A 114131-nucleotide genomic window follows, 5' to 3' on the forward strand; every position below is an offset into this window, starting at 1 on the left:
CTCCGGGTGGACCATGACGTAGGCGCCGTTCTCGAAGGTCATCTCGGAACTGCCCCAGCCCCAGACCCCGCCGTAGAAGGTGAGCGCGTCCCCGGTGTCCGGGGTGTACAGCTCGGCCCAGCACAGCGCGCCCGTCTCGCCGGCCGCGCCGAGGCCCTCGTTGGTGCCGGGCTGCCAGCCGGAGAAGGCGGCGCCCGAGGGGTCGAGGAAGGCGGCCATCCGGCCCATGTCCATGACGTCCACCGGGGCCATCGCGACGGTCCCGCCCGCGTGCTCGACGGCTCGCGCGGTCACGTCGATGTCGGAGGTCTGGAAGTAGAGGTTCCAGGAGGGCGGCGCCTGGTCCGGGGTCACGGTCATCGCTCCGGCCGCCGCCCGCCCGGAGAGCTGGAAGACTCCGTAGCCGCCCACCTCGGGGCCGCCCTGGTCGAAGGTCCAGCCGAACAGTCCCGTGTAGAACTCCTGCGCGATGGCGAGGTCCGGGCTGGAGAGGTCGAGCCAGACCGGGGAACCGTCGACGTAACGCGTGCTGAGCATGGGGGCTCCTGTTCGGCGCGAAGGGCGAGGGGGACGAGGGGGCGAGGGGCCAGGGCGAGCTGAGGGGCCGCCGCCCCCGAGTCTGGCACCACCTGCGCGCGTCCGCTCCCCGGGCGGGCCGAAGGGGTTTCTCCTCCGGGCAGCGGTCACCAACTCCCGTTTTGCGCCGTCATCTTGTGAATGCAACCCGCCTCTTCCCGCTCATGCGTGCACAACTCTTGACGAGCCGTTCGCCGCGCATGAAGAGTGGGGCCACCCGCGGGCCCCCACAGTTCCCTCCCTTCCCGCGGGTCCCCCACGGCTTCCAGGAGGACGCGTGATCTCACGCCGACTGTTTCTGACCGGTGCTGCGGCCACCGCCGCGGCGCTCACCACCCCGCTGTGGACCCCGGCCGGTTCCGCCGGGGCCGCTCCCGAGACCTGCGAGCTGGCTCTGGAGAACACCTCGCTGCCCGGGCAGGTGAACGCGTACGTGACCGGGCACGCCTTCCCGGGCGGCGAGTGGACCATGCTGCGCGCCGACGGCAGCGTCTACCACCCCGAGGAGCCGCCGGCCGCCGGTACCCCCCTGCCGGTGGACTGCGCGATCCCGCTGCCCGCCGCCGGGGCGGGCCCCGTCGTCCTGACGCTGCCGCGCCTGTTCGGTGCCCGCGTGTACTTCGTGCGCGACGACGAGCTGGAGTTCCTCGTGAACCCGGGCCCGGCGATCGTGGAGCCGGCCTTCGCGACGAGCACCGACCCGAACTACGACAAGGTGTGGTCGTTCTGCGAGTTCACCTTCAACGACACCCAGTTGTACGCGAACATCAGCTACGTCGACCTCGTGACCTCGCTGCCGATCGGGCTGAAGCTGGAGGGTGACACGAGCAAGACGGTCGCCCCCCTGCCGGACGGCGCGGTGCAGGGCATCGCGGACGACCTCGCCGCCCAGGCCCAGAAGGACGGGCAACCCTGGGACTCCCTCGTGCTGCGTGGCGGCAACGGGGAGATCCTGCGCGCCGTCTCCCCGCAGACGGTCATGGCCCCCTACATGGACCGGCCCGACGAGATGCCCTTCCGTGACGCCTGGGGCAGCTACGTGGACCAGGTGTGGGACAAGTACAGCTCGGAGGACCTGAGCATCGACCTCCAGGGCGGGCGCGGAGTACTCACCGGGCGGGTCGGCGGCGACGGCGTGCTGACCTTCGAGGGCGGGCACACCTTCGTCAAGCCGAACGCGGGGGACATCTTCACCTGCGACCACGGTCCGTTCACGAACAACCCCTCGGACGACGACGCCAAGAAGGCCCTGCTCGCCCGGCTCGCGGCCGGCTTCAACCGCAGCACGCTGCTGACCCACCCCGACCAGCCGAACGGGGCGGGCGCCGACGACTACTACAAGGACGCGGTGACCAACCACTGGTCGCGCATCGTGCACGCCAACTCGCCGATCGGGTACGCCTTCCCGTACGACGACGTGCGTCCGGACGGTGAGCCCGACGTGTCGGGCGCGGCGAACGACGGCAACCCGCGGCGCTTCACGGTGTCCGTCGGCTCCTGAAGCCACCTCGCCGCCCCGGGTCCCACCGGCCCGGGGCGGCGCCCGGTCGTGGGGCGGCCCCGTACCCGGGCCGCCCCACGCCTGTCACATCGCGTGTCCCGCGTGTCCGGAGGCCGCGCCCTTCTTCGGGGTGGCGGCGTCCGGCGCGCTCTTCCCGGTGGCCGTGCCGTGCCCCTCGTGGCCCGGCACGGTGCCGTCCTCCTTCGCCACCAGGAACATCCCGGCCATGCCCATGTCGGAATGGGACTGGACGTGGCAGTGGTACATCCAGGCCCCCGCCCCCACCCCCTCGCCCGCGATCACCTGGAAGCCGAAGGAGTCGGCCGGTCCGGTGATCTTGTTGTCGATGACCGGTGACGGGTCCTCGGGGCCGGTGAGCAGGCCGGTGCGGTTGTCCGCCCAGCGGTGACCGTGCATGTGGAAGGTGTGGTAGTACTCGCCGTGGGTGATCATGACGATCTCCACGCGCTCCCCCACCGTGGCCTTGAAGTCGGGCCCGGTCTTGAGGTTGTTGATCGTCAGGTCGTTGAAGACGATCGTGTGGGTCCGGTCGGGCAGCAGATCGCCCTTGCGGCGCACCACCACCCCCCCGTAGAGCCCGTTGCGGATGCCGCCGGTGCCGTGGTCGGTACCCACCACGTGATCGTGGTAGTGCCAGTAACCCGCGCTGCCCGGCTGCCAGGTGCCGTCCGCGCGCCGCCCCGGCTTGTGGGTGCGCCAGGTGTACGTGCGGTGCCCGCCGGGCGGTACGTGACTGTTGCTCATGCGGGTGCCGTCGCTGCTGATCTCGTAGTCGAGGCCGTGCACGTGCAGGCTCGCGTCCACGTCCATGGTGTTCTCGAAGTCGATGTGCAGCGTGTCGCCCTCGTTCAGCTCGATGAGCGGACCGGGGACGGACGCCTTGCCCTTCTCCAGCCCGTAGCCCATCTGACCGCCCGCCAGCTTCTCGGCGAACATCGTGATCCGCCGCACCTCACCGCCGGCCGGGGCGGTCGGCGCGGTGACGGCCGCCTTGGCGCTGTCGCCCCCGTCCGAGGCCGCCGCGACCGTGGTGAGCCCGGCGGCCGCGGCCGCGCCTCCCACCAGCACCCGCCGGTTGAACAGCCGTCTGCCGAAGCCTTCCGCCGAGCCCTCCGTCGCCGAAGCCATGATCGAACTCCCTTGCACGATTGGGGACTTGCGGGGCGCGTCAGGCCCCGGGGACGGGCACACCGTAGCCAAGGGATCTTCGTTTATCCACACTCAGGACAAAGTTTGTGCCATCTGGGTCATAGCTCTTGGCGTACCGCGAAAAGACGTCTAGCTTCGTCCGCGCTGTTGCTGTGACCGAGGAGGGGTGGGTGACCACATGCGGTTCACGCCGCACCAACGGGCCTGGAGCACCATGAGGCCCGGTACGGACAGACCGGCCGGACGCCGGGGACGACGACGCAGGGCCTGGGCGGCGGTGCTGCTCTCGGGCGCCGTCGCCACCGGGCTGATGACCGGCAGCCCGGCCGGCGCTCAGTCCGCGCAGGCACTCGACCTGCCGTCACCACCAGGTGGTGACGACGTGAAGGTACTGATCTACACCGGTACCGCCGGAGAGGAGTCCCCCGCCGTGGACGCGGGGATCGAGGCGATCGAGAAGATCGGCCGGAGCGGGCCCGCGGGACAGCGGTTCTCGATCGAGGCCACCGCCAACGCGAAGGTCTTCACCAACGCGAAGAAGCTCGCCACGATCAACTCCGTGGTGTTCCTGACCGGGGCCGGCGATGTGCTGAACGCCGATCAGGAAGCGGGACTTGAGTCCTACGTCAAGGCCGGCGGCGGCTTCCTGGGCATCAACGACGCGGCGCGCACCGAGCCGTACTCCGACTGGTACACGGGCCTCATCGGCGCGCGTCCGGTCGAGGGGAGCGGGGCGAAGGCGCAGCGCGCCACCGTCGAGGTCGGCGACCGCACGAATCCGGCCACCAAGAGCCTGCCGCTGGAGTGGAAACACCCCGACAAGTGGCTCAACTGGACCGAGAACCCGAGCGGCAAGGTGCACACCGTCGCCCGGGTGCGGGAGTCGACGTACACCCCGGGCACCGGGGCCAACGGCGCCGACCACCCGGTGTCCTGGTGCCGTGACTACGACGGCGGCCGTTCCTTCTACACCGGGATGGGCGGCACCGCGGAGAGCTTCGCGGAGTCCGACTTCCGCACGCACCTGCGCGGGGCGCTGCTGTGGACGACGCGTCTGGTGCGCGCCGACTGCAAGGCCGCGATCGACTCCAACTACGCGGCCGAGCGGCTGACCAAGGCCAACCAGCCGGGCGTCAACGACCAGATCGGCGAGCCGCACGGGCTGGTCACCGCCAAGGACGGCCGGGTGTTCTACATCGGCCGCGGCGGCAAGGACGCGAGCCAGCCGGTCGTCACGGACTGGAACGACCCCGACGTCGGCAAGGGCGAGGGCGAGATCCACGTCTACGACCCGAAGACCAAGGAGGTCACGCTCGCCGGGAAGCTCACCGTCTTCGGCAACAAGGGCGGCGGCGACGAGCTGGTCAAGGTCGAGGAGGGGCTGCTCGGTATCGAGCTGGACCCGCGCTTCGAGGACAACGGCTGGATCTACCTGCACTACACGCCGCACTCGAAGCTCGACCGGGACAAGCAGATGGCGACCCGGCAGGTCTCGCGGTTCACCTACAACAAGGCGACCAACAAGATCGACATGGCCTCCGAGAAGGTGCTGCTGTCCTGGCCGGTCCAGGTCCACTCGTGCTGCCACGCCGGCGGCGGGATGGCCTGGGACTCCAAGGGCAACCTGTACATCGCCGTCGGTGACAACAACTCCTCGCAGTTCAGCGACGGTTACTCGGGCAACAACCCGGAGCCGAACTACAAGGGCGTGTCCTTCGCGGACGCCCGTCGCACCGCGGGGAACACCAACAACCTCAACGGCAAGATCCTGCGCATCCACCCGGAGCAGGACGGCACCTACACCCTGCCGGAGGGCAACCTCTTCACCGGCAAGGAGACCGCCGAGGGCGGCGGCAAGACCCGGGGCGAGATCTACGTGATGGGCGTGCGCAACCCGGCGCGCATCTCGGTCGACAAGGCCACCGACACGCTGTACGCGGGCTGGGTCGGACCGGACGCGGGCGAGGCGAGCGAGACCTGGGGACCGGCGAAGTACGACACCTTCGCCGTCATCACCAAGGCGAGCAACCGCGGCTGGCCGTACTGCATGGGCAATAAGCAGCCCTACCGGGACCGCAACCTGCCCGACCCGAGCAAGCCGCTGGGCTGGTACGACTGCGACCACCCGAAGAACGAGTCGCCCAACAACGACGGGCTCGTGAACCTGCCGCCGGTGACCGGGAACAACATCTGGTACTCGCCGCAGGGCGGTGGCCCCGACTACCCGCGCAACGCGCAGGGCGTGCCCTCCTACAAGGAGAGCGAGGCCACCTACACGCTGCCGTGGCTCAAGGGCGGCGGCCAGGCGGCCATGGACGGGCCGGTGTACCGCTTCGACAAGAGCCTGTCCAGCAAGACCAAGTGGCCCGAGTACTGGGACGGCAAGTGGTTCGTCGGTGACCTCTACGACGACACGCAGCCCCGGCACGCGGTGCTGATGGACCCGAAGACGCAGGGCGAGGGCGGCATCCCGGTGCACGCCGAGTCCCTGAAGAAGATCGTCCCGGTGGGCCAGGGCGGCATCCGCAACCTCATGGACTGGAAGTTCGGTCCCGACGGTGCGCTGTACGTCCTCGACTACGGGCGGGGCTTCTTCACCTCGGACAAGGAGTCGGCGCTGTGGCGCGTCACCTACAAGGGCGGCGCCGCGACCCCGGCCGCCAACCAACTCGTGAGGAGGTAGACGGTGCGCGCACGTACAAGATCCCCCCTGCGTAGGCCGCCCCGGCCGCGGCTGCTGCTGGCGCTGATCGCCTCGGTCGGGCTGCTGCTCGGGCTGACCTCGACGGCGGCGCTGGGCCAGGAGCCGAAGGAGGCCGCCCCGAAGGCGGCCCAGGTGCTGAACTGGACCGCGGGCAACGACATCACGCACTACCTGTCGGCCCCGGAGACGGCGGTCGCGGGCCCCGCGACGATCGTCTTCGAGAACAGTGAGGCGACCGGCAACACGACCGGGATGCCGCACACGCTGACCTTCGACGTCTCCAGCGAGGAGTACAACAAGGACGTCAACCTCAACATCCTCGCCAACCCGAGTGACGCGGAGGGCGGCAAGCACACGGCCGAGGTGGTCCTCACCCCGGGCACCTACCACTACCACTGCACGATCCCGGGCCACACCTCCATGACGGGCACCTTCGTGGTGACCGACGGCGGTGGCGGGGACGACACGACCGCTCCGGAGATCTCGGCGAAGGTGGCCGGGGACCAGAACGCGGACGGGGCCTACGTCGGCTCCGCCACGGTCACCGTCGAGGCCACCGACGCCGGTTCGGGCGTGGACACGATCGAGTACGCGATCGGCGCGGACGGCGACTGGCAGCCGTACACCACCCCGGTGGTGGTCGACCAGGTCGGTGACCAGGTGGTGCGCTACCGGGCCACGGACAAGGCCGGGAACGCGGCCGCGGAGAAGTCGGCCGCGTTCACGGTGGTGACCGGTTCGACCGACGACAAGACCCCGCCGGAGACCTCGGCGACCGTCGCCGGGGACCAGGACGAGGACGGCGCCTACCTCGGGATGGCGACCGTCACCGTGACGGCCTCCGACACCGGCTCGGGCGTCAACACCATCGAGTACGCGATCGGCGCGGACGGCGACTGGCAGCCGTACACCGGTCCGGTCATGGTGCACGAGGCGGGCGCGCAGACCGTGCGCTACCGCGCCACGGACAAGGCGGGCAACGCCGCCGCCGAGAAGTCCGTGGAGTTCACCGTGGTCGTGCCGCCGGCCGAGGACACCACGGCTCCCGTCGTGGGCGCCGAGGTCAGCGGTTCGAAGAACTCCGACGGCGCGTACATCGGCTCGGCCAAGGTCACGCTGAGCGCGACCGACGACGACTCGGGGGTGGACACCGTCGAGTACTCGATCGACGAGGGCCCCTACCTCGCGTACGCGAAGCCGGTCGTCGTGGACCGGGTGGGCCGCCACACGCTCGCCTACCGGGCCACCGACAAGGCGGGCAACACCTCGCAGGCCGGCAAGGTGGTGCTGAGCGTCGTCGAGGGCGGCGGGGTGCCCGCTCCGGGCTGCGCCGAGTTCGACGAGCGCAAGACGGTGTTCGTGGGCACCGTCGACTCCGGGGTGCCCAACCGGATCACCGAGAACCGCTGCCGGATCAACGAGCGGATCGAGGACGAGAAGGACTGGACGTCCAACGCCCTGTTCCTCAAGCACGTCACCCAGGTGCTCGGCGAGCTGAAGGCCGAGAACGTCATCGACCAGCGTGAGCGCAAGGCGATCAACCAGGCCGCCAAGCAGTCCGGGATCGGCACCCCCGGCCAGACCACCGGCTACCGCGACCTCATGGACGGCAGCGAGAAGTCGTTCAAGAAGTGGGAGCAGGTGGGCGGCGGTCAGTTCGCCCTCAACGAGGACGGGTCGATCAGCAGCTCGAAGACGGTCGACGGCATGGGGATGCTCTGGTTCCCCGAGCGCAAGTTCGACAACTTCTCGCTCAAGCTGCGTTTCCGTGACGACGGCGCCGGCGACTACAACTCCAACGGAGGGGTGTTCGTTCGCTTCCCACAGGTGCACGACAACCCCGAGCAGGAGAGCCCGGAGTGGGTCGCGATCAACTACGGCCACGAGATCCAGATCTTCGACAACCCCTCCGGCGACATGTACAAGACCGGTTCGGTGTACGGCTTCGACCGGGTCGGCCTGGCCGGCGCCGGGGTCACCGAGAAGGGGACGTGGAACGACTACGAGGTGCGGGTCGTCGACCAGCACTACAAGATCTTCCGCAACGGGGTGCTGCTCAACGAGTTCGACAACGCTCCGGGCCAGAAGTTCGAGCCGCCGCGGGACGGTGACCCGGGCACGGACGGGCGCCGTTACGCCTCCGGTTACATCGGGCTCCAGGTGCACAGCACCACGGACCTGATCTCCTACCGCGACATCCGGATCAAGGAGCTGTAAGGGCTCAGGCGACAGCGGTACTTCCGGCGGCCGTGGCCGTGTGCGCAGGCACGCGGTCACGGCCGCCGGGGTGCCGGTGGCGCCAGGTCCAGAACACCGCGCAGGACAGCAGGGCCCAGCCGGCCAGCACGAGGTAGGGGAACAGGTGCTGGTGGCCGCGGAAGTACACCGCCGTGTGCTGGGCGTTGACCGAGGCCCCCGGCGGCAGCCACTGGCCGATGCGCCCGAGCACCGAGGGCAGCAGCGGCCAGGACACGGCGCCGCCCGAGGACGGGTTGCCCAGCAGCACCATGAGCCCCCAGGTCGGCAGCATCGCCCAGCGGCCGATGAGGGTGTTGAACATCGTGAAGACCATGCCGGACGCGAACATGGTGAGCGCGAGGATCATCCAGGACTGCACGAAGGGCAGGTCGAGGGCGCCGAGCCACCAGTCCACGACGGCGGCGATCACGAACCCGCCGAGCAGCGCGTAGGCGACCGTGAAGGCGATGCGCTCGGCCGGGTTGAGGGCGCGGGCGTGCACGCTGAGCTGGATCGCGCCGACGAAGCCGACGATGACGGCGGCCAGGGAGATGTAGAAGAGCGCGAGCCCGCGCGGGTCCCCGCTCTGGAGCGGGTTGACGTCCCGCACGGTGACCGGTGTCCCGGTGGCCTTTCCCACCTTCGGCGCGGCCTCCGCCAGGAGCTGGGCCACGGACTGCCCCGAGGCCCCGGACACGTCGAGGCCCACCCTCCCGTCCTCGGCGCGCAGCACGGCGAACACCCGCTGTTCCTCGACGGCCTCCTTCGCGGCCGCGTCGCCCGCGTACGGCCGCAGGCTCAGTCCCGCGTCCAGGGCCTGTTCCAGTCCGTCGACGAAGCGACGGCCGCGTGGGGAGTCGAGGTCTCCGACGACGGCGACGGGTACGTGGCGCGGGGTGGGCTTGGCCATCGAGTACGTGTAGGAGCCGGCGAAGAGGCCCGCGGCGGCGGCCAGGATGAACACGAGGACGATCGCGGGCAGGAACGGCGAGGTACGGAAGTCCGCCCAGCGCTCGGCCCGGGTCGGGCGCCTGCCGTGCGCCCCGTGGGGTCCCTGGCCGGGCGGGGTGTCGGGGTGGGCTCCGTGCGGGGTGGCCGCGCGGCCGGCGTCTTCCGCAGCGGGCGGCTGTTCCTCGCTCATGGTGTGCTCAGGCCCCGCTCTCGCCGTCGGCGTCCGCGCGGGCCCGGCTGGGCTGGACGCGGCGCGGTTCGCCCGGCATCTTCGGGTGGTCCGGCGGGTAGGGCAGGTCGCCGAGCCCGTGGTCGCGCTCGTCCTTGTCGGCGAGTTCCAGCAGCGCGTCGAGGCGGTAGCGGTGCTCGTCCATGTCGGCGTGCACGTCGCCGTGCTCGCGGTAGCGGCCGGGCATCGTGACGAGGTCGAAGTCGCGGGGATCGCACGCGGGCACCTCCTCCCAGGTCAGCGGGGCGGAGACGGGGGCGTGCGGGCGGGCGCGCAGCGAGTAGGCGGCGGCGATGGTGCGGTCGCGGGAGTTCTGGTTGTAGTCGATGAAGATGCGCTCCCCGCGCTCCTCCTTCCACCAGTTGGTGGTGACCCTGCCGGGCATCCGGCGCTCCAACTCCCGGCCGGCCGCGATGGCGGCGCGGCGCACCGCGGTGAAGTCCCACTCGGGCTCGATGGGCACGAAGACGTGCAGTCCGCGTCCGCCGGAGGTCTTGGGCCAGCCGCGCAGTCCGAGTCCGTCGAGCAGTGCGTGCAGTTCGCGGGCGACGGCGACCGCGTCCTGGAAGTCGGTGCCGGGCTGCGGGTCGAGGTCGAGGCGCAGTTCGTCGGGGTGTTCGGTGTCGTCCTTGCGCACGGCCCAGGGGTGGAAGACGAGCGCGCCGAGGTTGGCGGCCCACAGGATCGCGCCGGGCTCCTCGGGGCACATCTCGTCGGCGGAGCGGCCGCTGGGGAAGGAGATGTGGGCGGTGTCGATCCAGTCGGGCAGGTTCTTCGGAGCGCGTTTCTGGAAGAAGGACTCCCCGGTGACGCCTTCGGGGTAGCGCTCCAGGGTGGTGGGGCGGTTGCGCAGGGCGCGGGTCATGCCCTCGCCGACCGCGAGGTAGTAGAGGGCGACGTCCATCTTGGTGAACCCGCGCTCGGGGAAGTAGACCTTGTCGGGGCTGGACAGCCGTACCGTGCGTCCCCGTGCCGTCAGCTCCACCGCTTCTCCCATGGTCGCCACCGTAGGCCGCACGCGCGAAAGCCGCATATCGGCGCCACAATCGGCTCATGCGCCTGCCCGTGATGCCACCCGTCAAGCCGATGCTCGCGAAGGCCGTGGCCCGGATCCCGCCGGACATGCTGTACGAGGCGAAGTGGGACGGCTTCCGGGCGATCGTGTTCCGTGACGGGGCGGAGGTCGAGCTGGGCAGCCGGACCGGCAAGACCCTGACCCGGTACTTCCCCGAGCTGGTGGCGGCGCTGGCCGCGCGGCTGCCGGAGCGCTGCGTGCTGGACGGGGAGATCGTGGTGGCCCGAGGCGGGCGGCTGGACTTCGACGCGCTGTCGGAGCGCATCCATCCCGCCGATTCGCGGGTGCGGATGCTCGCGGAGACGGTACCCGCCTCGTTCGTGGCCTTCGACCTGCTGGCCCTGGGCGAGGCGGACCTGACGGGGCGCCCGCAGCGCGAGCGGCGCGCGCTGCTGGCCGAGGTGCTGGCGGGGGTGGACGCTCCGGTGCACCTGGCGCCCGCCACGGAGGACCGGGAGACGGCCGAGGGCTGGTTCGAGCGTTTCGAGGGCGCGGGGCTCGACGGGATCGTCGCGAAGCCGCCGGGGCTGGCGTACCGGCAGAACGAACGGGCGATGTTCAAGATCAAGCACGAGCGGACCGCGGACTGCGTGGTCGCCGGTTTCCGCTACCACAAGAGCGGCCCCGTGGTGGGTTCGCTGCTGCTGGGGCTGTACGACGCCGGGGGCGCGCTCCAGCACGTCGGGGTGTGCGCGGCCTTCCCCATGAAGCGGCGGGCGGAGCTGGTGGAGGAGCTGGCGCCGCTGCGGATGGCGGCGGGCGACGGGTTCGCGGGGCATCCGTGGGCGGCGTGGGCCGAGGAGTCGGCGCACGAGTCGGCGCGGCTGCCGGGCGCGCCGAGCCGGTGGACGGGCCGCAAGGACCTGTCGTGGGTGCCGTTGCGGCCGGAGCGGGTGTGCGAGGTGGCCTACGACCACATGGAGGGCACGGCGGACGGGGGCCGCTTCCGGCACACGGCCCGGTGGCGCCGCTGGCGGCCCGACCGCGCGCCGGAGAGCTGTACGTACACCCAGCTGGAGCAGCCGGTGCGCTACGACCTCGCGGAGGTGCTGGGCACGGGCTGAGCGGTGACCGGCTCGCGCGGCGCGGCGTAGAGGCTGTCGGGCCGGGGCAGCCCGTAGTGCTCGCGCAGGGTCGCGCCGGTGTACTCGCTGCGGAACAGGCCCCGGGCGCGCAGGATCGGCACGACCTCGTCGGCGAAGACCTCGAAGCCGCCGGGCAGCCAGGGCGGCATGATGTTGAAGCCGTCGGCGGCGCCGTTCTCGAACCACTCCTGGATCTGGTCGGCGACCTGTTCGGGGGTGCCGGTGACGACGCGGTGGCCGCGGGCGCCCGCGAGCCGGTGCAGGAGCTGGCGGACGGTGGGCTGCTCGCGGTCGATGATGTCGAGGATCACCTGGAAGCGGCTGCCGGCCCCGCGTTCCCCGCCGGTGTCGATGGCCTCGCGCGGCACGGGCCCGTCGAGGTCCTTCTCGTCGAGGTCGAGGCCCAGCATGCGGTGCAGGAGCTGGAGCGAGTAGGCCGGCTGGGTGAGCGCGTCGAACTCCTCGTGCAGGGCGCGGGCCTCGGCCTCGGTGGAGCCGATGAAGGGGCTGATGCCGGGCAGGACGAGGACGTGTTGCGGGTCGCGGCCCTCGTCCTTGGCGCGGGCCTTGATGTCGGCGTAGAACTCCTGGCCCGAGGCGAGGGTCTGGTGGGCGGTGAACACGGCCTCGGCGTGGCGGGCGGCGAAGGCCCTGCCGTCCTCGGAGGAACCGGCCTGCACGTAGACCGGGCGGCCCTGCGGGGTGCGCGGGGTGTTGAGGGGTCCGCGTACCCGCAGGCGCGGGCCCGCGTGGTCGACGGTGTGGATGCGGTCGGTGTCGGCGAACAGTCCGCCGGCCGGGTCGGCGACCAGGGCGGTGTCCTCCCAGGAGTCCCACAGCCGGGTCACGACGTCGAGGAACTCGTGGGCGCGGGCGTAGCGTTCGGCGTGCACCGGGTGGGCGTCGAGGCCGAAGTTGAGGGCGGCCTGCGGGGCGCCGGTGGTGACGATGTTCCAGCCCGCCCGGCCCTTGCTGAGGTGGTCGAGGGAGGCGAGGAGCCGCGCGAGGTTGTAGGGCTCGTTGTAGGTGGTGGAGGCGGTCGCGATGAGGCCGATCCGGTCGGTGACGGCGGCGAGCGCGGACAGCCAGGTGAAGGGCTCCAGCCGGAAGCGGCTGGCGTAGCGGACGTTGTCGGCGAGGGCGGGTCCGTCGGCGAGGAAGATCCCGTCGAAGGCGGCGGCCTCGGCCCGGCGTGCGAGCTCCTGGTAGAAGGCGATGTCCAGGAGGCGGTCGGGGTCGGTGCCCGCGTACCGCCAGGCGGCCTCGTGGTGGCCGCCCGGGTAGACGAACAGGTTCAGGTGCAGTTGTCGGGCGGCGCTCATGCGGTGGTCTCCTCCGGGGCGGTCCGGTCGGCCTCGACGCCGAGGTGGGCGAGCAGGTCCGTGCGCAGCCGTCCGTAGGCGGCGCTGTCGTGGTGGCGTCCCTGGGGCAGGTCGACGGGGACGTCGGCGGCGATCCGGCCGTGGTCGAGGACCAGGACGCGGTCGGCGAGCACGATCGCCTCGTCCACGTCGTGGGTGACGAGCAGGACGGCGGGCCGGTGCCGGGCACACAGGCGGCGCAGCAGGGTGTGCATCCGCAGCCGGGTGAGCGCGTCGAGGGCGCCGAAGGGTTCGTCGGCGAGCAGCAGGCGCGGTTCGCGCACCAGCGAGCGGGCCAGGGAGACGCGCTGTTGTTCCCCGCCGGAGAGTTCCACCGGCCAGGCCGATTCCCTTCCCTCCAGGCCGACTTCGGCGAGGGCGGCGCTGCCGCGTGCCCGGGCGCCGGGTCCGCCGAGGCCGAGGACGACGTTGTCGAGGACGCGTTTCCAGGGCAGCAGCCGGGCGTCCTGGAAGACGACGGAGATCTCGGCGGGGGCGCCGACCTCCCCGCCGCCCGCGACGTCGTGGTCGAGTCCGGCGAGGGCCCGCAGCAGGGTGGACTTCCCCGAGCCGCTGCGGCCGAGCAGGGCGACGAACTCGTTGTCGGCGAGGTCGAGATCGAGGTGGTCGAGGATGTCGCGGCCGCCGAAGGAACGGGTGAGGTCCCGGATGCGCACGACGGTGTCGTGGTCCTCGCCGTCGGTCGCGCGGGCCGGGGCGGCGGCCGGGGCGCTCAGCCCGCCAGGGTGCGTCGCCATGCCAGCACCTTCCTCTCCACGAGCCGGACGGCGGCGTCCGAGACCAGTCCGAGCAGTCCGTAGACGACGAGACCGACGATGATGACGTCGGTCTGTCCGTAGGTGCGGGCGAGTTCCATCATGTAGCCGATGCCGCTGGTGGCGTTGACCTGCTCCACGACGACCAGGGCGAGCCAGGCGCCGGTGACCGCGAAGCGCATGCCGAGCAGGAAGCCGGGCAGCGCTCCGGGCAGCACGACGTGGCGGACGAAGGCGGTCCTGCTCAGGTGCACCGTCTCGGCCAGTTCGGCGTAGCGGCTGTCGATGCCGCGCAGCCCGTTGTGGGTGTGCAGGTAGACGGGGATCAGGACGCCGAGGGCGATCGTGACGACCTTCATCGACTCGCCGATCCCGAACCACAGGATGAGCAGCGGGATCAGGGCGAGGGAGGGGATGGCCCGTTTGATCTGCACGGGGCCGTCCACGATGCTCTCGCCGAACCGGCTGAGCCCTGCGACCAGGGCCAGTACCACTCCGGCGATCACTCCGAACAGCAGGCCCAGGAGGGCGCGTTGGGCGGAGGTCTGGAGGTTCGACTGGAGGCGTCCGTCGGCGATCAGGTCCCCGGCGGTGGTGACGACGGTCCAGGGGGCCGAGAGGTTGCGCGGGTCGATGGCCCCGGTGGCCGAGCCGGTCGCCCAGACGGCGAGCAGCAGGGCCGGCCCGATCGCCCAGCCGTAGGGGATCGGGCGTCCGGGGCCCAGCCGCCGGCCGCGCCGGTCCTTGCGGCGGGGGGACGGGGACCGCCGCCGGGGCGGGTCCGGGGCCCGGTTCTGCGGCTTCGCGCCGGGCGGCGCGGTGGTCTGGAGGGTCATGAACGCTCCTCTTGGGTGGGGGTCTCCCGGGGCGGCGTGTCGCGGACCGTGTCCGTGTGGTCCGCCGGGGCGCCGGGGGGTGCCTGGGTCCGTCGGCGCGTCAGGACGTGCCGGTGTCCGCGGTGTCCTTCTTCAGCGCGTCGGCGGCGACGTGCTCGTAGCGGCGGTCGAAGAGGGTCTCCACGTCGAAGTCCTCCCGGCCGGTCTCCTTCGCGAGCAGGTCCACCGTCTTCTGCTGGCGCGCGATGGCGGAGGTCCAGTCGCGGGGGATGTCGGGGTGCCCGGACTGCCGTACGAGGTACTTGCCGTCGGCCTCGCTCAGGCCCTGGTCCTTGACGTAGTAGCCGGCGATCCACTCCTCGGGGTGACGGTCCACCCAGATCTGCGCGCGGGCCCACAGCCGGACGAACTCCCGGATGGCGGCGGCCTTCTGCGGGTCGGCCACGGACTCGGCGGGCACCCACAGGTGGGCGGGGTCGTCGCGCAGTCCGTGCCGCAGCGTCTTCCCGCCGTCCCTCCCGTACTTGGTGACGTAGCGCTTGATGAGCACACCGCCGAGCGGGGCGACGTCGACCTGTTTGCCGCCGAGCGCGGTGGGATAGACGTCGCCGGTGCTCGGCATCTCGACGAGTTCCACGTCGTCCCTGCTGAGCCCGGCCTTGGCGAGGACCCGCAGGACGAGGGCGCCCTGGGCCTGTCCCGGGCTGTAGGCGATGCGTTTGCCGCGCAGGTCCTTGAGGGTGTTCACCTCGGCGCCGGGGGCGACGCCGAGTTCGTAGATGGGGTGGTCCAGCGGGTCCTCGCGGTAGGCGGCGCCCACGAGTTTCGTGTCGAGTCCGGTCCAGTGCGCCTGGATGGAGGGGATCTCGGCGGCGGAGCACACGTCCAGCGCGTGGGCGCGGAAGGCCTCGGAACACTGCGGGCCGCCGCTGAGGTTGGCCCACTTGATCTTGAAGGGAAGCTCGTCGTCCAGTCCGGACAGGCGCAGGGCGACCTGGGTCTCGGGGGTGCCGACGGTGATCGTCGTCCCGGGGTCCACCCGCGCCGGTATCTTCTCGGCGGCGAGGTTCTTCGTCGCGGTGGCCGGGGCGGTCTGACCGGCGCAGCCGGCCAGCGGCACGGCGGCGAGGACGAGGGCGAGGGCGGACAGGGCGGCGCGAGCGGCCGGCCGGGGGAATGCGGGCATGGCGGAGTCCCGGTGGTCGGTGCGGAGGCCGGGCGGGCACGGCGGAGCACGGGCCGTGGCGCACGGCGGGGCTGAGGGAAGGTCGGAACGGGGCGGCTCGATGGGCCTGCGGCGGCCGGGGGCGGGGGGAGGGAGTGCCGTCGGGCGGTCGGGCTCAGGGGAGCGCGGGGCGCCGCCGTTCTGCGGGCGGGGCGGGCGCGGCCTTTCCGGTCAGCTACACAGCGCGGCGGCGACGCGCATCAGGTCGACGGCGCGTCGCTGCTTGAACGGCTGGAGGAGGGGCATGGCCGCGAAGCTATCGGCGCCCGCGAGGCACGGTCAAGGGGCGTCTCGCGCCCCGGTCGTTCGGTCATACGGCGGCCATCGCGCGTCGTGTCGCCGTGATGTTCCGTTCATGTACGCAGGGACCGGGACGGCCGGGTCAGCCGGTGCCGGGGTGTTCGTCCCCGCGCCCGGCCCCGGAGCACGCCGTGAGGTAGGCCCTCGTTCCGGTGAGGTCGAGCAGTCGGCTCAGGACCGGGGACACCTCGTCCAGCACGAGCGGGACGCCGGCAGCGGTGCGCCGGCCTCGTACGGGGCGACGGTGAGGGTCGGCGGGTGCGGAGGAACGGTCATCCGGGTCTTTCGGTCCTGCGGCGCCGGGGGCACCGGTGCGGTCGTACGGGCGGGTCAGGCCGTGTACCTGCCCCGGGTGCGGCCGTCCACCGCGCTGAGGTGGGCGTGGCGCGGGGCGGTGATCGCGACGAGGGCCATGTCGTCGTGGGGTCCGTCGCCGACCCACGCGGAGGCGAGCATCTGGACGTGCTCGACGACGGCCTCGGCGGGCAGTCCGGCGCAGTCGCCGAGGGCCTGTCGCAAGCGGTCCTCGCCGAACATCTCATCACCGAGGGGGCCGCCGCGCGCCTCGGTGATGCCGTCCGTGTAGAGCAGGCAGGTCTCGCCGGGGGCGAGTTCGACGGTGTCGGTGGTCACGGTGACCTCGGGCAGCGCCCCGATCAGGGTGCCCCGGGTGTCGGCCTCGTCGACGCGGCCGCCGTCGCGCACGATGAGCGGCACCGGGTGCCCGGCGCTGGTCAGCCGCAGCCGGACGGTGCCCGCCGCCCGGGTCACGGACGCGAGCACGAGGGTCGCGAACCGTGCGTGGTCGGTCGTCAGCAGGGCGCCGTTGAGCAGGCGCAGGACGCGGCCGTGGTCGTCGGCGAGCGGCAGCAGCGCGTGCAGGGTGTTGCGGATCTTGCCGGTGAGCACGGCGGCTTCCAGGCCCTTTCCGCACACGTCGCCGAGGACCGCCATCGCCTCCTCACCGTTTTCGGTGGCCGGGTGGACGTCGTAGAAGTCCCCGCCGACGCGTTCGCTGTTCCCGGAGGGGCGGTAGCCGCCGGCGAACTCGACACCGTCGATCCGGTGCAGTGCGGGCGGGAGCAGTTCGCGCATGAGGGTGCGGGTGATCCCGGCCTGTTCGGCGTAGAGCCGGGCGGCGGAGATCGCGGCGCCGGCCCGCGCGGCGAACAACTGGGCGAAGACCTCCTCGGTCGCGGTGAAGGAGGAGCGTCCGCAGCGGCGCAGCACGATGAGCGCCCCCGCCGGTACTCCGTGTCCGGGCAGCGGGGTGACCATGACCGAGCCGAGCGGGCCCTCGAACCCCTCGGGGACGACCCAGTCGGGGACGGCCGCGGGGTCGATCCAGCGCGAGGGCACGGGCGGGAAGCCCTGGAGGGCCTCGGCGAGTCCGGGCACCTGCGAGGGGTCGGCCTCGACGGCGCGGGTGGCGAAGGAGCCGTCGCCGCTCGCGAGGGCGAGCGGGAGCCGGTGGCCTGCGGGCGGGGAGACGAACACGGCGGCGTCCCCGAGGTGCCGGGCGGCGAGGGTCGCGGTGACCTCGACGCAGCGCTCGGCGTTGAGCGAGGACAGCAGGGCGGTCGACGCCTGGGAGAGGAAGGCGGCGCGTTCCCGCTCCTGCGCCAGGGCGTCCTCGGCGCTGCGGCGGCCGGTCTCCTCCATCAGCCACCACACGACGTCCTGCCCCCGGCGGACCGGCCGCGCCTGGAAACTGCGCTCGCCGATGGTGCCGCTCGCGACGGCCGGGGACCCGGCCGTCGCCTGGCGCGGGTCGAGGCCGTCGTGGGCCTCGGTGAGCCAGGAGGGGGCGACGTCGCGCACCGCGCTGCCCGGGGCCGCCCCGGGCAGCAGCGAGCCGGCGGCGGAGTTGAGGGCGCGGACCGCGCCGGCCGGGTCGAGGACCAGGACGGGGCAGGGCGCCGCCTCCCACTCGGGCCCGGCGCCGGAGACCGGCGGGCGCGGGGCGGGAAGGGCCGGGGACAAGCTGTCGGAAGACTTCACAGACGGGGCACGCCGTGCGTACCGCACCACCTTCGGTTGGGGGGCCAATGTCAATGGTTTCCGTCTGGCAACCATCCCGCACCCCTGGCGCGAGGGCAAGCCCGGTCGGGGGCCGCGTCGCCGCGCGCCGGGGTGCGAGGGCGGGAAAGCCCTTGATCGGCGGGCGCGGGGGCACGGACGTGTGGATCATCACCCGCCGTCCGTGCCGCGCGGGGCGGGCACCGCTCCCGCCCCGCGCCCGCCCGTGCCGTGGCCGGTGCCTCGTCGCCGCCGTTACTCAGCCCTGGCGGCCGTGCCAGTCCAGGCAGATGACCATGGCGTCGTCGTCCTGGTCCCGGGAGCCGCGATGGCCGGCCAGTTCGTTGAGCACGGCGAAGGGGACCTGCGCGGGCGGCAGCAGCCGGGTCCCGGTCATCGCCGCGGCCAGGGCCCGTTCGCTGTACCGCTCCCCCGTCGGCGAAACGGCGTCGTAGACCCCGTCGCTGAAGAAGAAGAGCCGGTCCCCGGGGCGCACCCGGAAGTTCTGCGCCGTGTACGGGGTGTCCTCGAACATGCCGAGGGGAAGCTGCGCCTCCAGCTCCACCTGCTCGGTGACGCCGTCGCGCTGGAGCCACATCTGCGGCGACCCGGCGTCCACGATCTCCACGTCCCCGGTGAGCAGGTCGAAACGGAGCAGCAGCATCGAGAGATGGACGCTGCCCTGGTGGTGGCCGTAGACGGCCTGGTCGGTCAGGCAGGCCTGGTCGGACAGCGAGAGCCCGGCGCGGCGGGCGTTGCGCAGCGCGTTCACGGCGAGGCTGGTCAGCAGGGACGCCTCGATGCCCTCACCCATGCCGTTGGTGATGCTGAGGGTGAGCGCGTCGGTGGAGCCCGCCCAGTCGAAGTTGTCTCCGTGGATGGCGTAGGCGGGTTCGAGCTGGGCCCCGATCTCGTACTCGGGGCGGGAGCAGGAGCGCCCCGGGAGCAGCTGCCACTGCATCTCGGCGGCGAGCGTGAGCCGCTGGGCGCGTCGGGCCTGGAGGTAGAGGTCGGTGTCCCGTTCGGCGACGATGATCTCGTGCCCGAGCAGTTCCCCGATGTCCAGCAGTTCCTGGGACACGGCGGCGTCGTAGGCCGCGGCGGGCATCGTCACCGTGATCAGGCCGAGGCGGTCGCCGCGCACGCTCACCGGCACGTGCACGAGGACGTTCTCGCCCTTCTCCTCGGCGTACGGCTGCTGGGCCCCGAAGGCCCGGCCGGGCGCGCCGGTGTGGGCGGACAGCGGCTCCGGCGCGAGGGCCGGGGCGTGGACCCGCTGGAGTATGGTCATGGCGTAGTCAGCCATGAGCAGATCCGTGTCCTGGGCCCCGTACTGGGACCGCAGAGCCCCCCGCAGAGCGTCGAGGAGGGCGTGGGGCGGGGCCTTGCGCAGGGCGCGTTCCACCGCCGCGAATCTGTCCACCGTGGGTTTACCACCTATCTATGAGGTAAGCAGAAGGGAATCCGGTCTCTCATGTCTCAGCGACTGACAGGACCGTTGCGAAGTGTCAAAGTTGAGGACATGCATCCCGACCAGGCGCCCGGAAACGACCGGGATGCCGCGGCCAGGATGGCCCAGGAGGTCATCGAGCTGCTCGAAGTGATGTGGCACAAGGGCCGGGATCTGGTGTCGACGGCTCCCGCCTCACCTTCGCAGCTGCGCGTGCTGTACATCCTGGACCGGGACGGCGGGATCAATCTGCGCACCCTCGGCAGGGAGCTGGGAGCGGCGCCCTCCTCGGTGAGCCGGCTGTGCGACCGGCTCCAGGCTCTCGGTTTCATCGAACGCTCGACCAGTCCGGCGAGCCGTCGTGAGCTGGAGCTGCGGCTGACGAGCCAGGGAGAAAAGTACCTCGGGGATCTGCGCGCGCGGCGCGAGAGCGCCCTCCTCGACATCATGTCGCGGGTTCCCGCGGCCGACCGGGCGGCGCTGGTGCGGGGGCTCGGCGGTTTCCTGGAGGCGGCCTACCCCGCGGGCGAGCGCTCGGCCGGGGTGCGGCACTCGGGGGACGCGGCCGGAACCGCCTGAGCGCGGTACGGACCGTTTCGGCCTGGCCAAGGAACCCTCCTCCGGATCGAGTCGGCCCGCGCGTCGCCGGGGTGGGGCGGCGCTGTCGAGGTCAGATTGTTTCCTTCAGCGCACAGTTGTCAAACGGCAAGTGTTGCAGGCGGCCCGAACCCGCCGCACCCGGGGTCGCGGCTTCCGGGGCCACCGCGCCACCGCGAGCCGCGCGGAGCGCGTGCACCTGGGGTGACGGCGCGTCAGCCCTCGGATCGACCCCTCTCGTCCTCCTCGCGCAGCCGGTCGCGCAGCCGGCGCAGCGCAGCGAGCAGGCCGGCGGCCTCGCGCGGGCCCGGCAGGTCCTGGGCGAGCCTGCGGGTCCGCCGGGCCCGGTGCGAGCGCAGCACGGCGGCGCCGCGCGGGGTGAGCGAGACCACCACCCGCCGACGGTCCCCCGGCCGGCTGCGCTCCAGCAGGCCGCCCCGCACGAGCCGGCCGCAGAGCCTGCTGACCGAGGCGACCGGAGCCCGCAGACGCCGCGCGAGGTTCCCGATCGAGAGCGGGCCCGCGCTGTCGAGCGTGGCCAGCGCCCGGGCCGCCGCCGGGGAGACCAGGGGCTCTCCGGCCGTCGCGCCCCGCTCGGCGAGCGCGACCAGGGCCCGCGCGACAGACCGGGGACCGGACGGGGCGCCGCCGTGCGCGGGCGCGCCGTCCGGGCCGCGGGGGCAGTCGGCACCGTCGCGACCGCGGGAGTCTGCGGGGCCGGGCGTCTGATGGCTGCTCATGGACTGTGGACCGGGTGCCCGTTCGGACGGCGGTTATCCGGTGGGCGGGTGTCCGGGCCCAGGTACGTCCGCTAATATTTGCCGGACAGCAATAGTTGTCGGCGCCGCGCAAAGCCCCGGCGCTTCATGAGCACGGTGAGGAAGGGCGCGACGATGCCGGACGAGTCCTGGTCCGTGAGCCACGCGGACACCACCGCGGCACGGGTGGTGCGGGTGGTGGGCGAAGCCGATCTGGACACCGCGAGCGAGCTGGACACGGCGCTCTCCGTGGAGCCGGACGCCGCACGGCCGGTCACCGTGGTGGACCTCTCGCGTACGGCCTTCGCCGACTCCACGATCCTCGGCGTGCTGCTGCGGGCCCACGCGCGACACGAGGAGGCCGGGCGGCGCCTGGTGCTCGCGGGCCCGCTGGAGGACGTCCTGCTGCGCCTGTTCGACGTGACCGGCACCATCCGCCACCTGCGCTTCGCGGCCACCGTCGACGAGGCGCTCGCCGACCAGCCGGCCGTGGACTGACCCGGCGGGAGCGGCATAGGGTCCGGGCATGACTCCCGACAGCTCACCGGGCGAACCCGCCTCCGCACCGGCGCACTTCGACGTCCACGCGGCCCGGGCGCTGCCCCTGGTCGAGTTCGCCTTCCCCGGTCCGTTGCGGGACCAGCTGGTCGCGGCGGTCCTCGACGGCTCGAAGACGTCGACGACGGGACTGGTGCTGGAGTACGAGGTCGAGGGAGAACCGCTGCCGAAGGCCGGGGACCGGGGGGCCGTACCGGATTCGGCGGGCCGGCTGGTCGCGGTGGTCGAGGTGACCGAGGTCCGGGTGGTCCCCCTCCGGGAAGTCGGTCTCGCGCACGCGGTGGACGAGGGCGAGGGGTACACGACGGTGGCCGCCTGGCGGGCCGGACACGAGAAGTTCTGGCACGGGGCGCAGCTGCGCGCCGCACTGGGCGATCCCGCGTTCACGGTGGACGACACGACTCCGGTCGTCCTCGAACGCTTCCGGCTGCTGGCCGATCTGCGCCCCGGTCGCTGAGCTCGGCGCGGGTGCGGGCCGCGACGGGCCGGGGGTGGGGCCCCGGCCGCTCGGGTGGCCGCCGTACGGCTCAGGCGCCTCAGGCGGTGGGGGCGGCGCTCCGGCGCACGGGAAGGGCGGCCCAGCCGTGCGCGATGAAGGACGGGACCTGCGCGAGGTCCGGGGACTCCAGGCTGAGCCCGGGGAAGCGCTCGAACAGCGCGGGCAGGGCGAGACCGGCCTCCAGCTGGGCGAGCGGGGCGCCGATGCAGCGGTGCGCGCCGATACCGAAGGACAGGTGGTCGCTCGCGTCGCGGCCCGGGTCGAAGGAGTGCGCGCTCTCTCCGTAGTGCGCCGGGTCGTGGTTGGCGGCGGCGTACGTGGTGAGGATCGCGCTGCCCGCCGGGATGGTCACCCCGCCCGCCTCGACGTCCTCGATGGCGAACCGCATCGGCAGGTTGGCGATGCTCGGGGCCCAGCGCAGCGTCTCCGCCACGACCTGGTCCCACGTGAGGTCCCCGGAGCGCACCTTCTTGAGGTCCTCGGGGTGGGTCAGCAGGGCGTGCGTCGCGTTCCCGATCAGGTTGACGGTGGTCTCTATGCCCGCGCCGATGACCAGGAGCAGCGTGTCGCGCAGTTCGTCGTCGGAGAGCCGGTCGCCGTCGGTGTCGCGTACGGCGATGAGATCGCTGGTCAGGTCGTGTCCCGGCCGCTCGCGCTTCTCCGCGATGAGCGCGCCCAGCACCTGGTTGATGCGGGCCAGGTTCTCCATGGTCGACTCGACGCTCGCCGTGGTGTCCATGACGCCGTCGATCAGCAGGGTGAGGTCGGGACGGTGGCTGTCGGGGACGCCGAACAGCTCGCAGATGACGGCCATCGGCAGCGGGTGGGCGAGCGCGGCGCGCACGTCCACCGGCTCGTCCTCGGGGCGGGCCGCGATCTCGTCGAGCAGGCCGGTGACGATCTCCTGGACCCGGGGCCGCAGCCGCTCGGTGCGGTGCGCGGTGAAGGAGGGCGCGACGAGTTTGCGCAGCCGGGTGTGGTCGACACCGTAGGTGCTGAGCATGTTGACCACGCCGACCCAGCCGAGGATCCACGTCCACTCGGGTCTCGTGGCGACCTCGGGCCAGCGGTCCCAGTGCTTGCGCGGGTCCTTGCTGATCCGGGGGTCGAGGATGAGGGCGCGCAGCGTGTCGTACCGGGTGACGGCGTAGGCGGGGATGGCGCCGGGCAGGGTGACCGCTACGACCGGTCCCCGCTCACGGAGGCGGGCGCTCTCCCCGGGGATGTCGCAGCCGGTGGGGTCGAGGGCGTACGGCTGCTCTTCGGCTGGCTGGTCCATGGGCTGACTCCTGGGTGGTCCGGTCGTACGGGGGTGAAGGTGACGGGCAGTTCGGCGAGGGCCCGGTGGAAGGGGCCGGGGCGCCAGGTCAGGGCGTCGAAGGGCACCGCGAGTTCCAGCCCGGGCAGCAGGGTCAGCAGTCGGTCGATGGCGGTGAGCGCGATGAGCAGCGCCGGGTCGGCCGCAGGGCAGCGGTGGGCGCCCGCTCCGAAACCGAGGTGGGCGCCGCCGTCGGAGCGGTCGTCGGCCCCGTGCCCGGCCCCGCCGACGGGGCTGCTCCCGGCCGCGGCGTAGGAGACCAGGACGAGCTCCGCGGGCTGTATCCAGGTGCCGTGGAAGTGCACGGGCCGCAGCACGAAGTACGGCCCGTAGTTGGCCATCGAGGGGTCGTTGCGCAGCACTTCCTGGAGCGCGTCGCGCGTGGTGAGGGCGCCGTCGGTGAGCGAGGAGTAGTAGCGCTCGTCGGTCAGCATCCGGGCGGTGGTGTTGCTGATGAGGTTGCTGGAGGGCTCGCAGCCCGCGCCGAGGGTCAGTACGACGTGCTGGAGCACCTCCTCGGTGGTCAGCTGCGCGGGGTGGCTGATGAACCACGAGGTGAGGTCCTCGCCGGGCCGCTCGTACTTCGCGGTGATGAGTTCGCTCATGTACCGCCCGAAGTCCTCGTTGGCGGTGACGGCGTCCTGTCCGACGGAGTTGGTGAGCGCGTTGAGGATGCGGTCGAGGTCCTGTCCCGCGTCGTCGGTGCGCCCGTAGAGGCGGTTGATGACACGGGCCATGAGCGGACGCGCGTACTGCCCGACGAGGTCGGCGCGGCCGGTGCCGGCGAACTCGCGGATCAGCCCGTCGGCGATCTCGGTGACGTGTCCGCGCAGCTTGTGCGGCTGGATCATCCGGAAGGTGTCGGTGACCGCCTGCCGGAAGCGGGCGTGCGTCTGTCCGTCGCTGAACAGGGCGTTGGGCCGGTACCCGATCATGCCGACCAGGCCCTGGGCCTCGGGGGTACCGGGAAGCGTCTCCTGCCAGGGGCGCGGGTCCTTCGACCAGTACTGGCCCTGGTCGGTGAGCACCTCCCAGGCCGCCCGGTGGTCGAGCACGAGATGGGCGCCGACGCCGGGCGCCACCTCGACGGGGGCCACCGCGCCGTGGCGGGAGCGCAGTTCGGCGTAGACGGCCTGCGGGTCGGCGGCGAACTCGGGGCCGTGCAGGCGCCCGGCGCCGGGGAAGTAGCGGCTGCTCACTGCTGTACCAGTTCTCTGATGTGCTCCACCAGCATGATGAGCATGCGGCGGGCCAGGACGGGGTCACGGGCGTCGCACACCGCGAGCGGGGTGGACTCCTCCAGGTCGAGGGCCAGGCGCAGCTCCTCGGGACTGTGGACGGGCGAGTCGTCGAAGTGGTTGACGGCGACGGCGTAGGGCAGCCCGCGGCGCTCGACGAGGTCGAGGACGTCGAAGCTCGCGTCGAGCCTGCGGGTGTCGGCCAGGACGAGGACGCCCATCGCCCCGTACGTCAGCTCCTCCCACAGGAGCCGGAACCGCTCCTGTCCCGGGGCGCCGAACAGGTAGAGCACGGCCCCGGGGTGCTCGCTCGGCTCGGGGGCGCGCAGGGTGAGACGGCCGAAGTCGACGCCGACGGTCGTGGTGGTCTTGCCCCGCACCCCGGTGAGGTCGTCGACGGTCTCCCCGGCCTGCGTCAGCACCTCCTCCGTGGTCAGCGGGGGCGTCTCGGAGGCGGCGGCCACGAAGGTCGTCTTGCCGACGGCGAAGGGCCCGGCCACGACGATCTTGACGGGGACCGGGAGGGAGAGGGTGGCGACGGGGCCGGCCGGTGGGGCCGCGAGAGCCGGGTCAGAGGGCACGGAGGCCATGGAGGACCACATCCAGGAGCGCGGGATCGGGAAGCTGTGCGGGGGCCGGCGGTTCGCGGGAGTCCAGCACCCCCGACGCGGCGAGGGCGGCGGCCATCATGCGCACCACCGCGTAGGGCAGGCCGAGTTCCGCGGCACACTCGTACACCGAGAGCATCCCGGACTCCTCGACGTGTTCGAGGAGCCGGCGGGCCGAGGGGTCGAGCCCCTCGGTATCCGCGTCGGGCGCGAGCCGGAGCAGCGTCGTGCGCTCGATGCCCACCCGGGCGGGCAGGGCGAGGCCCGCGGTCGCGACGTAGTCGGGGACGACGCGCCGTCGCGGCGGGGTCATGAGGGCGAGGGCGCCCGGCTCTTGGCCGCCTCGGTCAGCGCCGCGACGAGCTTGCTGACCTGGACCTGCACCTCGTAGGCGAGGCGCCCCATGTCGGCCTCCCGGCCGGCCCACAGGACCAGCCCGGCGCCCTCGCCCGCGGGCGCGACGTAGTAGAGGCCCTTGGGGGTGCTGACGACGACCTCGTCGATGCCCTGGTCGGCTCCTCCGCCGGCCCGGTCCACCAGGGCGCGGACACTGCCCAGCGTGGAACTGGTGACGGCGGCGACCGCCTCCCCGTCGTCCGTGCTCACGCTGGGGGCGGAGCCCAGGATGAGCCCGTCCCTGCTGAAGACCACCCCGCCCTCGACATGGGGCAGTTCCAGCAGTGGCTCAAGGACCCACGACAGGTTCCGGGCGAGCGGGGCGCCCTTCACCGGCGGAGTTCCCGGGGTGCTCACAGGTCTGTTCCTCTCTGGTGCTCTACGGTCTCGTGCGTGTTCTGCGTGTTCTGCGTGTTCTGCGTGTTCTGCGTGTTCTGCGTGTGGGGGGCGTCGGGGGTCGTCCGGAAGGCGGCGCCCGTCTCCTCCGGCCGCGCGGGAAGCGGGGTGTGCAGGGTCCGCTCGACGGCTTCCTGCCCCTTGCGACGGCCGGTCTGCCAGCCTCCCCAGCGCGCTTCGGCCTCCTGCGGGTCCAGGCGCGGCAGTTCGGCGACCGGGGACACCCGCGCGGGGGCGCTGCCGCGTTCGCGGGTCTTGCGGCGTCTGCGCGGCAACGAGGTGGGCTCCTCGCCCTCGGCCGGGTCCTGGGGTACGCCGCCGGGGACGGCGACGGGCGCCGCGGCCCTGCGTACCGGTTCCGTCCGGGCGGGCGCCGGCCGGCGTACCGGCTGGGGGGCGTGCACGGAGGGGGCGACCGATTCCGGCATCTCCACGAGCAGGCTCGTGGGCACGGCGACGACCGCGGCGACCCCGCCGTAGCTGCTCTTCTTCAGGGAGACCCGGAAGCCGAACTGCCGCACGAGCGCGCCGATCGCGGCCCAGCCGGTCTGCGGCGGGTCGCCGAGTTCGACGAGCCGGACGGGGTGCTCGCCGGACAGCAGCCGCTCGGCGCGGGCGAACTGGTCGTCGTTGAGGCCGACTCCGGCGTCCTCGATGACGATGCTCGCGCCGGTCTGCGTCTCGTGCAGGGCGACGTCGACCCGAAGCGTGCCGTGCGAGAAGTACACGGCGTTCGCGAGGAGTTCGGCGACGACGGAGCGCAGCGGCTCGACGCACTGGGCCATCACGCCGACCGCGCGGCCGAGGTGGTTGGCGGGTTCGCCGATGCGCTGCTTGAAGTCCTTGACGCGGCTTGCGGCGCTCACCACGACATCGGTGAGGTGGGTGTCGTCGCGGAACAGCATCGGCGTGGAGCCGGCGGCCAGGGCGGGCGTCTGGGCGGCCCGGCCGACGAGTTCGTTGAGCATGTCCAGGGCGAGGATGTCGGCCATCAGCCCGGGGTCGGCGTCGGCGTGCCGGGCCTGGATCTCGCTCAGTCCGTCCTGGAGCCGCAGTTGCAGGGAGTGGACCCGGCTCATGGCGCCACGTACGACGGCCCGTCCGGCCTCGTCGACCCGCTCGCTCTCCTCGGCCACCGCCTCGGCCACCGCGTCCAGCAGGGCGCTGTGCTGACGTTCGGTCAGTGTGCCCGCGAGGCGGGGATTCTGGAGGCCGGGGACGATGACATGCGGGGTGCGCAGATGGGCCAGCAGGGCGGGGAGCCGACGGGTGAGCAGGTGCTCGGTCTCGGACTCGACGCGCTCGCGCAGCTCCCGCGCGGCGGCGGTGTCCTGTTCGGCGCGGGTCCGTACGGCGGCGAGGTCGCCGGCGGCCTGCGCGCGGATCGCGGCGGCCTCGTCGGCGAACTGCTCACGGACGGCGACGCTCTCGGCCTCGGCCCGCTCCCGGGCGGCGACGGCCGACCGGGACACCTCCTCGGCCTGCCGGGCGCGGCGCCGGGCGGCGACGAGCGGGGCGCCGGTCGCCGCGGCGGTGGCGCCGCCCGCTGCGACGGCGGCTGCCACGACCTCTATCAGCATGTGGGACGTCCCTGGATCTGAAGACTGCTCGGGGGGTGCGCCCCGCCGGACCGGGCCGCGACACGCGGCACCACCGTAGGCTCAAGATCCGCAGCTGCCTAGTTCTGTCCGTAAGTTGACGGATAATTTGACGAATCAGTAACCTCCGCGCCCGGTCTGCCCGGAATCGGGCAGATCGCGCTCCGGAGGCTTCGCCTCCGCCCGGACAGCCCCGGCCCGCGGCTCCCCCGGTCTCTCGCCCGTCGTCCGCTCAGCTCAGTCCGCGGCCGTCCTCCAGGGTCCGGGAGGCGAGCCGGACGAGACCGTCGGCTCCGCAGGCACGGGCCAGGGTCAGCCCGCGCCGCAGTTCGGCGACCGAGCGGACCGCGGCCCCGTACTGGACGCGGGCCCGGGCGTGCTCGTAGGCGCAGGGCGAGGTCTCCAGATAGGTGACGGCCTGCGCGAGCAGGGTGACCGAGCGCTGGCCCCGCTCGACGGCGGCGGCCTGGCGCAGCGCCTCACCGATCGCCGTGTCGGTGCCGACCCGTTCGGCGTCGCGCCGCGCGGTGGCGGCCAGCTCCGCGGCCCGGCCCGGGTCGCTGCGGGCCAGCGCCGCGGCGAGTTCCCCGTGGACGGGGGCCATGACGGTGTTGTGCCAGCCGCGCGCGGCCAGCGCGCCGATGCCCGCCTCCAGTTCCTCCACGGCCTCCTTGTGCCGGCCGAGCGCGAGCAGCAGCCGGCCGCGTACGGCCGCGGCGTCGGGCAGCACGATGACGTCGGGGTAGGGCGAGTGGAAGGAGTACTGCTCCATGACCCCCTCGGCCTCGGCCACCTGGCCACGCGCGAGCAGCGAGTCCACGAGCATGCAGACGATGTCCCAGTGCATGGGGAGCCGGGAGCCGACCCGTTCGGCCAGGCGCAGGGCCTCGCGCAGATAGGCCACGGCCTGGATGAGGCGGCCGCGCCTGCGGTGCACGTAGCCGACGAAGGCGTGCGAGACGGCGAGGTGGGCCCCGCTCCAGCCGTGCTCCTCGTAGGCCCGCAGCCCTTCGGTGAACAGGCTCTCGGCGCGGTCGAGCCGGTCGGAGAAGACGTAGGCGCCGCCGAGCATGACGAGCAGTTCGAAACTCCACTCGGTGTCGGTCCAGGTCAGGCCCGGCGCGAGCCGGCCGTTGACCAGTGCCCGGTCGCACAGTTCGACGGCGTGCTCGGCGCTCTCGCCGCGCGCCATGACGTCGAAGGCCCGCAGGATCAGCAGCGCCCGCTCGGAGGTGTCGCGTCCGGCGAGCGGTTCGGCGAGGGCGGCCAGTCCCTGGGAGCGGCCCTCGGCATCGGCCTCGCGGGCGAAGATCCCCTCCCACATGTAGTGGACGCCCTGGAGCCGCATCCGGGCGGGTCCCTGCGGGAGCCGGGCCGCCTCCTCGTCGACGCAGCGCACCGCCTCGCGCAACTGGTCGAGGTGGACGAGTGCCTGGGAGAGCCGGCACACGGCGTCGACCCGCAGGTCGGGGTCGAGCCCCTCGTCCAGTTCGAGGGCCGCCCGCAGGTGTTTGACGGTGGTGGCGGGCTCCGTCAGCAGCGTGGAGCAGCCCAGTTCGTACAGCACGTGGGCGTGCGACTCGGGGGGCGGCGGCTCGCGCAGCGCGCGTTCCAGACAGCGGCGCGCGGCGGCGGGCGCCCCGACGGCGAGGTGTTCGCGCGCCGCCTCGCGCAGGGCGGTCACGGTGTCGGGATCGTCCTCGGGGTGGACCTCCAGGAGGTGGCGCGAGGCGGCCGCGTGGCCGCGTCCGTCGTCGAGGACAAGGGTCGCGGCCCGGCTGTGCAGGGCGGCCCGCAGGCCGACCGGGATGGACTGGTAGATGGCGCTCGCGACGAGCGGGTGCACGAACTGGAGGTCCTCGTCGGGGCCGGCCAGGACGCGCGCGGCCCGCAGCCGCGCGACGTGTCCGCGCGCCTCGGTGAGCGGCTGGTAGTGCACGAGCGCGGCGAGTTCGAGGGTGATGCCGGTGCCGAGGACGGCGGCGGCCCAGGCGAACTGGGTCGCCTGGGAGCCCAGTTCGTCGAGCCGCGCGACGAGACCGTCGCCCCGGGACTCGGTGTTGAGCGCCCGCAGGTCCCCGGCGGCGGACTCGACCGGCCGCAGTCCGCTCTCCCGGGCCTTGGCGAGGAGTTCGACCGTCTCGTAGGGGTTGCCCCCGGTGACGGCCCAGACCTCGCGGCAGAACCCGTCCTCCGCGAGCGGTCCGAGCGCGGCGCGGGTCAGTTCGGCCGCGGCCTGCGGCCCGAGCGGTCGCAGGGCGGCGCGCCGGGGGCGGGCGGCGTCGGTGATCCGGCCGAGCAACTGGGCGACCTGTCCGGTCGCGTCGGTGTCCCGCAGCGTCACGACGACGAGCACCTGCACGTTGTCGAGGTGCTCGGCGAAGGCGGCGAGCCAGGCGAGGGTCTCCAGGTCGGCCCAGTGCGCGTCGTCGACCAGGAGGACGAGCGGCCAGCTCATGTCGGCGAGCCGGGACACCGCCTCGACCAGTCCGTCCCGCACGCCCTGCGGGTCCGCCCTGCGATCGCCGGGCTCGACTATCCCGAGGGCCGGCCCGACGATCCCGTAGCGGTCGCCGAGGTAGTCGCGGGCCTCCTCGGGGGTGATGGAGACGAGGGCGGTCTGCAGGAGCTGGCGCACGACGTTGAAGGGCACCGAGGTGACGGTCTCCCCGCCGCGCGCGGACCACACGGTGGCCCGCCCGGCCGCCCTGCGGCGCACCTCCTCCAGCAGCGCCGTCTTCCCGATCCCCGCCTCGCCGCTGAAGACGAGCAGGCTGCCGCGGCTGACGGAGTCCTCGCACAGGGAGTCGAGCGCCCGGTCGACGAGGGCGAGTTCGGCCTCGCGCTCCCACAGCCTGCCCAGTGCGCCGACGGCGGCGCCCGGATCGCCCGGGCCCCGCTCGCGGCCGGTGGCGCCGCCCTCGCCCGCCTCGGGCGGGTGGGGGGCCCGGTCGCCGCCGCAGTCGTGCGCGCGGTGCCCGCGGGCGCCCTGACCGTCCTGCGCGTTCGCCGTCATCTCTGCCGCTCCCCTGGTACTCGACCGGTCCCCCGGTGGACGGGCCGGTCCTCCCACGACGCCGGACACGGGACCGGCGCCCCTCAACTCGCGTGCGTCTCCCGAGCGTAGTCCTCGGGGGCCAGGCGTGAGGGGAGTTCCCGCAGCTCGGGCCCGCGGAGCGCGCGAGGGGGCGTGATACGCGCCCGCGCACCCCTCTCATCCTCTCTTCACACCGGCCTCTTACTGTGACGCCATGACCCAAGTGACTCCGCCCGGCTGGTATCCCGACCCCGGGCACACAGGCGAGGGCCCCCGGGCCGAACGCTGGTGGGACGGTTCCGCGTGGACCGGACAGACGCGCGCCCAGCCGCCCGCCCCGGGGTACGGGCCGCCGCCCGGAGCCCCCGGCCCCTTCGCGCCCCCCGGCGCCCCGGCGGCCGGCGCCCCCGGGCAGACCCCCTACGGATCCCCTTACGGGGCCGCGGCGTACGGGCAGTCCCCTTACGGGCAGGCGCCTTACGGGCAGCCCGGCATGCCGCAGCCGGCGAAGCGCCGGGGGCCGTGGCCGGCCGGGATCGCGATCGGCGTCGTCCTGCTCGCCGTGATCGGCGCGGGTGTCTACGCGCTGGCCTCGGGCGGCGACGACGGCGGGAAGGAGGTGCCCGCGGCGGCCCCTTCGACGCGGACACCGGCACCGCGCACGGAGCCGGACCCCTCGCTGCCCCCGGGTCAGGAGCGCGGGCCGCAGGTGAAGGACGGTTTCGTGACCGACGCCGTCAACGGGATCAAGTTGCCGGTCCCCAAGGGCTGGGAGGGCGCGGTCGACGAGATCGGGGCCTCGGTGACCACCGGCACCTACCCCTGCCCGGGCACCCCCGACAAGGACTGCGTGCACAGCGGCGTGTTCTCGGCCCCGGCCGCCGCGCTGAAGATCGAGTCGCAGGACCCGGAGGCGGCCGCCAAGGCCGATATCGGGCCCAACGCCGAGTCGGCCTACGGCGAGGACTCCTACGGGAAGGTCACCTCGCACGAGCAGGTGGCCGCGAAGGCGGTGACGGTCGCGGGCCAGAAGGGCTATCTGGTGCGCTGGAAACTGGTCACCAGCAAGGGCCCGGACGGCTACGCGCAGTCGGTGGCCTTCCAGTCGCCGACGACGAAGCGACTGGTCATCCTGCGCTACGGACTGGACATCGACTCCTCGGCGCCGAGCCAGGCCGACCTGGACAAGATCACGGCGGGCGTGGCCGTGGCGGACGCCGGCAACGGCGAGAACGCCTGAGCGCTCGTCCCCCCTCGGGGGCGTCCGGGCCGCCCGCCCGGCTCCGCGCCCGGCGCCGGACCGCCGGTCGCCGGGCGCGGGACAAGAGCGCCGGGCGAAAAGGCCCGGGGTCCTCCCGACCGCTCATCGAGGAGGGCCCCGGGCCCTGATGCGCCGCCCCCGTCCCCACGGTGCGGCGCCACGGGCCGTCGTCCTTCATCCGCCGGGACGACGACCCCGTACTTGGCCCCCCGGTTCTCAGTCCCCCTCGCCTCCGGCGGCCGGGGCGGACCCGCCGGGAGCCTCCTCCGGGGCGCTCAGGCCGAGCGGCGGCAGGACCGCCGCCCGCACGAAGCGCTCCATGTACGCCGGGTCGGCGTGCCGCCCCTCCAGGAGGGGCCGCAGCCGCAGCACCCCGAGCAGTTGCGCGGCCACGTACGGCCGCGCGGGATGGTCGGGCACCAGCTCCCCGCGCTCCACCGCCCGGTCGAGCATCGCGGCGATCGCGCACACCTCGGGGTCGACCAGGGTCTCCTTCAGGACCTGCTTGAGCTCCTGGTCCTGCATGGCGGCGTGGATGAGCGCGTGCAGGAGCAGCGTGTCGCCGGACGCGCCCGCGGAGGCCGCGCGGGCCGCCGCCAGCAGATCACCGGCCAGGCTGCCGGTGTCGATGCCGCGGAACTTGACCCGGCTGTTGGCCCGCAGCGCGGCGGCCACGAGCTGAGGCTTGTTGCCCCACTGCCGGTAGAGGGTCGACTTGCTGCACCGGGTGCGCAGCGCCACGCCCTCCATCGTCAGCGACTCGTACCCGCACTCCCGGATCTGGTCGAGCGCGGCGTCGTAGAACTCCCGCTCGCGTTCCGGGGTGATCTTGGAGCGACGGGCGGCGACCGGGGTGTCCTGCGGGGCGCTGGCTGACGTCATCAGGCACTCTCCTCGGTCGGCAGGTCGGCTCGTCCGCCTCATCGATACGCCAGTGTACCGAAACGAAAGCGTACCGGTACACTGGCGTATCGATGAGGCACGACCCCGGTCGTGCCCCGCATCCGCACCACCACAGCCGTCACGCAAAGGGGCCGGGGCATGAAAGCCTCCCGATCCACGTCCGCGATGCGGGAGCCGGACACCACTGCCCGACCGCCCCTCGTCCGCGAACTCCTGCTCGTCGCAGGTCTCTTCCTCATCTACAAGCTCGGCAGGCAGCTCGCCAACGGGCATGTGGTCGAGGCCTACCACAACGCCACCGACGTCTGGGACCTGGAGCGTTTCCTGCACCTGCCCTCCGAGGGGGACATCCAGGGGCTGCTGCTGCACAGCGACTCGCTCGTCCACCTGGCGAACACGTACTACGCGACGGTGCACTTCCCGATCACGGCGGCCTTCCTGGTCTTTCTGTACTGGAAGCGGCCGGGGCACTACGTGTGGGCGCGCCGGGTCCTCGCGGTCGTGACGGGGATCGCCCTCGTCGGTCACCTGCTGTTCCCGCTGGCCCCGCCGCGGATGCTCGCGGCGACCCACCTCATGGACACGGGACTGGTCTACGGGCCCTCGGTGTACGGCTCCACTCCGCAGACCGACTCGCTCTCCAACCAGTTCGCCGCGATGCCCTCGCTGCACTTCGGCTGGGCCCTGATGGTCGCGATCGGGATGATCGTGGCGACCCGGGGCAGGCTGCGCTGGCTGTGGCTGCTGCACCCGGCGCTGACCCTGACGGTCATCGTCGGCACCGCCAACCACTACTGGCTGGACACCCTCGTGGCCACCGCCCTGCTCGGCATCGCCCTCGCGGTGGTCCCGCATCCGTCCACCGAGGTCCGCTTCCGCCGCCTGCTGCACCGGGTCCCGTCCCGGCCGCTGCTCCCGCACGGGGCGTCCCGGTGACCGCCACCCTGCTCGCCGTCGCGCTCTCCCTCGTCTCCGCCGTGGCCTACGCCAGTGCGGCCGTGGCGCAGGAGCGGCTGGCCTCGCGGGCCCAGGAGATCGGCGCCGGGGGTGTGCGGCTGCTCACCCACGGGGCGTGGTGGTCGGCGGTCGGACTCAACGCGGGCGGCGCGCTGCTGCACGTCGCCGCGCTGCGGTACGGGCCGCTGACCCTGGTCCAGCCGCTGGGGGCGCTCACCCTGGTGGCCGCGGTGCCGCTGGGCGCCCACCGGGCCGGGCGCCGGGTGGGCCGGCTGGAGTGGCAGGGCACGGCGCTGACCCTCGCGGGGCTGGCCGCGATCCTGCTGACCGCCTCGGGCCCGGCCCCGGACGACGCGCTGAGCCTGAGCCAGGCGCTGGCCGTGGCGGGGGCCACCTCGGTCCTGGTCGCCGCTCTCGCCCGGCCGGGCCGGCGGCCCGGGCTGCGGCACGCCACGGCCTCCGGTGTCGCCTCGGGCATCGCCTCCGCGCTGACGCAGACCCTGACGGTCTCGGTCACCGGGGACGGTGGCGGCGCCGCGCTGTGGCAGTCCGGTGTGGTCGCCCTGTGCGTCGCGGCCTTCGCCGCGGGCGGGCTGCTGCTGTCCCAGACCGCGTACCGGGGCGGGCTCGGCGCGCCGCTCGCGGTCGTGACGCTGGTCAACCCACTGGCCGCGGCGGTGATCGGCCTGAGCCTGCTCGGGGAACGGCTCCAGGGCGGGCCGCTGGGCCTGGTCCTCGCGCTCGCCGGGGCGGGGGCGGCCGCGTGGGGGGTGGTGCTGCTGACCCGGGTCCCCACCGACCGGGCGAGGGTCGTGGCGGAGCACCGGCCCGCCGCCACCCCGGCCGCGGAGCCCGCCGCCCCTCCGGCCGCCGCCAAGCGCCCGGCCGGACGGGGTGAGGAGCCGCCACTGACCGCGGTACTCCCGCGGCCCGCGGGCGTACTGCCGCAGCCGGCCGCGCTGCGCGAGCGGCCGCCCAGGCCGGCCCACCACTGAGCCGCACGCGGGGCCCGGACCACGTGGTCCGGGCCCCGCGCCGTGCTCAGCCGAGGCCGCGCGCGTCCTGCTTGAGCGCGGTGTCCACGGTGAGGGCGGTGGCCACCACGAGGCTCAGGAGCGGCTCGGGCAGCTGGTAGTGGATCTGGAGGACGTAGTTGTCCGCCGTGGTGAACATCGTCTTCGCGAGCCCTTCCCAGGTCTTGGTGATCCGGGCGACCTCGGTGCCGCTGTGGTCGACGATGGCGAAGTTCCAGGCGCGCCAGTTCTCGGCCTTGATCGCGCCGATCTGCCGGCCGTCCGCCGTCAGCGCGAAGTTGATCTTCCCGATGGCGTTCTGCTGGACGATCTCGCCGACCTGGGTCCCGTCCGGGCGGGTCACGATGACCCGGGACTTGATGAACTTCGCGGGCCGGGTCAGCTTCAGCAGCGGGCTGCCGTGCGGATCGCGGATCTCCAGGTGGTGCGTCAGGTACTGGTCGACGCTGAACATGAGCCTGGCGGCCTTGCGCAGCGCCGACTGGCCGACCTGCACGACGGAGCCGAGCACGGCCCCGTGCTGGTCGAAGACCGCGTACTCGTTGGTCAGCTCGATCAGCTTGGCCTTCTGGTTCACGACCAGGACCGGCTCGCTGAAGAGGGTTCCGCCGCCGGCCGTGCCGGGCGCGACCTTGGCCCGCTGCTGGACCTGACGGCGTACCCGCTCGGCGTCGGGGGAGTCCTGCTGCGGGAAGCCGTACTGCGGCGCGGCGCCCCCGGGGGCGCCGGGCATCCCCGGGACGGGGCCGGGCTGCGCGACCGGAGCCGGGCCGGCGGCGGGGGCGGCGGACGGGGCCTGGGGCTGCTGCGGGGCGGACTGCTGACCGGACGTGGTGTGGTCCGTCCAGTCCGTCCCGTCCCACCAGCGCAGTTGCTGAGGGGCGCCCTTCGGGTCGGCGTACCAGCCCGCCGGCGTGTTCGATTGCGTGGTCACCGGGGCACAGTACCCGCGAAATACCGCCAGGTCATGCGGCCGGAAGGGGCGTCTCCTCCCCCGCCGCGACCGGCCGGGAGGGCCGCACGCTCGCCGTGAGCGCTGAAGGGCCCCCGCGCGGGGCGGTGTTCGGGTGCGGGCGGCGCACCGGAAGGCCCGCAGGACGGCGCGGTCCCGCGCGAAGGGCGATGAGGCGGCTGGTGCGGATGTGTACCGGTGTGTATACCGTGCGGCCGGCCCGGGCACGCGCCGCACGCACCGGGCATTCACCGCTTCCCCTCCCCCGGGGCCGAAACACCCACGCGGGGAGGGCTCTTCGATCTCCGGCACTTTCTCGCGTACACCGTCCACGGGTCGAGACGCCGAGGGCGCGAAGTGGAAAGCAACAGCCGCTTAAGTGCCACGAAACGCCGCGGAAACAGCCTCCTTCGACGCTGTGAGCGCCTTGAACAGCAACCGGACGCCCGGGGGTGAACTCTGCCTCCGCCGGGCGTCCTTGACGGCCAGGAGGCCCTTCTTGCGAGCGACTTCCCCTTCCCGGCGCTCCGTCCTCGGTGCGGCCCTGCTCTGCACCACTGTCGTCCTGACCGGTTGCGGCGCGAAGACCGACGCGGCCGGCTCCGGCGGGAACAAGGCGGTGAAGGCCGACACGGCGGGCGGCACCGTCAAGGTCGGACTGCTCAACTCCCTCTCGGGGACCATGGCCATCAGCGAGGTCACCGTCCGCGACTCGCTCAAGCTGGCCATCGAGGAGATCAACGCCTCCGGCGGGGTCCTCGGCAAGAAGATCCGGCCGGTGAGCGAGGACGGCGCCTCGGACTGGCCGACCTTCGCGGAGAAGGCCCAGAAGCTCATCCGGGAGGACCGGGTCGCGGCGACCTTCGGCTGCTGGACCTCGGCCAGCCGCAAGGCGGTCAAGCCGGTCTTCGAGAAGAACAGGTCCCTGCTGTTCTACCCGGTGCAGTACGAGGGGCTGGAGCAGTCCCCGTACATCTTCTACTCGGGCGCCACCACGAACCAGCAGATCGTGCCGGCCCTCGACTACCTGAAGAGCAAGGGCAAGAAGTCGCTGTACCTGGTGGGCAGCGACTACGTGTTCCCGCGCACCGCCAACAAGGTCATCAAGGCGTACGCGAAGGCCAACGGCATGACGATCAAGGGCGAGGACTACGCGCCGCTCGGCTCCACGGAGTTCAGCACGATCGCCAACAAGGTGCGGGCGGCGAAGGCCGACGCCGTGTTCAACACCCTCAACGGCGACAGCAACGTGGCTTTCTTCAAGGAGTACAAGTCGGCCGGGCTGACCGCGGCGAAGATGCCGGTGCTGTCGGTGTCGATCGCCGAGGAGGAGGTCAAGAGCATCGGACCGCAGTACCTCAAGGGCCAGTTGACGGCCTGGAACTACTACCAGACCACCAAGGGCACGGCCAACGCGAGGTTCGTGAAGGCGTACAAGGCCAAGTACGGGCAGTCCAAGCCGACCAGCGACCCGATGGAGGCCGCCTACACCTCGGTGTACCTGTGGAAGGAGATGGTCGAGAAGGCCAGGTCCTTCGACCCGGAGAAGGTCAAGGCCGCGGCCGACGGCACCTCCTTCGACGCGCCCGAGGGCCCGGTCACCGTGGACGGCGCGACCCAGCACCTCGCGAAGACCGCCCGGATCGGGAGGATCGGCGCCGACGGGCTCATCGACGAGGTGTGGAACTCGGGCGGCCCCGTCAAGCCCGACCCCTTCCTCAAGGGCTACGACTGGGCCTCCGGCCTGTCCTGAACAGAGCAGTCCTGAGACCTCCAGCACGGCTTGCCCTGAACGCCCCGTCCTGAACGACCCGCCTGAACCGCACCGCGCACCCGCCCCGCACCGCCTCCCCACTCCCCCGGAGCCGCCCCATGACGGTGATCCTCGGGCAGTCCTTCACGGGCATCAGCATCGGCGCCGTCCTGCTGCTGATCGCCCTCGGACTGTCCCTGACCTTCGGCCAGATGAACGTCATCAACATGGCGCACGGCGAGTTCATCATGGCCGGCGCCTACACCACCTACGTCCTCCAGCAGCACCTCTCCGGTGCCGGTCTCTCCCTCCTGCTCGCGCTCCCCCTCGCCTTCCTGGTGGCCGGACTGATGGGGGTGGTCCTCGAACACCTCCTGATCCGCCGCCTCTACCTGCGTCCCCTCGACACGCTCCTGGTCACGTGGGGCGTCTCCCTCATGCTCCAGCAACTGGCCCGGGACGTCTTCGGCGCGCCCAACGTCCAGACCCGCGCGCCCGACTGGCTGACCGGACACCTCACCCTTCCGCTGGGCGGCAGCGAACTGTCCCTGCCCACCAGCAGGTTGTTCATCCTGGCCCTGGCCCTGCTCGCGGTCGCCGTGCTGGCCCTCGTGCTGCGGCTCACCCCGCTGGGGCGCCGGGTCCGCGCCGTCGTGCAGAACCGCGACCTCGCCGAGGTGTCGGGCATCCCGACCGCCCGGGTCGACCGCACCACCTTCTTCATCGGCTCGGGGCTCGCGGGGATCGCCGGGGTCGCGCTGACCCTGGTCGGCCCGATCGGCCCGACGATGGGCACGAACGTCATCATCGACGCGTTCCTCGTCATCGTGGTCGGCGGGATCGGCCGGCTGCGCGGCAGCGTGATCGTCGCCTTCGCGCTCGGCGTCCTCCAGTCGGTCCTGGAGTGGTCCACGACGGTCAGCGTCGCGAAGGTCGCGGTCCTCGTCGCGATCGTCGCCTTCCTCCAGTGGCGGCCCCAGGGCCTCTACACCGTCCGCTCCCGGAGCCTCGTATGACGACCACGACCGAAGCCCCCGCGCCTCCCGCCCCGCCCACTCCCCCGCGCCGCCTGTTCGCCGCCGAGGGCCCAGGACGCACCGCGGCCGCGTTCACGGCGGCGGCCGTACTGCTGCTCGCCGTCGCCCCCCTGGTCCTGTCCGACTTCCGGCTCGGCCTGCTCGCGAAGTACCTGTGCACCGCGATCGTCGCCGTCGGGGTGTGCCTGGCCTGGGGCCGGGGCGGGCTGCTCACCCTGGGCCAGGGCGTGTTCTTCGGCCTGGGCGGCTACGCCATGGCCATGCACCTCAAACTCGCCGACGCGGGCCCGGGCCAACTCCCCGACTTCATGCAGCTGTACGGGTCGGCCGACGCCCTGCCGTGGTGGTGGCGGCCCTTCGGCAACCCGGTGTTCGCGATCGCCGCGACGGTGCTGCTGCCCATGGCGGTCGCCGCGCTGCTCGGCACGCTCGTCTTCCGGCGCCGGGTGCGGGGCGCGTACTTCGCGCTGCTGAGCCAGGCGCTCACGGCGGCCTTCGCGCTGTGGCTGGTCGGCCAGCAGGCGACGACGGGCGGCACCAACGGGCTGACCGACATCCAGGGCTTCTTCGGCTACGCCCTGGACGATCCCGCCAACCAGCGGATGGTGTACTTCCTGATCGCCCTCGTGCTGCTGCTCCTGGTGGCCGTGGCCCGGCAGCTGATCCGCTCGCGCTACGGCGAACTGCTGGTGGCCGTGCGGGACTCCGAGGAGCGGGTGCGTTTCCTCGGGTACGACCCGGCGAACGTCAAGCTCGTCGCGTACGTCGCCGCCGCGGGGATGGCGGGCCTCGCGGGCGCGCTGTTCGTCCCGGCCGTCGGTATCATCTCGCCCGCCCTCATCGGCATCGTCCCCTCGATCGAGCTGGTGATCGGCGCCGCGGTGGGCGGACGGGCCAGCCTGGTGGGCGCGGTGGTCGGCGCGCTCGCCGTGGCCTGGGCGAAGACGGCGCTGTCCGAGGAGTTCCCCGCCGCCTGGACGTACTTCCAGGGGCTGCTGTTCGTCGTGGCGGTCGCCTTCCTGCCGGGCGGGCTCGCCTCACTCGTCAACGCCGTACGCGCCCGGTCCTGGCGCCGGAACACGAAGGAGGCCACCGTATGAGCACGCGGGAGACCGGCGGGCTGGAGATCGAGTCGCTGCGGGTCGCCTTCGACGGGTTCACCGCCGTCGACGGGGTGAGCCTGCGGGTGGACCCCGGAGACCTGCGCTTCCTGATCGGGCCGAACGGCGCGGGCAAGACCACCCTGGTCGACGCCGTCACGGGGCTCGCGCGGGCCACCGGTTCCGTCCGCTTCGAGGGCGTGGAGCTGCTGGGCAGGCCCGTCCACCGCATCGCCCGCGCGGGCGTCGGCCGCACCTTCCAGACGGCGACCGTCTTCGAGGAGCTGACGGTCCTGCAGAACCTGGACATCGCGGCGGGCGCGGGCCGCTCCGCGCTGACCCTGCTGCGGCGCAGGCGTACGGTCCCCGAGGCGGTCGCGGAGGCGCTGGAGACGATCGGGCTGACGGCGCTCGCCGAACGTCCCGCCGGGGTCCTCGCGCACGGGCAGAAGCAGTGGCTGGAGATCGGCATGCTGCTGGTGCAGAACGTACGGCTGCTGCTGCTCGACGAGCCGGTCGCGGGCATGAGCCACGAGGAGCGCGAGGCGACCGGGGCGCTGCTGAACCGGATCGCGGGCAGCCGCACCGTCGTCGTCATCGAGCACGACATGGACTTCCTGCGCTCCTACGCGCGCACCGTGAGCGTGCTGCACGCGGGCCGGGTGCTGAGCGAGGGGACGGTGGCACAGGTGCAGGCCGACCCGAAGGTGCAGGAGGTGTACCTCGGCACGGCACGGGACGCCGCCGTCGCCGCCGGGGTCGAGGACGAGGCGGTGCCGAGCGTATGACGATGCTGGAGATCGACACGGTGCACGCCGGGTACGCGCGGGCGACCGTGCTGCACGGGGTGTCGCTCACGGTGCCCCGGGACGGCGTGGCCGCGGTGCTCGGCCACAACGGGGCGGGCAAGAGCACCTTGCTGCGTACGGCGGCCGGGCTGCTGGTGCCCACGCGCGGCGCCGTACGGCTCGACGGGGAGGACGTCACCGGTCTGCGTCCGCACCAGCGGGTGGCGCGCGGCATGGCCTACGTCCCGCAGGGCCAGCAGTGCTTCCCGCAGCTCACGGCGGCGGAGAACCTGCGCCTGGTCGCCGACGGCAGACGCGGCGGCCGGGCGTCCACCGACGAGGCCCTGGACCTGTTCCCCGCGCTGCGCACCCTGGGGCACCGCCCGGCTGGGCTGCTGTCCGGCGGCCAGCGCCAGCAACTCGCGCTGGCCCGCGCACTGGTGACGGGCCCGCGGCTCCTCCTGCTCGACGAGCCGACCGAGGGAATCCAGCCCTCCGTGGTCGCCGAGATCGAGGCGGCGATCCTCGCACTGACCCGGCGCGGCGGACTGTCCGTCCTGCTCGTGGAGCAGCACGTGGGCTTCGCGCTGCGCGCGGCGGGGCGCTACCACGTCCTGGAGGCCGGGCGGATCACGTCGACGGGCGAGGGCGGCGCGGGCGCGGAGGACGTGGTGCGGGGCGCGCTGCGCGTGTGAGGTCCGCGTGGGGGCTGCGGGGCCGGTGTGCGGGGCGAAGTTCGCCCCGCACGCCGTCGGCCGCCTCTACGCTCTGATCCGTGACGGCCGTACGCGCTCGGTGTGCGGCCGTCCTCGGCCACGAAGGGACCGCCATGCCGGAACAGTCCTCCCCGCCCGCCTTCCTCGACCGCCACCTCTCCTTCCTCACCGAACGCGACCACGGCGCCCTCGTCACCCTCAAGAAGGACGGGCGACCGCAGCTGTCGAACATCAACTACGCGGCGTACGCGGACAGCCGCACCGCCCTGATCTCGACGACGGCGGACCGCGCGAAGGTCCACAACCTGCGCCGGGACCCGCGCGCGAGCCTGTACGTCTCGACCGAGGACGGCGGCGCGTACGCGGTGTACGAGGGCACCGCGACCCTCTCCCCCGTGGCCGCCGACCCGCACGACGAGGTCGTCACCGAACTCATCGCCCTCTACCGCGACGTCCAGGGCGAACACCCCGACTGGGACGACTACCGCGCAGCCATGGTCCGCGACCGCCGCCTCGTGGTGCGCCTGCGCCTGGAGCGGGCGTACGGGTGGGTGCAGAACTGATCCGGGAATGAGAAAAACCCCAGATGAACTGGGGTTTTCACTGGTGTCCGAGGGGGGACTTGAACCCCCACGCCCGATAAAGGGCACTAGCACCTCAAGCTAGCGCGTCTGCCATTCCGCCACCCGGACAAGGTGTCTGCCGACCGGGTTCCCCCGGCGACATGGACAACAATACCAGGGGTTCGGGGTGCCTCTCACCCTCATAAGGCGTGGTCAGAGGGGGCGGCGGGAGGAGGTGGGGGCGGTCGGTCGCGGGTGGGCACGCAGGGTGTCCGGTGTGTGACGGACCGGGTCGGCCGCCGCTGCCGGGAGCCCCCGGCGTCCCGGAGGGTCGCTCCGGGGCGCCGGGGGCCTGGACCGGCTGCGGGCACGGGTCAGTGCCGGCCGCGGCTCTCGCGCAGGGAGTGCAGGTGGGCGGAGGACTTGCGGGCGAAGGCGAGCGAGTCGACCGGGTTGTCGTGCTCGACCTGCCAGTGGTGGTCGCGGCGGCCGTCACGGGTCTTGTTGACGGCGGACAGGAAGGACTTGTAGTCGATCTCGCCGTCGCCGACATCCGTCATGTCGTAACCGTCCGTCGCGTTCGGGTCGTGCGTGCCGTCCTTGACGTGGAACAGCGGGTAGCGGTGCGGCTGCTTGAGGACGTAGTCGATCGGCTCGAAGGGGGCCGGCTTGCCCTCGGGCGTCTTGCTGAAGCGGAACTGGCCGGTATAGGCCCAGTAGATGTCCATCTCCAGGTAGACGAGCTTCGGGTCGGTCTCGGCGAGCAGGACGTCGTAGAGGCGGACGTTCGGGTTGTCGGAGGCGAAGCGGAACTCGTCCCCGTGATTGTGCTGGTACCACTTCATCCCACGCCGGCGGGCCGCCGCCCCGTAGGTGTTGAAGTCCTGGGCCGCGCGCTTCCACGCGTCGACGGTGTCGCCGTAGCGGAAGGGTCCGGAGGCGGTCCCGATGTGTTCGAGGCCGAGGACCTCGGCGTCGTCGAGCACCTGCTCCAGGTTCTGCGCGAAGGAGTAGGCGTCCGGGTTGTTGTCGTCGTAGTAGTTGACGTGGCTGCCGATGCCGTTGAGGCCGTGGTCGCGGGCGAGGCGGGCGAGCTGCGGCAGGGTGATCGCGCCGGTGCCCTGGGTGTAGCCGGCGTACTCGACCTCGTCGTAGCCGAAGCGCTCCAGTTCGTCGAAGACCTTGGCGAAGCCGAGCTCGGAGACCTTGTCGCGCAGCGAGTAGAGCTGGATGCCGAGCCGGTTCTTGGGCAGGACCGGCTCGCCCTTGCCGGGGCCGTGCCCGTTCCCGTGGCCGTGTCCATGGCCGTGTCCCTGGCCGTGTCCCGTGGCGGCGGCCGGTCCCGCGGCCATGCCGAGCAGGGCGGCGGTCCCGAGGCCCGCGCTGACGCCGAGCATTCCGCGGCGGCTGAGCTTCGCGGCGAGTTCGGCGTCCACTGGCTTCTTGCGGCTCATCTGGGTGACTCCCTTGTGGTGTCCGTGATGATGGCGTCGGCGTGGGGCGGGTCTGTGCGTCAGGGCCCGTCGAGGCCAGCGAGCTTGAGGAGCAGGGACTTGACGTCGGTGGCCGCGACCCGGCCCTCGACGGCCCCGGGCGAGGAACACAGCAGCAGCGGCCCCTCGTCCTCGTGCGCGGGCAGCCGTCCGTGGCTGCCGCGGATCGGGGAGGCGTCCAGCGGGACGACCGCCATCCGGTACCGCATCCCGAGCTTCTTCCTGGCCAGGGCCCCGGCCGCCTTGAGCCGTACGTAGGGGTCCTCGGGGTCCATGAAGAGTTCGACCGGGTCGTAGCCGGGTTTGCGGTGGATCTCGACGAGCTGCGCGAAGTCGGGGGCGCGGGCGTCGTCGAGCCAGTAGTAGTAGGTGAACCACGCGTCGGGCTCGGCGACGGCGACCAGTTCCCCGGCGCGCGCGTGGTCGAGGCCGTACGCCTTCTTGCCCGCGTCGTCGAGCAGTTCGCCGATGCCCTCGACCCCGGACAGGGCCTCCCTGGTGGCCTCCAGGTCCTCGGGGCGGCGTACGTAGACGTGGGCGATCTGGTGGTCGGCGACCGCGAAGGCGCGCGAGGCCATCGGGTCGAGGTACTCCATGCCGTCCTGGGTGTGCACCTCCACGAGGCCCGCCTCGCGCAGCACCCGGTTGAGGTGCACGGGGCGGCTGACCTCGGTGATCCCGTACTCGGACAGGGCGACGACGGTGCGGCCCTCGGCCCGCGCGTCCTCCAGGAGCGGGGCGAGGATCCGGTCGAGGTCGGCCGCCGCCTTCAGGGAGCGCGGGTCCTCGGGTCCGTAGCGCTGGAAGTCGTAGTCCAGGTGCGGGACGTAGGCGAGGGCGAGGTCGGGCCGGCGGGTGGCCATGACGTGCCGGGTGGCGTCCACGATCCACTGCGAGGAGACGAGGTTCGCGCCCGGCCCCCAGAACTGGAACAGGGGGAAGGTGCCGAGCTTGTCGACGAGTTCGTCGTGCAGCTCGGGCGGCCGGGTGTAGCAGTCGGGTTCCTTGCGGCCGTCCGCGTAGTAGACCGGGCGCGGGGTGACCGTCCAGTCGGTGTCGGCGCCCATCGCGTACCACCAGCAGATGTTGGCGACGGTGTAGCCGGGGTGGGCGCGGCGCGCGGCGTCCCACAGCCGGTCGCCGGTCACCAGGCCGTTGTGCTGGCGCCACAGCAGGACGTCGCCGAGTTCGCGGAAGTACCAGCCGTTGCCGACGACGCCGTGTTCGGCGGGGAGGGTGCCGGTGAGGAAGGTCGACTGGGCGGCGCAGGTCACGGCGGGCAGGACGGTGCCGAGCGGGGCCTGGGAGCCGGTCTGTCCGAGCGCCTTGAGGTGCGGCATGTGGTCGAGCAGTTTCGGCGTCATGCCCACGACGTCGAGGACGAGCAGCGGGGCGGGGCCGGTCATGGCAGTTCCTTCAGGCCGAGGTCCGTCAGGAGGTCGCGAGCGAGGACGAGTTCGGCGGCGATGCCGTCGGCGAGCTGGGCGCGGTTGCGGGGGCGCAGCCCGGCGGGCAGCGCCTGCCAGGTGTACGTCTCCACTTCGAGGTGGTGGGTGCGCGGGTGCGGGGCCCCGGCGAGGCGGGCGAGGCAGTCCTTGAGCACCGGGAGGGTCGAGGTGAGCGGCGGGGCGGGCGGGGCGTGCAGGGGGACGTGGAAGTGGGAGCGCCAGGGCGCGGTGTCGGGCAGGGCGGTGCCGGCGAGCGCCTCGTCGAGGTCGTCGGTGCCGCGCAGTCCGGCGGGGGTGAGGGTGCGGGTCTGGTGCAGGAAGCGGGGTTCGGCGAAGGCACCGAGCGCTTCGCGCACCTCGGGCCGGTCGGGGTGCTCGGCGTGCAGGGCGGCGGAGAGCTGCGTCTTGACGACGGGCACCCCGGCCGCTTCGAGGGCGTCGAGGGCGGTGCCCGGGTCCTCGAAGGAGGTCGCGAGGTGGCAGGTGTCGACGCAGATGCCGATGCGGTCCCCGGCGAGCGCGGTGAGCGGCCCGATCGCGTCGGCGGTGGTCTCGACGGTGCAGCCCGGTTCGGGTTCGAGGCCGACGCGGATGTGTTTGCCGGTGGTCTCCTCCAGGGCGTCGAGCCGCTCGGCGAGGGTCGTGAGGGCCTTGCGGGCGAGGCGGTCGGCGCTGTCGTCGTAGGTGGTGCGCCAGGCGAGCGGGAGGGTGGAGATGGAGCCCTCCGTGATGTCCTCGGGCAGCAGTCCGGCGAGCAGCCGGGCGAGGTCGGTGGTGTGCTCCAGTCGCTCCGGGTCGGCCCAGTCGGGTTTGTAGACGCGGTACTTGACGTTCTCGGAGCCGAAGCCCTGGTAGGGGAAGCCGTTGAGGGTGACGACTTCGAGGCCGCGGGCGTCGAGGTCGGAGCGCAGCGCGCGCAGGGCCACGGGGTCGGTGACGAGGGCCTTGGCGGCGTCCTTGGCGAGCCACAGGCCGATGCCGAGCCGGTCGCGGCCCAGGCGTCTGCGGACCGGTTCGCAGTGGTCGCGCAGCTGGGCGCGGACTCCGTCGAGGGTCTCGGCGGGGTGCACGTTGGTGCAGTAGGCGAGGTGCAGGACGGAGCCGTCGGGGTGGCGGAAGCGCATGTCATTCGCCTCCGCGCAGGATGGAGTTGCCTTCGTGCAGGGCCTCGGTGGTGGTCACGTCGAGGGCGAGCCGGCCGCTGAGTCCGTAGAAGGCGACGGGGTTTCGCCACAGCACGCGGTCGACCTCGTCCTCGGTGAAGCCGGCCTTCAGGAGCGCGTCGGCCGTTTTGCGGGTCTTGAGCGGGTCGCTCCTGCCCCAGTCGGCGGCGGAGTTGATCAGGACCTTCTCTGGCCCGTACTGCTGGAGGATCGTGACCATGCGGTCCTCGTCCATCTTGGTGTCGGGGTAGATGGAGAAGCCGAGCCAGCTGCCGCTGTCCTTCGCGTCCTTGACGGTGGTCTCGTTGAGGTGGTCGAGCAGGACGTGTTCGGGGTCGAGGGCCGATTCGCGTACGACGTCGACGGTGCGGCGCAGTCCGGTGAGTTTGTCGCGGTGCGGGGTGTGCACCATGGCGGGCAGCTCGTGGTCGGCGGCGAGTTGCAGCTGGGTGGCGAGCGCGGTGTCCTCGGCGGGGGTCATCGAGTCGTAGCCGATCTCGCCGACGGCCACCACCTGGTCCTTGAGGAGGTAGCGGGGCAGCGCGTCGAGCACGGGGGTGCAGCGCGGGTCGTTCGCCTCCTTGGGGTTGAGGGCCAGGGTGCAGTGGTGGGCGATGCCGTACTGCGCGGCGCGGAAGGGTTCCCAGCCGAGCAGGGCGTCGAAGTAGTCGTAGAAGCTCTCGGGGGTGGTACGGGGCTGGCCGAGCCAGAAGGAGGGCTCGACGACGGCGCGCACCCCGGCCGCGTACATCGCCTCGTAGTCGTCGGTGGTGCGGGAGGTCATGTGGATGTGGGGGTCGAAGATGCGCATCAGCTCTCCTCGCCGAGGGTGGGGGCGGCGTACTCCAGTACCTGGCGCAGGTCGGCGGGCACGGCGCGGCCCGCGGCGGTACGTTCGGCCGCGAAGTCGGCCAGCATGCGGGCGAGTTCGCCGTCGCCGCGGGCGCGGTCCGGCAGTCCGTGCACGGCGCTCACGGGGACGCCGGTGAACAGGCACTTCAGGACGGCGTGCCGCCAGGTGTGCGGGTCGAGGTGGCGGGCGGCGTAGGGGCCGAGGGCGGCGGCGATCAGCGCGGTGTCGTTGGCGCGCAGCGCGTCCTCGACGAGGGGGACGGCGCTGTCGTCGGCGACGAGGTGCGGGAGCGCTTCGAGTACGGCGCGGCGTTCGGGCCCGCTGCCGTGCCGGTAGACGCGGGCGAGGGCGGTGGTGTCGGCGCGGGCGGCGCGCAGCAGGAGGACGCGGGCGGCCTCGGCGTGCGGGGGCCCGCAGCGGCGCCCCGCCTCGGCGAACCGTCGCTCCCACACGGGCAGCGCGGCGCCGGTGCCGGGAGGGGGCGCCGCGGCGACCTCGGTGAGCGCCCGGTCGAGCCAGTCGCGGGCGGCGGCGGGCAGTTCGGGGGCGGTGGTGCGGGTGTCGGTCATGCGGGGGCGCCTCCTTCGGCCGCGCGGCGCAGGAAGGGGAGCGAGGTCTCGGCGTGGTGCGGGCCCGCGTGGGAGTGGCGGGGCAGTTCGACCACGGTGAGGCCCTGGTAGCCGCTCTCGGCGAGCGCGGCGAGGACGGGCGGGAAGTCGATCTCGCCCTCGCCGAAGGGCAGGTGTTCGTGGACGCCGCGCCGCATGTCCTCGATCTGGACGTGCCGCAGCCAGGGCGCCGCCTCGCGCACGCAGTGCTCCGGGGATTGGGGCTCCAGGCACTGGCAGTGCCCGATGTCGAGGGTCAGGCCGAGCGGGGCGGGGTCGCCGAGCGTGGTGCGCAGGCGGTGGAAGCCCGCGAGGTCGCCGACGAGGTGCCCGGGTTCCGGTTCGAGGGCGAGCGGGACGCCCTCCTTGTCGGCCGCCTCCAGTACGGGGGTGAGCGCGCCGAGCAGCCGGGTCCACGCCTCGTCCTCGCCGGTGCCCGCGAGCGGTACGCCGGTGAAGCAGTGCAGGGCGTGCGCGCCGAGGTCGGCGGCGACGCGCACGGAGCGGACCAGGAGCGCGGTGCGCAGGGCGCGGCGTTCGGGGTCGGGGTCGAGGAGGGAGGGGCCGTGTTTGGCGCGCGGGTCGAGGACGTAGCGGGCGCCGGTCTCGACGGTCACCGACAGGCCGAGGGCGTCGAGCCGGGCGGCGACCTCGGCGGTGCGGGTGGTGAGGCCGGGGGCGAGCGGGTCGAGGTGCATGTGGTCGAGGGTCAGGCCGACGCCGTCGTAGCCGAGGTCGGCGAGGAGTGCGAGGGCGTCGGTCAGGCGCAGGTCGGTGAGGCCGTTGGTGCCGTAGCCGAAGCGCAGCTGTCCGGTGGTGGTGGTGGTGGTCATGTGGGGCTCACCCGCCGGGACAGGGCGCGGGCCAGGGGCGCGAGGGCGGCCGTGGCGAGCGCGGGGAGGTGGGCACCGGCCCGGGCGGCGAGGGCGCCCTGGAGGGGGATCATCGCGCGGATGCCGCCGCCGACCGCGCGCTGGGTGAGCGGGGGCGAGGGGTTGAGGACGGCGTGCAGGAGCGGCCGTCCGGCGGTGAGCGCGTATCCGGCGCCGAGGAGGGCGGCCAGCGCGGTGTCCGGGGTGCGGCGGGGGCCCGACGGGCCGGGGGCGGCTGCTTCCCACCGGCCCGCCGGGGGTCTGTGGCCCGCCTCGCGGCGGGTGAGGTTCGCGGTGAGCGCCCCGGCGGTGGCGAGGGCGGCGAGCGGGGCGAGCGTGGAGCCGCCCTGGGTCTCGCGGCGCGAGACGGTGGTGACGGCCAGGGTGTGCAGGCCGAGGGCGGCGGCCGGGGGCAGCGCGGCGCGCAGCCTCTCGGCCGCCGCCCGGCGTGGTGGGCTCGCGGCGGCGCCGAGCAGTACGTCGAGTGCGCGGGCGGCGCCCATGGCGACCGGTCCCGCCGGGGTGCGTTTGAGCCCGAGGTCGTAGGCCCAGACGGTGGCGGCGAGGGCGGTGGCGACAGTGAGGGCGGGCCGGCCCGCGCGGGCGGCGAGGGCGAGTCCCGCCCCGGTCAGGGCGCCGGCCGCGAGGAGGGCGGAGCGGGGCGAGATCCGGCCCGAGGGCAGCGGGCGGTGCGGGCGGTCCCGGGCGTCCTCGGCGCGGTCGGCCCAGTCGTTGAGGGCCATTCCGGCCTCGTACAGGCACAGGGAGCAGCCCGCCGCGAGCGCGGTGGCCCGGGTGGTCCCGCCGGCCGCCGCGGCCCCCGCGAGGGCGTCGCCGGGGACGGTGAACAGGGCGGAGACGCGCAGGAGTTCGGCCCAGGCGCCGAGCCGGGCGCGGGGCGCGTTCACCGGTCCTCCCGCAGGCGGGCGGCGAAGCCGAGCAGGGCCGCGTACTGCTCGGGCAGGGCGGAGGAGCCGCCGTCCGGGTCCTTGAAGTAGAAGCCGAGTTCGGGGCGGGGCCCGGTGATCCCGAGGGCGTCGGCGCGTGCGAGCAGGCGCGCGAGGTCGAGGACGAGGGGGGCGGCGAGGGAGGAGTCGACGCCCTGCCAGATGGTCTGGAGGATCATGCGGGTGCCGAGGAAGCCGTCGAAGGCGATGTGGTCCCAGGCGGTCTTGAGGTCCCCCATGGCCGGTACGTCGTCGATGTGCACCTCGCCCTCGGGGGCGGCGCCGAGGGTGTCGGCGAGGACGCGTTCCTTGCCGGCGTTCTTCGCGGCGGCGGCGGCCGGGTCGGCGAGGGCGGCGCCGTCGCCGCCGCCGAGCAGGTTGCTGCCGGACCAGGCGCGTACGGCCAGGGCCCGCTGGCGGAACATCGGGGCGAGTACGGAGCGCAGGAGCGTCTGTCCGGTCTTCCCGTCGCGGCCCGCGTAGGGCACGGCGGTGCCGGCGGCGGCCGGGGCGAGCGCGGGGTGGTGCAGCCCGGTGGACGGGGTGAAGTTGGCGTAGGGGCAGCCGGCGCGCAGGGCGGCGGCCGCGTAGAGGGAGCTGGCGGGCAGCCGGGGGGCGCCTTCGGCGGGGGCCGGTTCGGTGGAGGCGACGTTGACGACGACGACGCGGTCGAGCCGGTGGCGGGTGCGGAAGTCGCGCAGGTCGGCGGCGAAGGACTCGATGAGTTCCTCGTCGGTCCTGGTGTCACCGGGGCCGGGCCCTCCGGGCCTGATCCCGGCCTCGGCGGCGGAGAGTTCGGCGTGCAGGGCGGCGGGCAGCCCGTATGGGAGGACACCGCCGGTGGCGAGTTGTTCGGCGCGTTTGGGCAGCGGACAGCTCATCGTGTCGTGGCCGCCGAAGACGAGGGAGCCGAGCGGCGGCAGGTGGGTGCCGGCGAAGTCCTCGGTCTCGGTGATCATTCCGGTGGCCGGGTGGAGTCCGGCGGCGACGGCGGCGCAGCCGGCCACGGCGGTGGTGGCGACGGAGCCGCGGGCCCCGATGAGCCAGACGCCGGTGCGGGCGGTGGTGGGGGAAGGGCCGGTGGGGGTGGCGGGGGAGGTCGTGGGGGCGTTGGGGGTCGGTTCGGCGGACATGGGCAGCCTCCTGTCATACGAACCTGCGGGTGAGCCGTGCCGGAGTCGGCGGGCGGGGACGGTGGGCGGGGGTCCGGCGTCCCCCGCCCACCGCCGTTCGGTGGCCGTCCGGGCGGCCTGGTTCAGGCCGCCCGGACGGCGGTCACCTCAAGGGGCCGGTCAGGGCAGCTCCTTGAGCTGGATGTTGCGGAAGGACACGTGGTCGTCCGCACCGTGGTTCTGGATTCCGATGTAGCCGTCGGTCAGGCTGCGCTCCGGGTCCTTGTTGGTGAAGTCGTTGATCTTCACCCCGTTGAGGAACACCTGGAGACGTTCGCCCTGGACCTTGATCTCGTAGGAGTTCCACTGGCCCGGCGGGCGCAGGACCTGGTCACGGGCCTTGGTGTCGGCGGACTTGAAGGTGTAGACCGCCCCGGTCGTGCGGTCCGGCGCGTCGGTCGCGTCGATCTGCACCTCGTAGCCCTTGTCCACGGCGGACCAGGGGTCGTCGGAGGCCGGGAAGCCCACGAAGACACCGGAGTTGTCGTCGCCCTGCATCCGCCAGTCGAGCTTGAGGGAGTAGGACTTCAGCTCCTTGGCCTGGTACCACAGCAGGCCCATGCCGCCCTCGGAGTGCAGGGCGCCGTCGGAGACGGTGAACTTCCCGGGCCCGGCCTGCTTCCAGCCGTCCAGGGACTGGCCGTTGAAGATCGGCCGGTAGTCCTTGCCCGGCTTGCAGTTGGCCTTGACCTGCCCGGTGGCGTACTTCATGCCGCCGAGCACGTGGGAGCGGAAGTCGGCCTCGGCGTAGGACTCCTTGGTGTGGCCGAGCCCGGTGTAGAAGGCCCGTCCGCCCTCGTAGGTCTGGCACCAGGAGATCGGGTGGTCGCCCTTCATGTTCCCGCCCTCGTAGGTGGTCTCGTCAAGAGTGGCGAGGACCTTGGCCTGGGAACGGGGGTTGGTGCGGTAGTTGTACCACTCGTCGGTGCGCTCCCAGGAGTCCTTGAGGGACTCGGTCGCCGGGTGGTCGTGGCCCTCGGGCCTGACGGTGGCCTTCTGGATCGCGGGATGCGAGTCGAAGTAGGCGCCGACCAGACCGCCGTAGAACTTCCAGTCGTACTCGGTGTCGGCCGCTGCGTGGACGCCCATGTACCCGCCGCCGCCCGCGACGTACTCCTCGAACGCCTTCTGCTGCGTGTCGTTGAGGACGTCACCGGTGGTGGAGAGGAAGGCGACCGCGTCGTAGCGGGCGAGGTTGTTCTTGGTGAACTGGCCGGCCTCCTCGGTGGCGTCGACCGCGATGCCCGCCGATGTGCCGAGTTCCTTGAGGGCCTTGATGCCCTCGGGGATGGAGTCGTGGCGGAAGCCGGCGGTCTTGGAGAAGACCAGGAGCCGCTTGGAGCCCTTGACCGTGGCGTCCGAGCTGATCTCGAAGTCGTCCAGGTCGTAGAGGGCGCCGGCCCCGCTGCCGCCCTTGAAGACGAGGAACAGCTCGGTCGTCTTCGACGGTACCTGGCTGAGTTTGACGTCGACGTTCTGGAAGGTCTCCCAGCCGCCGGTCACCGGGACCGGGGCGGAGCCCAGCAGGGTGCCGGTCGCGGAGCCCGCGCGGACCTCAAGGAAGCCTCCCGCGCCGCCGGAGGAGATGCGGGCGGTGAGCTTCTTCGCGCCGCTGAGGTTGTACGGCTTGAAGGAGATCCAGTCTCCGTCGTCGATGTCGCCGACGGTCCGTCCGCCGTTGGCCTCGGCCTTGTCGTAGGTCTTGATGCCCTGCTGGCCGGTGAAGTGCTCGGCCTGGCGGTGCCGGGGCTGGAGTTCGGCCTGGGCATGGCCGGTCAGGGGTGCCTGGCCGCCGCCCCCGCCGTCGGTGTACTCGGCGTCGATGACCCCGAAGATGTTGGCGTTCGGGTCGTGTTCGGCGTCGGCGGGCGCGGTGATGGTGCCCTCGCAGCCGGTGGCCGAGGTGATCGGGTGGCCGTGGTTGTCGTGGCCCAGGATGTAGCGGACGGTGACCTTGGAGCAGTCGATCTCGCCGTCCTCGGGGTCGGTGACCGTCACCTTGAAGGGAACCGTGTCACCGAACTTGAACAGGGCACCGTCCGCGGGGGCCTCCAGTTTCACGGTGGGTGCCGTGTTGCCGACCACCACCTCGACGCTGGAGGTCGCGGTCAGACCGGTGGCGTCGGTCGCGGTGACCGTCGCGGTGTAGGTGCCGTCCGTGCGGTAGGTGTGGGAGGCGTCGGCTCCGGCGGCCTTCTTGGAGCCGTCGCCGAAGTCCCAGTCGTAGGTGATGGCGTCGCCGTCGCCGTCGGAGCCCTTCGCGCTGAACTTCACCGCGAGCGGGGACTGGCCCGAGGTCTTGCTGGCGGAGGCCTCCACCGTGGGGGCGCGTCCGTCGGTGACGTTCTCGATGCGGTACAGCGCCGAGTTCTCGTCGCCGCCGAACCAGGACAGCCCGTAGTCGAGGACGTAGAGGGCGCCGTCCGGGCCGAAGGCCATGTCCATGACCTGGGTGCCGGTCCACGGGAAGTCGTTGATCTTCTCGACCTTGCCGTCGCCGTCCTGCTCGATGCGCTTGATCCACTGCCGGCCGAACTCCCCGGCGAAGAAGTTCCCGTCGTACTCCTTCGGGAACTTGACCGGCGAGTCGAGGTCCTCGTCGTAGTGGTAGACGGGACCGCCCATCGGGGACTCGGAACCGTCGCCGAACTCGGGCACCGAGGCGCCGTCGTAGGGCATCCACGCCTCCTGCGCGGGCGGCAGGTCGGTGATCCCGGTGTTGTTGGGCGAGGTGTTCTTCGGCGCGGCGCAGTCGAAGGTGGCACCGGACTGCGCGGTGGCGAAGTCGTAGTCGACGTAGGCGTCGTTCTTGCCGGTGCAGTAGGGCCAGCCGAAGTTGCCGGGGCCCGTCACCCGGTCGAACTCGACCTGGCCGGCGGGGCCGCGGCTCGCGGAGGCGGCGCCGGCGTCGGGCCCGTAGTCACCGACGTAGACGACGCCGGTCTCCTTGTCGACGTTGAGCCGGAAGGGGTTGCGGAAGCCCATCGCGTAGATCTCGGGGCGGGTCTTCTCGGTGCCCGGGGCGAAGAGGTTGCCCTCGGGGATGTCGTACGAGCCGTCCTCGTGGACCTTGACGCGCAGGATCTTGCCGCGCAGGTCGTTGGTGTTGCCCGCGCTGCGCTGGGCGTCGAAGGCGGGGTTGCGGCTGGCGCGCTCGTCGAGCGGGGAGTAGCCGTCGGAGGCGAAGGGGTTGGAGTCGTCGCCGGTCGACAGGTACAGGTTGCCCTCGGCGTCGAAGTCGATGTCACCGCCGACATGGCAGCAGGTGCCGCGCGAGGTCTTGACCTCCAGGACCTTCTTCTCGCTGGTCTTGTCGAGGGTGCCGTCCTCGGCGAGCGTGAAGCGGGAGAGCTGGTTGACCCCGTCGAAGGGGGTGAAGTCGGCCGTGCTGCCGTTCTCGGGGGCGTCGCCGGCCGGGGTGTCCATCGGGGGCGCGTAGTAGAGGTAGATCGCCCGGTTCTTCGCGAAGTCCGGGTCGATGCCGACGCCTTGGAGCCCCTCCTCGTCGTGGCTGTACACGTCGAGCTTTCCGGCCACCTTGGTGGTGCCGGAGGCGTCGGTCAGACGCAGGGTGCCGTCCCGTGAGGTGTGCAGGACGCTGCGGTCCGGCAGGACCGCGAGGGACATCGGTTCCCCGGTCTCGGCCGCACCCTTGGCGAGGGTGACCTGCTGGAACTCGGGCGCCTCCGGTGCGGCGGCCCCGGCCTGCGGGGAGACGAGGGAGAGTGAGGCGGCGGTGAGAAGGGATCCGGTGAGGAGGGCGAGAGTTCTTCGCAGTCCCGGTCGTTTCCTGTGCACGAGTTGCCTCCGGTAAGGGGCTGGCCGTACGGGCGGGGGTGTCACCGGCTGCGCCGTCAGCCGGGTGACGCGGGTGACGTGCGCGCTCATGTTCTGTACACATCAGGGACCGTAGTAGAGCTTTGTCCGTGCGGCATAGCCCTTGGACGGAGGCTAGTTGTTCTTTTTCCCCGTACAGGACAAAGGCATGTACGGGCAGCCCGGACCGGCCCGTGGCGCGGGGCCGCGGGCCGTCCGGACCGGCGGGATGCCGGGTGGCGGAGGTCAGTCCTTGGTGCTGAAGGCCGCGTCGAAGGACGCGGTGGGCCGCTCGTAGTCGTAGGAGCGCATCCGGGCGAGCGCCTCGGGGGCGCCCTGGAGACGGTCCATGCCGGCGTCCTCCCACTCCACGGAGATCGGCCCCTCGTAGCCGATGGAGCCCAGCATCCGGAAGACGTCCTCCCAGGGCACGTCACCGCGTCCGGCGGAGACGAAGTCCCAGCCCCGGCGCGGATCGCCCCAGGCCAGGTGGGAGCCGAGGCGCCCGTTGCGGCCGTCGAGCCGCTTGCGGGCCTCCTTGCAGTCCACGTGGTAGATGCGGTCCCGGAAGTCGTACAGGAAACCGACCGGGTCCAGGTCCTGCCACACGAAGTGGCTCGGGTCGAAGTTGAGGCCGAAGGCCGGACGGTGGTCGACGGCCTCCAGGGCCCGCACCGTCGTCCAGTAGTCGTAGGCGATCTCGCTCGGGTGCACCTCGTGCGCGAACCGCACGCCCTCCTGGTCGAAGACGTCCAGGATCGGGTTCCAGCGCTCGGCGAAGTCCTCGTACCCGCGGTCGATCATGCCCTCGGGCACCGGCGGGAACATCGCGACGAGGTGCCAGATGGAGGAGCCGGTGAAGCCGATGACGGTGTCCACGCCCAGGGCGGCGGCGGCCCGCGCGGTGTTCTTCATCTCCTCGGCGGCGCGCTGCCGTACGCCCTCGGGCTCCCCGTCGCCCCATACCCGCGCGGGCAGGATGTTCTGGTGCCGCTCGTCGATGGGGTGGTCGCACACGCCCTGTCCGGCCATGTGATTGGAGACGGCGAAGACCTTCAGCCCGTACTTGTCGAGCAACGCCTTGCGCGAGTCGACGTAGCCGGGATCGGCGAGGGCCTTGTCCACCTCGAAGTGGTCTCCCCAGCAGGCGAGTTCGAGTCCGTCGTAGCCGAACTCCCGGGCCAGCCGGCAGACCTCCTCCAGAGGCAGGTCCGCCCACTGGCCGGTGAAGAGGGTGTAGTCGCGTGACATACCTGGCCTTCCTACTGGGGTACGGGGGTGAGGACGGAGTTCTTGCCCGCGCTCTCCTCCACGGCGGCCAGGACGCGCTGGACCTGGAGCCCGTCGGCGAAGGTGGGCACGGGCTGCTCGCCGGTCGCGAGGGCGTGCACCAGGTCGCGCACCTGGTGCGAGAAGGTGTGCTCGTAGCCGAGGCCGTGCCCGGCCGGCCACCAGCCCTCCAGGTAGGGGTGTTCGGGCTCGGTGACCAGGATGCGGCGGAAGCCCGCGGTGGCGGCCGGTTCGGTGTGGTCGTGGAAGGACAGCTCGTTGAGGCGTTCCAGGTCGAAGGCGAGTGACCCCTTCGACCCGTTCAGCTCCAGCTTGAGGGCGTTCTTGCGGCCGGTGGCGAAACGGCTCGCCTCGAAGGAGGCGAGCGCGCCCGAGGCGGTGCGGCCGATGAACAGGGCCGCGTCGTCGACCGTGACCGGGCCGCGTTCGGCCACGGCCCCGTTGCCGGCCGGGCCGCTCGCCCCCGAGACCGGCAGCGGCCGCTCCCGCACGAAGGTCTCGGTCAGCGCGGACACCCCGACGATCCGCTCCCCCGCGAGGTGCTGCGCGAGGTCCACGATGTGCGCCCCGAGGTCGCCGAGCGCGCCCGAGCCCGCCTTCTCGCGGTTGAGCCGCCAGGTCAGCGGGGACTCCGGATCGCTCAGCCAGTCCTGGAGGTAGGTGACCCGGATGTGCCGCAGGGTGCCGATGCGGCCCTCGGCCACCAGCTGCCGCGCGAAGGCGGCGGCCGGCAGCCTGCGGTAGTTGAACCCGACCATCGCGAGCCGGCCCCGGGCACGGGCCCGCTCGGCCGCGGCCACCATGGCCTCGGCCTCCGCCACGGTGTTGGCCAGGGGCTTCTCGCACAGCACATGCTTACCCGCGTCGAGCGCCGCGATGGCGATCTCGGCGTGGCTGTCCCCCGGGGAGCAGATGTCAACGAGGTCGACGTCGTCCCGGGCGATCAGGGCGCGCCAGTCCGTCTCGGTGGCCGCCCAGCCCATGTGCTGCGCGGCCCTGCCGACGGCCGCCGGGTCCCGGCCGCACAGGGCGGCCAGCGCCGGCTGGAGCGGGAGGTCGAAGACGCGGCCCGCGGTGCGCCACCCCTGGGAATGCGCGGCTCCCATGAACGCGTAGCCGACCATGCCCACGCCGAGGCGCGGCGGGCTCTTCGGCCACGCCTCCTCGTGCTCCGTCTCTCGCATGCAGTTACTCCTCCTCGTTGACGTGCTGGGCGGGGGTGGCGCCCCCTTCGGCCGGTCCGGCCTACTTGAAGCCGTGCGGCAGGTACTGGTCGATGTTGCTCTTGTCCACCACCGCGGAGTACAGCGTCAGCGAGGTGGGGATCTCCGCCTCGGACAGGCCCGAGATGCCCTTGCCCTGACCGAGGGCACGGGCCAGGTCGATCGCCGAGGCCGACATGGTCGGCGGGTACAGGACGGTCGCCTTGAGTACTCCGTCGTCCGCCTTGATGTGGTCCATCGCGGATCTGGCTCCGGCCCCGCCGACCATCAGGAAGCCCTCGCGCCCGGCCTGGTCGACGGCGCGCAGCGCGCCGACTCCCTGGTCGTCGTCGTGGTTCCACAGGGCGTCGAAGTTCTTCTGCGCCTGCAGGAGCTGGGCCATCTTCGCCTGGCCGGACTCGACGGTGAAGTCGGCGGCCTGGCGGGCCACCTTCTTGATGTTCGGGTAGTTCTTGAGCGCGTCGTCGAAGCCCTGGGTGCGCTGCCGGGTCAGTTCCAGGCTGTCGGGCCCGGACAGTTCGATGACCTTGGCGTTCTTCTTGTCCTTGAGCTGCTCGCCGATGTAGTGCCCGGCGTTGAGCCCCATGCCGTAGTTGTCGCCGCCGACGTAGCAGCGGTAGGCCTGTGCCTCGGCGAAGACCCGGTCGAGGTTGACCACGGGGATTCCGGCGCGCATGGCCTTGAGCCCGGCCTGCGTCAGAGCCTTTCCGTCGGCCGGCAGGATGACCAGGACGTCGACCTTCTTGTTGATGAGGGTGTCGATCTGCCCGATTTGCGCGGCCGTGTCGTTGGAGCCCTCGGTGATGTCGAGCGTGACGTCCTTGTAGTTCTTGGCGCGCTCGCGGGCGTTGACGTTGATGGCGTTGAGCCAGCCGTGGTCGGCCTGCGGTCCGGCGAAGCCGATGGTGACGTGCTTTCCCGTCTCCTCGGCGGCGGGTGCGGCCTGCGACTTCGAGTCGTCGGCCTCGGCCTTGGTGTCGTTGCTGGTGCACGCGGTGAGCAGGGCTCCCGCGCCCACGGCGGCGCTGCCGAAGAGCATCCCTCTGCGGCTCGTGAGGTGTGACATGGCGGTGGACCCTTCCCGTAGGGCGGTGTTCGTACGGTGCGGTGGTGCGGGCCTGTGCCCGGGCCCGGTCGCCCGGGCCGTCCTGAGCGGAAGAAGTGGTGCGTGCCGGGTGTCGCGACGGGGCGGAGATGGCCTGCCGCGGCACTACTCGCGCACGGTGCGGCGCTGGATCAGGACGGCGACCACGATGATCGCGCCCTTCGCGATGTCCTGGACGTCGCTCCGGAGGTTGTTGAGCGCGAAGATATTGGTGATCGTGGTGAAGATCAGCACGCCGAGCACGGAGCCGACGACGGTGCCACGGCCTCCGCTGAGCAGGGTTCCGCCGATGATCGCGGCCGCGATGGCGTCGAGTTCGTACAGATTGCCGTTGGTGTTCTGTCCGGATCCGGACAGGACCACCAGCAGGAACGCGGCGATCCCGCAGCACAGCCCGGACAGCAGGTACAGGTACAGCCGCTGGCGGCGCACGTCGATCCCGGCCAGCCGCGCCGCCTCGGGGTTGCCGCCGACCGCGAAGGTGCGCCGGCCGAAGGTGGTGCGGTTGAGCACGAGCCAGCCGATGATCACGACGGCCGCGAACACGAGGACCAGCGGGGGCATCCCGAGGACGTAGGAATCGCGCTGCCCGAGGTCGAGCACCGAGGAGACGGACACGATCTGGGTCTGTCCGTCGGTGATGTTGAGCGCGAGTCCGCGCGCCGAGGCGAGCATCGCGAGCGTGGCGATGAACGGCACCATGCCGCCGTACGCGATGAGGACCCCGTTGACGAGTCCGCAGCCCACGCCCACCAGCAGGGCGGTGAACAGGATGCCCCAGAAGCCGAACTCCTGGGTGGCGACGGTCGTGCACCACACGGAGGCCAGCGCGACGATCGCGCCGACCGACAGGTCGATTCCCCCGGCGATGATCACGAAGGTGACGCCGACGGTGACGACCCCGATGACCGAGGACTGCGTCAGGATGAGCTGGAGGTTGGTGGTGGCGATGAACTCGTCGGGTTTGGTGATCCCGCCCACGACGGCCAGCGCGAGCAGCACGCCGATCAGGGACAGGGTCCGCACGTCCCAGCGGATGAAGCCGGGCTTGAGGTTCGCGGAGGGGCCGGAGCTGTTCTTGTGCGGGGCGGGCGCGGGGCCGGCGTCGGGACCGCCCTGCTGCGCGGGAGAGGCGGGCTGCGTCATGGTGTCGGGCTCCCTTCCATGACGAGGTCGAGTACGCGGGATTCGTCCAGTTCGCGGGCGGGGGCGGTGTGCACCACGGCACCCTCGCGCAGGACCAGGACACGGTCGGCGAGCCCCAGGACTTCGGGGACTTCGCTGGAGACGAGCAGGACGGCGAGGCCGTCGTCGGCGAGCCGGCGGATCACGGAGTACAGCTCGGCGCGGGCGCCGACGTCGACTCCGCGGGTGGGCTCGTCGAGGAGCAGGACCCGGCAGCCGCGCAGCAGCCAGCGCGCGAGCACGGCCTTCTGCTGGTTGCCGCCGGAGAGGGTGCGGATGTACGCCTCGGGGTTGTCGGGGCGCAGGGACAGTTCCCGGGTCGCGGCGTGCGCGGCGGCCCGTTCCTTGCCGCGCTCCAGCCAACCGCCGCGAGAGAAGCGGGACATGGAGGACACCGACACGTTGCGGGTGACGGATTCGAGCATCAGCAGGGCCTGCGCCTTGCGTTCCTCGGGGGCGAGCCCGATCCCGGCGCGGACGGCGGCGCGCACGCTTCCGGGACGTACCGGGGCGCCGCCGACGCTGACCTGTCCCGTGGTGGGCTTGCGGGCGCCGTAGACGGTCTCCAGGATCTCGGAGCGGCCGGAGCCGACCAGGCCCGCGAGGCCGACGATCTCCCCGGCTCTGATCTCCAGGTCCAGATGGTCGAACTCGCCTTCCCTGGAGAGGTTTTCGACGCTCAGCACGACGTCTGGCGCATCGCGTGCGGCGCCGGGGCGCTCGGGGAAGACGTACGCGACGTTGCGGCCGGTCATGAGGGAGACCACCTGGCTGGTGGGCGTCGACTCGGCGGGCAGCCCGCCCGCGACGGCGCGCCCGTCCTTGAGGACGGTCACCCGGTCCCCGATGCGGCGGATCTCCTCCAGGCGGTGCGAGATGTACACCACCGCGACCCCGTCGGCGGTGAGATCGCCGACGATGCGGAAGAGGTTGTCCACCTCGTCGGGGTCGAGCGCGGCGGAGGGCTCGTCCATGACGATGAGCTTCACGTCGTGCGACAGGGCCCGGGCCATGGAGACGATCTGCTGGTGGGCGGCGGAGAGTTGACCGACGAGGGTGCCCGGGTCGATCTCGGGGTGCCCCAGCCGCGCCAGCAGCCGGCCCGCCTGCGCGCGGGCCGCCCGGGCGCGTACGACGAAGCCGGCCGAGGTGGGCTCGTGACCGAGGAAGACGTTCTCGGCGACCGACAGGTGTTCCACCAGGTCGAGTTCCTGGTAGATGGTGGCGATCCCGAGGCTCATCGCGGCGATCGGGGAGCGGAGCGTCACCTCCTCGCCCTGCCAGGTGATCGTCCCGTCGTCGGGCTGGTGCGCTCCGGCCAGGACCTTGATCAGCGTGGACTTCCCGGCGCCGTTCTGCCCGAGGAGGCAGTGCACTTCCCCGGGCCGTACCTCCAGGTCCACGCCGTCGAGCGCGCGGACCCCGGGGAAGGACTTCGTGATGCCGGACATGGTGAGCAGACTTGCGGGTGGCGGTGCGTCTTCGGGCACAGGTGCCATGGCGGGTTCCCCTCGGGGATGCGGTGCGCGGCGAACGGCGTGCGGAAGGAGAGCGGCTCGTGCGGTGTGGTGCGGTGACTGTGCGGCACAGGTGGTGCACAGCGGGGGCACAGGTGGTGCGGGTGGTGCGGGTGCGGGTGCTGCGCGTGCAAGGAGTACGACTTACGGGCAACTACGGTCACAGGTAAGGCGGTTGCGGATGTTCCCGGTGCGGCAGTACGTGTGGTGCGGCTCGTGGGGGGTACCCGGATCGTGCGCTGGTGGTTCTGGTGGTGCGGGTGACGCGCGGGTGGATCGTTCCGGTGGTGCTCTTCGGTGCCGGTGGTGCGCGGATCGTGCCAGCGGTGCGGTCAGTGGTGCGGTCAGTGCCGGTGGTGCGCGGATCGTGCCAGTGGTGCCGGTGCGCTCGGTGGTGCGGGATCGCGGGTGCCCTCGCCGAGGTGCGGCGCGGGCACCCCGGCGGGCGGCGCGGATGCGCTCTACGCCGGGGAGAACAAGTGGTCGCTGATCAGGCGGGCCCCGCCGATGACTCCGGCTGCGGGCCCCAACTCCCCCAGCACGATGGGCAGGTTGCCCGTCGCGAGCGGGAGTGACTGGCGGTACACCTGGGTCCTGATGGCGGCGAGCAGCGTGTGGCCGAGGCCGGTCACCCCACCGCCGATCACCACCAGGCCGGGGTTGAAGAAGCTCACCAGGCCGGCGATGACCTGCCCGGTGTGGTTGCCGCCCGAACGGATGAGGTCGAGGGCCGCGGTGTCCCCGGCGGCGGCGGCCGCCGACACGTCCACCGCGCTCAGTTTCCCTTGCGCGGAGAGCCGTTCGGCAAGTGCGGGGGAGCGCCCCTCACGCGCGGCGGACTCGGCGTCGCGGGCCAGGGCCGCTCCGCTGAAGTGGGCTTCCAGGCAGCCCCGGTTGCCGCAGGCGCAGGACCGCCCGTCGGGCTCCACCTGGATGTGGCCTATGTCGCCGGCGCTGCCCGTGGTGCCGCGGTGGACCTCGCCGCCCACCACGATCCCGCAGCCGACACCGGTCCCTATCTTGACGCACAGGAAGTCGCGCGCGGAGCGGGCCACGCCCGCGTGCTGCTCCCCCATCGCCATGAGGTTCACGTCGTTGTCGACCATGACGGGGCAGCCCAGTTCCTGGCTGAGCGCCTCGCGGACCGGGAAGCCGTCCCAGCCCGGCATGATCGGCGGCGCGACCGGCACCCCCTCGGGGAACCGGACGGGTCCCGGGACACCGATACCGGCGCCGTCGAACCCTTCCGCCAGCCCCGAGGCGCGGAGTTTGGCCGCCATGGACAGCACCTGCTCGAAGACCGCCACCGGCCCCTCGCGGACGTCCAGGGGGTGGTTGATGTGCCCGAGCACCTCCAGTTCGGCGTTGGTGACGGCGACGTCGACCGAGGTCGCGCCGATGTCGACGCCGAGGAAGCGCAGGGCGGGAGCGAGCCGGATGTTGTGGGAACGCCGGCCGCCCCGCGAGGCGGCGAGCCCGTCGGCCACGACGAGCCCGGTCTCCAGCAGGCGGTCCACCTCCACGGCCAGCTTCGACCGTGAGAGTTCGACCTGATCACCCAGTTGTGCACGGGAGTTGGGGCCGAAGTCACGCAACAGCCGCAGCAGCCTCGCCTGGTGTGCGTTCGCGGGTCGTGCCGTCATGCGTCTCACGCGCCCCTCCCCGCCTCACCGGCTGTCTGCTTCGCGCTTTCGACGGTGAACGTAGCAGCGACGTACGGAAGTGGGAAGAAGTTGGGAGGGAATTGCCGCAGACTTTTTCCCGGCACAGGACAAAGCCGGGTCGCGGTCCAGGCCAAGAGCCCCCGCCCCCCAGCATTCGGGGCGGGGGCTCACAAGGGAATCGCGGTGCGGTAACGGCCCGGGGCGGACGGCTGTCTGCGCCTCGGCAGGCACCAGGTCAGGCGCCCTCGCGGCGGTGGTAGGTCTCCCGGGTGTGCTCGGTGTGCTCGCGCATGATCCGGCGGGCGCCCTGTTCGTCGTGGTCCGCGATCGCCGCGATCAGGGAGCGGTGCTCGGTCCAGGACTGCGGTCCGCGCTGCGCGGCCACCGGCGTGTAGTACCAGCGGACCCGGCGGTCGACCTGCCCGGCCAGCTCGGCGAGGACGAGGTTGCCGGCCAGCTCCATGACCTTGGCGTGGAACGCGGCGTTGGTGGCCACGACGAGGTCCACGTCCTGTTCGGCGACCGCCTGTTCCCCGCGGTCGCACAGCGCCTCCAGCTCGGCGATGCCGGCGCTCGTGGCGCTCGCGGCGGCGAGCCGGGCGGCCTCGGCCTCCAGCAGCGTGCGGACCGTCAGGAGCTGGTCCGCCTCCTGTTCGGTGGGCTCGTGCACGAAGGCGCCCTGAGCGGGCCGCAGATCGACCCATCCCTCGGTGTTGAGCCGCTGGAGCGCTTCGCGCACCGGCTGCCGGGAGACCCCGAGGTGGCCGGCCAGTTCGCTCTCCACGAGGTGCTGTCCCGGCTGGAGGGCACGGGTCGTGATCAGTTCGAGCAGTGTCTCGTAGACGCGTTCGCGCAGCGGGCCGGGCCGTTCGAGCTTGGGCACCGCCCCTTGCGGAAGTCCTGTGGACAGCATCGCGGTCCCCCTTCTGGGCCTGCTCGACTGAGACCCGCGCGACCGCCGGGACTGGCTCGTCCGGCACCCCGCGCGCATTGCCTTTCGTCTACAGTCTACTGAGCACCGCGCCGGGCCCGAAGCCGAGTTGACATCCGTACACCGGCACACCCCTCTCCACCCGTCTTGGCTCGACACGGGCGATTCGCCCGCCCTTGACCGTTTCAGCCCGGCCCCGGGCGGGCGCGGCCCGGTCCTCGCCGGGGGCGACCGGCGCCGGGCGGCTCAGGGGCAGCTCACGACCTGGCCCGCATAGGACAGGTTGCCGCCGAAGCCGAAGAGCAGGACGGGGTCGCCGGTCGCGATCTCCCCGCGCTCCACGAGCTTGGAGAAGGCGAGCGGGATGCTGGCCGCCGAGGTGTTGCCCGAGTCCACGACGTCCTTGGCGATCACCGCGTTGACCGCCCCGAGCCGCCGGGCGACCGGCTCCACGATGCGCAGATTGGCCTGGTGCAGCACGACGGCGGCGAGCTCCTCGGGGCGCAGCCCGGAGCGCTCGCACACCTTCCGCGCGACCTCGGGGAGCTGGGTGGTGGCCCAGCGGTAGACGGACTGCCCCTCCTGCGAGAAGCGGGGCGGGCTGCCCTCGATGCGGACCGCGTTGCCCATGGCGGGGACGGAGCCCCACAGGACGGGGCCGATGCCGGGCTGTTCACCCGCCGCGCACGCCTCCACGACGGCGGCGCCCGCCCCGTCCCCGACCAGGACGCAGGAACTGCGGTCCGTCCAGTCGGCGACGGCGGACATCTTGTCGGCGCCGATCACCAGGACCCGGGCGGCGGCCCCCGCCCGTACGGCGTGGTCGGCGGTCGCGAGGGCGTGGGTGAAGCCGGCGCACACCACGTTGAGGTCCATGACGGCCGGGGCGTGCATGCCGAGCCGGGCGGCGACGCGGGCGGCCATGTTCGGGGAGCGGTCGATCGCGGTGGACGTCGCGACCAGGACCAGGTCCACGGCGGCGGGCGCGAGCCCCGCGGCGGCCAGCGCCTTGGCCCCGGCCTGGGCGGCCAGTTCGTCCACCGGTTCGTCGTCCCCCGCCACGTGCCGGGTTCTGATGCCCACCCGGCTCCTGATCCACTCGTCGCTGGTGTCGACGAGCCTGGCGAGGTCCTCGTTGGTGAGCACCCGGCCGGGCTGGTAGTGGCCGAGCGCGACGATCCGTGAGCCGTTCATGGATACGATTCCCTCCGTTGCCGTGCGGCAGACCCACCCATCCTGATCACTTACCGATCGGTACGAGGGCAGGTAAAGCGACAGGATTCGGACGCGCCTCTTGGAGGCTTCGCCCAGGCCCGGCCCCGGCCCCGGCCAGGCTCGACCCCGGCCCCGCCCAGGCCCGTTCCGAGCGGCCCCGGCGCGGCCCTGCGGGACGGCGCGAGGCCACCGCCGCCCGGCGCCGGGCGACCCGCCCGACCTGTGGTTTCCCTGTGGAACGACCGACTCGACACATTTGCGTTCCCTCGCCACGTTCCTCTACTGTGACCCCGCCCTGGAGGGTTCGCGCCCTCCTTCGTCCGCCTTTCAGGAGTCCCGTCATGACCGGCCCGTCCGCGACACCGTTCGCGCGATGCACCCGGACGACTCCTGGGCAGACCCTCGCACGTCCGGCCACCGTGCCGGAGTGCCTGTGGAAAACCGGCGAGGCATAGCGGCGCCGGTCCCCGCACCCGGTCGTTCAGCGACCGAGTAGCCCCCGGCCGCCGAGCGGCGCGCCTGCTCGGCTCGTCCGCCGTCCCGCGTCGGGCCGTCTCCCCGCGAGGAGCCCGCTCCCCGGGACTCTTCCGGCCGCCGCGCCCACGCCCGGTCCGTTCTCCTTCCACCGGCCCGGTCCGGGCGGCTCCTTCCGCGTTTTCCCGGCCCCACCCCTGTACGAACAACGGAGTACCCCTGTCATGACCTCCCCTGCTGCCGCCCCCGTCACGGCGGGTGGCCGCGCGGCCCCCGCGGCGGGCGTTGGCCCCGCCCCGCACCGCTGGCTGATCCTCGTGGTGATCGGCATAGCCCAGCTGATGGTGGTGCTCGACGCCACCATCGTGAACATCGCGCTGCCCACCGCCCAGCGCGACCTCGGCTTCTCCGACGCCGACCGGCAGTGGGTGGTGACCGCCTACTCGCTCGCCTTCGGCTCGCTCCTGCTGCTCGGCGGGCGGGTCGCCGACCTGTTCGGCCGCAAGAACGCCTTCCTGATCGGGCTGACGGGCTTCGCACTGGCCTCCGCGCTGGGCGGGGCGGCGGGCAGCTTCGAGGTACTGATCACCGCCCGCGCGATCCAGGGCGTGTTCGGCGCCCTGCTCGCCCCGGCCGCGATCTCGCTGCTCACCACGACCTTCACCGATCCGGTCGAGCGCAACAAGGCGTTCGGCATCTTCGGCGCGGTCGCCGGTTCCGGGGCGGCGGTCGGCCTGCTGCTCGGCGGGCTGCTGACCGAGCACCTCAACTGGCGCTGGACGCTGTACGTCAACATCGTCTTCGCCGCGCTCGCGTTCGTGGGCGGGCTGATCCTGCTCCAGCGCACCCGCCGCAACCGGCAGGCCCGCCTCGACGTGCCGGGCACCCTGCTCGCCAGCGCCGGTCTGTTCTGCCTGGTGTACGGCTTCGCCGACGCCGAGACCCACTCCTGGTCCGCCTTCGCCACCTGGGGCTTCCTCGTGGCGAGCGCGATCCTGCTGAGTGCCTTCGTGGCCTGGCAGACCAAGGCACGGCACCCCTTGCTGCCGCTGCGCGTCGTGCTCGACCGCAACCGGGGCGCCGCCTTCGCCTCGATGCTGATCGTGGGCGCCGGCATCTTCGGCATCAGCCTGTTCCTCACGTACTACCTTCAGCAGGTCCTCCAGTTCTCGCCGGTGCAGACCGGGCTCGCGTTCCTGCCGATGAGCGCGTCGATCATGGTGACGGCGACCACCAGTGCGAGCGTGCTGCTGCCGAGGTTCGGCCCGAAGGTCGTGGTGTGTACCGGGATGCTGTTCGGCGCGGCCGGACTGCTGTGGCTCACCCGGCTCGGCACGGACAGCGGGTACGCCTCGCACGTGCTGCCCGGGCTGATCGTCGCGGGCCTGGGCATGGGCGCCGTCATGGCGACCGCGATGAGCCGGGCCAACAGCGGGGTGGCGCGCGAGGACGCGGGCGTGGCCGGGGCCATGGTCAACACCATGCAGCAGGTGGGCGGTTCGCTGGGCACCGCGCTGCTGAACACCGTCGCGGCGAGCACCGCGGCCGACTATCTGCACGGGCGCGACCCGGGCAGCCCGATGGTGCGGATCGCGGCGAGCGTCGAGGGCTACTCGACGGCGTACGCGTGGACGGCCGGGTTCTTCGCGGTCGGCCTCGTGGTGGCGGGTCTGCTGTTCCGCCGCCACCGCGCGGGCGCGGCGCAGGACGGTCCCCCGGCCGTCCACATGTAGCGGCCGGTCCGTCCCGGTGTGCCGGACACACCGGGACGACACACCGGGACGACACACCGGGACGACACACCAGGACGGACGTACCGGGACGGACACTCCCGGACGCCGGTTCAGCCGGTGAACAACTGCGTCGCCTTGCGGACGAGTTCGTAGACCCCGTAGGCGAGGGGCAGCCCCACCCACAGCCAGGCCAGGACGATCAGTCCGCGCCGGCCGTGGGCCGGGGCTGTCGGCGTTCGGGTCATCGGGCTCCTCCAGCGGTCTCGGTCACCGCGACGTGATGGCGGGCGTGCACGGGCCGGATCAGTTCGTTCGCGGCGAAGCCCACGAGCAGCAGTCCGATCATGATGGCGAGGGACAGTCCGTACAGTCCTGGTCCGCTGCGGCCCGCCGCCTCCTGGTGGTCGGCGATGCGGTTGACGATGAGCGGGCCGAGCACCCCGGCGGCGGACCACGCGGTGAGCAGCCGGCCGTGGATCGCGCCGACCTGGTACGTGCCGAAGAGGTCCTTGAGGTAGGCGGGCGCGGTCGCGAAGCCGCCGCCGTAGAAGGACAGGATCACCAGGGCGCACAGCACGAACAGCGGTTTGGAGGCGTCCTGGGTCGAGGCGATGAGCAGGTACATGAGGGCGCCCGCCCCCAGGTAGAGGCGGTAGACGTTCTTGCGGCCGATGGTGTCGGACAGCGAGGACCAGCCGATGCGTCCGGCCATGTTCGCGGCGGACAGCAGGGCCACGAACCCGGCGGCCGCGGCGGCCGAGACCGGGGTCCCGGTGTCCGCGAAGAAGTCGGTGATCATGGGAGCGGCCTTCTCCAGAATGCCGATGCCGGCCGTGACGTTCATGCACAGCACGACCCACAGGCACCAGAACTGCGGGGTGCGCAGCGCGGAGCGCGCGGAGACCTGGACGCCGCTCAGGGAGGCCGGCCCCGGCGCGGCGGCCCGGTCCCCGGTCTCCTTTGCGCCCGGCGCCGCCGCGGGGCGCGGGACGCGGACGAGCAGGACGCCGAGGGACATGAACACGGCGTAGACGAGCCCGTGGACGAGGAAGGCCCAGGCGATCCCGGTGTGGTCACCGCCGAAGGACTCCAGCATCCGCGCGGACCACGGGGAGGCGATGAGGGCGCCGCCGCCGAAGCCCATGATGGCGATGCCGGTGGCCATCCCGGGCCGGTCGGGGAACCACTTGATGAGGGTGGAGACCGGTGAGATGTAGCCGATGCCGAGGCCGATCCCGCCGAGGAAGCCGTAACCGAGCACGATGAGCCAGTACTGGCTGGTGGCGGCGCCGAGCGCGGAGACCAGGAAGCCCGAGCAGAAGCAGCACAGGGCGACGGTCATCGCCCAGCGCGGCCCCCGGCGCTCCACCAGGGTGCCGCCGAAGGCCGCGGAGAGGCCGAGCATGACGATGCCGAGCTGGAAGGGCAGGGCGCTCTGCGTCCCGCTGAGCCCGAGGGCGGACTCCAGGGGCGGCTTGAAGACGCTCCACGCGTACGCCTGCCCGATCGACAGGTGCACCGAGAGGGCGGCGGGGGGAACGAGCCAGCGGCTCCAGCCGGGTGGCGCGATGGGGGGAGTCATGATCCGGAACCCTAGGAACGCGGGGGCTCCGTTGGGAAGGCCTCGTGCGGAGATCCTCCGGGAGGAGGCGAGCATGTCGCGCAGGTGCGGGGTCCTCCCCCCGAGCCCGGCGCCGCGGTGCGCCGCGCGGCGGGCGGGGGTTCGATGGGAGGGCCGCGGGTACCCCTGCGGGTGCGGGCCGTGAGATCGTCGGGGTCTTCTCGCCGTACGGCCGTCCGGGGCCGCGGCGACCCGCGCGGCCGGGACCGGACCGGCTGCCGACACGTACAGAACCGGGACTGAGCATGGGACGTGTGACCGAACGACGGCGAGTGACCCGCATCCGCGACGGGGTGGTGTCGGCCCGCCCCGACACGCTCGTGGCCGAGGAGCCGCTGGAGATCCGGCTGGGCGGTAAGCCCCTCGCGATCACGATGCGGACGCCGGGCGACGACTTCGCGCTCGCGGCCGGCTTCCTGGTCAGTGAGGGTGTCCTCGCCTCGGCGCAGGACCTGCGCACCATCGTGTACTGCGCGGGCGCCACCGAGGACGGTTCCAACACCTACAACGTGGTGGACGTGTCGCTCGCCGAGGGGGTCGAGCTGCCGGACATCACGCTGGAGCGCAACGTCTACACCACCTCCTCGTGCGGGCTGTGCGGGAAGGCGAGCCTGGACGCGGTACGCACCACGGCGCGCTTCGCGATCGCGGACGATCCGCCGGTGCGGCTGTCGCCCGAGCTGCTCGCGCGGCTCCCCGACCGGCTGCGCGCCGCGCAGCGGGTCTTCGACCGCACGGGCGGTCTGCACGCGGCGGCGCTGTTCTCCGAGGACGGGGAACTGCTCGACGTACGGGAGGACGTGGGCCGGCACAACGCGGTCGACAAGCTGATCGGCCGGGCGCTGCGGGACGGGCGGCTGCCCCTGTCGCGGACGGTGCTGCTGGTGTCGGGCCGGGCGTCCTTCGAGCTGGCGCAGAAAGCCGTGATGGCCGGCGTCCCGGTGCTCGCCGCGGTGTCGGCGCCCTCCTCGCTGGCCGTGGACCTCGCGGCCGAGACGGGGCTGACGCTCGTGGGATTCCTGCGCGGTTCCTCGATGAACGTGTACGCGGGCGAGCACCGCGTCGCGCTGGAGGCTGCGGCCACGCCCGGCTGAGACAGATCGCCACGGCCACGCCCGGCTGAGGCAGGTCGCCGCGGCCGTACGCCCGAGGAGGGGCCCGGCCGCCTCCCCCGCCGCCTCAGGCGCCGCCCGTCGCCGTGGCCGTGACCGCCGTCCGGTCCTCGGCCGCCCCGGTGACCACCGGCTCCTCGGGGTCGCGTGCCCGGCGCTTGGCGATGACGGCGCACACCATCAGCTGCATCTGGTGGAAGACCATGAGGGGCAGGACGGCGAGGGAGGCCTGGGCCCCGAACAGCACGCTCGCCATGGGCAGGCCCGAGGCGAGCGACTTCTTGGAGCCGGCGAACTGGATGGCGATGCGGTCGCCCCGGCCGAAGCCGAGCCGGCGCGCCCCGTACCAGGTCGCGACGAGCATCACGGCGAGCAGCAGGGCCTCGACGACCAGCAGCCCGGCGAGGTGCCCGACGGTGACCTGGTGCCAGATGCCCTTGACCACGCCCTCGCTGAAGGCCGTGTAGACGACGAGCAGGATCGAGCCGCGGTCGACGTAGCCGAGGATCTTCTTGTGCCGGGTGAGGAAGCCGCCGACCCAGCGGCGCAGGAACTGCCCGGCGAGGAACGGGACCAGCAGCTGCACGACGATCTTGCCGAGCGCGTCGAGGGAGAAACCGCCGGCGCTGCTGCCGAGCAGCCCCGCCGCGAGCAACGGGGTCAGCACGATGCCGAAGAGGGACGAGAAGGAGCCGGCGCAGATCGCGGCGGGCACGTTGCCGCGCGCGATCGAGGTGAAGGCGATCGAGGACTGGATCGTCGAGGGCACCAGCGTCAGGAAGAGGAAGCCGCGGTACAGGTCGGGGCTGAGCAGGAGTGGCTGGAGGCCCCGCGCGGCCAGGCCGAGCAGCGGGAAGGCGACGAAGGTGCAGACCAGCACGGCGAGGTGCAGACGCCAGTGGCGCAGCCCGTCCATCGCCTCCCGGGTGGACAGCCGCGCCCCGTACAGGAAGAACAGCAGCGCCACGGCGCCCGTCGAGGTCCCGGAGGCGACGTCCGCGGCCGTACCTCTCGCGGGAAGCAGGGAGGCGAGGACGACGGTGCCGATCAGGGACAGGATGTAGGGGTCGACCGGCATCCACGACGGCCAGCGCAGGCGTTTCATGTGCTCCATACTCTCGGCTCGGTTCGGTGCCCCCTGCATCGTCCCTCGTCCGGCAATGATCGGGAAACCCGTATACCGCTCTCACTGTCATCACGCTTCGCGATAACGTGGGCGGAATGTACGACCCGGTGCGACTGAGGACCTTTCTCGCGGTGGCGCAGACGCTGAGCTTCACCCGCGCGGCCCATCGGCTGTCGGTGCGGCAGTCGACGGTGAGCCAGCACGTACGGCGGCTGGAGGAGGAGACGGGCCGCCCCCTGTTCAGCAGGGACACGCACTCCGTGGAGCTGACCGAGGACGGGGAGGCGATGCTCGGTTTCGCGCGCCGCATCCTGGAGGTGCACGAGCAGGCGAGCGCGTACTTCACCGGGACCCGGCTGCGGGGCCGGCTGCGCTTCGGGGCCTCGGAGGACTTCGTGCTGACCCGGCTGCCGGAGATCCTGGAGTCCTTCCGCCGCGACCACCCCGAGGTGGACCTCGAACTGACGGTGGAGCTGTCGGGCACCCTGCACGAGCGGCTGGCCGCCGGGAAGCTCGATCTGGTGCTCGCGAAGCGGCGGTCCGGCGAGACGCACGGCGAGGTGGTGTGGCACGACCGGCTGGTGTGGATCGGGGCGCGGCGGCTGCGGCTCGACCCGGACCGCCCGGTGCCGCTCATCGTCTATCCGCCGCCGGGCATCTCGCGGGACCGGGCGCTGGGGGCACTGGAGCGGGAGGGCCGCGCCTACCGGGTCGCGTGCACGAGCGGGAGCCTGAACGGCCTGATCGCGGCGGCCCGCGCGGGCCTCGGTGTGATGGCGCACTCCCGGGGGCTCGTCCCGCCCGGTCTGGTGCGGGTGACGGAACGCTCCGGGCTACCGGAACTGGGCGCGGTGGACTTCGTCCTGCTGCACGGCACGAGACGCCCCTCGTCCCACGAGGCGGCCCAGGCCCTGGCCTCGGCCATCCTCTCCAGCGGCGACCACCTGCACACCGGCCCACCCACCGCCGACACGCTCCCCACCCCGTCCGGCATCAACCCTCCCACCCCGCCCGACACCACCTTTCCCACCCCGCCCGACACCACCTTTCCCGGCCCGTCCGGCACCATCCTTCCCGGCCCGTCCGGCGCTTGAGGACGAGGCCACCGGCCCGCACCCACCCCCGGCAACCACCCCGAGGAGCAGCCCGTCCGGCGCTTGAGGACAAGGCCGAAGGCCGATCCCCGGCCCCCACCTTCCGTAAGGATTCCGTGGAGGTTACCCAACCGAAACTTACTCCCCGGTCAGTATTCACTCCCCAAGCGCTCCGCATTCACTCCACATTCTGTCCCGCCCGCCCCCTTGTGCCCCCATTTCACCCGCCTGACCAGGGCATATGCGCACCCCGTACGGAGAAGTCCGGACCATCCCCGGCGCTCCACCACTGGGGTAGCGTCACCGGCGCTGTACGCAGCGCCACCCGGCGACTGTCGTGCACGGCGCCACGAGGAGCAGCATTGCGCGAGTTCAGTCACCCTCCGCTGACCACGGCGCGGCCGGTGGGCGGCCTCGCCGACTCCGTGTTCGACCATGCCCTGGCCGACCCGGGGAAGATCGTCATGAACCGTAGGCGCGGAGACCGCTGGCGGGACGTGACAGCCGCCCGCTTCCGCGACGAGGTGATGGCGGTCGCGAAGGGACTGCTCGCGCAGGGCGTCCGCTTCGGTGACCGGGTCGCGATCATGGCCCCCACCCGGTACGAGTGGACGCTGATCGACTTCGCGCTGTGGACCGTCGGCGCCCAGGTCGTGCCCGTCTACCCCACCTCCTCGGCGGAGCAGGTGTACTGGATGCTGCACGACGCGCAGGTCGCCGCGGCCATCGTCGAGCACGAGGACCATGCCATGACGGTCGGTTCGGTGGTCGACCGGCTGCCGCACCTGCGCCGGCTGTGGCAGCTGGACGCGGGCGCCGAGCAGGAGCTCATGGCGGCGGGTGAGCAGGTCGAGGACGAGGTGGTGCACCGCCACCGGCGCGCGGTGACCCCCGACTCGGTGGCGACCGTCATCTACACCTCGGGCACCACCGGCCGCCCCAAGGGCTGCGTACTGACGCACGGCAACCTGATGTTCGAGGCGGACACCCTGCTGGACCGCTGGGACGCGGTGTTCCACCCCCGGCGCGGGGAGGACGCCTCCACCCTGCTGTTCCTGCCGCTCGCGCACGTCTTCGGCCGGGTGGTGCAGGTCGCCGCGGTACGCGGCGGGGTGCGTTTCGGGCACCAGCCGCGGCTCAACGCCTCGGCGCTGATGCCGGACCTGGTGGCGCTGCGCCCGAGCTTCGTGCTGGCGGTGCCGTACATCTTCGAGAAGATCCACCGCGCCGCGGTGCGCAAGGCGGAGGCGGAGGGCCGGGGCGCGGCCTTCGCGAAGGCCGTCGACGTCGCGGTGCGCTACGCCGAGGCGCAGGAGGCGCGGGCCTTCGGCACCGGTTCCGGTCCCTCGGCGCAGTTGCGGATGCAGCACCAGCTCTACGACAAGCTGGTGTACACGAAGGTGCGCGAGGTGCTGGGCGGCCGGATGCGGTACGCGATGTCGGGCGGCTCGGCCATGGACCGTCGGCTGGGGCTGTTCTTCGCCGGGGCCGGCGTCACGATCTACGAGGGGTACGGGCTCACCGAGTCGACGGCCGCGGCGACCGCGAACCCCCCGGGCCGGCCCCGGTACGGGACGGTGGGGCAGGCCATTCCCGGGACCACGGTGCGGATCGCGCGGGACGGCGAGGTGTGGCTGCGCGGTGAACACGTCTTCCAGGGCTATCTGAACACGCCCCGCAGCGGGCACACGGCCCTGCGCGAGGGCTGGCTCGCGACGGGGGACCTCGGTGCGCTCGACGAGGACGGCTACCTCACGATCACCGGCAGGAAGAAGGAGATCCTGGTGACCTCGGGCGGCAAGAGCGTGTCGCCCGGGCCGCTGGAGGACCGGGTGCGTGACCATCCGCTGGTCGCGCAGTGCGTGGTGGTGGGCAATGACCGGCCGTACATCGCGGCGCTGGTGACCCTGGACGCGGAGGCGGTCGCGCACTGGCTGGAGATGCGCGGGAAGCCGCAGGGGGAGCCCGCCGCGCTGGTACGCGATCCGGAGCTGGAGCGGGAGGTGCGGCGCGCGGTGGTGGCCGCCAACACGCAGGTCTCGCAGGCCGAGTCGATCCGCACCTTCCGTATCCTGGCGCAGCAGTTCACCGAGGAGCAGGGGCTGTTGACGCCCTCGCTTAAGGTCAAGCGCAAGGCCGTCGAGCAGACCTACGCCCGGGAGATCAAGGCCCTGTACCACTCCTGAGGACACGGCCGGCCACCTCGCGTCGCGGAAGGTGCCGGGGGCGGGAATGGTGCGCGCCGGGGGCTCGTTAAGGTCGTGGAGTACTGACGACACCTGGGTGCGGCACGGTTCCACGCACCGCGTGGCGCACCGGCCGGCCCGGGTCCATCCCCAGGTTTAAGGATCGACTGAAGCAGTGAGTTCCCACAACGAGGTCCCCCGCATCACTCTGAACAACGGCGTCGAGATCCCGCAGCTCGGTTTCGGCGTGTGGCAGGTGCCCGACGAGGAGGCCGCCGCCACGGTGGGCCTGGCTCTGGAGGCCGGCTACCGCAGCATCGACACGGCGGCGATCTACGGGAACGAGCGGGGCACGGGGGCGGCCATCGCGGCGTCCGGTGTCGCCCGTGACGAGCTGTTCGTCACGACCAAGCTGTGGAACGCGGAGCAGGGTTACGACTCGACGCTGCGCGCGTTCGACGCCTCCCTCGACAAGCTGGGTCTCGACTACGTGGACCTGTACCTGATCCACTGGCCGACCCCGGCCCAGGACAGCTACATCGACACGTACAAGGCGTTCGAGAAGATCCTCGCGGACGGCCGGGCCCGGTCCATCGGCGTCTCCAACTTCCTTCCCAAGCACCTGGAGCGGCTCATCGACGCCACCTCGGTGGTGCCGGCCCTCAACCAGATCGAGCTGCATCCGCAGCTCCAGCAGGGCGAGTCGCGCGCCTTCCACACCGAGCGGGGCATCGCGACCGAGGCGTGGTCGCCGCTGGGGCAGGGCAAGGGTCTGCTGGAGGTGCCCGCGCTGGTCGCCATCGCGCAGAAGCACGGGCGCACCGCGGCGCAGGTGGTGCTGCGCTGGCACCTGCAGCTGGGCAACGTGGTGATCCCGAAGTCGGTGACGCCCGCTCGCATCAAGGAGAACTTCGACGTGTTCTCCTTCGAGCTGGACGACGAGGACATGGCCGCGATCGGCGCCCTCGACGAGGGCCGTCGTCTGGGCGGGCACCCGGACGAGGTCAACTGACCCGCGCGGGACTTCCACGGCGCCGTCGCTCCGCCCGGGGCGGCGGCGCCTTCGTCGTTCAGCGGTTGCGTCGGCGCAGGGCGAGGAAGGTGAAGGTGGGTTCGGCGCGTGGGCGGGAGGGGTCGGGCAGCGCTTCGAGGCGTTCGGCGAGCGGGACGCCGCCCTCGGCGTACAGGCTGCCCTCCCGGACGCGGGCGGCGAGGGCGAGCGGGGTGCGGCCCTGGCCGTGCCCGGTGAACCGGGCGGTTCTGACCGGGCGCAGCCCTTCGGCGGCGGCGAGCGCGGTCACCCGGCCCGCCCCGTCGGGGAGTTCGGCGGGCCGGTAGGGGGCGATCAGCGCGTCGATGTCGCTGTCGACGGCGTGCGCGGCGGCCTTGTCGACCGTGGTGACGAACACTCCGCCGGGGCGCAGGACCCGGGCGGCCTCCGCGATGACGGGCGCCGCGTCGTCGAGCAGGTTGAGCAGCCACACGGCGGTCACGGCGGGCACCGAGGCGTCGGCGAAGGGCAGCGCTCTCGCGTCGGCGCGCACCACGGCGTCCAGCCGCCCTCCCGCCCGGGCGAGCATCCCGGCGGACAGGTCGACGCCGAGGACGGTGCGGCCGCGTTCGCGCAGACAGCCGCCGACGATCCCGGTGCCGCAGGCCAGGTCGAGGACGGTGGTGTGGTGCCCGGGCAGGAGGCCGTCCAGGGCCTCGGCGGCCGCGCGGGCTCTCGGCAGACCGCCCCGGCTCCCGTCGTAGCGTTCCGCTTCCCGGTCGTAGTCGAGCACGGCGCCTCTCAGCCCCGCGCCCCGTGCGCGGCGGAGAGGTCCTCCACGCGCCGGGCGAGGGTGAAGTCGAGCTGGGTGACGACCCCGCCCACGCTGTGCGTGCAGGTGGACAGTTCGACGGTGTTGTAGCCGAGCGTCGTGTCCGCGTGGTGGTCGAGTTCCTCCTGGACGGCCGCGATGTGGGCGACGAGCGCGGCGGCGGCCATGTGGGAGGGCAGCCGGTACATCCGGCTGAGGGCGTCGTCCGCGAGGGACCAGCCGGGCAGTTCGGTCAGGCGCCGCTCGATCTCCTCGGCGGACAGCGGTTCCACGGGCACGGAGGTCTCCTCGGTCGGGACGTAGGCGCAGGGGCGTAGGCGCTTCGGGGCGGAATCAGCCTGCCACAGCGAGGGCCGGTGCGCGGGAACCCGCTGGTTCGCCGCGCACCGGCTCGGGTGCGTCGCTCGCTCCCGCCGTCAGCGGGTCACGCGGAGCGTCGCGCTGCGCTCCTGGCCGTTGACGGTGACCGTGAGCCGTGCGGTGCCCGGACGCAGGGCGGTCAGGGTGCGGGTGGCCGGGTCGTAGGCGGCGACGTGCCAGGGGCGCGCGTGGGCGGCGGGCCCGACGTACAGGTTCGCGGAGCCGCTCCAGTCGGCGCTCAGCGGCCAGGCCACCGGGACCTGGCGTCCGGCCTGGGTGACGGTCGCGGCGACGGTCTGTCGCGTGCCGCGCGGCAGGGTGGCCGGGGTGTCGAGGCTCAGGGCGTCGACGTGGGCGCGGGTCTGCGCGCCGATCCAGCCGTCCGGGAGCCGGCCGCCGTGCCCGGAGCGGTCCACGCCGAGCAGGGACCAGCCGGTGAAACCGCCCTCCTCGGGCGGGGTCGACGGGTTCTTCCCCGAGTTGCCGTTGATCAGGTACGGGACGCCCTCGGCGTGCGAGGCGTGGAAGGTGCCGACGTGGCCGCCGACGAAGGCGACGCCCTTTCCGCTGGCGCGGCGGAAGCCGGCGAGCCAGGTCTCCAGCAGGGCGGCCTCCTTGCGGTCGCCGAGCTGGCTGCCCTTCTGCGGGGTGGGGTCGCGCGGCGGTACGTGCTCGACGACCACGACGGAGTCGACGGAGCGGTCCTTCGCGGCCTTGTCGAGTTCGGTGCGCAGGCGGGTGAGCTGCGGGAAGTCGCTCGCGCGGATCCCGAGGCGGGAGGTGTCCAGGGTGAGGAAGCGGGTGCCCTTGTGGTCGAAGACCTGCTGGGCCGGGCCGAACTCGGCGGTGAAGTTCGCGATGGAGCCGCCCATCACCTCGTGGTTGCCCGGCACGTAGTACCAGGGCAGGGCGTCGCCGAGTTCCTCGTTCAGGACGCGGTGGGCGAAGGCGAGGTCCTCGGGTGAGCCCTCGTCCACGAGGTCCCCGTTGACGATGAGGAAGTCGGGCCGGGCGGCCTTGATCTCGCGCAACGTACGCCGGGCCTGGCGAACGATGTCGCTGTCCGGTTCGCGGGCCACGAACTGGGCGTCGGACATGACGGCGAAGCGCCAGTCCTTGCCGGCGACGTCCTGCGCGCTCGTGATGAGCGGATCGGCGTACGGCGCGGTGTGCGGCAGTCCGACGTCCGGCGGGACCTGGGCGACGAGGTCGTCGAGGACGATCTCCCCGGTGTACTGGGCGCTCGCGTCGGTCTCCGCGAGGTAGAAGCGCGAGACGGTCACGGGATAGGCCACCGACGGGGGCACGGGGAAGGTGACCTGTTTCCAGCCGGTCCAGTCGATGTAGGGGCCGCGCAGGAGCTGGTCGGTGCCGGTGGCGTCCTTGAGGTGCAGGGTGGCCCAGGCGCCGTGTCCGTCGCCCTTGACCCACAGGGTGAAGGCCTGCGGCTGCCCGGGGACGGCGAGGGGCCGGGGCGGGCTGACGTAGGCGGCGCGGGTCGCGGTCGACTGAGTGAAGTCGTAGGTGAGGCCGAGCGCGGTGCCGGTGTGCCCTTCGGTGACGGGTTCGAGGGAGCCGGCGGCGCGGGCCTGGCTGAAGGTCCAGTCGGCGGCGTCGTCGAAGCCGGCGAGGGCGCGGTCGCTGAGCCCGACGGAGACGGCGAGGGTGGTGGAGTGCCCGGCGGCGGTCGCGGTCACGGTCCCGGCGGCGCCGTCGCGGCGGGCGCCGACGGTGAAGCCCTCCTCGGTCGGCTTGACGGTGAACAGCTCGTGGTCGTACGTGAGATGGACGTCGTCCGGCTCGACCGGCGCGCTGTCGCCCTGGGCGTCGAGACCGGTGAGGGCGAAGTCGGCGGTGGCCTTCACATCGGGCAGGGAGAGGCGCTGGGTGCCGGCCTGGAGGCGGTCGAGCGGGCCGAGGACGGTGAGCGCGGTGCTGCCGGTGGCGTGGCCGCGCCGGGCGAGGACCTCGGTGCGGCCGGTCTTCGCCGGGGCGTGGAAGACGCCGTCGCGCCCGATGCGGCCGGGGCCGCGCACGCTCCACGTCGGCGCGCCGCCGGCGGGACCGTACGTCTCGTCGTAGCCCTCGGCGGTGAGCCTGCGGGTCAGCCCGGGGAAGACCCTGTCGGGGTGGCCGCCCGCGACGGGGTCGGCGGTGGCGGCGGTGCGGGCGTCCATGGCGGTGCCCACCCAGTAGCCGGTGAGCCTGCCGCTGCCGTCCGGGGCGGTGAGCACGAGGCCGTTGGGCACCTCGCGTTCGCTGCCGTCGGAGGGCTGGTTCTCGACCTGGAGGCGGTCGCTGCCGGGGGTGCGGGCGAGCAACGTGGAGGAGCCGCCGCCGTCGAGGTTGATGGCGTTGTAGGCCCCCGACTTCTTGAGCATCAGGCCGAGTTCGGTGAGCGTGACGCCGCCGCTGTCGGCCTGCCGCCCGTCGACGGTGACGAGGTGCATCTCGCGTCCGTCGCGCGAGAAGCCGACGGCGGTGCGCGGCGCGGTCACGTCGTTGCCCTCGCCGGTGTGGTCGACGGGCTTCCCGTCGGTGACGAGGTACTCGTTGGCGCCGATGGCCTCCTGGGGCAGGTCGCCGCTGCCCGTGCGCGGGTGGTAGGCCCAGCTGACGGGGGCGCCGGTGGGCAGGGCGGTCAGGGCGTCGGCCCCGCTGCCCGCGCCGACCAGGGCGGTCGCGCCCTCGGGGAGGCGGCCCTTGCCGGGGGTGTGCGCGGGGCCGGTGGTGCGGCCGTCGACGACGGTGACCTCGGCGGTCCGGGAGGAGCTGTTGACGGTGAGGGCGCGGTCGGCTGCGCCCCACTGGGCGGTGTAGGCGCCGACGCCGTTCGCGGGAACGTTGGCGGCGTTGAGCGCGGCGAGCGGGCGACTGCCGCCGGGCAGCGTCAGCGTGCCCTCGAAGTACAGGTCGAGGACGCGGCCCGCCTCACCGGGCCCGAAGCCGACGGCCCGCGTGTGGCCGGGGTCGGGCGAGTTGACGACCTGTCCGCCGTCGAGGCCCGAACCCTGGGGCGCGCCCGTCTCGTTGATGTCGAAGAAGTCCCCGTTGATCGCGGCGACGGTACGGCGCCCCGGCCCCGCGTCGTGCCCGGCGGCCAGTTCGGAGACGGGGGCCCGCTCGGTGACGCCGCCCTCGGGGTGCAGGTACTGGGCTTCGACGCCCTTGCCGAGGTCGACGGACAGCTCGTCGACCCGCAGCCACTTGTCGCTCTCCAGCCGGTCGTACGAGGTGAGTTCGGCCCCGGGCGCGACCGGCCGCGAGGTGCGCGCCGTCTCCAGCCCGTCGCCCTGCGGGTACGACAGGACGGAGGGCGTCCCCCGGCTGTCGAGGGGGCCGCTGGCGGCGGGCGGCGCGACGGGGTGGGCCTGTACGGCGTCGGGCCCGCCTGCTGGGCCGGCGGCGACCCCGAGGCCGGCCCCACCGGCGAGCAGCGTCGCCGAGAGGGCCAGGACGGTCAGCGGTCTGGACAGGACAGGACGTGGCACGGGAGTTTCCCCTTCACCGGGCGGGACGACGACTACCGCTCCAGAGTGACCCGCCCACCCCAACCGCACCAGAGGCCACAACGGCGGGAGGGGGAACGGTTCGTGAAGGTGGACCTGGGAGGTGTCCGCCGTCGCACCGCCCCTTCCGGTGCCCCGGGCCCACCAGCTCGTACGGCCCGGAGGGCGCGGCCACGCTGTACGGCGACCCGCTGGGGGTTCCCACGGACGTCCTGCCGGGCGCGGGCTACGGGGCGTGGGACTCGGTGCTGGAGTGGCGTGTGGGGGGCGGGGCGGCTCTCGTCCCAGGCGAGAGGGCCGGTGACCGGCGCGGGACCGCTCAGTGACCCACCGGCACCGCCCGCGACCACAGCTCCTCCGCGTGCTCCGCGAACCGGTCGAACATGCCGCCGTCCGCCGCCCGGTGCAGGTGCAGGAGCGGCGAGTCGTGGCCGACGAGACGGGCCAGGTGCGGAGTGACGAGAGCGTCGTGGTCGAAGCGGAAGACGCTGAGGCTCACGTGGTTGACGGCGTCCTCGGGAGCGGTGAACCGCGCCTCCACGCCGGGCACGGTCCCGAGCTTGTCCAGATACTCCAGAGTGATCCTGATCCGCGTGGAGACCGACAGCGCCACGTCCTCGATCGCTTCGCGGGCCCTGGTCACCTCACCGTTCGGGTCTCCCAGGAGGAAACGCACCCGGCACCCGGTACGCGCCTTGCGCAGCAGCAGTTCGGAGAACCGGGGAATCTGCGACCACAGGAAGTACGAGGTGTATCCGGCGAAGAACAGCTCGCCCTCGGCGGCATGCAGCAGGTCCGCCCAGACGGTGTTCGGGCACGCCGACCGGTACGGGTAACTGTGCACCAGTTCCCGGTCGTTGCCGGTCTTGATCTTGTTCTTCACTGCCTGCGGCCACAACACGTCTTCGTCCACCCCAAGAGCCTCAGCGGCGTCGGCCCGGTTCCTGGCGTGGGGCACGAGCCCCGGGTCGGCCAGCCAACGCTCAATCGTCTTCCCCGTCACTCCTACACGAATCGCCAACTTGCGTGTCGTGAGGCCAGTCGTGTTCATAGCCGACCGTAGCTCGTTATTCAAGATCTCCCCCGAGGACATTTGGGCCTTCTGGTGACCTTAATGGCAGACGGTCCGAACGTCCTGACTTTCGGTCACAAAACGTCCCTGCGGGTGAGCCAGCATCCTGAGCATGATCTCGCACAACAACAACCTCACCGACCCCCGCCGCTACGTCCCACCGCCCCCGGAACCGGGTTGCGCCACGTGTTGCGCCTACGACCGTCGGCGGACCTTCGCGCAGGAGGCCGGGGATCTCAGTGCGGCCACGGATTTCAGTGTCCTGATCGGCCGGCATCCGCATGGGGACGGGCCGGAGGAGCGGCGATGACGGACAGCCCGCCCAGGAGGGCCGTGCTCACGCTCCGTGTGTCGACCGACTCCGGGCGGACCTGGTCGCCCGTCAGGGAGATCCGGGTCGGGGACCGGGGGCCCGGGGCTCCTGCGCCGCTCACCATGGCGTGGCCGCCCTGCCGGTGCCCGAGGTGCCGGTAGGGCGGTCTCGTACGGCAGTTGGGTGCACGGCGGCCCCGGACCGGGAGGTCCGGGGCCGTCGGCCGGCCGGGGCCGGGAGGTGCCTGGTGGCGGTCAGCCGAGCTTCGCCGTCAGGGTGATCGTCGTACCGGTGAGGGCCTGGCTGACGGGGCAGTTGGCCTTCGCGTCGTTGGCGGCGGCGGTGAAGGCGGCCTCGTCGATGCCGGGGACGGTGCCCTCGACGATCAGGTGGATGCCGGTGATGCCGGTGCCCGGCTGGAAGGTCACATCCGCGCTGGTGAGCAGGCGGGTGGGCGGGGTCCCCGCCTTGGCGAGGCCGTTGGAGAGGGCCATCGAGAAGCAGCTGGAGTGAGCGGCGGCGATCAGCTCCTCCGGGCTGGTCTTCCCGTTCGCCTCCTCGGCGCGGGAGGGCCAGGACACGGCCTGGTCGCCGATGCCGGAGGAGTCGAAGGTGACGGTGCCCTTGCCCTTGAGCAGGTCGCCTTCCCAGACGGTGTGCGCGGAACGGGTCGTTGCCACGGTGCGAGTCCTTTCACGATGACGGGACCGGCCCCGGAGTGGGACGGACCCGGGGCCCATCCGATCACATGCGGGGCCTCACGCGCTCTCGGCGTCGGTCTCCCGCGGCCGTGTGCCCTCCCCCGGGGGCCTCGGCGTGGCCTCCCGCGGGGCGGAGGCCACCCGCAGCGCGACCGGGACCTGCGGCCCCTCGCCCTCGCGCAGCCAGCGGCGCAGCACCCGGTGGACCTGTTCGGCGCCCACGAGTTCGGCGCCCTCGACAACCGGTTCCGACAGGACCACCGGGGACAGCAGGAAGGGCCGCGACTGGTCGCCGCCGAGACCGCCGTGCGAGCCGATCTGCTCCTCGAAGGCCAGTACCTCGCCCTCCGCCGGGTCGTACCAGGAGTTGACCATGATGTCGGCGCAGTGCGGAAAGGTGTCGGTGCGCGCGACGGCGGCGGCCGCGCCCGGACCGAAGTCGGCGAGCGGGCCGAGGCCCGCCGGGTCCTCCGTCCCGTCGAGGCGGTCGAGCCGCACCTCGGCCCCGTTCGCGCCGAGGACGACGCCGCCGTGCTCGGCGTCGCGCACGAGCAGGAAGCCGACGCCCGGGTGGTTGGCGAGGGTGGACAGCAGGGCGGGGTGGCGGCGGTCGATCTCCTGGCGGGTCATCCGGTGCGGGACGTCGGGGAAGGACACCAGGCCCAGGTTGCCCGAGGCGAGGACGACCGGGTCCGAGCGGCGCGGGGAGGAGCGGTGGCCCTCGGCGCGCTCCTCGACGGGGCGGTGCAGCGCGGTCCGCACCGCCGAACGGGCCTCGGCCCCGCTGTGCGTGTGGCCCGCCTTGCGCGGCACGGGCAGTCCGCAGCCGGCCCGGACGAGTTCGGCGAGGGTCAGTCCGTAGCGGCCCCGGAAGGTCTCGCCGGGGCTCTGGCCGTGGTCGGAGAGGACCACCATGCGGTAGGGGCGCGGGGCGTGTTCGGCGACCTTGCAGATGAGCGCGAGGGACCGGTCGAGGCGGGCGAGCACCTTCTCCGCGTCCCGGCTGCGCGGCCCGGAGTGGTGGGCGACCTCGTCGTACGCCACGAGGTCGGCGTAGACGGCGGTGCGGCCCGCGAGCATGTCGCCCACGACGGCCGAGACGACGACATCGCGTTCGACGACCGTGGCGAAGGCCCGGATGAAGGGGTAGAGGCCGCCACGTCCCATCCGGGGCCGTTCCTTGCGCAGCCTGGCGCGGGTGGACTGCGTCATCTCGCGCAGGACCTCGGCGGCGAAGGACAGCGCGGTGCGCACGGCGTTCGCGGGGTCGCTGAAGTACGCGAAGTAGCCGGCCCTGGACCGGTTGTCCCGGCCCCGGCGCACGGCGACGGACAGGACGAGGGCGAGTTCGTCGGCGCCGCCGCTGAACAGGTTGCCCCGGCTCGCCCCGTCCAGGCTGAGCAGTCCTCCGTCGCCGGTGCGCTCGATGGCGCGGCGCTGGAGTTCGGCGGCGCTCGCGGGGCGGTTGGAGACCACGACCTCGCGGGTCTCCTTCTCGTACCAGCGGAACGCGGGCGCGTCGAAGTTGCTGCCGTGCAGGATGCCGAGCTGGCTCGCGCCGGTCTGGCTGGACCAGTCGGTGCGCCAGGGGGTGAGCCGGTGGCTGGGCAGCCCGCCGAGCATCTGCGCGACGGTCGGCATGAGCCCCTTGCCGACGGCGTCCAGGAGCACGTCGTGGCCGACGCCGTCGAGCTGGAGGAAGACCGTGCCGGGGGTGACGGGGCCGGCGTGCGGTTCGCGGCGGGCGCGGCGGTCGGCGAGCCGGTAGAGGCGTCTGCGGTAGGCCGCGTCGTCGCGTACGGCGAGCGCTCCCCCGGTCGCGGAGGCGACCGCCGACATGACGGCGGCGACGACCACCGCGGTCTCCGGGTTCACCTCGCCGCGGCCGTGCGGCACGATCCGCAGCGCGAGCAGCAGCAGCGAGCCGTTGAGGAAGAAGACGAGGACCGCGAGGACGAAGGCCGGGACGAGCAGCAGGGTCCGCACCAGCAGGGGCCACACGAGCGCGCCGAGCAGGCCGAAAGCCCCCGCGCCGAGGGCCGCCGTCATGGCGATGCGGGTGGCGCTGTCACCGTCCGGGGACTGGAGCTGGAAGTCCGGGAGGACACCGGCGAGCACCATCATCGTGAGCGTGCTCACGCCCCACACCGCGACCATCCGCCACAGAGCGCTGCCGGCCCTCCGCCATCGCTCCTCGTTCACAACCGCTGCTCACCTTTTCGCTCCACGGTCCGCGCACCGTGCCCTCGGACCGCCTCCACCCTCGCACACCGATTCCCCACGCGAACGGGACATCCCGGATTGTGACCTGGGAGGCCGCCGCGTCGTGACCTGCGGGGCCGGGGAGGGACCGGAGAACGGCCGGGGCGCGGCCCGGCCCGGTTCAGCAGCCGTCGTAGCCGGCCGTCGGCATGGAGAGCCTGCGGTGGATACGGGCCTTGTGCCCCGGGTCGTAACGCGGCTCGGGCCGGTCGGCGAAGGCGAGGGCCACCGAGCGCCGGGCGCACTGCGCGCGGAACTCCTCGGCCGGGTGCACGGCCCGGTCGAGCGCGGCGGGACTCGCGACGACGAACACGTCCACCTCGCCCGCGTCGACATCGCTCCACAGCAGCGGGTGGAGCGGGTCGAGCCGGTGCCCGAGGATCTCCTGGGTGACGCGGTGGCCGGCCTCGGCGGCCCAGTCCGCGCAGTGCGCGAACTGGCTGCGGATGTCGACGAGGTACGGCTCGGCGTCCAGCCGCTCCAGCGGTACGAGCGCCGCGAGGGCGGCCGCCCGCAGGCCACGGGGCGCCTGGTCCGGGCGGCTTCGGGTCGTCTCCCGTGCCCGGGGCGTGGCCGCGCCGCCGCTGCCGGCCTCGGTGGAATGCGTCACGGCTCTCCCCGCTGTCGCAGCCGGGGCCCCGCCCCCCCGTGGCCCCGGCCTGTGGGCCGCCGACATTACTAGAGCCCGTACGCTCGGGGCACGGGCCCGGATACGGCGGGCTGTGGAGGGAAGGGGAGCGGGACCGGTGGAGATCACCTGGTGGGGCCACGCCACCTGCACCGTCGAGGACTCGGGGACGCGTGTGCTGACCGATCCGGTGCTCGTGCGGCGCCTGGCCCACCTGCGGCGCCGCAAGGGCGCGTTGCCGCCCGCGACGGCGCTGCGCGTGGACGGGGTCCTCGTGTCGCACCTGCACTCCGACCACCTGCACGTCCCCTCTCTCGCGCGCCTGGCCCCCGGCATCCCGCTGCTGTTGCCGAAGGGCGCGCGGCGGTCCGTTCCCGGTCTCGGCCGGCGCCTGCGGCACCTGGAGCTCACCGAGGTCGCCCCGGGTGACGAGGTGCGGATCGGGCAGCTGACGGTGCGGGCGGTGCCGGCCCGGCACGACGGCCGGCGGCTGCCGGTGGGCCCGCAGCGCTCCCCCGCCCTCGGCTACGTCGTGTCCGGACAGGCGCGCACCTACTTCGCCGGGGACACCGGACTGTTCGAGGACATGGCCAAGGAGGCCGGGCCGGTCGACATCGCGCTGCTCCCGGTCGGCGGCTGGGGACCGGGGCTCGGTCACGAGCATCTGAACCCCGAGCGGGCCGCGCGGGCGCTGAGCGCGATCGGACCGCGCAGCGCGGTCCCGGTCCACTACGGCACGTACTGGCCGATCGGCATGGCGGGGGTGCGGCCGCACGAGTTCCACACGCCGGGCGAGGAGTTCGTACGCCAGGCCGCCCGGCTCGCCCCCGAGGTGTCGGTGCATCTGCTCGGGCACGGCGAGAGCGTGCGCCCCGAGGTCGCCCGGTGATCCCGCCGCTGCACCGGGGCGGCCTGCTGCTCGCGGTCGCCGCCGACAAGGTGCCGGGCGTCACGCAGCAGGCGGTGGGCTATCCGACGCTGTTCGTGCTCGTGATGCTGGGCGCGCTCGTCCCCGTCATCCCCACCGGTGTCCTCGTCAGCTCCTCGGCCGTGGTCGCCTTCCACCAGAGCCTCCCGTTCCCGCTGCTCATGGTCTTCGCCTCGGCCGCGCCGGCCGCGTTCCTCGGGGACGTCGCGCTGTACTGGCTGGGGCAGCGCGGGATGCGCTCGGAGCACGGTTCGCGGTGGCTGAACGCGCTGCGCGACAGGGCGCCCGCCGACCGGCTGGAGCAGGCGCGCCACAAGCTCGACGACAACAACGTCATGGTCCTGGTCCTGTCGCGGCTCGTCCCCGGCGGACGGATTCCGGTCATGCTGGCCTGTCTGCTCGCGCAGATGCCGATGCGCACGTTCGTCCGGGGCAATCTTCCGGCGTGCGTGGCCTGGGCGGTGACGTACCAGCTCATCGGCATCCTGGGCGGTTCGCTGTTCCCCGAGCCCTGGCAGGGCGTGGTGGCGGCGATCGCCGTGACCCTGCTGATCAGCGGCGGCCCCTCGCTGTGGCGCCGGCTGCGCAGGCGCGGCTCCGAGACGGGCGAGGCGCGGGCGTGAGACGCCACCGGGACGTGTGACGCCCGTCTACAGCGTGCGGGAGCCGCCCACCGGGAGGTCCCACAGGTCGGCGCGGTCGCGGCCGGCCGCGCGCCAGGCCGCCCGGGTGCGCAGCAGCGGTTCCAGCACGGGTTCCGAGGACAGCAGGAACGTGCCCCAGTGCATGGGCGCCATCCGGCGCGCGCCGAGGTCCTCGACGGCGCGGACCGCCTCCTCCGGGTCGCAGTGCACGTCGCGCAGCCACCAGCGCGGGTCGTACGCGCCGATCGGCATGAGCGCGAGGTCGATCCCGGGGTGTCTGCGGCCGATCTCCGCGAAGGCCGGTCCGTATCCGGTGTCGCCCGCGAAGTAGACGCGTCTGCCGCCGGGCGCCGTCATGACCCAGCCGCCCCACAGCGTCCGGCAGGTGTCGCGGACCCCGCGTTTGGACCAGTGGTGCGCCGGTACGAAGTCGAAGCGGACGCCGCCTACCTCGGCCGCCTCCCACCAGTCGAGGTCGGTGACGCTCGTGAACCCGCGCCGTCGGAACCAGCCGCCCAGCCCGGCGGGCACGAGGACGGGGGTGGAGCGGGGCAGGCGTTTGACGGTGGGCGCGTCGAGGTGGTCGTAGTGGTTGTGGCTGAGCACGACGGCGTCCACCCGGCCCAGCGCGCTCCACGGGACACCGACGGGGGTGACGCGGGCGGGCGTGCCGAGGATGCGGCGGGACCACACGGGGTCGGTGAGGACGGTGAGCCCGCCGATGCGCACGACCCAGGTCGCGTGGCCGACCCAGGCCACGGCGACCGTGCCGGGGGCGGCCTCGGGCAGCGGCTGCGGGGCGTAGGGCAGCCGGGGGATGTCCGCGAGGCCCTCGGCCCGGGGGCGTACGGCGCCTTCGCGCAGCAGCCGGGCGTAGGCGCGCAGTCCGGGCAGCGGGGCGCCGAGCCGGTCGGCGAAGGTCTGCGGCCAGCGACGGACCTCGCCGAGCGGACGGGGCGCCGCCGCTCCGGAGAGTGTGCGCAGCCCGGTCGGCGAGGCGCCGGGAGCCGTGGGAGCGTCCGGTGGCGGCGCGGGCCGCGAGCCCCCTGCCGGGGTGCGGCCCTCGTCGGGGTCCCGCGTCGCTTCCGGCTGAGGGCCGGTCGGCGGCTGCGCGTTCATCGGTGCGGCTCCCTTCGGTGCGCCCGGCCGCCGCGCGCGTCGCTGTCGGCTGCGCGCGCTTCGGCCCCGGCCTGCGTGACGGCCCTTTCGCCCGGCTCGGCGCCCTCGCCGGCCGCCAGAGCGTCGAAGACCGCTGCGAACATGCTCAACGCTCGGTCCGCACCGGGCAATTCGAGGGGCTCCGACGCGGTGAGGGACGCGGCCCGGCCCTCCCTGGTTGAGCGCAGTAGCGACGCGGTCGACACGCGGACGCGCAGGGCTGTCAGTTCGTCGCCGAAGCGGTGTCCGCCGGGCACCGGCATGCCGAGCCGTTCGCCGAGGTGGAGCTCCAGGTCCCGCGCGTCGGCCACGCCCCGGGCGGCCAGCGGGGCGCGCAACGGTTCGAGATCGACGTACAGGCAGCGGCCGGCGCGCGGCGGCAGGGCCAGGGCCCCGGCGGCGCGGACCGCGCGGTGGGCGGCGCGGGCGAGCGCCCCGTGGGTGCGGTTCACGGCGCGCAGCCGGGAGGTGGCCTCGGCCGGCTCGGTGAGCGCGTGAGCCGCCGCGGCGGCGAGGGGCCCGGCCAGCGGGGCGCCCTGCGCGCTGAGCGCGTCAAGGGTGTGCTCGCGCAGTGCGGCACCGGCGGCGCCGGCCGGGAAGCGGGCGACGGCGGCGGGCCAGTCGGCCGGCAGGAACGCGCCCGCCAGGTCGGTCAGGACGACGACGCCCTCCGGGTGGATGGCGGCCGGGCTCAGCAGGGCGGGCGCCGCGGGGTCGTGGACGGTGTCGCGCCAGGTCTCGTCGCTGAGAACGGTGAGCCCGGTGTCGGCGGCGGCCCGCAGCACCTCGTCCAGCGCCTCGGGTTCGGGCAGGGTCCCGGTGGGGTCGTCGGCGACGGACACGATCAGCAGCCGGGGATCGCCGCCCTCCGCGCGGACCCGGCGGACCGTCTCCAGGAGGGCGTACGGGTCGGGGACGCCGCCGGACTCGGCGGGCGCCGGTACGGGGTACGCGGTGCGGCCGAGGAGACGGACCCCGGGGGCCCACCAGGCGGCGCAGGGCCGGGGGACGAGGACGTCGCCGCCGGTCGCGGCGGCCAGGGCGAGCAGGAGGGCGGGGCCGCCGGGGGCGGCGACCGTCTGCGCGGGCGCGGTGGTCAGTCCGCGGCGCGCCCAGTAGTCGCAGGCGGCGGTGGGGAGGCCGGCGGCGGCACGGGACGGGCCGGCGCCCAGGGCCGCGATGAGTCCGGGAAGCGCGGGCAGGCCGGAGTCCGGCGACGGCGCGCCGGGCCGTCCGTACGAAGGGTCCGCCATGCCGCTCCTGCTTCCGCGGGTCGAACGGTTCGGGTACCACCTTGCCGTACGGCCGCGGGCCCCGCCCCTCCAGTTTCGCGGCCTGCGGCCGGCGGGTGTCCTCAAACGCCGGACCGGCTGGAAGATTGTCCCGCTGCCTCGGGTGTCCTCAAACGCCGGACGGGCTGGCAAACGTGCCGGGCGGGTTGGACAGTGCCGGACGGCTGAAAAGCCCCGGGTGGGCGCAAATCCAGCCCGTCCGGCGTTTGAGGACAAGCGCCTCAGGCGCGTTACAGCCCGTCCGGCGCTTGAGGACGAAGTGGCAGGCCGCAGGCCGCCACCCCCGCCACCCCCTCAGTGCCGAGCGCGAGCGACCCGCCGCTCGTCCCACACCGGCTCCGGCGTCTCCCGGACCCGGCCGTCCTGGCCGAAGACGAGGAAGCGGTCGAAGGAGCGGGCGAACCAGCGGTCGTGGGTGACCGCGAGCACGGTGCCCTCGAACGCCTCCAGCCCCTCCTGGAGGGCCTCCGCGCTCTCCAGGTCGAGGTTGTCGGTCGGTTCGTCGAGCAGGAGCGCCGTGCAGCCGGCCAGTTCGAGCAGGAGGATCTGGAAGCGGGCCTGCTGGCCGCCGGACAGCCGCTCGAAGCGCTGCTCGGCCTGCTGGGTCAGCTCGTAGCGGCGCAGCAGGGACATGGCCGCGCCCTTGTCCTTCGCGTGTTCGCGCCACAGGATGTCGAGCAGGGTGCGGCCCCGCAGCTCCGGATGGGCGTGGGTCTGCGCGAAGTGCCCCGCGACGACGCGTGCGCCGAGCTTCCAGAGCCCTTCGTGGGCGACCTCGCCGCCAGCGAGCAGCCGCAGGAAGTGGGACTTCCCCGAGCCGTTCGAGCCGAGGACCGCGACCCGCTCGCCGTAGAAGACCTCCAGGTCGAAGGGTTTCATCAGGCCGGACAGCTCCAGGCCCTGGCAGGTGACGGCGCGCAGCCCGGTGCGGCCGCCGCGCAGCCGCATCCGGATGTCCTGCTCGCGCGGCGGCTCCGGCGGCGGTCCGGCCTCCTCGAACTTGCGCAGCCGGGTCTGGGCGGCGCTGTAGCGCGAGGCCATGGCGGGGCTGTTCTCGGCGGCTTGGCGCAGGTTCAGCACGAGCGTCCTGAGCTGTGCGTGCTTCTCGTCCCAGCGCCGGCGCAGTTCCTCGAAGCGGGCGAAGCGCTCCTTGCGGGCCTCGTGGTAGGTGGAGAACCCGCCGCCGTGCACCCAGGCGTCGGCGCCAGCGGGGCCGGGTTCGACGCTCACGATGCGCTCGGCGGCGCTGGAGAGCAGTTCGCGGTCGTGGCTGACGAAGAGGACGGTCTTGCGGGTCTCGCGCAGTCGCTCCTCCAGCCAGCGCTTGCCCGGGACATCGAGGTAGTTGTCCGGTTCGTCGAGCAGCAGGACCTGGTCGGTGCCGCGCAGCAGCGCCTCCAGGACGAGCCGCTTCTGCTCTCCGCCCGACAGGGTGCGCACCTGGCGCCACTGCGCCGTGTCGTAGGGGATGCCGAGCGCGGCGACGGTGCACACGTCCCACAGGGTCTCCGCCTCGTAGCCGCGTACCTCGGCCCAGTCGGAGAGGGCCTGGGCGTAGGCGAGCTGGGCGGACTCGTCGTCCACGGTCATGATCGCGTGCTCGGCGCGGTCGACGGCCCGGGCGGCCTCCCGGATGCGCGGGCCGGATACCGAGACCAGCAGGTCGCGGACGGTGCTCTCGTCGCGTACGGAGCCGATGAACTGCGGCATGACGCCGAGGCCGCCGCTGACCGTGACCGAGCCGCCGTGCGGTTTCAGCTCACCGGACAGGAGTTTGAGCAGCGTCGTCTTGCCCGCGCCGTTGGGGCCCACGAGGGCGGCTGCCACCCCTTCGCCGACGCGGAACGAGACGTCCCCCAGCAGCGCCCGCCCGTCGGGCAGGTAGTACTCCACGTGTGCTGCTTCGAGATGTCCCATGGCCGCATTGTCGTCGGCCGGACGAGTGGCGGGCAAACCTGTTTCCCGCGCGCCGCCGCCGGTCAGCAGGGGTGATCGGGGCGGGGCGGGGTACGTGTGCGCCATGTCTCCCGACGTCGACCTCACTCCGTCCCCGGCCGCCAGGATCGCCGAGTCGCTGCGGGGCCCGCGCCCGGGGCCCGTGCTGCGGGACCGGCTGACCGCACTCGACATGACCGTGTTCAAGGCCGCGGCGGCGCACCGCTGGCCGGGGGCGGAGCAGGTACTGCCCCGGCTCAGCCGCGCCGCCAACCACGGGGTGCTGTGGTGCGCGGTGGGCGCGGCGCTGGCCGCGACCGGTTCGCCGCGGGCCCGGCGGGCGGCGGTGCGCGGGCTCGCCTCGCTCGCGCTGGCCTCCGCGACGGTCAACACGGTGGGCAAGCGTTCGGTGCGCCGGGCCCGCCCGATACTGGACACGGTGCCGCTCGTGCGGCAGCTCAAGCGGCAGCCGGTCACGACCTCCTTCCCCTCCGGGCACGCCGCCTCCGCCGCCGCCTTCGCCACGGGCGTGGCCCTGGAGTCGCGGGGCTGGGGCGCCGCCGTCGCGCCGCTCGCCGCCTCGGTGGCCGCCTCCCGGGTCTACACCGGGGTCCACTATCCGAGCGACGTCCTGGCGGGTGCGGCGCTGGGCGCGGGTGCGGCGCTCGCCGTACGGGGTCTCGTACCGACCCGCAGTCAGCTTCCCGCTCCCGGGCGGCCCATGGTCGGCGCGCCCGAACTGCCGCGCGGAGCGGGCCTGGTCGTCGTCGTGAACACCGGGGCCGGCTCCCCCGACCGGGTCCGCTCGCTCAAGGACGCGCTCCCGGAGGCGGAGATCGTCGAGTGCGAGGGCGAGGCGCTGCCCGAGGAGCTGGAGAAGGCGGCGTCCCGGGCCCGGGCGCTCGGCATCAGCGGCGGCGACGGTTCGCTCTCCACGGCGGCCACGGTGGCGCTGCGGCACGGTCTGCCGCTCGCGGTCCTGCCGGGCGGGACGCTCAACCACTTCGCGTACGACCTCGGGATAGAGGATCCGCGTGACACCTACCGCGCCGTGGAGCGCGGCGAGGCCGTGTCGGTGGACGTGGGACGCTTTCGCACCGACTGCCGGGGCGAGGGCGAGGGCATGACCGAGGGGATCTTCCTCAACACCTTCAGCCTCGGGGTGTACCCGGAGCTGGTGCGGGAGCGGGAGCGCTGGTCGGGGAAGGTCGGCGGGCGGCTCGCCGACGTCGTGGCCGCGCTGCACGTGCTGCGCCGCGACCATCCGCTGCACGCGGACATCGGCGGGCACCGCGAGCCGATGTGGCTGCTGTTCGCGGGCAACGGCATCTACAGCCGGCCCGGGCTGACGGCGGGCCGGCGCATCGACCTGGCCGACGGGCTGCTCGACGTCCGCACCGTGCACGGAGGACGTCTGCCGGGGGTGCGGCTGCTGGGCGCGGCGCTCGCGGGCCCGCTGTCCCGGTCCCCGTTCCACGCGGCGCAGCGCCTCAAGCGGCTGCGGGTCGAGGGCATCGAGCCGGGCACCCCGCTCGCCCACGACGGGGAGATCAGCGAGGCGGGCGGCACCGTCGAACTCGACAAGCTGCACGAGGCGCTGACGGTGTACCGGCCGCTCGTGATCTGATCCGTCCCCGCGCCGCACCGCCCTCCGCCCCCACACTCCCCCATCTCACATATCAATACGGGCGTCTCAACACTCGACATCGCGGCGTACGGTGATCGCACGAGCCAGGCAGCGGCCGCGCGGTCGCCGTAGGCCGTTTTCCGTGCGTTCGTCCCAGCGAGGGAGCTGAAAGTCATGACCCGTGACGCCGAAGCACCGCACCACGAGACCGCCGTCTACACCCACGGACACCACGAGTCGGTGCTCCGCTCCCACACCTGGCGCACGGCGCGCAATTCCGCCGCGTACCTGATCGACCACCTGAAACCGCACATGCGCGTCCTGGACATCGGCTGCGGGCCCGGGACGATCACCGCCGACCTGGCGGCGCTCGTCCCCCAGGGGCACGTCACCGGGGTGGACGCCTCGGCCGAGGTCCTGGAGAAGGCGGCGGCCGAGGCGGCCGGCCGCGGGCTGGACAACACGGACTTCGCCGTGGCCGACGTCCACGCCCTGGACTACCCGGACGACACCTTCTGCGTGGTCCACGCCCACCAGGTGCTCCAGCACGTCGGGGACCCGGTCCGCGCGCTGACCGAGATGCGGCGGGTCGTGAAGCCGGGCGGTCTGGTGGCGGTGCGCGACGCGGACTACGCCGCGATGACCTGGTACCCGTCCTCCCCCGGCATGGACGACTGGCTGGACCTGTACGAGCGGGTGGCCCGCGCCAACGGCGGGGAACCGGACGCGGGGCGGCGCCTGAAGTCCTGGGCGCTGGCCGCCGGCTTCACCGACGTCACCTCGACGTCGAGCACCTGGTGCTTCGCCGACGACGAGGAGCGGGCGTGGTGGAGCGGCCTGTGGGCCGACCGTACGCTCGCCTCCGCCTACGCCGAGCGCGCGACGGGCGGGGGCCACGCGACGCACGAGGAGCTGACCGCCGTCTCCCAGGCGTGGCGGGAGTGGGGCCGGCGGCCGGACGCGTGGTTCAGCGCGCTGCACGGCGAGATCCTCTGCCGGGTCTGAGCCGGTCCGGCCCGCCGTGTCACGCGCGGGGGTCTCACTGTCGGCATCAGAAAGGTGCACGAGGAGGCGAGGCGCCGTGTCACGCGCGGGGGTCTCGCCGGTGGCCTCGCCGACCGCCCGTCAGCGCCCCCGACCGCCCGTCAGCCCCCGGCCGTCCGGTCGCGCAGTACGTCCGCGCGGTCCTGCACGTGGTCGGCGAGGCCGTCGATCGTGCGGGTGAGCAGTCCGTGGGCCGCGTCGCCCGCGCGGTCGCGCATCTGGTCGAGGAGCTCGGCGTACTGCGGGTTGGCCCCCAGGTAGTCGCGCACCGGCTCCCGCAGGTGGTCGGCGACGACGCCGCTGACCCCCTGGAAGGTGAGCGGGCGGCGCTGTCCCGCGACGGCCGTGCCGATGGCGAAGGCCAGCTTGGCCTTCTTCGTGCGGCCCAGCAGGTAGCCGACGCCGAGTGCGATGCCCAGTGCGAGCCGATTCATGGTGCTGTCCGATTCATGGTGTGCCGTCCTGTCCCGATTCCCGTACGGCCGGGCCACTCTCCCGTGGAACCTGCCTGGCGGAACCCCCGTCAGGCGGCCCGCAGGGGCCGTGTACCCCCGTAGGGGCCGCCCACAGCGGGCGGCCCCTACGGATTTTTACGGCGGCTTTCCGGTGGTGGGCCGAGGACGGCGGCCCGCCGGCTCAGCCGACGACGGCCTCGCCGACGAGCAGCCGTACGGAGGCGGCGACGGAGTCCGCGTCGATCCCGGCGGCGGCGAGCGACTCCTCGGGGGTCGCGGAACCCGGCATCGTACGCACCGCGAGGCGGACCAGGCGCGGCGCGGGCCGGCCGTCGTCGAAGGCACTGGCGACGGCGTCGCCGATACCGCCCTCCGGGTGGTGGTCCTCGACGCTGACCAGGCAGCCGGTCTCCTCGGCGGCCGTGCGCAGCGTCTCCTTGTCGACCGGCTTGACCGAGTAGAGGTCGATCACCCGCACCTCGATGCCCTCGGCCGCCAGCGTCTCGGCCGCGGCGAGCGCCTCGTGCACGGTCTGGCCGGCCGCGACGATCGTGAGCCGGTCCGCCCCGCCGGAGCGCAGCACCTTGGAGCCGCCGACGGGGAAGGTCTCCTCGGGGCCGTAGAGCACGGCGTTCTTGCCGCGCGAGGTGCGTAGGTAGGAGACGCCCGACAGGTCCGCCATGGCGGCGGTGAGCTGGGCCGTCTGGTTGGCGTCGCACGGGTAGAGCACGGTCGAGCCGTGCACGGCCCGCAGCATCGCGAGGTCTTCGAGGCCCATCTGCGACGGGCCGTCCTCCCCGATGGCCACGCCCGCGTGCGAGCCGGCCAGGCACAGCTGCACATCGCTGACGGCCGCCATCCGGATGAAGTCGTGGGCGCGGGTGAGGAAGGCGGCGAAGGTGGCGGCGTACGGGGTCCAGCCACGCGTCGACATCCCGGCCGCGGCGGCGATCAGCTGCTGTTCGGCGATGTACAGCTCGAAGTAGCGCTCGGGGTGTTCCTTGGCGAAGAACTCGGCGCGCGTCGAGTCGCCGACCTCCCCGTCGAGCACCACGACGTCCCGCCGGGCCCCGCCCAGCGCGGCCAGCGCCTCACCGAAGGCGTTACGGGTCGCGACCTCGTCACCGCCCTTGGGATAGCTCGGCAGTTGGACCTTGCCGCCCTTGCGCTCGGGGGCCTGCTTCGTGTCCTCGGGGGACCTGACCTGGATACGCAGATCGCGGATGCCGCCCAGTTCCTCGATGGCCTCCTCGGGGTCGGCGAGCGGCTTCCCGTGCAGGCCCTCGCGGTCGGCGGCGGCCTCGACGCCCTTGCCCTTGAGGGTGCGCGCCAGGATCACCGTGGGCTTCCCGGCCGTGGACTCCGCCTCGTGGTACGCCGCGTCGATCTGTTCGATGTCGTGGCCGTCGATCTCGATGGTGTGCCAGCCGAAGGCGTGGAAACGGCGGGCGTAGGCGTCGAGGTCGTGGCCGTGCCGGGTGGGCCCGCGCTGGCCGAGCCGGTTGACGTCCACGATCGCGGTGAGGTGGTCGAGGTGGGCGGCGCCCGCCGCCTCGGCGGCCTCCCACACGGAGCCCTCGGCGATCTCGCTGTCCCCGCACAGCACCCAGACCCGGTTGTCGACCCGGTCGAGGTCCTTGGCGGCCATCGCCATGCCGACGCCGACCGGCAGTCCCTGACCGAGCGAGCCGGTCGCCACGTCGACCCACGGGATGCGGGGGGTGGGGTGGCCGTCGAGCCTGCTGTCCTTCTTGCGGAAGGTGAGCAGTTCCTCGTCGCTGACCACCCCGGCCGCCTTGAACGCGGAGTACAGCACCGGGGAGGCGTGCCCCTTGGACAGGATGAAACGGTCGTTGGCGGGCAGGTCCGGCTGGTCGAAGTCGTAGCGCAGATGGCGCGCGAAGAGGACCGCCACGAGGTCGGCGGCGGACATCGAGGACGTCGCGTGCCCCGAACCGGCCGCGTCGGTCGCACGGATCGAGTCGACCCGCAATTGCTGGCCCAGTTCGGCCAGCTCGATCAGATCGTCCGGGTTCATGGTGACGCTCCGCATGGTCACTTCTTTCGTTCGATTTCGCGTTCGATTACGGTTCCACTCGGCGGCATCGCCGGCACCTCGCACCGACGGGCCTGCTGCGCGGAAGGCCCGTCGAGGCGACCACCGGCACGAAGCGGGGCGGGGACTGTTCGAGTCCCCGCCCCCTCAGCGCCCAAACGTCCCGGAACCGTCCGCTTCCTCCCAGTATGGGCAGCTACGGCCTCGGCGGCACGGCGGGCGGCTCCTGCGGCAGCGGCGGAACGTCCACCGCGCCGGGCGCCGTCCCGGGGCCCCCGGGCCGGTCGCGGTCGCCGCCGTCCTGCCCCTTCCCGGACGGCGACGGGGCGTGCGGCCGGGCCCCCGGGCCCTTCCCGTTCCTCGCCTGCTCGCGCAGCAGGAAGGCGAGACCGGCGAGCAGGACCGCGGTGATCAGTGCGGCGAGCCAGCCGGGCAGGACCAGGGCGAGCAGGAGGCCCACGGCGAGGGAGAGGGCCGCGCCCGCGTAGCAGGCGCTCGCCCCCGAGCCCGCGTACAGCGAGGCGGTACGGCGCTGGGTGCGGGCGGCCTCGCGCAGCTCCTCGCGCACGCTCTCGCGCAGCGCCTCGGTGAGTTCGGCGGCCAGGGCACGGTCGGGGCGTCCTTCGGCGAGGGTGTCGCCAAGGGCGCCGGCCCCGGTGCCCGCCGGCCGCCCGGCTGAGGGGGCGGCGTTTCGGATGGGTTCGGTGCCAGTCATGTCCGGCGGGTACCCGCAGCGGGGCGCGTGACGCCCGGCAGCAGTCGGCGCGAAACGATCACGGCCGGCGGCCGGGCCAACTAGGCTCGCGGGTATGGAGATTCTCGGCACCACGCTGCGCGTCTGCGTGGACAACCTGGAGGTCATGGTCCCGTTCTACGAGCGCCTCGCGGGCCGGCCCGCGCAGCGTTTCGAGCGTGGGGGCGTGTCGGTCGCGGCGGTGGGCTGTTTCCTGCTGATGAGCGGGCCGGAGGCGGAACTCGAAGTGCTGCGCCGCGTCGCGGCGACGATCGCGGTGCGGGACGTGGAGGAGACCGCCCAGGTCCTCACCGCCTCGGGCGCGCGGGTCATCGCCGGCCCGGTCGGCACCCCGGCGGGCCGCAACCTGATCGCGATGCACCCGGACGGCTCCGTGTTCGAGTACGCCGACCAGGGCGGGGCCGCCGCCGGCTGACCGGACCGGCCCGGGAACCGGCTCGGAGGAGGCGCCCCAAACCCTGATGCGCGACAGGCGAGGCGCCTTCTACGGTGGGTCCCGACCCGCACCGGCTCCTCACCCAGAACGGCACCTCATGAGCGAGCGTTCCCCCCTCGGCCCCGGCACCTCGGCGACCGGTACCTCGGCGACCGTCGCCGCCGGCCCGGAGCAGCACACGTACCGCGTCATCGTCCGGGGCGTGTGGGACGGGCTGACGGACGCGGCGCGCGCCGAACTGCTCGCCGGGGCGGATCAGGCCCGGGATCTGGCGGCGATGCGGTTCACCGAGGAGGGCTCGCTCAGCTACGACCGGACGCTGAAGCCGTTCTCCTACCGCTTCGAGCTGCGTTCGGCCGCCGAGGACGGCGAGGAGATGGCGGCGGCCCTCGCCGAGGAGCGGGTGGAGACGGAGCTGCGGCGGCGCGGGTTCGGCTACCGCGATCTGCGCTCCACCGTCACCGATCTCGACACCATGAAGATCAACCGGGAACGCGGCCGCTGACCTGCCGCCCATCAAGTTCCCCGTGCTCTCCCTTACGCTCCGAGGTTCGCCATCTCCGTCGTGAGCGCGAACCGTTCGTGGTCGCGCCAGGCGCCGTCGATGAACAGGAAGTCGGGCGAGAAGCCCTCGTGCCGGAATCCGAGGCGGCGCGCGAGGGCGATCGAGGCGGCGTTGCCGGGCTGCACGTTGATCTCCAGCCGGTGCAGGCCGAGCGCGGTGAAGGCGTGCCGCACGACGAGGCCGAGGCCCTCCGTCATGAGCCCGCGACCGGCGGCGTGCGCGAAGGCGCCGTAGCCGAGCGCCCCGCAACGGAAGGCGCCGTGCACGATGTTGTTGACGGCCACGTAGCCGGCGGCGGCGTCGTCCGTCCGCGTGCACACGAGGAAGCCGGCCCGTCCGGGCTCCTCGACGAGGCGGCCGGCCCAGGCCGCGAAACCGGCCGCGTCCCGCGGCGGCTGGAGCCAGGGGTGGTGCAGGGACACGCTCTCGCGGGCCCGCGCGGTGAACTCGTCCGCGTCGTCCAGGGTGAGGGGGCGCACGGCGACGCGCTCGCCCTCGGCGAGATAGGTGGCATATTCAGGCATCGGGCCAGGGTAGCCGTCGTCGGCCGCCGCTCAGCGCCCGGACGCCGTGGGCAGTCGCAGCACCCCTTCCCGGACACGCACGGAGTACGCGGCCTTGTTGCCGTAGTGCGCGTCGTCGCTGCCCGCCACCACGAGCCGCAGCCGGTGGCCGGGGGCGAACCGGTGCACGAGGCCGGGCAGCCGCACCGTGAACGGGCGGTTCACGTCCGGCACCCGGACCGGGGCGACGAGTCGGCGGACCGGCCGCGCGGTGCCGTCCGGGGCGACGTCGAGCACCTTGACGAACAGGACGAGCCGACGCGCGAGGTCCGCCGCCCCCTGGGCCCGCGCCGCCCCGGGCGCCTCGACGCGGAAGGTGGCCCGGGGGCTGCCGACGACGTCGAGCGGGGCGGTCAACGGCGCGGTGCTCCAGCCGAGATGGCTGCCGGGCACGTCGTACGGCGGCGGGTCGGGGACGTGTTCGGAGAGCTGGGCGAAGGGGTTCTCGGTGTGGCTCGTGGGGAGGGGGCCGTTGCGGTACGTGCGGGTGTCCGGGCGGACCGCGTCCGCTTCGGCGACCAGACTGCCGTTGCCGGCCCCGTCGGGAGCGCCCGACACGTGCAGGACGTGGCGGGGAGCGGGTGGGGCCGGGGCCTGCGCGTAACCGGGCGCCCAGTCGCGGAAGTAGGCGAACGCCGGGCCGGGCGCGGCGGACCGGGGGCCCTGGCCGCGCCGCAGGTAGTGGTCGAACCAGTCGAGAATGCGCCGACCGGTCCAGCTCGCGCCGAGGTCCGTTCCCATGAGGTCCAGTTCGCCGGGCTGCGGCGAACGGAGCCCGCCGCTGTGTCCCCAGGACTGCCAGATCAACGCGGACGGCACCCCCTGGGCGCGCAGCCGCCGCCAGGTCGCCTCGGCCTCGTCCAGGGTGAACAGGCTGTCCGCCTGCCCCTGTACCAGCAGTGCCGGGGCGCGGACGGTGCCGAGATACGAGGCCGGTGACACGCCGCGCGCGTAGCGCAGGGCCTTGGCGGTGGGTCCTGGCAGGTAGCGCCCGGAGTCGAGCAGCCCTTTGAAGGCGCAGGCGCCCGCGACCATGTGCACGCAGCCACCCCCGCCGGTCCTGGACGGGTCGAGCCGGGGATGCAGCAGCCCCTGCGCCTCACCGATGGCCCAGAAGCCGCTGGTCCAGCGCCACTTGTGCACCCCGGCCCCGGCGTCCGCGAGGTCGGGGAAGAGGGAGTGCGCCAGGTCGTGCCAGGTGATGAGCGGGACGAGGGCGTCGACGCGGTGGTCGCGCGAGGCGGTCGCGAACTGCACGGCCCCGCCGTAACTCCCGCCGATCATGCCGACTCTGGGGTCGCCGGGGCCGTCGAGGGTCACGAAGTCGACGCGGGTCCCATCGTCGGCGGTGCGCAGGCCCGCGAGGAAGTCCACGAGCCCGGAGGCGGCCCTGCCGTCCACGGCGGGATCGTCGAGCGTGATGGGGCAACCACTGCGGCCGAACCCGAGGCCCGAGTAGGCGAGCACCGCGTAGCCCTGGGCGGACACGGAGCGGGCGAGGGCGTCGGTCGTGCCGTCCCGCTTGCTGCCGCCGAAGCCGTTGGTCGTGAGCACGGCGGGCACCGGACCGGCTGCGGAGGCGCCCGCCGGCCGGTACAGGTCGGCGTCCACGACACACCTGCGTCCGCCCGCCTGCACGGTCAGGCGCAGCGCCGTCACCTCGGCCCGGGCCGCCGCCCGCACGGTTCCCGCGGGCAGCAGGACGGTGAGCAGGGCCAGCAGGACGAGGACGAGGAGCGGGGGACGGCGAGGGCGGCGCACACGTACTCCGGCGGGCGAAGGGGGCGGAAGGGACCGGGAACACGTGGCCCTTCACCCATGACGGCACATCAGGAATGTCATGACGTGGGAGACATGCCCGTAAAAACCGCTACGCACGCTTCAGCAGGGACGGGAGTTGTCGCGGTGCGGGGAAATGCCTCGCGGAAGCCCGTGTGCCGGCTCACGGGGAAGCCGGATACGGTGCGCGCATGTCCCGCACCGCGTCCTTCCCGCCCCGTTCGCTCCTGATCAGCGGTACCGTCGGCGCCGGGAAGACCTCGGTGGCCGAAGCGGTGGGCGCGTTGCTGGCCGAGGCGCGGGTGCCGCACGCGGTGCTGGACCTGGACGCCTTGTGCCGGCTCTGGCCGGCCCCGCCCGGCGACCCCTTCCGCACCGGTCTGCTCGCGCTGAACCTGCGCGATGTCGCCGCCCACTGCCTGGAGGCCGGAGCCCTCGTGCTCGTACTCGCCGGGGTCGCGGAGGACGCGCCGGACCGGGAGCGGTACGCGCGGGCGGTCGGCGTCCCGCTGTCGGTGTGCCGGCTGCGCGTGGCCCTGCCGCTGGTCCGTGACCGGCTGGCCCGCAGGCATGCCGGGGAACCGGCCGCCCTGGACTGGCACCTGGACCGGTGCGGCGAACTGGACGCGATCCTGGAGCGGGCCGGTGTCGAGGACTTCGGCGTCGACGTCGGCCCGCTCACGGTTGCCGAGGTGGCCTCGGCCGTTCTGGACGCCTGGGGCCTGCCGCGCTGAGCCGGGCGGGCCCCGGGGTTCACACGAGCGCCGGTTCCTCCAGTGTCAGCGTGCCCGCGTCCGCGTCGAGGGTGGCACGTACACCGAGCGGGAGGGTCTGCGCGCCCTCGTCGTGGCCGAAGCCGAAGTGTTCGAGGACCGGGACGCCGAGCGGGGCGAGCCGGTCGCGCAGGACGGCGCGCACCTCCTCGTAGGGACCGCAGTCCTGCCACGAGCCGAGGACCACGCCGCGCACCCCGTCCAGGACGCCGGAGCGCAACAGCTGGGTGAGGATGCGGTCGAGGCGGTAGGGCTCCTCCCCCACGTCCTCCAGGAGCAGCAGTCCGCCCGCGCCGCTCGTGCGGGCGTGCGGGGTGCCGATCTCGGCGGCGAGCAGGCTCACGCAGCCGCCGAAGGTGACGCCCCGCGCGCTCCCGGGCACGAGGGCGCCGCCCCGCGCCGCTTCGAGGACCCGTACGGTCTCGGGGGCGAAGAGGGTCGCGCGCAGGTGGTCCTGGGCCCGCTGGTTCTTCAGGAAGTCGGCCCCGGCGGTCATCGGCCCGTGCAGCGTCGCGAGGCCCAGGCGCCGGGCGAAGCTCTCGTGCAGGGCGGTGATGTCGCTGTAGCCGAGGAAGACCTTGGGTCCGGCCGCGCGCAGCGCCTCCCAGTCGAGGAGGTCGGCCATCCGCTGGGCGCCGTACCCGCCGCGCGCGCAGAACACCGCGTCGACCGCCGGATCGCACCAGGCCGACTGAAGGTCGGCGGCCCGGTCGGCGTCGGTGCCCGCGAGATAGCCGAACTCGGCGTGTCGGTCCAGGACGTGGGGTGCGGCCACCGGGTCCAGGCCCCAGCCGCGCAGCAGGTCGAGGCCGGACTGGAGGCGGTCCTCGGGGACGGGGCCGCTCGGGGCGACGACCGCGACCCGGGCGCCGGGACGCAGCCGTGCGGGCCGGGTCAGCGGGGTCAGGGGCTCGGTCACGGGCGCAGCTCCAGGTGCGGGACCTCGGCGGCGGGGAAACCGAAGGTCTGGGCGTACAGGGAGAGTTCGGACTCCAGGACGCGGATCAGGGTGTCCACGCGGCGGAAGCCGTGGCTCTCGCCCTCGAAGGTGACGTAGGCGTGCGGGACGCCGCGTCCGGAGATCCGGCCGAGGAAGCGTTCGCACTGGCGCGGCGGGCAGATCGGGTCGTCGAGGCCCTGGAGGATCAGGAAGGGCGCGGTGATGTCCTCGGGGTGCTGGGCGGGGGAGCGCTCGGCGTACCGTTCGGGGACTTCGGCGAGCGGGCCGACGAGGCTCTCCAGGTACTGGGACTCGAAGTCGTGGGTCTCCCCCTCCGCCCAGCCCGCGAGGTCGAGGATCGGGTAGAGGATCGTGCCGCACGCGTACAGGTCGGTCGCGGTGAGCGAGGCGGCCGTGGTCCAGCCACCTGCGGAGCCGCCCCGGATCGCGAGCCGTTCGGGGTCGGCGAGGCCCTCGTCGGCCAGCGCGCGGGCGACGGCGGCGCAGTCCTCGACGTCCACGACGCCCCACTGCTCGCGCAGTCGTTCGCGGTAGGCCCTGCCGTGGCGTACGGAGCCGCCGTAGTTGACCTCGGCGACGCCGATACCCCGTGAGGTGAAGTAGGCGATCTCCAGGTCGAGGACGAGCGGGGAGTGCCCGGTGGGCCCGCCGTGCGCCCACACGACGTAGGGCGGCGCGGTGCCCTCGGGCCCGGTGGCCTCGGGGTGGTGCGGCGGGTAGAGGTGGGCGTGCACCTCGCGGCCGCCGGGCCCGGTGAAGGTGCGGGCCTCGGCGGGCGGGTAGTAGGCGGGGTCGACGGCGTCCTCGTGGCGGGCGGCGACGACGCGGGCGTGTCCGGTGCCGGTGTCGAGTTCGACGATCTCGTAGCCGCTGCGCGGGCTCGCGGCGATGCCGACGACGCGGGTGCCCTCGCTGCCGAGGGAGGGGGCCCACTCGGTCCACTCGCCCGCCGTGTCGACGAGTCCGCCGGTCGCCGGGTCGAGGACGCCGAGCGCGGTGGTGCCCTCGCCGTGGACGACGGCGATCAGCCCGCCTGCCAGCGGCGCGAACCAGCGCAGCCCGATCTTCCAGAGCGGTCCGCCGAACTCCTCGGCGCGCGGGCACAGGTTGACGGCGGTGCCGTCCTTTGGGTCGACGCGGTACAGGTTCCACCAGTCGCCGCGTTCGGTGGCGGCCAGGAGGCTGCCGTCGGGCGCCCACTCGGCCTGGGCGACGGCCTCGCCGGGCCCGCCGATGAGGGTGCGGGCCGGGCCGAAGACACCTTCCGGGCCGACCTCGGCGATCTTGAGTTCGGTGCCGTCCCAGGGCATCCGGGGGTGGTCCCAGGCGAGCCACACGGCGCGCCGGCCGTCCGGGGAGAGCCGGGGCCCGGTCACGAAGCGGTGGCTGTCGTCGCTCAGTTCACGGATCGCGGAGCGGTCCTCGGCGGCCGAGCCGTCGAGCGGGACGGCGGCGAGGACGCGGCGTACGTCGCTGGGACCCGCGCCGGTGAACTCCTCCAGGACGCACCACACCTCGTCGCCGGCGGGCGCGAACACGGGGTCGCACCAGCGCAGCCCCTCGCCGACGACGGAGAGCGGGGTGAGCGGGCGGGGCTCGGCGGCGGGCCCGTCCGGCTCGGCCGCGTAGAGCCGCTGGTCGTCGTGGTGGGAGAAGACGACGAGGGGCCCGTCCGGGCCGGGGCGGCCGGTCCAGGGGGCGCCGCCGTACTCGATGACGCGGTTGCGTACGTTCCACGGGAGGGGCAGCACCGTCTCCTCGGTGCCCCCGGCCCGCTGCCGTACGAGGGCGCGTCGGCCGCCCTCCGCGGGGCGGGGCGCGGTCCACCACAGTTCCTCGCCCACGTAGGCGGCGTACTCGGGGCGGCCGTCGTGGCTCGCGGCGGTCCTGGCGTCGATCGGTGAGGGCCAGGTGCCGTACGGCAGCGGGGTGACTCCCATGGTGCTCTTCCTCTTCGTCGTCTCTCCCGCGCGGCGCTGTCTACGGCGGCGCGGCGCGGGCTCGTGCGGTGGACCGGTCAGGCGGTGCGCAGGAAGCGGTCGAGGACCCGGACCCCGAAGTGCAGGGCGTCGACGGGGACGCGTTCGTCCACGCCGTGGAACAGCTTCTGGTAGTCGAAGCCCGCCGGGAGCCTGAGCGGTGAGAAGCCGTATCCGGTGATGCCGAGCCGGGAGAACTGCTTGGCGTCGGTGCCGCCGGACATGCAGTACGGAAGGGTGCGGCCCTCGGGGGCGAACTCCTCGACGGCGGCCCGCATCCGGGCGAAGGTCGGGGAGTCGACGGGTGCCTGGAGGGCGGTCTCGCGATGGTGGAAGGCCCAGTCGACGTCCGGTCCGGTCAGTTCGTCGAGGGTCGCGCGGAACTCGTCCTCGGCGCCCGGCAGGAAACGCCCGTCGATCATGGCGGTGGCCTCGCCGGGGACGACGTTGACCTTGTAACCGGCGTTCAGCACGGTCGGGTTGCTGCTGTTGCGCACGGTCGGCTCGACGAGGGCGGCGGCCGGTCCGAGCTTGCCGAGCAGCTGGTCCACGTCGAGGTCCGGGGCGTCGACGTCGACGGCGACGCCGTACAGCTCGGCGAGTTCGGCGAGGGCGGCCCGCACCGTCGGGGTGAGCCGCACCGGCCACACGTGCTCGCCGATGCGGGTGACGGCGGCGGCGAGCCGGCTGACGGCGTTGGCGCGGTTGACCTTCGAGCCGTGCCCGGCGCGGCCGCGCGCGGTCAGCTCCAGCCAGCCGGTGCCGCGCTCCCCCGCCGCGATCGGGTAGAGCTGGTTGCCCGCGCCGTCGTGGAAGGTGAAGGCCCCGGACTCGCTGACGCCCTCGGTGACGCCCTCGAAGAGGTCGGCGTGCTGCTCGGCGAGGAACCCGGAGCCGTCGGCGGCGCTCGCCTCCTCGTCGGCGGTGAAGGCGACCACGACATCCCGGCGCGGCCGGACCCCGGTGCGCTGCCAGGAGCGCAGGACCGCGAGGATCATCGCGTCCATGTTCTTCATGTCGATCGCGCCGCGCCCCCATACGACGCCGTCGCGCACCTCGCCGGAGAACGGGTCGACGCTCCACTCGGCGGGGTCGGCGGGCACCACGTCGAGGTGGCCGTGCACGAGCAGCCCCTCGGCGCGGGGGTCGGTGCCGGGGACGCGCAGGACGACGTTGGCGCGGCCCGGGGTGCGCTCCAGCAGCACGGGGTCGAGTCCGGCGTCGGCGAGGCGCTCGGCGCAGTACTCGGCGGCCGGGCGTTCCCGGCAGTCGCCGCCGCCCCGGTTGGTGGTGTCGATGCGGATCAGCTCGGAGGTGTACGTGACGACCTCGTCGAGGGCGCGGGCGTCGGCCCCCTCGGGCTGCTCCCGGGGTGCGGTGCGGTCAGCCATACTGCTCCTCCACGGCCGAGGAGGCGATCGTGCACACCGTCTTGAAGGTGCGGTACGCCTCGTACATCGTCGGGCTCTCGAAACTCACCCGGCGCTCCCCGGAGCGTTCGACGCCGGGGACGGCGGTGACGGTCTGCGGGAGGTGGGCGGCGTCGAACTCGATCTCGATCGTGAACGGTCCGCCGCGCACCGGTTCGTACCGTCCGGCGAGCGCCGCGGCCTCCTTGGCGGCCGCGCGGATGTCGGCGGCGGTGCGGGAGGGGGTGCGGCAGATCGCGGCGTACCGGGACACGTGGTCCTTGACGGCGACCTTCTTCGCCCCGGGCGCGTAGCCCTCGGCGTCCTCGCAGGCGCGGTCGTCGCCGGTGACGAGGACGACGGGGATGCCGTACTCGGCGACGAGGTGGGCGTTGAGCAGTCCCTCGCTCGCGCGCACTCCGTCGAGCCAGACCCCGGTGAGCTGGTTGGCGAGGAAGGTGTGCGCGAGGACGCCCTCCATCCCGGCGCCCGCGTGGTAGCCGACGAAGGCGATCGCGTCGGCCTGCCGGGCACCGGTGTACTGGGCGCCCTCGACCATGCTGAGGTCCTTGTGCTTGCCGGTGAGCATCTCGACGCGCTCGTCCATGCGTTCCAGCAGCAGGTTGCGCATGCTCCAGTGGGCCTCGTTGACGAGGACGGAGTCGGCGCCGCCGTCGTAGAAGCCCTTGACGGCGGCGTCCACGTCGGAGGTGAACAGGGGTCTGCACCGTTCCCACAGAGGGGTGCCGGGCAGCACGTCACCCGGCCAGGTGACACCCGTCGCGCCCTCCATGTCGGCGCTGATCAGAATCCGCACACCACTCTCCCTCCGCCCTGCACCGTCCTCGGCCGTCCGAGTAGATCTTGCGGCACCGCCCCAGGTCAATGGTGGGGCCACGCGGTGCGGAGGGCGCGCGGAGGGCGGCTCCCCCGACGAGGAGCCGCCCCTGGGAGGAGGCGTACCGGGCCGCCCCGCTCAGCCGCCGGTCATCTCCCGCAGGGCGACGTTGAGTTCGAGGACGTTGACCCGCGGTTCGCCGAGGAAGCCGAGGACGCGGCCGTCCGTGTGACGCGCGACCAGTTGCGCCACCCGGCCCACGGGCAGTCCGTTGTGTTCGGCGACGCGGTGCACCTGGAGCCGGGCGTAGGCGGGCGAGATGTCGGGGTCGAGCCCGGAGCCGGAGGAGGTCACGGCGTCGGCGGGCACCCGGGCCGGGTCGACGCGGTAGCGGGGCGTCGAGTTGTCCCTGACCACGGCGGCCCTGGCCTCCTCGACCCACCGGAGGAGTTCGGGGTTGTCGCCGGAGCGGTTGGTGGCCCCGGAGAGGATCAGCGCGTACTGGGTGTTGACGCTGTTGGTGCCGAGCCCGTTCGCGGGGCGGGGCTGGAACCACCTGAGATCCGGTCGTGGAGTGTCCTCTCCCTTCTTGAGGGGGAGTTCGTAGCGCTGGCCGATGAGCCGGGAGCCGACCACGCGGCCGTCCTCCTCGATCCGCGAGCCGTTCGCCCGGTCGGAGAAGAGCCCTTGGCCGATACCGGTGACGGCCAGGGGGTAGATCACCCCGGCCAGGAGGGTCAGGACGATCAGGGCGCGCAGCGCGGCCCACAGGAGGCGGCCCGCGCCGCCCACGGAAGTGTTCATGAGGGTCACCCGATGCCAGGGACGAGGGAGACGAGCAGGTCGATGAGTTTGATGCCGGCGAACGGGGCGAGCAGGCCGCCGAGGCCGTAGACGGCGAGGTTGCGGCGCAGCAGCGCGTCGGCCCCCGCCGCGCGGTGGCGCACGCCCTTGAGGGCGAGCGGGACCAGCGCGACGATGATCAGCGCGTTGAAGATCACGGCGGAGAGGATCGCCGACTCCGGGGAGTCCAGGCGCATGATGTTGAGCCGGTCGAGTCCGGGACGGGCGGCGGCGAACATCGCGGGGATGATCGCGAAGTACTTCGCCACGTCGTTGGCGAGGGAGAAGGTCGTCAGCGCGCCGCGCGTGATGAGCAGTTGTTTGCCGATCGCGACGATCTCGATGAGTTTGGTCGGGTCCGAGTCCAGGTCCACCATGTTCCCGGCCTCCTTGGCGGCGGAGGTGCCGGTGTTCATGGCCACGCCGACGTCGGCCCGGGCGAGGGCGGGGGCGTCGTTGGTCCCGTCGCCGGTCATCGCGACGAGCTTCCCGCCGGACTGCTCGCGGGTGATCAGGGCCATCTTGTCCTCGGGCGTGGCCTCCGCGAGGTAGTCGTCGACCCCGGCCTCCTCGGCGACGGCCCGCGCGGTGACCGGGTTGTCCCCGGTGATCATGACGGTCCTGATGCCCATGCGGCGCAGTTCGTCGAAGCGCTCCCGCATCCCGGGCTTGACCACGTCCTTGAGGTGGACGACGCCCAGGACCCGGGCCCCGGCCGCGTCCTGAACGGCGACGAGCAGCGGGGTGCCGCCCGCCCGCGCGATCTCCTCGCCGGTCCGGGTCGCGTCGGGGGCCGGCCGGCCTCCGTGTTCCCGGACCCAGGCGAGGACGGCCGCGGTGGCGCCCTTGCGGATCCGCCGGGGGCCGTCCGGGCCCTCGTCGGCCAGGTCGACGCCCGACATCCGGGTGCGGGCCGAGAAGCCGACCCACTCGGCGCGCGGCAGTTCCTCGCGCCGCCGCTCGCGCAGTCCGTGGCGCTCCTGGACGAGGACGAGGACGGACCGGCCCTCGGGGGTCTCGTCGGCGAGGGAGGAGAGCTGGGCGGCCCCGGCGAGTTCGGCCGCGTCGACGCCTGCTGCCGGCAGCAGCGCGACGGCCCGCCGGTTGCCGAAGGTGATGGTTCCGGTCTTGTCGAGCAGCAGCGTCGAGACGTCACCGGCCGCCTCGACCGCGCGCCCCGAGGTCGCGAGCACGTTGCGGCGCACGAGCCGGTCCATTCCGGCGATGCCGATGGCGGACAGCAGGGCCCCGATGGTCGTGGGGATCAGGCACACCAGCAGGGCGGTGAGCACGGTCGTGGACTGTTCGGCCCCGGCGTAGCGCGCGAAGGGCTGGAGGGTGACGACGGCCAGCAGGAAGACGACGGTCAGCGAGGCCAGCAGGATGTTGAGGGCGATCTCGTTGGGCGTCTGCTGCCGGGCCGCGCCCTCGACGAGGCCGATCATGCGGTCGACGAAGGTCTCACCGGGCCGGGCGGTGATGCGGACGACGACGCGGTCGGACAGGACTCTCGTACCGCCGGTGACGGCCGAGCGGTCGCCGCCGGACTCACGCAGGACGGGGGCGGACTCGCCGGTGATCGCCGACTCGTCCACCGAGGCGACGCCCTCGACCACGTCGCCGTCGCCGGGGACGAGGTCGCCCGCCTCGCACACCACGAGGTCGCCGACGTTCAGCCGGGTGCCGGGCACCCGCTCCTCGGCGCGGCCCACGATCCGCCGCGCGACAGCCTCACTGCGGGCCCGGCGCAACGCCTGGGCCTGCGCCTTGCCCCGGCCCTCGGCCACCGCCTCCGCGAGGTTCGCGAAGATCGTGGTGAGCCACAGCCAGGCCGTGACGGCCCAGCCGAAACCGTCCCCGGGGCGCAGGCAGGCGAGGACCGTGGTGAGGACCGAGCCGACCTCGACCACGAACAGGACGGGCGACCTGACCATGACGCGCGGGTCGAGTTTGCACAGCGCCTGCGGGAGCGCGCGCAGCAGTGGGGCGGGGCCGAACAGCCCGGAGCCTCCCCGGCCGGGGCGCGGGAGATCGTGCCGGGCCCGTTCCGGGCGGGGGGCCCGGACGGGTGTCGTGGTGCTCATGAGGCGAGCCCTTCGGCGAGCGGTCCCAGCGCGAGCGCCGGGAAGTAGGTGAGCGCGGTGACGATGAGGAGGGTGCCGAGGAGCAGCCCGGAGAACAGCGGTTTCCCGGTGCGCAGCGTCCCGGCCGTCTCCGGTACCGGCCGCTGCCCGGCGAGGGAGCCGGCCAGTGCGAGCACGAGCACCATCGGCAGGAAGCGGCCCAGGAGCATCGCGAGGCCGATCGTCGTGTTGAACCACTGGGTGTCGGCGTTGAGCCCGGCGAAGGCGGAACCGTTGTTGTTGGCGCCCGAGGTGTAGGCGTAGAGGATTTCCGAGAATCCGTGCGCCCCCGAGTTCGTCATCGAGTGCGCGGGCGTCGGCAGGGCCATCGCGACGGCGGTGAATCCGAGGACCAGGGCCGGGGTGACGAGAAGGTGGAGCGCCGCGAGCTTGATCTCCCTGGCGCCGATCTTCTTGCCGAGGTATTCGGGGGTACGGCCGACCATGAGCCCGGCGACGAAGACCGCGATCACGGCGATGACCAGCATTCCGTAGAGTCCCGATCCCACCCCGCCCGGGGCGACTTCCCCGAGCTGCATCCCGAGCATCGTGATCCCGCCGCCGAGCCCGGTGAATGAGGAGTGGAAGGAGTTCACGGCGCCGGTCGAGGTCAGTGTCGTGGCGACCGCGAAAATCGAGGAACCGCCCACCCCGAAGCGGTTCTCCTTTCCTTCCATGGCCCCGCCCGCGAGGTCGAAGGCGGGCCCGTGGTGAGCGAATTCGGCCCCCATCATGAGGGCGGTGAATCCGATCCAGACGACGGCCATGGTGGCGAGAATCGCGTACCCCTGACGCGGCGAGCCGACCATGCGGCCGAAGGCACGGGGCAGGGAGAACGGGATGAGGAGGATGAGGAAGATCTCCAGGAGGTTGGAGAGCGGATCCGGGTTCTCGAAGGGGTGGGCGGAATTCGCGTTGAAGTAGCCGCCGCCGTTGGTGCCGAGTTCCTTCACGGCCTCCTGCGAGGCGACGGCCCCGCCGTTCCACTGCTGGGCCCCGCCGGAGAACTGGCCGACCTCGTGGATGCCGGAGAAGTTCTGGATCGCCCCGCACGCGACGAGGAGCACGGCCGCGACCAGGGAGAGCGGCAGCAGGACGCGTACGGTGCCGCGCACCAGGTCGGCCCAGAAGTTGCCCAGTTCCCCGGTGCGGGAGCGGGCGAAGCCGCGGACCAGGGCCACGGCCACCGCCATGCCGACGGCGGCCGACACGAAGTTCTGCACGGCGAGCCCCCCGGTCTGCACGAGGTGCCCCATCGCCTGCTCGCCGTAGTACGACTGCCAGTTCGTGTTGGCGACGAAGGAGGCGGCGGTGTTGAACGCCTGGTCGGGATCGATCGAGACGAATCCGAGGGAGCCGGGAAGAACTCCCTGGAGCCGCTGGAGCAGATAGAGGAAGAGAATCGAGACGAGGGAAAAGGCGAGCACCGCGCGCAGATAGGCGGGCCAGCGCATCTGGAGGTCGGGACGGGCTCCGATGGAACGGTAGACCCATTTCTCGGCGCGCAGATGTCCCCGGGCCGAGTAGACGCGCGCCAGGTAGTCGCCGAGCGGGCGATGCGCGAGCCCCAGTGCCGCCACGAGGGCGAGCAGTTGGAGCGCACCGGAAAGGACTGGACTCATGACGGCGTCCTCAGAACCTCTCCGGACATACCAGCGCCAGGACGAGATATCCCAGCAGGGCCACGGCCACGACGAGGCCGACGGCGTTCTCGGCGCTCACAGTTTCGCCACCCCTTTGGCGACGAGGGCCACCAGCGCGAATACCGCGCACGTGGTGACCACGAAGGCCAGATCGGCCATCTCGCACTCCTGAATTCATCCGCCGGCACGGGAAAGTGCGGGCGGAACGGTTGTTCGGACAAGGTGAGCAAACCCCTTTCCGAACACGCCGGGACCCGCGTTGACGGCTCCCATACGGCACCGGTCCCGCTCTTTACGGCTCCCGTACGGCGCAGGGGCACGGACACGCGCCGGGGCCCCGGCGTCCTGACGCCGGGGCCCCGCGAGAAGCACCACCAGAAGGGGAGGAGCTGTGCCGCTCAGTCCTCGTGGCCGAGCTGGAGGTCGCGTTCGGTGCGGCCGCCGCCCGCGACCTGCAGGACGGTGGCGACCGGCGGGTAGCCGGCCGCGATGACGGTGTACTCGCCGGAGGAGAGGTCCACGAAGCGGAAGGTGCCGTCCGCCTCGGTCGTCAGGGTGTCGACGACATTGCCGGCCGCGTCCAGCAGAGTGACCCGCGCGTCCTCCACGGGGCGTCCGCCGCGCGCCCGAACGGTGCCGCGCAGCACGGCCCCGCCGGCCAGTTCGATGTCCTGCCGGGTCTCGCGCGCGGCCTGCACGGACAGCGGGAGGGCGGCCGGGCGGAAGGCCGTGGCGCTGGCCGCGAGGGTGTACTCCCCCGCCACCAGGTCGCTGATGACGTAGCGGCCGTCGCGGCCCGAGCGCGTCGCGGACACGACCTCGCCGCGTACGTCGGTCAGGGTCACGGAGGCGCCCGCGACCGGGGTGCCGTCGGCGGTCGTGACCGTACCGGCGAGGCTGCCGGCACCGCCCAGGACGACGTCCAGTTCGACGGGGCGCTCCGCGACGGTGACCGTGACGGCCTGCGGCTGGTGGCCGCCGGCCGCGGCGATCAGCACGTAGGAACCGGCGCCCGGCGTGGCGAGCGCGTACCGGCCGTCCTCCCCGCTCGCGCCCCGGCCGACCTGCTGCCCGGACACGTCGATGAGGGTGAGCGCGGCGCGCGGCACGGCGCTGCCGTCGGGGTGCTGCACGCTCCCGCAGACCGGTACGCCGGGGCCGAAGGGGGAGCGCGTCGCGGGCAGCCGCACGGTGTCAGCGGTCTTCTCGGGCTCCTCAAGCTCCTCGCGCGCCTGCTCCGGCTCGGGCTCGGCGGCGGGCGTCTGGTGGGCGGCACTGGACACGAGAGGGGTCTCCTTCAGGAAGCAGGCGATCAGCAGCCCGAGGGCGAGCACCGGCACGAGGTAGAGGAAGATCCTCGGCATCGCGTCGACGTACGCCTGGATGTAGCCGTCCCGTACGGCCTCGGGCAGCCGGTGGACGAGTTGCGGGGTGACCGACTCCGGGTCGGGCAGGGCTGCCGAGGCGGGCAGCCGGTCGGCGAGGGCGTCGGCGAGCCGGCCCGCGAACAGGGTGCCGAAGACGGCGGCGCCGACGCTGCCGCCGATCTGCCGGAAGTAGTTGTTGGCGCTGGTCGCGGTGCCGAGGTCGCGCGGGCGGACCGCGTTCTGCACGGCGAGCACCAGCACCGGCATGACCAGGCCGATCCCGGCGCCGAGCACCGCCATCCACACGCTGTAGGTGAACCGCGAGGTGTCGATCTCCAGGCGGGACAGCAACCACATGCCGACCACCGACAGCGCGCTGCCGAGGATCGGGTAGATCCGGTAGTGCCCGGTGCGGCTGATGAGCTGTCCGGCGAGGATCGAGGCGAGGACGACGCCGCCCATCATGGGCAGCATCAGCAGCCCGGACTCGGTGGCACTGGCCCCGTCGACCATCTGCAAGTAGCTCGGCAGGTAGCTCGACGCGCCGAACAGCGCGACCCCGACGACGGCTCCGACGAGCCCGGTGACGTTGAAGGCCCGGTCGCGGAAGAGCCGCAGCGGGATCAGCGGCTCCTCGGCGAAGTGTTCGGCGAGCAGGAACAGGGCGGTGGAGACGACGGCCCCCGCGGCGAGGCCGATGATGACCCCGGAGCCCCACGCGTACTCGGTGCCGCCCCAGCTCGTCAGCAGCACGACGCACGCGGAGGCCGCGGCGAGCAGCAGCGCGCCGGGCACGTCGAGCCTCGCCTTGCTGCGGGGCCTGGGCAGTTTGAGGACGACGGTGATGACGGCGAGGGTCAGCAGGCCGAAGGGCACGTTGAAGTAGAAGCACCAGCGCCAGGAGACGTGGTCGGTGAAGAAGCCGCCGAGCAGGGGCCCCGCGACCGAGGCCAGGCCGAACCCGGCGCCGATCAGGCCCATGTACCGGCCGCGTTCACGCGGCGGGACGATGTCGGCGATGATCGCCTGCACACCGATCATGAGTCCGCCCGCGCCGACGCCCTGGACCGCGCGGAAGGCGATGAGCTGTTCCATCGAACGCGACCAGCCCGCCAGCGCGGACCCGATGACGAACACGACGATGGCGAACTGGAAGACGCCCTTGCGGCCGAAGAGGTCGCCGAGCTTCCCGTAGATCGGCAGGCCCACCGTGGAGGTCAGCAGGTAGGCGGTGATCGCCCACGACATGCGGTCCAGCCCGTGGAGTTCGCCGACGATCTTCGGCAGGGCCGTCGCGACGATCATCTGCTCCAGCGCGGCGAGCAGCAGCGCGAGCATGAGGCCGATGAAGACGGTGCGGATCTGGGCCCGGGTCAGCTCCGGGCGTGCGGCCGGCTCCTGCTCACCGGGCGGCGCGGGCGGCCACTCGGAGCCCGGGGCAACGACATGGCCTTCGGCGGGGGGTGGCCCCAGCCCCGGCCCCCGCCCGTCCTGTCCGGCCAGCCGCGGCCAGTTCTCCGCCAGCGTCGTCCCGCTCACCCAGTGCTCCCCTCGTCACGCTTGCGCCGCCCCTTTTCTCGCATCGTGTGACAAGGGGGAGCAAGCGCGCAAAGTCACCGGGAAACTACGGTGCGTGCGCTGCGGAAGGCGTTACGGCCGGTGAGAGCCCTACGCCGTACAACGGCCGGATGCGGAAAACCACCCGAACCGGTGAGAGGGAGTTCCGGCTTTTCGAGGCGGCAGGTTGACCCCCCGAGCTCGCCGGGGCGGGACGCTGTCGGGCCCGCCCCTCGAAGAAGGCCGGGCCCGGTGGAACTCTTCTGCCGCGTCGAGGTCAGGAGGCGGCACTCTCCCCGTCCCCGGCGGACGGGGCGGCGGGCCTGCTCTCCGCCTCGGCGGAGGGGCCCGCGGACTTCTTCTCCGTCTCGGCGGCGAGGTTCGCGAGGAGGGCGTCGTAGATCCGGGCGAGGCCCTTGGGCGCGAAGGTCCTCTCGAAGAAGCCGCCGATCCCGCCGGCCCCGTTCCACACGCTCGTGACGACGACGCGGGACTGCCCCTCGCCCGCGGGGGTCACCGTCCAGGTGGTGACCATCGAGGAGTTGCGGTCCTTCTCGACCAGTTCGCCGTCGGTGGGCTCGGTGACGTCCAGGAGGCAGTCCCGAACACGCTTGCTGGTGGCCTGGAGCTTCCAGTGCACGAGGGTGCCCTCGCCGTCCCCGCCCTCGCGCACCTCGTACTCGCTGAAGTGCTCGGGCTGGAGCTTGGCCCGGGTGCCGCTGTAGTCGGCCAGGGCGTCGAAGACGTCCTCGGGACCGGCGGCGACGATCCGCTGCGTCGTGGCTTCGACCTGCGCCATTGCACTTCCTCCAGAGACCTAGGGGGACTCGCTTCCGCCCGCGTCGCAGGCGACGGGCCCCAGCCAACCACCGAGGCGCATCGGCACCAAAATCGGGGTCGCGGCGATCAAGGGAACAAATGTTCTATTGTTCGGGGGCAGCCGGTCCGCTACCCCGAGGAGGCCGCCATGCGCTGGGAGAACCTCGCAGACGACTCGACCGCGAACGGCGCGCTCTTCGCCGCCGACGCGGTCGTCACCCGCACCTTCGACATGCCTGAATTCAGGGGCATCACCTTTCACGAGGTCCGCGCCCGCTCGATCCTCAACCGCGTGCCGGGCGCCTCGCGCATGCCGTTCGAATGGACGGTCAACCCCTATCGGGGCTGCTCGCACGCGTGCGTCTACTGCTTCGCCCGCAAGACGCACAGCTATCTCGACCTCGACACCGGTCTCGGTTTCGACAGCCAGATCGTCGTCAAGGTGAACGCACCGGAACTGCTGCGCCGGCAGCTGGCCTCCCCGCGCTGGCAGGGCCAGCACGT

Annotated in this window: 94 protein-coding genes, 1 tRNA gene and 1 pseudogene (2 of these 96 running past the window's edge); 30 read left to right on the forward strand and 66 right to left on the reverse strand. The window is 73.0% G+C overall.

All coding sequences use genetic code 11. The features are described 5' to 3' along the window. Positions 1 to 537, reverse strand: the 5' portion of a protein-coding gene (locus tag AB0J21_RS02035) for a VOC family protein (RefSeq protein WP_363143807.1). The gene continues 255 nt to the left of window position 1, outside the view; 537 of the gene's 792 nt are visible here — the first part of the coding sequence; the start codon lies at positions 535 to 537; the stop codon falls past the left edge of the window. 316 nt (positions 538 to 853) lie between these two features. Here AB0J21_RS02035 and AB0J21_RS02040 point away from each other — a divergent pair, with 316 nt between their 5' ends. Next, positions 854 to 2077, forward strand: a complete 1224-nt coding sequence (locus tag AB0J21_RS02040; protein WP_363143808.1) for a glycoside hydrolase family 64 protein — start codon at positions 854 to 856, stop codon at positions 2075 to 2077. A gap of 84 nt (positions 2078 to 2161) precedes the next feature. Here AB0J21_RS02040 and AB0J21_RS02045 read toward each other — a convergent pair whose 3' ends face one another. Beyond that, on the reverse strand, positions 2162 to 3226 hold the full coding sequence (locus AB0J21_RS02045) for a multicopper oxidase domain-containing protein (protein WP_363143809.1): 1065 nt from the start codon (positions 3224 to 3226) through the stop codon (positions 2162 to 2164). A gap of 331 nt (positions 3227 to 3557) precedes the next feature. Here AB0J21_RS02045 and AB0J21_RS02050 point away from each other — a divergent pair, with 331 nt between their 5' ends. Then, the gene (locus tag AB0J21_RS02050; RefSeq protein WP_363144080.1) at positions 3558 to 5930 is read left to right on the forward strand and encodes a ThuA domain-containing protein; all 2373 of its coding nucleotides are present in this window, start codon (positions 3558 to 3560) and stop codon (positions 5928 to 5930) included. A gap of 3 nt (positions 5931 to 5933) precedes the next feature. After that, a complete protein-coding gene (locus tag AB0J21_RS02055) occupies positions 5934 to 8168 on the forward strand; it encodes a family 16 glycoside hydrolase (RefSeq protein ID WP_363143810.1) in 2235 nt (744 codons plus the stop codon). Positions 8169 to 8172: 4 nt separating this feature from the next. Here AB0J21_RS02055 and AB0J21_RS02060 read toward each other — a convergent pair whose 3' ends face one another. Further along, complete coding sequence (locus AB0J21_RS02060) at positions 8173 to 9330, reverse strand: ABC transporter permease (RefSeq protein WP_363143811.1); 1158 nt, start codon at positions 9328 to 9330, stop codon at positions 8173 to 8175. A gap of 7 nt (positions 9331 to 9337) precedes the next feature. Beyond that, entirely contained in the window at positions 9338 to 10366 is a 1029-nt protein-coding gene (ligD, locus tag AB0J21_RS02065; protein WP_363143812.1) for a non-homologous end-joining DNA ligase, read from the reverse strand. A gap of 56 nt (positions 10367 to 10422) precedes the next feature. On the opposite strand from ligD, the gene AB0J21_RS02070 reads away from it, so the two are divergent. Continuing rightward, a complete protein-coding gene (locus AB0J21_RS02070; RefSeq protein ID WP_363143813.1) occupies positions 10423 to 11508 on the forward strand; it encodes an ATP-dependent DNA ligase in 1086 nt (361 codons plus the stop codon). Here AB0J21_RS02070 and AB0J21_RS02075 read toward each other — a convergent pair. The 6 genes from AB0J21_RS02075 to AB0J21_RS02100 form a co-directional block, all read right to left on the reverse strand. Further along, entirely contained in the window at positions 11475 to 12851 is a 1377-nt protein-coding gene (locus AB0J21_RS02075; RefSeq protein WP_363143814.1) for an LLM class flavin-dependent oxidoreductase, read from the reverse strand. The genes AB0J21_RS02070 and AB0J21_RS02075 overlap by 34 nt on opposite strands. After that, positions 12848 to 13648 carry an ABC transporter ATP-binding protein gene (locus AB0J21_RS02080; protein WP_363143816.1) on the reverse strand — a complete coding sequence of 267 codons (801 nt, stop codon included), beginning with the start codon at positions 13646 to 13648 and terminating at the stop codon, positions 12848 to 12850. The genes AB0J21_RS02075 and AB0J21_RS02080 overlap by 4 nt, the downstream gene beginning before the upstream one ends. Further along, a complete protein-coding gene (locus tag AB0J21_RS02085; RefSeq protein ID WP_363143817.1) occupies positions 13624 to 14502 on the reverse strand; it encodes an ABC transporter permease in 879 nt (292 codons plus the stop codon). The genes AB0J21_RS02080 and AB0J21_RS02085 overlap by 25 nt, the downstream gene beginning before the upstream one ends. 100 nt (positions 14503 to 14602) lie before the next feature. Then, the gene (locus tag AB0J21_RS02090; RefSeq protein WP_363143818.1) at positions 14603 to 15688 is read right to left on the reverse strand and encodes an ABC transporter substrate-binding protein; all 1086 of its coding nucleotides are present in this window, start codon (positions 15686 to 15688) and stop codon (positions 14603 to 14605) included. Positions 15689 to 16357: 669 nt separating this feature from the next. Next, entirely contained in the window at positions 16358 to 17932 is a 1575-nt protein-coding gene (locus AB0J21_RS02095) for a PP2C family protein-serine/threonine phosphatase (RefSeq protein ID WP_363144081.1), read from the reverse strand. Positions 17933 to 18305: 373 nt separating this feature from the next. Then, positions 18306 to 19469, reverse strand: coding sequence for a PP2C family protein-serine/threonine phosphatase (locus tag AB0J21_RS02100; RefSeq protein ID WP_363143819.1), 1164 nt, complete (start codon positions 19467 to 19469; stop codon positions 18306 to 18308). A 99-nt stretch (positions 19470 to 19568) separates the two neighbouring features. Between AB0J21_RS02100 and AB0J21_RS02105 the strand changes: the two genes are divergently transcribed. Next, complete coding sequence (locus tag AB0J21_RS02105; protein ID WP_363143820.1) at positions 19569 to 20075, forward strand: MarR family transcriptional regulator; 507 nt, start codon at positions 19569 to 19571, stop codon at positions 20073 to 20075. A gap of 233 nt (positions 20076 to 20308) precedes the next feature. Here the strand turns inward: AB0J21_RS02105 and AB0J21_RS02110 are convergent, their stop codons facing one another. Continuing rightward, a complete protein-coding gene (locus tag AB0J21_RS02110) occupies positions 20309 to 20833 on the reverse strand; it encodes a MarR family transcriptional regulator (protein ID WP_363143821.1) in 525 nt (174 codons plus the stop codon). A 153-nt stretch (positions 20834 to 20986) separates the two neighbouring features. Between AB0J21_RS02110 and AB0J21_RS02115 the strand changes: the two genes are divergently transcribed. Together AB0J21_RS02115 and AB0J21_RS02120 are read left to right on the forward strand one after the other, a co-directional pair. Next, complete coding sequence (locus AB0J21_RS02115; protein WP_363144082.1) at positions 20987 to 21349, forward strand: STAS domain-containing protein; 363 nt, start codon at positions 20987 to 20989, stop codon at positions 21347 to 21349. 28 nt (positions 21350 to 21377) lie between these two features. Beyond that, on the forward strand, positions 21378 to 21866 hold the full coding sequence (locus AB0J21_RS02120) for an ASCH domain-containing protein (protein WP_363143822.1): 489 nt from the start codon (positions 21378 to 21380) through the stop codon (positions 21864 to 21866). A 79-nt stretch (positions 21867 to 21945) separates the two neighbouring features. Here the strand turns inward: AB0J21_RS02120 and AB0J21_RS02125 are convergent, their stop codons facing one another. The 7 genes from AB0J21_RS02125 to AB0J21_RS02155 all read right to left on the reverse strand — a co-directional run bounded on the left by AB0J21_RS02125 (position 21946) and on the right by AB0J21_RS02155 (position 30478). Further along, positions 21946 to 23187 carry a cytochrome P450 gene (locus tag AB0J21_RS02125; protein WP_363143823.1) on the reverse strand — a complete coding sequence of 414 codons (1242 nt, stop codon included), beginning with the start codon at positions 23185 to 23187 and terminating at the stop codon, positions 21946 to 21948. After that, a complete protein-coding gene (locus AB0J21_RS02130; RefSeq protein ID WP_363143824.1) occupies positions 23088 to 24425 on the reverse strand; it encodes a cytochrome P450 in 1338 nt (445 codons plus the stop codon). Before AB0J21_RS02130 ends, AB0J21_RS02125 begins: the two co-directional genes overlap by 100 nt. After that, positions 24422 to 25054 (reverse strand): ATP/GTP-binding protein, encoded by a 633-nt coding sequence (locus AB0J21_RS02135; protein WP_363143825.1) that lies wholly within the window; start codon positions 25052 to 25054, stop codon positions 24422 to 24424. Before AB0J21_RS02135 ends, AB0J21_RS02130 begins: the two co-directional genes overlap by 4 nt. Continuing rightward, on the reverse strand, positions 25035 to 25385 hold the full coding sequence (locus AB0J21_RS02140; protein WP_363143826.1) for a DUF742 domain-containing protein: 351 nt from the start codon (positions 25383 to 25385) through the stop codon (positions 25035 to 25037). The genes AB0J21_RS02135 and AB0J21_RS02140 overlap by 20 nt, the downstream gene beginning before the upstream one ends. Next, positions 25382 to 25825: a roadblock/LC7 domain-containing protein gene (locus tag AB0J21_RS02145; RefSeq protein WP_363143827.1), complete on the reverse strand. Its 444-nt coding sequence runs from the start codon at positions 25823 to 25825 to the stop codon at positions 25382 to 25384. The genes AB0J21_RS02140 and AB0J21_RS02145 overlap by 4 nt, the downstream gene beginning before the upstream one ends. Beyond that, the gene (locus AB0J21_RS02150; RefSeq protein ID WP_363143828.1) at positions 25822 to 27444 is read right to left on the reverse strand and encodes a histidine kinase; all 1623 of its coding nucleotides are present in this window, start codon (positions 27442 to 27444) and stop codon (positions 25822 to 25824) included. Before AB0J21_RS02150 ends, AB0J21_RS02145 begins: the two co-directional genes overlap by 4 nt. A gap of 250 nt (positions 27445 to 27694) precedes the next feature. Next, positions 27695 to 30478 (reverse strand): AAA family ATPase, encoded by a 2784-nt coding sequence (locus tag AB0J21_RS02155; protein WP_363143829.1) that lies wholly within the window; start codon positions 30476 to 30478, stop codon positions 27695 to 27697. Between the two features lie 235 nt (positions 30479 to 30713). Between AB0J21_RS02155 and AB0J21_RS02160 the strand changes: the two genes are divergently transcribed. Next, on the forward strand, positions 30714 to 31739 hold the full coding sequence (locus AB0J21_RS02160; RefSeq protein WP_363143830.1) for a DUF2510 domain-containing protein: 1026 nt from the start codon (positions 30714 to 30716) through the stop codon (positions 31737 to 31739). A gap of 237 nt (positions 31740 to 31976) precedes the next feature. Here AB0J21_RS02160 and AB0J21_RS02165 read toward each other — a convergent pair whose 3' ends face one another. Next, positions 31977 to 32642, reverse strand: coding sequence for a TetR/AcrR family transcriptional regulator (locus tag AB0J21_RS02165; RefSeq protein WP_363143831.1), 666 nt, complete (start codon positions 32640 to 32642; stop codon positions 31977 to 31979). A gap of 159 nt (positions 32643 to 32801) precedes the next feature. Here AB0J21_RS02165 and AB0J21_RS02170 point away from each other — a divergent pair, with 159 nt between their 5' ends. Together AB0J21_RS02170 and AB0J21_RS02175 are read left to right on the forward strand one after the other, a co-directional pair. Further along, positions 32802 to 33599 carry a phosphatase PAP2 family protein gene (locus tag AB0J21_RS02170; RefSeq protein ID WP_363143832.1) on the forward strand — a complete coding sequence of 266 codons (798 nt, stop codon included), beginning with the start codon at positions 32802 to 32804 and terminating at the stop codon, positions 33597 to 33599. Next, positions 33596 to 34615 (forward strand): DMT family transporter, encoded by a 1020-nt coding sequence (locus tag AB0J21_RS02175; protein ID WP_363143833.1) that lies wholly within the window; start codon positions 33596 to 33598, stop codon positions 34613 to 34615. Before AB0J21_RS02170 ends, AB0J21_RS02175 begins: the two co-directional genes overlap by 4 nt. A 46-nt stretch (positions 34616 to 34661) precedes the next feature. Here AB0J21_RS02175 and AB0J21_RS02180 read toward each other — a convergent pair whose 3' ends face one another. After that, positions 34662 to 35588: a phospholipid scramblase-related protein gene (locus tag AB0J21_RS02180; RefSeq protein ID WP_363143834.1), complete on the reverse strand. Its 927-nt coding sequence runs from the start codon at positions 35586 to 35588 to the stop codon at positions 34662 to 34664. A 517-nt stretch (positions 35589 to 36105) separates the two neighbouring features. Here AB0J21_RS02180 and urtA point away from each other — a divergent pair. The 6 genes from urtA to AB0J21_RS02210 all read left to right on the forward strand — a co-directional run bounded on the left by urtA (position 36106) and on the right by AB0J21_RS02210 (position 41563). Further along, positions 36106 to 37359, forward strand: coding sequence for an urea ABC transporter substrate-binding protein (urtA, locus tag AB0J21_RS02185; protein WP_363143835.1), 1254 nt, complete (start codon positions 36106 to 36108; stop codon positions 37357 to 37359). Positions 37360 to 37478: 119 nt separating this feature from the next. Next, positions 37479 to 38375: an urea ABC transporter permease subunit UrtB gene (urtB, locus tag AB0J21_RS02190; RefSeq protein WP_363143836.1), complete on the forward strand. Its 897-nt coding sequence runs from the start codon at positions 37479 to 37481 to the stop codon at positions 38373 to 38375. Further along, complete coding sequence (urtC, locus tag AB0J21_RS02195) at positions 38372 to 39496, forward strand: urea ABC transporter permease subunit UrtC (protein WP_363143837.1); 1125 nt, start codon at positions 38372 to 38374, stop codon at positions 39494 to 39496. The genes urtB and urtC overlap by 4 nt, the downstream gene beginning before the upstream one ends. Then, the gene (gene urtD, locus AB0J21_RS02200) at positions 39493 to 40284 is read left to right on the forward strand and encodes an urea ABC transporter ATP-binding protein UrtD (protein ID WP_363143838.1); all 792 of its coding nucleotides are present in this window, start codon (positions 39493 to 39495) and stop codon (positions 40282 to 40284) included. Before urtC ends, urtD begins: the two co-directional genes overlap by 4 nt. Further along, positions 40281 to 40979, forward strand: a complete 699-nt coding sequence (locus tag AB0J21_RS02205) for an ATP-binding cassette domain-containing protein (protein WP_363143839.1) — start codon at positions 40281 to 40283, stop codon at positions 40977 to 40979. Before urtD ends, AB0J21_RS02205 begins: the two co-directional genes overlap by 4 nt. A gap of 134 nt (positions 40980 to 41113) precedes the next feature. Further along, on the forward strand, positions 41114 to 41563 hold the full coding sequence (locus AB0J21_RS02210) for a PPOX class F420-dependent oxidoreductase (RefSeq protein ID WP_363143840.1): 450 nt from the start codon (positions 41114 to 41116) through the stop codon (positions 41561 to 41563). A 41-nt stretch (positions 41564 to 41604) separates the two neighbouring features. On the opposite strand, the gene AB0J21_RS02215 is transcribed toward AB0J21_RS02210, so the two are convergent. The 18 genes from AB0J21_RS02215 to AB0J21_RS02300 form a co-directional block, all read right to left on the reverse strand. Then, positions 41605 to 41692, reverse strand: a tRNA-Leu gene (locus AB0J21_RS02215). A 245-nt stretch (positions 41693 to 41937) separates the two neighbouring features. Continuing rightward, the gene (locus AB0J21_RS02220; protein ID WP_363143841.1) at positions 41938 to 43017 is read right to left on the reverse strand and encodes a sugar phosphate isomerase/epimerase; all 1080 of its coding nucleotides are present in this window, start codon (positions 43015 to 43017) and stop codon (positions 41938 to 41940) included. Positions 43018 to 43076: 59 nt separating this feature from the next. Continuing rightward, positions 43077 to 44462 carry a nucleotide pyrophosphatase/phosphodiesterase family protein gene (locus tag AB0J21_RS02225; protein WP_363143842.1) on the reverse strand — a complete coding sequence of 462 codons (1386 nt, stop codon included), beginning with the start codon at positions 44460 to 44462 and terminating at the stop codon, positions 43077 to 43079. Continuing rightward, positions 44459 to 45628, reverse strand: coding sequence for a metabolite traffic protein EboE (eboE, locus tag AB0J21_RS02230; protein WP_363143843.1), 1170 nt, complete (start codon positions 45626 to 45628; stop codon positions 44459 to 44461). The genes AB0J21_RS02225 and eboE overlap by 4 nt, the downstream gene beginning before the upstream one ends. Position 45629: 1 nt before the next feature. Then, positions 45630 to 46478 carry a TatD family hydrolase gene (locus tag AB0J21_RS02235; RefSeq protein ID WP_363143845.1) on the reverse strand — a complete coding sequence of 283 codons (849 nt, stop codon included), beginning with the start codon at positions 46476 to 46478 and terminating at the stop codon, positions 45630 to 45632. Next, the gene (locus AB0J21_RS02240) at positions 46478 to 47089 is read right to left on the reverse strand and encodes an EboA domain-containing protein (RefSeq protein WP_363143846.1); all 612 of its coding nucleotides are present in this window, start codon (positions 47087 to 47089) and stop codon (positions 46478 to 46480) included. Before AB0J21_RS02240 ends, AB0J21_RS02235 begins: the two co-directional genes overlap by 1 nt. Continuing rightward, the gene (locus tag AB0J21_RS02245) at positions 47086 to 47961 is read right to left on the reverse strand and encodes a sugar phosphate isomerase/epimerase family protein (RefSeq protein ID WP_363143848.1); all 876 of its coding nucleotides are present in this window, start codon (positions 47959 to 47961) and stop codon (positions 47086 to 47088) included. The genes AB0J21_RS02240 and AB0J21_RS02245 overlap by 4 nt, the downstream gene beginning before the upstream one ends. Then, the gene (locus tag AB0J21_RS02250; protein WP_363143849.1) at positions 47958 to 48908 is read right to left on the reverse strand and encodes an SCO3242 family prenyltransferase; all 951 of its coding nucleotides are present in this window, start codon (positions 48906 to 48908) and stop codon (positions 47958 to 47960) included. Before AB0J21_RS02250 ends, AB0J21_RS02245 begins: the two co-directional genes overlap by 4 nt. Continuing rightward, complete coding sequence (locus tag AB0J21_RS02255; protein ID WP_363143850.1) at positions 48905 to 50080, reverse strand: inositol-3-phosphate synthase; 1176 nt, start codon at positions 50078 to 50080, stop codon at positions 48905 to 48907. The genes AB0J21_RS02250 and AB0J21_RS02255 overlap by 4 nt, the downstream gene beginning before the upstream one ends. 159 nt (positions 50081 to 50239) lie before the next feature. Then, positions 50240 to 53917, reverse strand: a complete 3678-nt coding sequence (locus AB0J21_RS02260; protein WP_363144083.1) for a ThuA domain-containing protein — start codon at positions 53915 to 53917, stop codon at positions 50240 to 50242. 264 nt (positions 53918 to 54181) lie between these two features. Then, complete coding sequence (locus tag AB0J21_RS02265) at positions 54182 to 55186, reverse strand: sugar phosphate isomerase/epimerase family protein (RefSeq protein ID WP_363143852.1); 1005 nt, start codon at positions 55184 to 55186, stop codon at positions 54182 to 54184. Between the two features lie 11 nt (positions 55187 to 55197). Beyond that, complete coding sequence (locus tag AB0J21_RS02270; RefSeq protein WP_363143853.1) at positions 55198 to 56409, reverse strand: Gfo/Idh/MocA family oxidoreductase; 1212 nt, start codon at positions 56407 to 56409, stop codon at positions 55198 to 55200. A gap of 61 nt (positions 56410 to 56470) precedes the next feature. Next, positions 56471 to 57514, reverse strand: a complete 1044-nt coding sequence (locus tag AB0J21_RS02275) for a substrate-binding domain-containing protein (protein WP_363143854.1) — start codon at positions 57512 to 57514, stop codon at positions 56471 to 56473. A gap of 144 nt (positions 57515 to 57658) precedes the next feature. Next, complete coding sequence (locus tag AB0J21_RS02280; protein ID WP_363143855.1) at positions 57659 to 58699, reverse strand: ABC transporter permease; 1041 nt, start codon at positions 58697 to 58699, stop codon at positions 57659 to 57661. Further along, positions 58696 to 60189 (reverse strand): sugar ABC transporter ATP-binding protein, encoded by a 1494-nt coding sequence (locus tag AB0J21_RS02285; protein WP_363143856.1) that lies wholly within the window; start codon positions 60187 to 60189, stop codon positions 58696 to 58698. The genes AB0J21_RS02280 and AB0J21_RS02285 overlap by 4 nt, the downstream gene beginning before the upstream one ends. A 527-nt stretch (positions 60190 to 60716) precedes the next feature. Beyond that, on the reverse strand, positions 60717 to 61898 hold the full coding sequence (locus tag AB0J21_RS02290; protein ID WP_363143857.1) for an ROK family transcriptional regulator: 1182 nt from the start codon (positions 61896 to 61898) through the stop codon (positions 60717 to 60719). Between the two features lie 256 nt (positions 61899 to 62154). Then, positions 62155 to 62832, reverse strand: a complete 678-nt coding sequence (locus AB0J21_RS02295) for a GntR family transcriptional regulator (RefSeq protein WP_363143858.1) — start codon at positions 62830 to 62832, stop codon at positions 62155 to 62157. Positions 62833 to 63096: 264 nt separating this feature from the next. Beyond that, the gene (locus tag AB0J21_RS02300; protein ID WP_363143859.1) at positions 63097 to 64044 is read right to left on the reverse strand and encodes a beta-ketoacyl-ACP synthase III; all 948 of its coding nucleotides are present in this window, start codon (positions 64042 to 64044) and stop codon (positions 63097 to 63099) included. Between the two features lie 719 nt (positions 64045 to 64763). Here AB0J21_RS02300 and AB0J21_RS02305 point away from each other — a divergent pair. Then, complete coding sequence (locus AB0J21_RS02305; RefSeq protein ID WP_363143860.1) at positions 64764 to 66272, forward strand: MFS transporter; 1509 nt, start codon at positions 64764 to 64766, stop codon at positions 66270 to 66272. A 110-nt stretch (positions 66273 to 66382) separates the two neighbouring features. Here the strand turns inward: AB0J21_RS02305 and AB0J21_RS02310 are convergent, their stop codons facing one another. Together AB0J21_RS02310 and AB0J21_RS02315 are read right to left on the reverse strand one after the other, a co-directional pair. After that, positions 66383 to 66517: a hypothetical protein gene (locus tag AB0J21_RS02310; RefSeq protein WP_363143861.1), complete on the reverse strand. Its 135-nt coding sequence runs from the start codon at positions 66515 to 66517 to the stop codon at positions 66383 to 66385. Beyond that, positions 66514 to 67854, reverse strand: a complete 1341-nt coding sequence (locus tag AB0J21_RS02315) for an OFA family MFS transporter (RefSeq protein WP_363143862.1) — start codon at positions 67852 to 67854, stop codon at positions 66514 to 66516. The genes AB0J21_RS02310 and AB0J21_RS02315 overlap by 4 nt, the downstream gene beginning before the upstream one ends. 284 nt (positions 67855 to 68138) lie before the next feature. On the opposite strand from AB0J21_RS02315, the gene fdhD reads away from it, so the two are divergent. Continuing rightward, on the forward strand, positions 68139 to 68987 hold the full coding sequence (gene fdhD / locus AB0J21_RS02320; protein WP_363143863.1) for a formate dehydrogenase accessory sulfurtransferase FdhD: 849 nt from the start codon (positions 68139 to 68141) through the stop codon (positions 68985 to 68987). An 85-nt stretch (positions 68988 to 69072) separates the two neighbouring features. Here the strand turns inward: fdhD and AB0J21_RS02325 are convergent, their stop codons facing one another. After that, positions 69073 to 70110 carry a bile acid:sodium symporter family protein gene (locus AB0J21_RS02325; protein ID WP_363143864.1) on the reverse strand — a complete coding sequence of 346 codons (1038 nt, stop codon included), beginning with the start codon at positions 70108 to 70110 and terminating at the stop codon, positions 69073 to 69075. 116 nt (positions 70111 to 70226) lie between these two features. Between AB0J21_RS02325 and AB0J21_RS02330 the strand changes: the two genes are divergently transcribed. The 3 genes from AB0J21_RS02330 to AB0J21_RS02340 all read left to right on the forward strand — a co-directional run bounded on the left by AB0J21_RS02330 (position 70227) and on the right by AB0J21_RS02340 (position 74423). Beyond that, the gene (locus AB0J21_RS02330; protein ID WP_363143865.1) at positions 70227 to 71225 is read left to right on the forward strand and encodes a LysR substrate-binding domain-containing protein; all 999 of its coding nucleotides are present in this window, start codon (positions 70227 to 70229) and stop codon (positions 71223 to 71225) included. 362 nt (positions 71226 to 71587) lie between these two features. Beyond that, on the forward strand, positions 71588 to 73411 hold the full coding sequence (locus tag AB0J21_RS02335) for a long-chain fatty acid--CoA ligase (RefSeq protein WP_363143866.1): 1824 nt from the start codon (positions 71588 to 71590) through the stop codon (positions 73409 to 73411). Between the two features lie 175 nt (positions 73412 to 73586). Then, positions 73587 to 74423, forward strand: coding sequence for an aldo/keto reductase (locus AB0J21_RS02340; protein WP_363143867.1), 837 nt, complete (start codon positions 73587 to 73589; stop codon positions 74421 to 74423). A 58-nt stretch (positions 74424 to 74481) separates the two neighbouring features. Here the strand turns inward: AB0J21_RS02340 and AB0J21_RS02345 are convergent, their stop codons facing one another. The 4 genes from AB0J21_RS02345 to AB0J21_RS02360 all read right to left on the reverse strand — a co-directional run bounded on the left by AB0J21_RS02345 (position 74482) and on the right by AB0J21_RS02360 (position 80016). Next, positions 74482 to 75195, reverse strand: coding sequence for a class I SAM-dependent methyltransferase (locus AB0J21_RS02345; protein WP_363143868.1), 714 nt, complete (start codon positions 75193 to 75195; stop codon positions 74482 to 74484). An 8-nt stretch (positions 75196 to 75203) separates the two neighbouring features. Then, positions 75204 to 75512, reverse strand: a complete 309-nt coding sequence (locus tag AB0J21_RS02350) for a 4a-hydroxytetrahydrobiopterin dehydratase (protein ID WP_363143869.1) — start codon at positions 75510 to 75512, stop codon at positions 75204 to 75206. A 138-nt stretch (positions 75513 to 75650) separates the two neighbouring features. Then, on the reverse strand, positions 75651 to 79085 hold the full coding sequence (locus AB0J21_RS02355; protein ID WP_363143870.1) for a phosphodiester glycosidase family protein: 3435 nt from the start codon (positions 79083 to 79085) through the stop codon (positions 75651 to 75653). Positions 79086 to 79422: 337 nt separating this feature from the next. Further along, positions 79423 to 80016, reverse strand: coding sequence for an XRE family transcriptional regulator (locus AB0J21_RS02360; RefSeq protein ID WP_363143871.1), 594 nt, complete (start codon positions 80014 to 80016; stop codon positions 79423 to 79425). 271 nt (positions 80017 to 80287) lie between these two features. Here AB0J21_RS02360 and AB0J21_RS02365 point away from each other — a divergent pair, with 271 nt between their 5' ends. After that, positions 80288 to 80485, forward strand: a complete 198-nt coding sequence (locus tag AB0J21_RS02365) for a hypothetical protein (RefSeq protein ID WP_363143872.1) — start codon at positions 80288 to 80290, stop codon at positions 80483 to 80485. Positions 80486 to 80742: 257 nt separating this feature from the next. Here AB0J21_RS02365 and AB0J21_RS02370 read toward each other — a convergent pair whose 3' ends face one another. The 3 genes from AB0J21_RS02370 to AB0J21_RS02380 form a co-directional block, all read right to left on the reverse strand. Beyond that, positions 80743 to 81168, reverse strand: a complete 426-nt coding sequence (locus tag AB0J21_RS02370; RefSeq protein WP_363143873.1) for an OsmC family peroxiredoxin — start codon at positions 81166 to 81168, stop codon at positions 80743 to 80745. Positions 81169 to 81246: 78 nt separating this feature from the next. Beyond that, positions 81247 to 83391, reverse strand: coding sequence for a phage holin family protein (locus tag AB0J21_RS02375; protein WP_363143874.1), 2145 nt, complete (start codon positions 83389 to 83391; stop codon positions 81247 to 81249). A 181-nt stretch (positions 83392 to 83572) separates the two neighbouring features. Continuing rightward, positions 83573 to 83968, reverse strand: coding sequence for a hypothetical protein (locus tag AB0J21_RS02380; protein ID WP_363144084.1), 396 nt, complete (start codon positions 83966 to 83968; stop codon positions 83573 to 83575). Between the two features lie 229 nt (positions 83969 to 84197). Between AB0J21_RS02380 and AB0J21_RS02385 the strand changes: the two genes are divergently transcribed. Next, a complete protein-coding gene (locus tag AB0J21_RS02385) occupies positions 84198 to 84968 on the forward strand; it encodes an MBL fold metallo-hydrolase (RefSeq protein ID WP_363143875.1) in 771 nt (256 codons plus the stop codon). 23 nt (positions 84969 to 84991) lie between these two features. Further along, the gene (locus AB0J21_RS02390) at positions 84992 to 85630 is read left to right on the forward strand and encodes a VTT domain-containing protein (protein ID WP_363144085.1); all 639 of its coding nucleotides are present in this window, start codon (positions 84992 to 84994) and stop codon (positions 85628 to 85630) included. A 27-nt stretch (positions 85631 to 85657) separates the two neighbouring features. On the opposite strand, the gene AB0J21_RS02395 is transcribed toward AB0J21_RS02390, so the two are convergent. The 3 genes from AB0J21_RS02395 to AB0J21_RS02405 all read right to left on the reverse strand — a co-directional run bounded on the left by AB0J21_RS02395 (position 85658) and on the right by AB0J21_RS02405 (position 90018). Further along, positions 85658 to 86770, reverse strand: coding sequence for an MBL fold metallo-hydrolase (locus AB0J21_RS02395; RefSeq protein WP_363143876.1), 1113 nt, complete (start codon positions 86768 to 86770; stop codon positions 85658 to 85660). Further along, the gene (locus AB0J21_RS02400) at positions 86767 to 88062 is read right to left on the reverse strand and encodes an aminotransferase class I/II-fold pyridoxal phosphate-dependent enzyme (RefSeq protein WP_363143877.1); all 1296 of its coding nucleotides are present in this window, start codon (positions 88060 to 88062) and stop codon (positions 86767 to 86769) included. The genes AB0J21_RS02395 and AB0J21_RS02400 overlap by 4 nt, the downstream gene beginning before the upstream one ends. Before the next feature lie 333 nt (positions 88063 to 88395). Next, positions 88396 to 90018, reverse strand: a complete 1623-nt coding sequence (locus AB0J21_RS02405) for an ATP-binding cassette domain-containing protein (protein WP_363143878.1) — start codon at positions 90016 to 90018, stop codon at positions 88396 to 88398. A gap of 103 nt (positions 90019 to 90121) precedes the next feature. Here AB0J21_RS02405 and AB0J21_RS02410 point away from each other — a divergent pair, with 103 nt between their 5' ends. Both AB0J21_RS02410 and AB0J21_RS02415 read left to right on the forward strand, forming a co-directional pair. Next, positions 90122 to 91663 carry a phosphatase PAP2 family protein gene (locus AB0J21_RS02410; protein WP_363143880.1) on the forward strand — a complete coding sequence of 514 codons (1542 nt, stop codon included), beginning with the start codon at positions 90122 to 90124 and terminating at the stop codon, positions 91661 to 91663. Positions 91664 to 91837: 174 nt separating this feature from the next. Continuing rightward, positions 91838 to 92668 carry a class I SAM-dependent methyltransferase gene (locus AB0J21_RS02415; RefSeq protein WP_363143881.1) on the forward strand — a complete coding sequence of 277 codons (831 nt, stop codon included), beginning with the start codon at positions 91838 to 91840 and terminating at the stop codon, positions 92666 to 92668. Positions 92669 to 92808: 140 nt separating this feature from the next. On the opposite strand, the gene AB0J21_RS02420 is transcribed toward AB0J21_RS02415, so the two are convergent. The 3 genes from AB0J21_RS02420 to AB0J21_RS02430 all read right to left on the reverse strand — a co-directional run bounded on the left by AB0J21_RS02420 (position 92809) and on the right by AB0J21_RS02430 (position 95933). Further along, entirely contained in the window at positions 92809 to 93141 is a 333-nt protein-coding gene (locus AB0J21_RS02420) for a hypothetical protein (RefSeq protein ID WP_363143882.1), read from the reverse strand. A gap of 202 nt (positions 93142 to 93343) precedes the next feature. After that, the gene (locus AB0J21_RS02425; protein ID WP_363143883.1) at positions 93344 to 95215 is read right to left on the reverse strand and encodes a transketolase; all 1872 of its coding nucleotides are present in this window, start codon (positions 95213 to 95215) and stop codon (positions 93344 to 93346) included. Between the two features lie 199 nt (positions 95216 to 95414). Beyond that, entirely contained in the window at positions 95415 to 95933 is a 519-nt protein-coding gene (locus tag AB0J21_RS02430) for a phage holin family protein (RefSeq protein ID WP_363143884.1), read from the reverse strand. Between the two features lie 94 nt (positions 95934 to 96027). Here AB0J21_RS02430 and AB0J21_RS02435 point away from each other — a divergent pair, with 94 nt between their 5' ends. Then, the gene (locus tag AB0J21_RS02435) at positions 96028 to 96387 is read left to right on the forward strand and encodes a VOC family protein (protein ID WP_363143885.1); all 360 of its coding nucleotides are present in this window, start codon (positions 96028 to 96030) and stop codon (positions 96385 to 96387) included. A 118-nt stretch (positions 96388 to 96505) separates the two neighbouring features. Beyond that, entirely contained in the window at positions 96506 to 96913 is a 408-nt protein-coding gene (locus tag AB0J21_RS02440) for a DUF6204 family protein (RefSeq protein ID WP_363143886.1), read from the forward strand. A gap of 32 nt (positions 96914 to 96945) precedes the next feature. On the opposite strand, the gene AB0J21_RS02445 is transcribed toward AB0J21_RS02440, so the two are convergent. Then, positions 96946 to 97497, reverse strand: a complete 552-nt coding sequence (locus AB0J21_RS02445; protein WP_363143887.1) for a GNAT family protein — start codon at positions 97495 to 97497, stop codon at positions 96946 to 96948. Positions 97498 to 97527: 30 nt separating this feature from the next. Beyond that, entirely contained in the window at positions 97528 to 99297 is a 1770-nt protein-coding gene (locus AB0J21_RS02450) for a CocE/NonD family hydrolase (RefSeq protein WP_363143888.1), read from the reverse strand. A 209-nt stretch (positions 99298 to 99506) separates the two neighbouring features. On the opposite strand from AB0J21_RS02450, the gene AB0J21_RS02455 reads away from it, so the two are divergent. Further along, complete coding sequence (locus tag AB0J21_RS02455; protein ID WP_363143889.1) at positions 99507 to 100049, forward strand: hypothetical protein; 543 nt, start codon at positions 99507 to 99509, stop codon at positions 100047 to 100049. Positions 100050 to 100068: 19 nt separating this feature from the next. On the opposite strand, the gene AB0J21_RS02460 is transcribed toward AB0J21_RS02455, so the two are convergent. The 10 genes and pseudogenes from AB0J21_RS02460 to AB0J21_RS02505 form a co-directional block, all read right to left on the reverse strand. Further along, positions 100069 to 101007, reverse strand: a complete 939-nt coding sequence (locus AB0J21_RS02460) for an LD-carboxypeptidase (protein WP_363143890.1) — start codon at positions 101005 to 101007, stop codon at positions 100069 to 100071. Beyond that, on the reverse strand, positions 101004 to 102989 hold the full coding sequence (locus AB0J21_RS02465) for a prolyl oligopeptidase family serine peptidase (RefSeq protein WP_363143891.1): 1986 nt from the start codon (positions 102987 to 102989) through the stop codon (positions 101004 to 101006). Before AB0J21_RS02465 ends, AB0J21_RS02460 begins: the two co-directional genes overlap by 4 nt. Before the next feature lie 77 nt (positions 102990 to 103066). Then, on the reverse strand, positions 103067 to 104419 hold the full coding sequence (locus AB0J21_RS02470; protein WP_363143892.1) for a M20/M25/M40 family metallo-hydrolase: 1353 nt from the start codon (positions 104417 to 104419) through the stop codon (positions 103067 to 103069). Further along, on the reverse strand, positions 104412 to 105254 hold the full coding sequence (locus AB0J21_RS02475; RefSeq protein ID WP_363143893.1) for a M55 family metallopeptidase: 843 nt from the start codon (positions 105252 to 105254) through the stop codon (positions 104412 to 104414). The genes AB0J21_RS02470 and AB0J21_RS02475 overlap by 8 nt, the downstream gene beginning before the upstream one ends. Positions 105255 to 105413: 159 nt before the next feature. Beyond that, complete coding sequence (locus AB0J21_RS02480) at positions 105414 to 106079, reverse strand: potassium-transporting ATPase subunit C (protein WP_363143894.1); 666 nt, start codon at positions 106077 to 106079, stop codon at positions 105414 to 105416. Positions 106080 to 106084: 5 nt separating this feature from the next. Further along, entirely contained in the window at positions 106085 to 108202 is a 2118-nt protein-coding gene (gene kdpB / locus AB0J21_RS02485; RefSeq protein WP_363143895.1) for a potassium-transporting ATPase subunit KdpB, read from the reverse strand. Next, the gene (gene kdpA, locus AB0J21_RS02490; protein WP_363143896.1) at positions 108199 to 109863 is read right to left on the reverse strand and encodes a potassium-transporting ATPase subunit KdpA; all 1665 of its coding nucleotides are present in this window, start codon (positions 109861 to 109863) and stop codon (positions 108199 to 108201) included. The genes kdpB and kdpA overlap by 4 nt, the downstream gene beginning before the upstream one ends. Before the next feature lie 10 nt (positions 109864 to 109873). Beyond that, on the reverse strand, positions 109874 to 109963 hold the full coding sequence (gene kdpF, locus AB0J21_RS02495) for a K(+)-transporting ATPase subunit F (protein WP_363143897.1): 90 nt from the start codon (positions 109961 to 109963) through the stop codon (positions 109874 to 109876). Positions 109964 to 110282: 319 nt separating this feature from the next. After that, on the reverse strand, positions 110283 to 112724 hold the full coding sequence (locus tag AB0J21_RS02500; protein WP_363144086.1) for an MFS transporter: 2442 nt from the start codon (positions 112722 to 112724) through the stop codon (positions 110283 to 110285). Between the two features lie 442 nt (positions 112725 to 113166). After that, positions 113167 to 113607 (reverse strand): annotated as a pseudogene (locus tag AB0J21_RS02505) (SRPBCC family protein); the annotation flags it as partial. Between the two features lie 168 nt (positions 113608 to 113775). Between AB0J21_RS02505 and AB0J21_RS02510 the strand changes: the two are divergent. Next, positions 113776 to 114131, forward strand: partial view of an Rv2578c family radical SAM protein gene (locus AB0J21_RS02510; protein WP_363143898.1) — the beginning only. It continues 682 nt past the right edge of the window; the window shows 356 of its 1038 coding nt (coding positions 1–356); its start codon is at positions 113776 to 113778; its stop codon lies off the right edge, out of view.

It is taken from the genome of Streptomyces sp. NPDC049954 (assembly GCF_040656295.1).
Taxonomy (GTDB): Bacteria; Actinomycetota; Actinomycetes; order Streptomycetales; family Streptomycetaceae; genus Streptomyces.

Bases quoted from the DNA above. Each gene is read 5' to 3' on its own strand.
- AB0J21_RS02060 (WP_363143811.1), bottom strand. From the start codon at position 9,330: ATGAGCGAGGAACAGCCGCCCGCTGCGGAAGACGCCGGCCGCGCGGCC.
- AB0J21_RS02150 (WP_363143828.1), bottom strand. From the start codon at position 27,444: ATGCTGATAGAGGTCGTGGCAGCCGCCGTCGCAGCGGGCGGCGCCACC.
- AB0J21_RS02395 (WP_363143876.1), bottom strand. From the start codon at position 86,770: ATGAACGCGCAGCCGCCGACCGGCCCTCAGCCGGAAGCGACGCGGGAC.
- AB0J21_RS02240 (WP_363143846.1), bottom strand. From the start codon at position 47,089: ATGACCGACACCCGCACCACCGCCCCCGAACTGCCCGCCGCCGCCCGC.
- AB0J21_RS02315 (WP_363143862.1), bottom strand. From the start codon at position 67,854: ATGACTCCCCCCATCGCGCCACCCGGCTGGAGCCGCTGGCTCGTTCCC.
- AB0J21_RS02135 (WP_363143825.1), bottom strand. From the start codon at position 25,054: ATGGCCTCCGTGCCCTCTGACCCGGCTCTCGCGGCCCCACCGGCCGGC.
- AB0J21_RS02085 (WP_363143817.1), bottom strand. From the start codon at position 14,502: ATGACCCTCCAGACCACCGCGCCGCCCGGCGCGAAGCCGCAGAACCGG.
- AB0J21_RS02415 (WP_363143881.1), top strand. From the start codon at position 91,838: ATGACCCGTGACGCCGAAGCACCGCACCACGAGACCGCCGTCTACACC.
- AB0J21_RS02160 (WP_363143830.1), top strand. From the start codon at position 30,714: ATGACCCAAGTGACTCCGCCCGGCTGGTATCCCGACCCCGGGCACACA.
- urtC (WP_363143837.1), top strand. From the start codon at position 38,372: ATGACGACCACGACCGAAGCCCCCGCGCCTCCCGCCCCGCCCACTCCC.
- AB0J21_RS02440 (WP_363143886.1), top strand. From the start codon at position 96,506: ATGAGCGAGCGTTCCCCCCTCGGCCCCGGCACCTCGGCGACCGGTACC.
- AB0J21_RS02280 (WP_363143855.1), bottom strand. From the start codon at position 58,699: ATGACGCAGCCCGCCTCTCCCGCGCAGCAGGGCGGTCCCGACGCCGGC.
- AB0J21_RS02220 (WP_363143841.1), bottom strand. From the start codon at position 43,017: ATGAGCCGCAAGAAGCCAGTGGACGCCGAACTCGCCGCGAAGCTCAGC.
- AB0J21_RS02300 (WP_363143859.1), bottom strand. From the start codon at position 64,044: ATGAACGGCTCACGGATCGTCGCGCTCGGCCACTACCAGCCCGGCCGG.
- AB0J21_RS02235 (WP_363143845.1), bottom strand. From the start codon at position 46,478: ATGCGCATCTTCGACCCCCACATCCACATGACCTCCCGCACCACCGAC.
- AB0J21_RS02455 (WP_363143889.1), top strand. From the start codon at position 99,507: ATGTCCCGCACCGCGTCCTTCCCGCCCCGTTCGCTCCTGATCAGCGGT.
- AB0J21_RS02070 (WP_363143813.1), top strand. From the start codon at position 10,423: ATGCGCCTGCCCGTGATGCCACCCGTCAAGCCGATGCTCGCGAAGGCC.
- AB0J21_RS02325 (WP_363143864.1), bottom strand. From the start codon at position 70,110: ATGAAACGCCTGCGCTGGCCGTCGTGGATGCCGGTCGACCCCTACATC.
- AB0J21_RS02110 (WP_363143821.1), bottom strand. From the start codon at position 20,833: ATGAGCAGCCATCAGACGCCCGGCCCCGCAGACTCCCGCGGTCGCGAC.
- AB0J21_RS02480 (WP_363143894.1), bottom strand. From the start codon at position 106,079: ATGAACACTTCCGTGGGCGGCGCGGGCCGCCTCCTGTGGGCCGCGCTG.
- AB0J21_RS02115 (WP_363144082.1), top strand. From the start codon at position 20,987: ATGCCGGACGAGTCCTGGTCCGTGAGCCACGCGGACACCACCGCGGCA.
- AB0J21_RS02090 (WP_363143818.1), bottom strand. From the start codon at position 15,688: ATGCCCGCATTCCCCCGGCCGGCCGCTCGCGCCGCCCTGTCCGCCCTC.
- urtD (WP_363143838.1), top strand. From the start codon at position 39,493: ATGAGCACGCGGGAGACCGGCGGGCTGGAGATCGAGTCGCTGCGGGTC.
- ligD (WP_363143812.1), bottom strand. From the start codon at position 10,366: ATGGGAGAAGCGGTGGAGCTGACGGCACGGGGACGCACGGTACGGCTG.
- AB0J21_RS02430 (WP_363143884.1), bottom strand. From the start codon at position 95,933: ATGACTGGCACCGAACCCATCCGAAACGCCGCCCCCTCAGCCGGGCGG.
- AB0J21_RS02410 (WP_363143880.1), top strand. From the start codon at position 90,122: ATGTCTCCCGACGTCGACCTCACTCCGTCCCCGGCCGCCAGGATCGCC.
- AB0J21_RS02170 (WP_363143832.1), top strand. From the start codon at position 32,802: ATGAAAGCCTCCCGATCCACGTCCGCGATGCGGGAGCCGGACACCACT.
- AB0J21_RS02365 (WP_363143872.1), top strand. From the start codon at position 80,288: ATGATCTCGCACAACAACAACCTCACCGACCCCCGCCGCTACGTCCCA.
- AB0J21_RS02405 (WP_363143878.1), bottom strand. From the start codon at position 90,018: ATGGGACATCTCGAAGCAGCACACGTGGAGTACTACCTGCCCGACGGG.
- kdpA (WP_363143896.1), bottom strand. From the start codon at position 109,863: ATGAGTCCAGTCCTTTCCGGTGCGCTCCAACTGCTCGCCCTCGTGGCG.
- AB0J21_RS02275 (WP_363143854.1), bottom strand. From the start codon at position 57,514: ATGTCACACCTCACGAGCCGCAGAGGGATGCTCTTCGGCAGCGCCGCC.
- fdhD (WP_363143863.1), top strand. From the start codon at position 68,139: ATGGGACGTGTGACCGAACGACGGCGAGTGACCCGCATCCGCGACGGG.
- AB0J21_RS02305 (WP_363143860.1), top strand. From the start codon at position 64,764: ATGACCTCCCCTGCTGCCGCCCCCGTCACGGCGGGTGGCCGCGCGGCC.
- AB0J21_RS02165 (WP_363143831.1), bottom strand. From the start codon at position 32,642: ATGACGTCAGCCAGCGCCCCGCAGGACACCCCGGTCGCCGCCCGTCGC.
- AB0J21_RS02265 (WP_363143852.1), bottom strand. From the start codon at position 55,186: ATGTCACGCGACTACACCCTCTTCACCGGCCAGTGGGCGGACCTGCCT.
- AB0J21_RS02435 (WP_363143885.1), top strand. From the start codon at position 96,028: ATGGAGATTCTCGGCACCACGCTGCGCGTCTGCGTGGACAACCTGGAG.
- AB0J21_RS02400 (WP_363143877.1), bottom strand. From the start codon at position 88,062: ATGGCGGACCCTTCGTACGGACGGCCCGGCGCGCCGTCGCCGGACTCC.
- AB0J21_RS02270 (WP_363143853.1), bottom strand. From the start codon at position 56,409: ATGCGAGAGACGGAGCACGAGGAGGCGTGGCCGAAGAGCCCGCCGCGC.
- AB0J21_RS02295 (WP_363143858.1), bottom strand. From the start codon at position 62,832: ATGCTGTCCACAGGACTTCCGCAAGGGGCGGTGCCCAAGCTCGAACGG.
- AB0J21_RS02120 (WP_363143822.1), top strand. From the start codon at position 21,378: ATGACTCCCGACAGCTCACCGGGCGAACCCGCCTCCGCACCGGCGCAC.
- AB0J21_RS02225 (WP_363143842.1), bottom strand. From the start codon at position 44,462: ATGACCGGCCCCGCCCCGCTGCTCGTCCTCGACGTCGTGGGCATGACG.
- AB0J21_RS02290 (WP_363143857.1), bottom strand. From the start codon at position 61,898: ATGACGGCACGACCCGCGAACGCACACCAGGCGAGGCTGCTGCGGCTG.
- AB0J21_RS02140 (WP_363143826.1), bottom strand. From the start codon at position 25,385: ATGACCCCGCCGCGACGGCGCGTCGTCCCCGACTACGTCGCGACCGCG.
- kdpB (WP_363143895.1), bottom strand. From the start codon at position 108,202: ATGAGCACCACGACACCCGTCCGGGCCCCCCGCCCGGAACGGGCCCGG.
- AB0J21_RS02125 (WP_363143823.1), bottom strand. From the start codon at position 23,187: ATGGACCAGCCAGCCGAAGAGCAGCCGTACGCCCTCGACCCCACCGGC.
- AB0J21_RS02205 (WP_363143839.1), top strand. From the start codon at position 40,281: ATGACGATGCTGGAGATCGACACGGTGCACGCCGGGTACGCGCGGGCG.
- AB0J21_RS02155 (WP_363143829.1), bottom strand. From the start codon at position 30,478: ATGACGGCGAACGCGCAGGACGGTCAGGGCGCCCGCGGGCACCGCGCG.
- AB0J21_RS02080 (WP_363143816.1), bottom strand. From the start codon at position 13,648: ATGGCGACGCACCCTGGCGGGCTGAGCGCCCCGGCCGCCGCCCCGGCC.
- AB0J21_RS02420 (WP_363143882.1), bottom strand. From the start codon at position 93,141: ATGAATCGGCTCGCACTGGGCATCGCACTCGGCGTCGGCTACCTGCTG.
- AB0J21_RS02075 (WP_363143814.1), bottom strand. From the start codon at position 12,851: ATGAGCGCCGCCCGACAACTGCACCTGAACCTGTTCGTCTACCCGGGC.
- AB0J21_RS02330 (WP_363143865.1), top strand. From the start codon at position 70,227: ATGTACGACCCGGTGCGACTGAGGACCTTTCTCGCGGTGGCGCAGACG.
- AB0J21_RS02045 (WP_363143809.1), bottom strand. From the start codon at position 3,226: ATGGCTTCGGCGACGGAGGGCTCGGCGGAAGGCTTCGGCAGACGGCTG.
- AB0J21_RS02210 (WP_363143840.1), top strand. From the start codon at position 41,114: ATGCCGGAACAGTCCTCCCCGCCCGCCTTCCTCGACCGCCACCTCTCC.
- AB0J21_RS02245 (WP_363143848.1), bottom strand. From the start codon at position 47,961: ATGACCACCACCACCACCACCGGACAGCTGCGCTTCGGCTACGGCACC.
- AB0J21_RS02425 (WP_363143883.1), bottom strand. From the start codon at position 95,215: ATGCGGAGCGTCACCATGAACCCGGACGATCTGATCGAGCTGGCCGAA.
- AB0J21_RS02285 (WP_363143856.1), bottom strand. From the start codon at position 60,189: ATGTCCGGCATCACGAAGTCCTTCCCCGGGGTCCGCGCGCTCGACGGC.
- AB0J21_RS02105 (WP_363143820.1), top strand. From the start codon at position 19,569: ATGCATCCCGACCAGGCGCCCGGAAACGACCGGGATGCCGCGGCCAGG.
- AB0J21_RS02255 (WP_363143850.1), bottom strand. From the start codon at position 50,080: ATGTCCGCCGAACCGACCCCCAACGCCCCCACGACCTCCCCCGCCACC.
- AB0J21_RS02470 (WP_363143892.1), bottom strand. From the start codon at position 104,419: ATGGCTGACCGCACCGCACCCCGGGAGCAGCCCGAGGGGGCCGACGCC.
- AB0J21_RS02050 (WP_363144080.1), top strand. From the start codon at position 3,558: ATGACCGGCAGCCCGGCCGGCGCTCAGTCCGCGCAGGCACTCGACCTG.
- eboE (WP_363143843.1), bottom strand. From the start codon at position 45,628: ATGCGCTTCCGCCACCCCGACGGCTCCGTCCTGCACCTCGCCTACTGC.
- urtB (WP_363143836.1), top strand. From the start codon at position 37,479: ATGACGGTGATCCTCGGGCAGTCCTTCACGGGCATCAGCATCGGCGCC.
- AB0J21_RS02310 (WP_363143861.1), bottom strand. From the start codon at position 66,517: ATGACCCGAACGCCGACAGCCCCGGCCCACGGCCGGCGCGGACTGATC.
- AB0J21_RS02465 (WP_363143891.1), bottom strand. From the start codon at position 102,989: ATGGGAGTCACCCCGCTGCCGTACGGCACCTGGCCCTCACCGATCGAC.
- AB0J21_RS02445 (WP_363143887.1), bottom strand. From the start codon at position 97,497: ATGCCTGAATATGCCACCTATCTCGCCGAGGGCGAGCGCGTCGCCGTG.